This window comes from Sphingobium sp. LF-16 (assembly GCF_003711185.1).
Lineage (GTDB): Bacteria > Pseudomonadota > Alphaproteobacteria > Sphingomonadales > Sphingomonadaceae > Sphingobium > Sphingobium yanoikuyae_A.
The window spans coordinates 2,834,119-2,949,461 of sequence record NZ_CP029335.1 but is presented as its reverse complement, the minus strand read 5'-3'; the positions used below and the strand labels follow the sequence as shown (position 1 = coordinate 2,949,461).

General features: G+C 66.0%; 89 protein-coding genes and 3 pseudogenes (2 of these 92 only partly in view). 42 read left to right on the top strand and 50 right to left on the bottom strand.

Translation table 11 applies throughout. The features are described from left to right. Together rpoB and DIZ22_RS13705 are read right to left on the bottom strand one after the other, a co-directional pair. Positions 1 to 1,609: the start of a DNA-directed RNA polymerase subunit beta gene (gene rpoB, locus DIZ22_RS13710; protein ID WP_004208471.1), read on the bottom strand. Its footprint begins 2,549 nt before the window's first position; 1,609 of the gene's 4,158 nt are visible here — the first part of the coding sequence; the start codon lies at positions 1,607 to 1,609; its stop codon lies off the left edge, out of view. Positions 1,610 to 1,921: 312 nt separating this feature from the next. Continuing rightward, positions 1,922 to 4,249, bottom strand: a complete 2,328-nt coding sequence (locus tag DIZ22_RS13705; protein WP_240626738.1) for an arylsulfatase — start codon at positions 4,247 to 4,249, stop codon at positions 1,922 to 1,924. Positions 4,250 to 4,351: 102 nt separating this feature from the next. On the opposite strand from DIZ22_RS13705, the gene DIZ22_RS13700 reads away from it, so the two are divergent. After that, complete coding sequence (locus DIZ22_RS13700; protein WP_122928352.1) at positions 4,352 to 5,236, top strand: LysR family transcriptional regulator; 885 nt, start codon at positions 4,352 to 4,354, stop codon at positions 5,234 to 5,236. On the opposite strand, the gene DIZ22_RS13695 is transcribed toward DIZ22_RS13700, so the two are convergent. The 8 genes and pseudogenes from DIZ22_RS13695 to hflK form a co-directional block, all read right to left on the bottom strand. Further along, a complete protein-coding gene (locus DIZ22_RS13695) occupies positions 5,229 to 6,572 on the bottom strand; it encodes an aminotransferase class V-fold PLP-dependent enzyme (RefSeq protein WP_122928351.1) in 1,344 nt (447 codons plus the stop codon). The genes DIZ22_RS13700 and DIZ22_RS13695 overlap by 8 nt on opposite strands. A 70-nt stretch (positions 6,573 to 6,642) precedes the next feature. Continuing rightward, positions 6,643 to 8,028, bottom strand: a complete 1,386-nt coding sequence (locus DIZ22_RS13690; RefSeq protein WP_122928350.1) for a cell wall hydrolase — start codon at positions 8,026 to 8,028, stop codon at positions 6,643 to 6,645. A 19-nt stretch (positions 8,029 to 8,047) separates the two neighbouring features. After that, positions 8,048 to 8,965, bottom strand: coding sequence for a cysteine synthase A (gene cysK, locus DIZ22_RS13685; protein WP_010338110.1), 918 nt, complete (start codon positions 8,963 to 8,965; stop codon positions 8,048 to 8,050). Beyond that, a complete protein-coding gene (locus tag DIZ22_RS13680; RefSeq protein ID WP_122928349.1) occupies positions 8,962 to 10,266 on the bottom strand; it encodes an MFS transporter in 1,305 nt (434 codons plus the stop codon). Before DIZ22_RS13680 ends, cysK begins: the two co-directional genes overlap by 4 nt. Before the next feature lie 85 nt (positions 10,267 to 10,351). Beyond that, positions 10,352 to 11,984 (bottom strand): annotated as a pseudogene (locus tag DIZ22_RS13675) (helicase HerA-like domain-containing protein). Positions 11,985 to 12,101: 117 nt separating this feature from the next. Then, a pseudogene (locus DIZ22_RS13670) lies at positions 12,102 to 13,613 on the bottom strand (Do family serine endopeptidase). A gap of 128 nt (positions 13,614 to 13,741) precedes the next feature. Next, on the bottom strand, positions 13,742 to 14,581 hold the full coding sequence (locus tag DIZ22_RS13665) for a protease modulator HflC (RefSeq protein WP_004208464.1): 840 nt from the start codon (positions 14,579 to 14,581) through the stop codon (positions 13,742 to 13,744). Then, entirely contained in the window at positions 14,578 to 15,708 is a 1,131-nt protein-coding gene (gene hflK / locus DIZ22_RS13660; RefSeq protein WP_169861861.1) for an FtsH protease activity modulator HflK, read from the bottom strand. Before hflK ends, DIZ22_RS13665 begins: the two co-directional genes overlap by 4 nt. 73 nt (positions 15,709 to 15,781) lie before the next feature. Here hflK and DIZ22_RS13655 point away from each other — a divergent pair, with 73 nt between their 5' ends. Next, on the top strand, positions 15,782 to 16,747 hold the full coding sequence (locus DIZ22_RS13655) for an Mrp/NBP35 family ATP-binding protein (protein WP_037508243.1): 966 nt from the start codon (positions 15,782 to 15,784) through the stop codon (positions 16,745 to 16,747). Here the strand turns inward: DIZ22_RS13655 and DIZ22_RS13650 are convergent, their stop codons facing one another. Together DIZ22_RS13650 and DIZ22_RS13645 are read right to left on the bottom strand one after the other, a co-directional pair. Further along, complete coding sequence (locus DIZ22_RS13650) at positions 16,748 to 17,206, bottom strand: GNAT family N-acetyltransferase (protein ID WP_122928348.1); 459 nt, start codon at positions 17,204 to 17,206, stop codon at positions 16,748 to 16,750. Positions 17,207 to 17,255: 49 nt separating this feature from the next. Then, positions 17,256 to 17,933 (bottom strand): hypothetical protein, encoded by a 678-nt coding sequence (locus DIZ22_RS13645; RefSeq protein ID WP_037522060.1) that lies wholly within the window; start codon positions 17,931 to 17,933, stop codon positions 17,256 to 17,258. 163 nt (positions 17,934 to 18,096) lie between these two features. Here DIZ22_RS13645 and DIZ22_RS13640 point away from each other — a divergent pair, with 163 nt between their 5' ends. The 15 genes from DIZ22_RS13640 (at position 18,097) to DIZ22_RS13570 (ending at position 35,795) form a co-directional block, all read left to right on the top strand. Next, positions 18,097 to 18,531, top strand: a complete 435-nt coding sequence (locus DIZ22_RS13640; RefSeq protein ID WP_122928347.1) for a CoA-binding protein — start codon at positions 18,097 to 18,099, stop codon at positions 18,529 to 18,531. Between the two features lie 39 nt (positions 18,532 to 18,570). Continuing rightward, positions 18,571 to 20,850: a molybdopterin cofactor-binding domain-containing protein gene (locus DIZ22_RS13635; protein WP_122928346.1), complete on the top strand. Its 2,280-nt coding sequence runs from the start codon at positions 18,571 to 18,573 to the stop codon at positions 20,848 to 20,850. Beyond that, positions 20,850 to 21,857, top strand: a complete 1,008-nt coding sequence (gene hemH / locus DIZ22_RS13630; RefSeq protein WP_122928345.1) for a ferrochelatase — start codon at positions 20,850 to 20,852, stop codon at positions 21,855 to 21,857. The genes DIZ22_RS13635 and hemH overlap by 1 nt, the downstream gene beginning before the upstream one ends. A gap of 19 nt (positions 21,858 to 21,876) precedes the next feature. Then, a complete protein-coding gene (phbB, locus tag DIZ22_RS13625; RefSeq protein WP_004208456.1) occupies positions 21,877 to 22,599 on the top strand; it encodes an acetoacetyl-CoA reductase in 723 nt (240 codons plus the stop codon). Then, the gene (locus tag DIZ22_RS13620; RefSeq protein WP_122928344.1) at positions 22,599 to 22,889 is read left to right on the top strand and encodes a ribbon-helix-helix domain-containing protein; all 291 of its coding nucleotides are present in this window, start codon (positions 22,599 to 22,601) and stop codon (positions 22,887 to 22,889) included. Before phbB ends, DIZ22_RS13620 begins: the two co-directional genes overlap by 1 nt. 147 nt (positions 22,890 to 23,036) lie before the next feature. Next, entirely contained in the window at positions 23,037 to 23,804 is a 768-nt protein-coding gene (locus DIZ22_RS13615) for an energy transducer TonB (RefSeq protein WP_004208454.1), read from the top strand. Between the two features lie 83 nt (positions 23,805 to 23,887). Continuing rightward, positions 23,888 to 24,571, top strand: coding sequence for a Fe2+-dependent dioxygenase (locus DIZ22_RS13610; protein WP_010335919.1), 684 nt, complete (start codon positions 23,888 to 23,890; stop codon positions 24,569 to 24,571). A 282-nt stretch (positions 24,572 to 24,853) separates the two neighbouring features. Then, on the top strand, positions 24,854 to 26,488 hold the full coding sequence (locus DIZ22_RS13605) for a TldD/PmbA family protein (protein WP_122928830.1): 1,635 nt from the start codon (positions 24,854 to 24,856) through the stop codon (positions 26,486 to 26,488). A gap of 20 nt (positions 26,489 to 26,508) precedes the next feature. Then, entirely contained in the window at positions 26,509 to 27,843 is a 1,335-nt protein-coding gene (locus tag DIZ22_RS13600; protein ID WP_122928343.1) for a TldD/PmbA family protein, read from the top strand. A gap of 166 nt (positions 27,844 to 28,009) precedes the next feature. Then, positions 28,010 to 28,705 (top strand): DUF4159 domain-containing protein, encoded by a 696-nt coding sequence (locus tag DIZ22_RS13595; protein ID WP_122928828.1) that lies wholly within the window; start codon positions 28,010 to 28,012, stop codon positions 28,703 to 28,705. A gap of 133 nt (positions 28,706 to 28,838) precedes the next feature. After that, on the top strand, positions 28,839 to 29,828 hold the full coding sequence (locus DIZ22_RS13590) for a MoxR family ATPase (protein ID WP_122928342.1): 990 nt from the start codon (positions 28,839 to 28,841) through the stop codon (positions 29,826 to 29,828). Positions 29,829 to 29,843: 15 nt separating this feature from the next. After that, a complete protein-coding gene (locus tag DIZ22_RS13585) occupies positions 29,844 to 30,737 on the top strand; it encodes a DUF58 domain-containing protein (protein WP_122928341.1) in 894 nt (297 codons plus the stop codon). Further along, positions 30,734 to 31,897 (top strand): BatA domain-containing protein, encoded by a 1,164-nt coding sequence (locus DIZ22_RS13580; RefSeq protein ID WP_122928340.1) that lies wholly within the window; start codon positions 30,734 to 30,736, stop codon positions 31,895 to 31,897. Before DIZ22_RS13585 ends, DIZ22_RS13580 begins: the two co-directional genes overlap by 4 nt. Beyond that, positions 31,894 to 33,993 carry a DUF4175 family protein gene (locus DIZ22_RS13575; protein WP_122928339.1) on the top strand — a complete coding sequence of 700 codons (2,100 nt, stop codon included), beginning with the start codon at positions 31,894 to 31,896 and terminating at the stop codon, positions 33,991 to 33,993. Before DIZ22_RS13580 ends, DIZ22_RS13575 begins: the two co-directional genes overlap by 4 nt. After that, the gene (locus tag DIZ22_RS13570; RefSeq protein ID WP_122928338.1) at positions 33,990 to 35,795 is read left to right on the top strand and encodes a carboxypeptidase regulatory-like domain-containing protein; all 1,806 of its coding nucleotides are present in this window, start codon (positions 33,990 to 33,992) and stop codon (positions 35,793 to 35,795) included. The genes DIZ22_RS13575 and DIZ22_RS13570 overlap by 4 nt, the downstream gene beginning before the upstream one ends. Here DIZ22_RS13570 and DIZ22_RS13565 read toward each other — a convergent pair. Then, positions 35,792 to 36,685 carry a LysR family transcriptional regulator gene (locus DIZ22_RS13565; RefSeq protein WP_122928337.1) on the bottom strand — a complete coding sequence of 298 codons (894 nt, stop codon included), beginning with the start codon at positions 36,683 to 36,685 and terminating at the stop codon, positions 35,792 to 35,794. The two genes, DIZ22_RS13570 and DIZ22_RS13565, sit on opposite strands and share 4 nt — an antisense overlap. Before the next feature lie 203 nt (positions 36,686 to 36,888). On the opposite strand from DIZ22_RS13565, the gene DIZ22_RS13560 reads away from it, so the two are divergent. Further along, on the top strand, positions 36,889 to 38,385 hold the full coding sequence (locus tag DIZ22_RS13560; protein ID WP_122928336.1) for a CoA-acylating methylmalonate-semialdehyde dehydrogenase: 1,497 nt from the start codon (positions 36,889 to 36,891) through the stop codon (positions 38,383 to 38,385). A 65-nt stretch (positions 38,386 to 38,450) separates the two neighbouring features. Here the strand turns inward: DIZ22_RS13560 and DIZ22_RS13555 are convergent, their stop codons facing one another. Then, positions 38,451 to 38,756 (bottom strand): GIY-YIG nuclease family protein, encoded by a 306-nt coding sequence (locus tag DIZ22_RS13555; RefSeq protein ID WP_122928335.1) that lies wholly within the window; start codon positions 38,754 to 38,756, stop codon positions 38,451 to 38,453. A 68-nt stretch (positions 38,757 to 38,824) separates the two neighbouring features. On the opposite strand from DIZ22_RS13555, the gene DIZ22_RS13550 reads away from it, so the two are divergent. The 4 genes from DIZ22_RS13550 to DIZ22_RS13535 all read left to right on the top strand — a co-directional run bounded on the left by DIZ22_RS13550 (position 38,825) and on the right by DIZ22_RS13535 (position 43,786). Further along, entirely contained in the window at positions 38,825 to 39,967 is a 1,143-nt protein-coding gene (locus DIZ22_RS13550) for an acyl-CoA dehydrogenase family protein (RefSeq protein WP_122928334.1), read from the top strand. An 11-nt stretch (positions 39,968 to 39,978) separates the two neighbouring features. Then, a complete protein-coding gene (locus DIZ22_RS13545; protein ID WP_206364632.1) occupies positions 39,979 to 41,043 on the top strand; it encodes an enoyl-CoA hydratase/isomerase family protein in 1,065 nt (354 codons plus the stop codon). A 179-nt stretch (positions 41,044 to 41,222) separates the two neighbouring features. Then, positions 41,223 to 42,110 carry a 3-hydroxyisobutyrate dehydrogenase gene (gene mmsB, locus DIZ22_RS13540; protein ID WP_122928827.1) on the top strand — a complete coding sequence of 296 codons (888 nt, stop codon included), beginning with the start codon at positions 41,223 to 41,225 and terminating at the stop codon, positions 42,108 to 42,110. A 98-nt stretch (positions 42,111 to 42,208) separates the two neighbouring features. After that, positions 42,209 to 43,786, top strand: coding sequence for a cytochrome P450 (locus tag DIZ22_RS13535; protein ID WP_122928332.1), 1,578 nt, complete (start codon positions 42,209 to 42,211; stop codon positions 43,784 to 43,786). Between the two features lie 38 nt (positions 43,787 to 43,824). Here the strand turns inward: DIZ22_RS13535 and DIZ22_RS13530 are convergent, their stop codons facing one another. From DIZ22_RS13530 to ligK, 5 genes are all read right to left on the bottom strand, one after another. After that, positions 43,825 to 44,457 carry a DUF4198 domain-containing protein gene (locus DIZ22_RS13530; protein WP_072893776.1) on the bottom strand — a complete coding sequence of 211 codons (633 nt, stop codon included), beginning with the start codon at positions 44,455 to 44,457 and terminating at the stop codon, positions 43,825 to 43,827. An 11-nt stretch (positions 44,458 to 44,468) separates the two neighbouring features. Next, positions 44,469 to 46,538, bottom strand: coding sequence for a TonB-dependent siderophore receptor (locus DIZ22_RS13525; RefSeq protein ID WP_004208437.1), 2,070 nt, complete (start codon positions 46,536 to 46,538; stop codon positions 44,469 to 44,471). A gap of 156 nt (positions 46,539 to 46,694) precedes the next feature. After that, complete coding sequence (locus DIZ22_RS13520) at positions 46,695 to 47,582, bottom strand: amidohydrolase family protein (RefSeq protein ID WP_122928331.1); 888 nt, start codon at positions 47,580 to 47,582, stop codon at positions 46,695 to 46,697. Then, positions 47,579 to 48,631: a 4-oxalomesaconate tautomerase gene (locus DIZ22_RS13515; RefSeq protein ID WP_122928330.1), complete on the bottom strand. Its 1,053-nt coding sequence runs from the start codon at positions 48,629 to 48,631 to the stop codon at positions 47,579 to 47,581. The genes DIZ22_RS13520 and DIZ22_RS13515 overlap by 4 nt, the downstream gene beginning before the upstream one ends. Positions 48,632 to 48,718: 87 nt before the next feature. After that, positions 48,719 to 49,393, bottom strand: coding sequence for a 4-carboxy-4-hydroxy-2-oxoadipate aldolase/oxaloacetate decarboxylase (gene ligK, locus DIZ22_RS13510; protein WP_037520103.1), 675 nt, complete (start codon positions 49,391 to 49,393; stop codon positions 48,719 to 48,721). A gap of 104 nt (positions 49,394 to 49,497) precedes the next feature. On the opposite strand from ligK, the gene DIZ22_RS13505 reads away from it, so the two are divergent. The 6 genes from DIZ22_RS13505 (at position 49,498) to DIZ22_RS13480 (ending at position 55,067) form a co-directional block, all read left to right on the top strand. Beyond that, positions 49,498 to 50,649 carry a LysR substrate-binding domain-containing protein gene (locus DIZ22_RS13505; RefSeq protein WP_069337804.1) on the top strand — a complete coding sequence of 384 codons (1,152 nt, stop codon included), beginning with the start codon at positions 49,498 to 49,500 and terminating at the stop codon, positions 50,647 to 50,649. A 64-nt stretch (positions 50,650 to 50,713) separates the two neighbouring features. Next, on the top strand, positions 50,714 to 51,610 hold the full coding sequence (locus tag DIZ22_RS13500) for an NAD(P)-dependent oxidoreductase (RefSeq protein ID WP_122928329.1): 897 nt from the start codon (positions 50,714 to 50,716) through the stop codon (positions 51,608 to 51,610). Then, on the top strand, positions 51,607 to 52,629 hold the full coding sequence (locus tag DIZ22_RS13495) for an amidohydrolase family protein (protein WP_026109430.1): 1,023 nt from the start codon (positions 51,607 to 51,609) through the stop codon (positions 52,627 to 52,629). The genes DIZ22_RS13500 and DIZ22_RS13495 overlap by 4 nt, the downstream gene beginning before the upstream one ends. 84 nt (positions 52,630 to 52,713) lie before the next feature. Next, positions 52,714 to 53,118 carry a protocatechuate 4,5-dioxygenase subunit alpha gene (ligA, locus tag DIZ22_RS13490; RefSeq protein ID WP_004208430.1) on the top strand — a complete coding sequence of 135 codons (405 nt, stop codon included), beginning with the start codon at positions 52,714 to 52,716 and terminating at the stop codon, positions 53,116 to 53,118. Further along, positions 53,118 to 53,966 (top strand): class III extradiol dioxygenase subunit beta, encoded by an 849-nt coding sequence (locus tag DIZ22_RS13485; protein WP_122928328.1) that lies wholly within the window; start codon positions 53,118 to 53,120, stop codon positions 53,964 to 53,966. The genes ligA and DIZ22_RS13485 overlap by 1 nt, the downstream gene beginning before the upstream one ends. Positions 53,967 to 54,125: 159 nt before the next feature. Continuing rightward, positions 54,126 to 55,067 carry a Gfo/Idh/MocA family oxidoreductase gene (locus tag DIZ22_RS13480; RefSeq protein WP_097384488.1) on the top strand — a complete coding sequence of 314 codons (942 nt, stop codon included), beginning with the start codon at positions 54,126 to 54,128 and terminating at the stop codon, positions 55,065 to 55,067. A gap of 130 nt (positions 55,068 to 55,197) precedes the next feature. On the opposite strand, the gene DIZ22_RS13475 is transcribed toward DIZ22_RS13480, so the two are convergent. The 16 genes from DIZ22_RS13475 to DIZ22_RS13400 form a co-directional block, all read right to left on the bottom strand. Next, positions 55,198 to 55,425, bottom strand: a complete 228-nt coding sequence (locus DIZ22_RS13475; RefSeq protein ID WP_122928327.1) for a hypothetical protein — start codon at positions 55,423 to 55,425, stop codon at positions 55,198 to 55,200. Then, the gene (locus DIZ22_RS13470; RefSeq protein ID WP_004208426.1) at positions 55,415 to 55,645 is read right to left on the bottom strand and encodes a hypothetical protein; all 231 of its coding nucleotides are present in this window, start codon (positions 55,643 to 55,645) and stop codon (positions 55,415 to 55,417) included. The genes DIZ22_RS13475 and DIZ22_RS13470 overlap by 11 nt, the downstream gene beginning before the upstream one ends. 61 nt (positions 55,646 to 55,706) lie before the next feature. After that, positions 55,707 to 59,033: a glycosyl hydrolase gene (locus DIZ22_RS13465; RefSeq protein WP_122928326.1), complete on the bottom strand. Its 3,327-nt coding sequence runs from the start codon at positions 59,031 to 59,033 to the stop codon at positions 55,707 to 55,709. 15 nt (positions 59,034 to 59,048) lie between these two features. Then, positions 59,049 to 59,477 carry a hypothetical protein gene (locus DIZ22_RS13460; protein ID WP_122928325.1) on the bottom strand — a complete coding sequence of 143 codons (429 nt, stop codon included), beginning with the start codon at positions 59,475 to 59,477 and terminating at the stop codon, positions 59,049 to 59,051. Continuing rightward, complete coding sequence (locus tag DIZ22_RS13455; RefSeq protein WP_122928324.1) at positions 59,474 to 60,376, bottom strand: alpha/beta hydrolase; 903 nt, start codon at positions 60,374 to 60,376, stop codon at positions 59,474 to 59,476. Before DIZ22_RS13455 ends, DIZ22_RS13460 begins: the two co-directional genes overlap by 4 nt. 14 nt (positions 60,377 to 60,390) lie before the next feature. Continuing rightward, complete coding sequence (locus tag DIZ22_RS13450) at positions 60,391 to 61,695, bottom strand: family 1 glycosylhydrolase (RefSeq protein WP_122928323.1); 1,305 nt, start codon at positions 61,693 to 61,695, stop codon at positions 60,391 to 60,393. 24 nt (positions 61,696 to 61,719) lie between these two features. Further along, positions 61,720 to 62,568 (bottom strand): alpha/beta hydrolase, encoded by an 849-nt coding sequence (locus DIZ22_RS13445; protein WP_122928322.1) that lies wholly within the window; start codon positions 62,566 to 62,568, stop codon positions 61,720 to 61,722. A 70-nt stretch (positions 62,569 to 62,638) separates the two neighbouring features. Further along, a complete protein-coding gene (locus DIZ22_RS13440; RefSeq protein ID WP_122928321.1) occupies positions 62,639 to 64,924 on the bottom strand; it encodes a TonB-dependent receptor in 2,286 nt (761 codons plus the stop codon). A gap of 35 nt (positions 64,925 to 64,959) precedes the next feature. Next, positions 64,960 to 65,790, bottom strand: a complete 831-nt coding sequence (locus tag DIZ22_RS13435; RefSeq protein WP_122928320.1) for a fumarylacetoacetate hydrolase family protein — start codon at positions 65,788 to 65,790, stop codon at positions 64,960 to 64,962. After that, positions 65,790 to 66,698: a VOC family protein gene (locus DIZ22_RS13430; protein ID WP_122928319.1), complete on the bottom strand. Its 909-nt coding sequence runs from the start codon at positions 66,696 to 66,698 to the stop codon at positions 65,790 to 65,792. Before DIZ22_RS13430 ends, DIZ22_RS13435 begins: the two co-directional genes overlap by 1 nt. Continuing rightward, positions 66,695 to 67,123, bottom strand: a complete 429-nt coding sequence (locus DIZ22_RS13425; protein ID WP_122928318.1) for a heme-binding protein — start codon at positions 67,121 to 67,123, stop codon at positions 66,695 to 66,697. Before DIZ22_RS13425 ends, DIZ22_RS13430 begins: the two co-directional genes overlap by 4 nt. Then, on the bottom strand, positions 67,120 to 68,628 hold the full coding sequence (locus tag DIZ22_RS13420; RefSeq protein ID WP_122928317.1) for a bifunctional 3-(3-hydroxy-phenyl)propionate/3-hydroxycinnamic acid hydroxylase: 1,509 nt from the start codon (positions 68,626 to 68,628) through the stop codon (positions 67,120 to 67,122). The genes DIZ22_RS13425 and DIZ22_RS13420 overlap by 4 nt, the downstream gene beginning before the upstream one ends. Before the next feature lie 16 nt (positions 68,629 to 68,644). Further along, on the bottom strand, positions 68,645 to 69,880 hold the full coding sequence (locus DIZ22_RS13415; RefSeq protein ID WP_122928316.1) for an amidohydrolase family protein: 1,236 nt from the start codon (positions 69,878 to 69,880) through the stop codon (positions 68,645 to 68,647). An 80-nt stretch (positions 69,881 to 69,960) separates the two neighbouring features. Continuing rightward, positions 69,961 to 70,857, bottom strand: coding sequence for a LysR family transcriptional regulator (locus DIZ22_RS13410; RefSeq protein WP_010338918.1), 897 nt, complete (start codon positions 70,855 to 70,857; stop codon positions 69,961 to 69,963). Positions 70,858 to 70,899: 42 nt separating this feature from the next. After that, positions 70,900 to 71,508, bottom strand: a complete 609-nt coding sequence (locus tag DIZ22_RS13405) for a response regulator (RefSeq protein WP_122928315.1) — start codon at positions 71,506 to 71,508, stop codon at positions 70,900 to 70,902. Beyond that, positions 71,501 to 73,111, bottom strand: coding sequence for a HAMP domain-containing sensor histidine kinase (locus DIZ22_RS13400; protein ID WP_122928314.1), 1,611 nt, complete (start codon positions 73,109 to 73,111; stop codon positions 71,501 to 71,503). The genes DIZ22_RS13405 and DIZ22_RS13400 overlap by 8 nt, the downstream gene beginning before the upstream one ends. Positions 73,112 to 73,337: 226 nt before the next feature. Between DIZ22_RS13400 and DIZ22_RS13395 the strand changes: the two genes are divergently transcribed. From DIZ22_RS13395 to DIZ22_RS13385, 3 genes are read left to right on the top strand one after another with little or no spacing between them, the layout of a single operon-like run. Then, entirely contained in the window at positions 73,338 to 74,426 is a 1,089-nt protein-coding gene (locus tag DIZ22_RS13395) for a flagellin (RefSeq protein ID WP_122928313.1), read from the top strand. A 51-nt stretch (positions 74,427 to 74,477) separates the two neighbouring features. Next, on the top strand, positions 74,478 to 75,407 hold the full coding sequence (locus tag DIZ22_RS13390) for a polysaccharide deacetylase family protein (RefSeq protein ID WP_122928312.1): 930 nt from the start codon (positions 74,478 to 74,480) through the stop codon (positions 75,405 to 75,407). Positions 75,408 to 75,456: 49 nt separating this feature from the next. After that, positions 75,457 to 77,016, top strand: a complete 1,560-nt coding sequence (locus DIZ22_RS13385; protein WP_230588548.1) for a right-handed parallel beta-helix repeat-containing protein — start codon at positions 75,457 to 75,459, stop codon at positions 77,014 to 77,016. 50 nt (positions 77,017 to 77,066) lie between these two features. On the opposite strand, the gene DIZ22_RS13380 is transcribed toward DIZ22_RS13385, so the two are convergent. Genes DIZ22_RS13380 through DIZ22_RS13370 form a run of 3 tightly spaced genes read right to left on the bottom strand, consistent with a single transcriptional unit; the run spans position 77,067 to position 82,123 of the window. Beyond that, on the bottom strand, positions 77,067 to 78,092 hold the full coding sequence (locus DIZ22_RS13380; RefSeq protein ID WP_004208408.1) for a zinc-dependent alcohol dehydrogenase: 1,026 nt from the start codon (positions 78,090 to 78,092) through the stop codon (positions 77,067 to 77,069). 45 nt (positions 78,093 to 78,137) lie between these two features. Beyond that, a complete protein-coding gene (locus DIZ22_RS13375; protein ID WP_122928311.1) occupies positions 78,138 to 80,810 on the bottom strand; it encodes an HAD-IC family P-type ATPase in 2,673 nt (890 codons plus the stop codon). A 50-nt stretch (positions 80,811 to 80,860) separates the two neighbouring features. Then, positions 80,861 to 82,123: a phospholipase A gene (locus DIZ22_RS13370; protein ID WP_122928310.1), complete on the bottom strand. Its 1,263-nt coding sequence runs from the start codon at positions 82,121 to 82,123 to the stop codon at positions 80,861 to 80,863. Between the two features lie 302 nt (positions 82,124 to 82,425). Between DIZ22_RS13370 and DIZ22_RS13365 the strand changes: the two genes are divergently transcribed. From DIZ22_RS13365 to DIZ22_RS13350, 4 genes and pseudogenes are all read left to right on the top strand, one after another. Then, positions 82,426 to 83,835 carry an efflux transporter outer membrane subunit gene (locus tag DIZ22_RS13365; RefSeq protein ID WP_122928309.1) on the top strand — a complete coding sequence of 470 codons (1,410 nt, stop codon included), beginning with the start codon at positions 82,426 to 82,428 and terminating at the stop codon, positions 83,833 to 83,835. Continuing rightward, a pseudogene (locus DIZ22_RS13360) lies at positions 83,832 to 84,924 on the top strand (HlyD family efflux transporter periplasmic adaptor subunit). Before DIZ22_RS13365 ends, DIZ22_RS13360 begins: the two are co-directional and overlap by 4 nt. After that, positions 84,921 to 87,671 carry a ribosome-associated ATPase/putative transporter RbbA gene (gene rbbA / locus DIZ22_RS13355; protein ID WP_240626730.1) on the top strand — a complete coding sequence of 917 codons (2,751 nt, stop codon included), beginning with the start codon at positions 84,921 to 84,923 and terminating at the stop codon, positions 87,669 to 87,671. The pseudogene DIZ22_RS13360 and the gene rbbA overlap by 4 nt, the downstream one beginning before the upstream one ends. Positions 87,672 to 87,676: 5 nt before the next feature. Next, a complete protein-coding gene (locus DIZ22_RS13350; protein ID WP_037509166.1) occupies positions 87,677 to 88,804 on the top strand; it encodes an ABC transporter permease in 1,128 nt (375 codons plus the stop codon). 15 nt (positions 88,805 to 88,819) lie between these two features. On the opposite strand, the gene DIZ22_RS13345 is transcribed toward DIZ22_RS13350, so the two are convergent. Further along, positions 88,820 to 90,472 carry a hypothetical protein gene (locus tag DIZ22_RS13345; protein WP_122928822.1) on the bottom strand — a complete coding sequence of 551 codons (1,653 nt, stop codon included), beginning with the start codon at positions 90,470 to 90,472 and terminating at the stop codon, positions 88,820 to 88,822. A gap of 237 nt (positions 90,473 to 90,709) precedes the next feature. Between DIZ22_RS13345 and DIZ22_RS13340 the strand changes: the two genes are divergently transcribed. Both DIZ22_RS13340 and DIZ22_RS13335 read left to right on the top strand, forming a co-directional pair. After that, a complete protein-coding gene (locus DIZ22_RS13340; protein ID WP_048937669.1) occupies positions 90,710 to 91,459 on the top strand; it encodes a LytTR family transcriptional regulator DNA-binding domain-containing protein in 750 nt (249 codons plus the stop codon). 355 nt (positions 91,460 to 91,814) lie between these two features. Next, positions 91,815 to 94,604, top strand: coding sequence for a TonB-dependent receptor (locus DIZ22_RS13335; RefSeq protein WP_010338929.1), 2,790 nt, complete (start codon positions 91,815 to 91,817; stop codon positions 94,602 to 94,604). A 170-nt stretch (positions 94,605 to 94,774) separates the two neighbouring features. On the opposite strand, the gene DIZ22_RS13330 is transcribed toward DIZ22_RS13335, so the two are convergent. From DIZ22_RS13330 to DIZ22_RS13320, 3 genes are all read right to left on the bottom strand, one after another. After that, on the bottom strand, positions 94,775 to 95,101 hold the full coding sequence (locus DIZ22_RS13330) for a DUF559 domain-containing protein (protein ID WP_240626729.1): 327 nt from the start codon (positions 95,099 to 95,101) through the stop codon (positions 94,775 to 94,777). Positions 95,102 to 95,332: 231 nt separating this feature from the next. Further along, entirely contained in the window at positions 95,333 to 95,638 is a 306-nt protein-coding gene (locus tag DIZ22_RS21830) for a hypothetical protein (protein WP_164488895.1), read from the bottom strand. Positions 95,639 to 95,704: 66 nt separating this feature from the next. Beyond that, positions 95,705 to 96,727, bottom strand: a complete 1,023-nt coding sequence (locus tag DIZ22_RS13320) for a LacI family DNA-binding transcriptional regulator (protein ID WP_010338930.1) — start codon at positions 96,725 to 96,727, stop codon at positions 95,705 to 95,707. Between the two features lie 158 nt (positions 96,728 to 96,885). Here DIZ22_RS13320 and DIZ22_RS13315 point away from each other — a divergent pair, with 158 nt between their 5' ends. From DIZ22_RS13315 to DIZ22_RS13300, 4 genes are all read left to right on the top strand, one after another. Then, positions 96,886 to 98,709, top strand: a complete 1,824-nt coding sequence (locus DIZ22_RS13315; RefSeq protein ID WP_122928820.1) for an alpha-amylase family glycosyl hydrolase — start codon at positions 96,886 to 96,888, stop codon at positions 98,707 to 98,709. After that, a complete protein-coding gene (locus DIZ22_RS13310; RefSeq protein ID WP_122928306.1) occupies positions 98,706 to 100,307 on the top strand; it encodes an alpha-glucosidase in 1,602 nt (533 codons plus the stop codon). The genes DIZ22_RS13315 and DIZ22_RS13310 overlap by 4 nt, the downstream gene beginning before the upstream one ends. Before the next feature lie 10 nt (positions 100,308 to 100,317). Continuing rightward, complete coding sequence (locus DIZ22_RS13305; RefSeq protein WP_122928305.1) at positions 100,318 to 102,375, top strand: glycoside hydrolase family 97 protein; 2,058 nt, start codon at positions 100,318 to 100,320, stop codon at positions 102,373 to 102,375. 281 nt (positions 102,376 to 102,656) lie between these two features. Next, positions 102,657 to 104,162 (top strand): MFS transporter, encoded by a 1,506-nt coding sequence (locus tag DIZ22_RS13300; RefSeq protein WP_122928304.1) that lies wholly within the window; start codon positions 102,657 to 102,659, stop codon positions 104,160 to 104,162. Between the two features lie 126 nt (positions 104,163 to 104,288). On the opposite strand, the gene DIZ22_RS13295 is transcribed toward DIZ22_RS13300, so the two are convergent. Continuing rightward, on the bottom strand, positions 104,289 to 105,341 hold the full coding sequence (locus tag DIZ22_RS13295; protein ID WP_004208391.1) for a Glu/Leu/Phe/Val dehydrogenase dimerization domain-containing protein: 1,053 nt from the start codon (positions 105,339 to 105,341) through the stop codon (positions 104,289 to 104,291). Positions 105,342 to 105,465: 124 nt separating this feature from the next. Between DIZ22_RS13295 and DIZ22_RS13290 the strand changes: the two genes are divergently transcribed. Then, complete coding sequence (locus DIZ22_RS13290) at positions 105,466 to 105,927, top strand: Lrp/AsnC family transcriptional regulator (protein ID WP_122928303.1); 462 nt, start codon at positions 105,466 to 105,468, stop codon at positions 105,925 to 105,927. 39 nt (positions 105,928 to 105,966) lie between these two features. Here the strand turns inward: DIZ22_RS13290 and DIZ22_RS13285 are convergent, their stop codons facing one another. The 7 genes from DIZ22_RS13285 to DIZ22_RS13255 form a co-directional block, all read right to left on the bottom strand. Then, on the bottom strand, positions 105,967 to 107,643 hold the full coding sequence (locus DIZ22_RS13285; RefSeq protein ID WP_122928302.1) for a M28 family metallopeptidase: 1,677 nt from the start codon (positions 107,641 to 107,643) through the stop codon (positions 105,967 to 105,969). Between the two features lie 151 nt (positions 107,644 to 107,794). Further along, positions 107,795 to 109,252, bottom strand: coding sequence for a GH1 family beta-glucosidase (locus tag DIZ22_RS13280; RefSeq protein ID WP_122928301.1), 1,458 nt, complete (start codon positions 109,250 to 109,252; stop codon positions 107,795 to 107,797). A 13-nt stretch (positions 109,253 to 109,265) separates the two neighbouring features. Then, entirely contained in the window at positions 109,266 to 111,602 is a 2,337-nt protein-coding gene (locus DIZ22_RS13275; RefSeq protein ID WP_122928300.1) for a glycoside hydrolase family 31 protein, read from the bottom strand. Positions 111,603 to 111,625: 23 nt separating this feature from the next. Beyond that, positions 111,626 to 113,251, bottom strand: a complete 1,626-nt coding sequence (locus DIZ22_RS13270; RefSeq protein WP_122928299.1) for an alpha-L-fucosidase — start codon at positions 113,249 to 113,251, stop codon at positions 111,626 to 111,628. Further along, on the bottom strand, positions 113,251 to 114,057 hold the full coding sequence (locus DIZ22_RS13265; RefSeq protein ID WP_122928298.1) for an SGNH/GDSL hydrolase family protein: 807 nt from the start codon (positions 114,055 to 114,057) through the stop codon (positions 113,251 to 113,253). Before DIZ22_RS13265 ends, DIZ22_RS13270 begins: the two co-directional genes overlap by 1 nt. Before the next feature lie 8 nt (positions 114,058 to 114,065). Beyond that, a complete protein-coding gene (locus tag DIZ22_RS13260) occupies positions 114,066 to 114,860 on the bottom strand; it encodes a GDSL-type esterase/lipase family protein (protein ID WP_122928297.1) in 795 nt (264 codons plus the stop codon). Further along, on the bottom strand, positions 114,857 to 115,343 hold the 3' portion of the coding sequence (locus DIZ22_RS13255) for an alpha/beta hydrolase (RefSeq protein WP_122928296.1). Its footprint extends 482 nt past the window's final position; the window shows 487 of its 969 coding nt (coding positions 483-969); its start codon lies beyond the right edge, outside the window — the gene reads right to left on this strand; its stop codon occupies positions 114,857 to 114,859. Before DIZ22_RS13255 ends, DIZ22_RS13260 begins: the two co-directional genes overlap by 4 nt.

Genomic DNA, 115,343 nt, shown 5'->3' with positions numbered 1-115,343 from the left:
TGACTTCCGACAGCGGGTTGGTCTGGTCCATGAACTGCGACAGCTGCGAGCTGCCGAAGAATTCACGCACCGCGGCCACGGCGGGCTTCGCGTTGATCAGGTCGTTCGGCATCACGGTCGACACGTCGACCGAGCTCATGCGTTCCTTGACCGCACGTTCCATGCGCAGCAGGCCGACGCGATACTGGTTCTCCAGCAGTTCGCCGACCGAGCGGACGCGACGGTTACCGAGATTGTCGATATCGTCGATCTCGCCCTTGCCGTCCTTCAGGTTCACCAGTTCCTTGACGACCGCCAGGATGTCCTCGACGCGCAGGGTGGTGACGGTGTCCTCGGCATCCAGGTCGAGGCGCATGTTCATCTTCACGCGGCCGACCGCGGAGAGGTCATAGCGTTCCGGATCGAAGAACAGGCCGGCGAACAGCGCTTCGGCGGTTTCCTTCGTCGGCGGCTCGCCGGGGCGCATGACGCGATAAATGTCGCTCAGGGCCTGGTCGCGCTCTTCGGCCTTGTCGGCCTTCAGCGTATTGCGGATCCAGGGACCGGTGGTGACATGGTCGATGTCCAGCAGTTCCAGGCGGTCGATGCCCGCCTTGTCGAGCTTTTCGAGGTTTTCAGGCGACACTTCGTCGCCGGCCTCGATGTAGATCTCGCCGGTCTTCTCGTTGATCAGGTCATAGGCGCTGTAGCGGCCATAGACTTCCTCGGTCGGGATCAGCAGGGTGGCCAGGCCATCCTTTTCCGCCTTGTTGGCAGCGCGCGGGCTGATCTTGTGGCCGGCGGCGAACACGACTTCGCCCGACTTGGCGTCGACGATGTCGAACGCGGGCTTCAGGCCGCGCCAGGCTTCGGCGGTGTAGGGGATCTGCCAGCCGCCTTCGCCACGGACGAAGGTCACCTTGTTGTAGAACTGGCCCAGGATTTCCTCGGCGGTGAGGCCGAGCGCGTACAGCAGCGCGGTGACCGGCAGCTTGCGCTTGCGGTCGATACGCACGTTGACGATGTCCTTGGCATCGAACTCGAAGTCGAGCCACGAGCCACGATAAGGAATGACGCGGGCAGCGAACAGATATTTGCCCGACGAGTGGGTCTTGCCACGGTCATGGTCGAACAGGACGCCCGGCGAACGGTGCATCTGCGACACGATGACGCGCTCGGTGCCGTTGACGATGAAGGTGCCGTTCTGCGTCATGAGCGGCATGTCGCCCATGTACACGTCCTGCTCCTTGATATCGAGGACCGAACGGGTTTCGGTGTCGGCGTCGACCTCGAACACGATCAGGCGCAGGGTGACGCGCATCGGCGCGGCATAGGTGATGCCACGCTGGCGGCATTCCTCGACGTCGAACTTCGGGTCTTCCAGTTCATAATGGACGAAGTCCATTTCGGCGGTGCCGGCGAAGTCGCGGATCGGGAAGACACTGCGCAGGGTCTTTTCCAGGCCCGACACATAGCCGATCGCGGGGTTGGAACGGAGGAACTGTTCGTAGCTCTCCCTTTGAACTTCGATCAGGTTCGGCATCTGCACCACTTCGTGGATGTCGCCGAACACCTTGCGGATGCGCTTCTTAGCGCCGGTGTTGATCGTTGGGAGAGCCTTGGTCGCCATGCGGTTCCTGCCTGTCGTCTGTTCGTCGTGTTTTTCCGCATTGCAACGGAAATTCAGTCCGGATGCTCTGGAATCCGGGGTGATTCGCACCCCATATTCCACGCAAAAAAGTGCGGGCCGGGACTGTCCGATCCGCACTGTCAGCGTCTTGTTGCCCGCCAAACTCGCCCAATTCCGCCGGTTTCGTGCGCCATGCGAACCGGACCCCGAGCGATGAGGGGGACGGACCATCCCATCCAGGGAGGACAGGAACGGACCGATTTCGAACTGCCCATATAGGAAAAGGGGGCGGCTTTGTGAAGGGGGGCGGGATCAATCCATGTCGATCGTCAGATGGCGGACATCCCCTTCCAGCCGACCATGGGGTGTCGCATAGTCGGTGACGGTCACGCCAATGTCCTGGCCGATGTCCAGCGTCTCGCCGTTGCCGGCCGGCATCAGGAAGCTGACCGGCAGCGAAAGCTGCGCTAATTGTGTTTCGCCGGAACTGAGCGTGACCTCTGCCGGCTTGCCGAAGCCGCTGGTGGCAAAGCGCAGCCGTATCGACGTGCTGCCGGCGGAAAGAGGGGTGGCCGCTGCGACCCGTGCAACCTCTTCGGGCTTGGTCGACCGGGCGAAGACGAAGCTGGGGCGACCATGGTCGAGATAGAGGCTCCAGCCGCCGAAATGGCTGCCCAGCGCCATGATGGAGCCCGATGCATCCGGCTTGTCGAGGTGCAACTGGGCGGTGATGGTGAAGGATCGACCGACCAGGAAGGGCTGGCCGATGGCTGGCAGGCTGATATCCTTGCCCCAATATTCATAATGGCGCCTGCCGCCGCCGATGAAGGCCGCCATGCCCTCCGCCCGGCCGGCGCCGAAACGGTGGTCCAGCGGGAAGACCTGGTTGCGTTCGGCCTCAGTCTGCCATGTGGCCTGCATCGCCTTGAGCCGGTCGGGCTGAGAGGTCGACAGGTCGGTCGACTGCGAAAAGTCGCGCTCCAGGTCATAGAGCGTCCAGGTGACGGGGGGATTGGCGCCACCCGGTGGCATCGCGACCCAGGGCGCACGGCCATCGTCCATGCTGGCAAACCAGCCATCCTGATAGAGGGCAGCCTTGCCCCCGATCTCGAAATATTGGGTGCGCGGCGCCTTGGGCTGGCACTGGCTCAGGCTGGGGAGCAGGCTTTTCCCATCGATAGGCTTCTGCGCGATTCCGTTGACGCTCGTCGGTGCGGGCAGGCCGGCGGCGTCCAGCACGGTGGGCACGATATCGTTGAGATGGCCGAACTGCGCACAGATGCTGCCCGGCTTTGCGACATGCCCCTTCCAGGCCATGATCATGCCGTTGCGAATGCCGCCCAGCATCGACGCCACCTGCTTGGTCCAGCGGAACGGCGTGTCCATCGCCCAGGCCCAGCCGGCGGGATAGGTGCCATAGGTCATCGGTCCGCCCATGCGGTCGATATTCGATGCCAGCCATTGCGGGCTTTCATTATGGCGCCCGACCGTCTGCATCTCGTTGACGGTGCCTTCGACACCGGCTTCGGCGGCGGCGCCATTGTCGCCCAGTATCACGCTGATCAGCGTTGTCTCCAGCAGACCCATGCGCTCCAGTTCGTCAAGCACCCGGCCGAACTGTTCGTCCTGATAGACCAATTGCGCCGCAGCGACCTCCATCGTCCGCGCGGCAAAGGCTCTTTGTTGTGGATCAAGACTGTCCCAGGCGGGAATTTCGGCCGGCCGGGCGGTCAATTGCGTGCCCTTGGGAAGGATGCCCATGGTCAGTTGCCGGTGATAGCTTTCCTCCCGCATCCGGTCCCACCCCTGGTCGAACCGGCCCTTGAAGCGGGCGATATAGTCGGCGGGCGCCTGATGCGGGGCATGGGTGGAGCCGGGCGCATAATGGATCAGGAAGGGCTTGTCGGGCGCGGCTGCCTTCTGGTTATGGACATAGCGGATGATCTCGTCGGCCAGGCGCTTGTCGAGCAGGTCGGCCTTATTCTCCTCCGGCGCGACCCGGCTGATCCCCCGGAACAGGGTGGGGGAATATTGATCATTATCCCCGGCGATGAAGCCATAATAATATTCGAAACCCCGGCCCGTGGGCCAGTTGTCGAATGGCCCCGCCTCGCTCTGCTCGCTCTTGGGCACATTATGGTCCTTGCCGAACATTGCGCTGTTATAGCCGTTGAGGCGCAGCATCTGGGCAATCGTGGCGGTGTCCGGTCCCATCCGGCCCATATAGCCAGGGAAGCCCGTCGGCAGGTCGCTCAGATAGCCATTGCCCGCGGCATGATGGTTGCGCCCGGTCAGCAGCGCCGCGCGGGAGGGCGAGCAGATGCCCGTGGTATGGAAGCGGTTGTACCGCTGGCCCATCGCCGCCAGCCGCTCGAAATTGGGTGTGGGCACCGGGCCGCCAAAGGCGCTGGACATGGCAAAGCCGACATCGTCGCTCATGAACAGCAAAACATTGGGCGCGCCGGCTGGCGCGCGAACCGGCTGCACCGGCATCGGGCGTGAATTGGCGACATCGGGCGCAATGACCCCGTCGAAGGGCGCGGGGGGAATCGGCAGGGTGGTGCGCACCGTCTGCGCCGGGCTGGCGGCGGCGATCATCAGCGCAGCGGCGCCGGCGCTGGCATAGAGGAATGCGTGCATGGTCTCTCCCTGTCGTCCGTTCAGGAACGGTTGGCTTCAGGGTGCTGTGCGCGATGCATATCGTCCAATGCATATTGGATGCGATTAGGATAACATATATGCATGGATATCCTTCGCCTTCGCCACATCCTGACCGTCGCGCAGACCCGCAGCTTTTCGCGAGCCGCCGAGCAGCTCAACATCACCCAACCGGCGCTCAGCCGCTCGATCGCCGCGTTCGAGGTGCGCTATGGCGTGCGGCTGTTCGATCGCAGCCGCAGCGGGGTGATGCCGACCGCGATCGGCCGCCAGATCATCGATCAGGCACGCGATCTCGTCGGGCTGGCATCAGGTATGGATCGCGACCTGCGGCTCCTGGCACGCGGTGAGGCGGGAGAGGTCGCGATCGGCTTTGGCCCGTTGATGGCCAGTCTGCTGCTGCCCGATCTTGGCGCCTATGTGCAGCGCACCCGCCCCGGCCTTCTGCTGCGGACCATGATCCGCACGCCCGACCAGTTGGTCCAGGCACTGATGGACGATCAGATCGAACTGATCTTTGGCAATAGCTGGCCGCTGGCCGATGTGCAGGGACTCAGCGTGCAGATGGTCGGGGCGATCGAGGTCGGATTGCTGGTGCGCAGCGGGCATCCGCTGGCCGGGCGCACCGGGCTTGGTCGAGCGGATCTGGGGCCTTTTGCCATTGCCAGCGCGTCCGATCTGGTTCTCGCCGGCTTGCCGGACATGACCGGCGCTTTCATCTGCGACAATTTCCATATCCTGCGGGATCTGACGCTGCGCTCGGACGCGGTCTGGGTCGGGGCGCCGGCGGCGGCGCAGGCCGACATCGCGGCCGGTGCGCTGGTCATGCTCGATCTGGTTGACCGCCCGCCCATACAGAGCGAGATCGCGCTGGTGCGACGGGCCGGTCGCTCGCTCTCCACCGCCGCAATAGCGGTGACGGACGAAGCCCGGCGCCTGCTTGCACAGGCGGCGGACCGTCTTAGCTGAACAGTTTCCGCTCCGCCCTGATCGCGGCGACCAGCCGGTCCAGCTCGGCGCTACTGTTGAACAGGGCAGGCGTCACGCGAAGCACTGGCCCGGATGCGAGCCCGGCCTTGGCCACCACCAGCAGGCGATATTTGTCGAGGAACAGCTTGGCTGCCTGTTTGGCGCCATCCGGGCCCTTCATGCCGGGCAGGCGGAAACCGGTGACGGCGCCGAAGCGGCCGGCCTCCTGCGGCACCAATATCTCCAGCCCGGCGATGTCGCGAACCCGTTCGACCCAATAGTCGCGCAGCCGGACGAGATGGCGATATTTCGCCTCCAGTCCGATAGCATCCTGCACCGCGATCGCGCGCGGGATGGTCAGGCGGGCGGCGAAGTCGACCGTGCCGGTCGGGATGCGCGCGCGAATATCCTCCGGCCCATGGATGCGGTTGCCGAGCCAGGGGGAGATGTCCTGCAGCCGGTCCTTGCGAATATAGATGCCGCCGGTGCCGAGCGGCGCGGCCAGCCATTTGTGCAGCGAGAAGCCGATGAAGTCGGCGCCCGTGTCGTCCACTGTAAAGGGCAGGTGGCCGACCGCCTGGGCGCTGTCCAGGATCACGTCGACGCCCCGTGCCTTGGCCATGGCGACGATCGCCTTGACCGGCGGCACCAGCCCGTTGCGGTTGGACAAATGGGTGAGCAGCAGCAGCTTCGCGCGCGGCGTTTCCTTCAATATCCTGTCATAGGCGGCCAGGATATTCGCTTCCGTATGCGGCTCGGGCAGGCTGAAGCGGACGATGCGGGCGCCCCGGCTCTGCTCCAGATAGTCGCAGGCATATTGCATCTCGTCATAGTCGACATCGGCATAGATCACCGCGTCGCCGGCCTTGAGCAGCGCATAATTGGCGATCAGCGCATAGAGCGCCTCGGTGCCGCCGCCCGACAGCGCGATCTCCTCGGTCTGCGCGCCGAGCAGCTTGGCCACGGCCGTGCGCGACCGATCCAGCTCGGCGTCGCGCGGATGGCCGGGTGCGGCATTGCGCAGGAACAGCGAATTGTTGCGGTTCACCCATTGCGAATAGGCGCGATAGCTGGCCGCGACCGGCCGGGTCATCGCCCCATAATAGGCCGCGTCGAAAGTCGCGAAATCGCGCTCCACGTCATAGAGGGGCAGCAGTGCGCGCTGTGCCGCCTCGAAATCCGTCATGTCGCCGGCGAAACGGAAGGGCGCCTCGTCGGGCCAGCCATCCGACGGTCCGGCCGTGGCCGCAACCGCGCCGTCCAGCCCCAGGCTGACACCGAAAGTGACACCCAGCGCGCCGCCTGCCCGTCCGATAAAGCCCCGCCGCGTAACCATCTTGCCCCCGAAATGTCGTGATTTTATACCATAACGTAATCGCGCGCGAAATCCGCCAGCGCCGTCCGCATCAGGAGCCGGATGGCGTTACGGGTGTCACCTTCGGTGTCACGATCGGCGGCGTGGCGGGTGGGGCCGGTGCAATCTTGACCGTCTCGAACCGCTCCTTGCGCCGCACGCCATCCAGCGAGGGCGCGACGGCGGCCGCGGGCGGCGGCGCTGGCGTCGCGGTTGGCACGCGCTGCCGCATGCATTCGGCCTTGGTCGGGCGGGGGAACTGGCTGCAGTTCCACAGCGCCCGCTGCAATCCGTTGCCGACATAATGGATATAGGCGAAGCTCATCGCCTCAAGCTGGGCGTCGTTGAGCGGCAGGCCGGTCGGGACGGCGCCGCCGCGCCAGCCCATGATCCGGCATTCGGGCCGTCCGGCACAGAAGGTCTCGGCCAGCGCGGGCCAGCTTTCCGGCGGGCTGCTGCGATTGAGCTCGACCAGGAAGCTGCGCCCGCCCGGTGCGATCGCGATCAGTCGGACGCCACCGATCGTCTTGCCCAGCGAGTCCGATCCGATGGCGCGTTCCGGCCTGGCGGCCAGCGCGGCGGCCGCTTCGGTCGCCAGCACCAGCGGCATGCCCGGCAGGCCGCTGCCCGGCAGGCCCTGATGCGCGGCGGACAGGCGGGCGATGCGGGCGATCAGCGGCTCGCCACCGGCTTCGCCCAGGCGGAAGGCGGGCGGCGTGCCCCACCAGCCGCGCCAGCGAAAGAACAGATGCGTGCCGACTGCGGTGATCTTGTCCAGACTGCCGCTCCAATAGGGCACAACCCAGTCGGTATGATAATGGGTGGCATAACCGACAGCCTTGAACACCTTGCCGGCCAGCGCGCCACGCGCAATCTCCCGCGCCCGCGCCCAGGCGCCGATGGATGGCGTGCGGGCCAGTGCGCCGTCGCAGGTGAAGGTGAACTGGCAACCGGTGGTCCGTTCCTGCCCCTGGAACACCACGCCGCAGACAGTCTTGGGGAAGGCCGGGTGGCGCACGCGGTTGAGCACGACCTGTGCCACCGCCTGCTCGCCGACCGCATCGTCGCCCGCTTCGTAAAGCTGGGCCGCCGCCAGGCAGTCCGTGGCTCGGGCCAGATCGGTTTCCGATCCGCGGAACATGAACGGTCGGGCCGGCGGATTGGGATCGCGGGAAAAGGGGATCTGGGCGTTGAGGTCGCGGGCCTGCTCGGGGCCGAGCGCGAAAATCGCGACGGGTTCGACGGCGGGCGGCGGCGTTGCCGGTCGGCGCTGGCGGGCGGCTGCAACAGCCGCCAGCCGGCGGCCCTGCGCCACCTCATCGCCAGCGCGCGGCCGGCTTTCCCAGCCGGCGACCGCCATGGGCAGACCGACGAACAGCAACAGCCATATCAGCCACATCGCGCGATGTGGCCGGTCAGGGAAAGTGCCGTCGATCATGCCCTAGGCTTTGTGCCGTTTATTCGGGCAGGAAGTCGGGCACCGAGAGATAGCGTTCGCCGGTGTCATAATTGAAGCCCAGAACGCGGCTGCCCGCGGGCAGTTCCTTCAGCTTCTGCGCGATCGCGGCGAGCGTGGCGCCCGACGAGATGCCGACCAGCATACCTTCCTGGCTGGCGGCGCGACGGGCATAGTCCTTCGCATCGGCCGGATCGACCTGGATCACGCCGTCCAATATCTGGGTGTGCAGGTTCGCCGGGATGAAGCCCGCGCCAATGCCCTGGATCGGGTGCGGGCCGGGCTGGCCGCCGCTGATGACCGGCGACAAGGTCGGCTCGACCGCATAGACTTTGAGGTTCGGCCACTGCTTCTTCAGCACCTCGGCGGTGCCGGTGATATGGCCGCCCGTGCCCACGCCGCTGATCAGCACGTCGATCGGCGCGTCGGCGAAATCGGCGATGATTTCCTGCGCGGTGGTGCGGACATGGACGTCGATATTGGCGGGATTCTCGAACTGCTGCGGCATCCAGCTGTCGGGCGTCTGCGACACCAGTTCCAGCGCCCGTTCGATCGCGCCCTTCATGCCCTTTTCACGCGGGGTCAGGTCGAAACTGGCGCCGTAGGCCAGCATCAGCCGGCGGCGTTCGATCGACATGCTTTCGGGCATGACCAGGATCAGCTTATAGCCCTTGACCGCGGCGACCATGGCGAGGCCTACGCCGGTATTGCCCGACGTCGGCTCGATGATCGTGCCGCCCGGCTTCAGGTCGCCCGATGCCTCGGCCGCCTCGATCATGGCGAGCGCGATGCGGTCCTTGATCGACCCGCCGGGGTTCGACCGTTCCGACTTGATCCACACTTCAGCGTCCCCGAACAGCCGGTTGACCCGGACATGGGGAGTATTGCCGATGGTATCGAGAATAGTGGCAGCTTTCATTGGGCCGTCTCCTGGCTGATGTCCGCCTCCCTTAAGTCGGGTGGGTCGAAAGTGCGTGCAAGGCGCAGTTCGGGAAAGAGCCGCGCCCAGAATATCGTGACGAGAATGGCGCCCACGCCACCCCCGATGACCGCAGCGATAGGCCCAACGAGCGCCGCAAGGAAGCCCGATTCCGCTTCGCCCAGTTCATTGGAGGCGGAAATGGTCAGTTGCGACAGGCTGGAGACGCGGCCGCGCATCGCATCGGGCGTGTGCAACTGCACCAGCGACTGGCGCACGAACACCGACACCATGTCGGCACCGCCCAGCACGATCAGCGCGGCGATGCCGGCCTCCACCGCGATGTCGCGCGGCAGGAAGGCGGTGCAGCCGAAGGCGATCGTGGCCAGGCCGAACAGGATGACCGCCGCCAGCATCTTGAGGCCGACCTGCGTCTTCATCGGCCGGAAGGAGAACCAGAGCGCTGTCAGCGCCGCGCCGATCCCCGGCGCGATCGCCAGATGACCATAGCCGGTCGACCCGACATGCAGGATGTCGCGGGCATAGACGGGCAGCAGCGCGGTCGCACCGGCCAGCAATACCGCGAACAGGTCCAGCGTGATCGTCGCCAGCACGAGCCGGTTGCTCTTGAGATAGGTGAAGCCGTCGATCATCTGGCGGATCGGATGGCGGCCCTGCTGGCGCGGCGGCTGGGGCACCGGCCCGATCATCATCATCGATATCAGGCCGACGCCGAACAAGGCCGCCGACAGCGCATAGGCGGCCCAGGGCTCGATCGCATAGGCATAGCCGCCCACCGCCTTGCCGAGGATGTCGCCGGTCTGCCAGGCGACCGACGACAGGGCGATGGCGGTCGGCAGCACGGCGGGCGGCACCAGATTGGGCGCCAATGCCCCATAGGCCGGCCCGTTGAACGCGCGGGCGATGCCGACGATGACTGCGATGCCAAAGATCAGCGGCAGGCTGACCCAGCCCTCATAGGTGGCAAAGGCCAGCACGGCTGCGGCGAGCATCAACAGCGCCAGCGTCAGCCGGGTGATGATCCGCCGGTCGAAATGATCGGCCACCCAGCCGGTCACCGGCGTCAGGAAGAAGAGCGGCAGGAACTGCGCCAGGCCGATGAGGCCAAGCTGCGCCGATGCCTCGCCCGTGCTCATCGTCTCCCGCGCGACATTATAGGCCTGCCAGGCGAGCAGGATCATCATGCTGTACTGCGCCAGCGTGGCGCAGAAACGGCCGACCAGATAGGCGCGGAAATTGCCGTAATGGAGCGGGTGGGGTGCAGCAGCCGAGGAAGACATGGCCGCGCTCTAGCCTTATCCCGCGGCGGATAGCAACGGGCCGGACATAATCGACCGGCCCCTTGTCCATGTTACTGGCCCATCCTTATTTGAACAGGCTGCCCAATATGCCGCGCACCAGCTGGCCGGCGATGCCGCCGCCCGAGGATCTGCGGCTCGATCCGCCGAATACGGCGCGGCCCAGTTCATTGGCGACCTGACGGCCGACCGAGGAGGCGGCGGAGCGGGTGGCGGACTGGACCGCCTTGTCGAGGCTGCTGGGCTTGGCCGCCTCGCGCGCCGCGGCGGCATCGCGCCGGGCCTGTTCCTTCAACTCCTGTTCGCGCTGCTTGGCCTCGACCTTGGCCTGGGCGGCGGCGGCCTTGTCGGCTTCGGCCTTGGCCTTGGCTGCCTGCGCGGCGGCAGCGGCGGCCTCGCCGCGCGCGGCCAGGATTTCCTCGGCGGACTCGCGGTCGACGGCGGTGTCATATTTGCCCTCGCAGGGCGAGATCGACTGGATGATCGCCCGCTCCTTGGCGTCGACCGGGCCGAGGCGCGAGCGGGGCGGGGCGATCAGTGTGCGCTGGACCACGCCGGGCGCGCCATCCTCCTGCAACAGCGACACCAGCGCCTCACCGGTCTTGAGTTCGGTGATCGCCGTCTCGATGTCGAGATCGGGGTTGATGCGGAAGGTGTCCGCTGCGGCCTTGATCGCCTTCTGGTCGCGCGGGGTGAAGGCGCGCAGCGCATGCTGCACCCGGTTGCCGAGCTGGCCGGCAATGGCTTCGGGAATGTCGATCGGGTTCTGGGTGACGAAATAGACGCCGACACCTTTGGAACGGATCAGGCGAACGACCTGCTCGATCTTGTCCTGCAATGCCGCCGGGGCGTCATCGAACAGCAGATGGGCCTCGTCGAAGAAGAAGACCAGCACCGGCTTTTCCGGATCGCCCACTTCGGGCAGCGTCTCGAACAATTCGCTCAGCAGCCAGAGCAGGAAGGTGGCGTAGAGCTTCGGGCTCTGCATCAGCTTGTCGGCGGCGAGGATGTTCACATAACCGCGCCCCTTGTCATCCACCTTGAGGAAGTCGTGGATGTCGAGCGCGGGCTCGCCGAAGAAATGGTCGCCGCCCTGGGTTTCGAGCTGGAGCAACTGGCGCTGGATCGCGCCGACGCTGGCCTTGGTCACATTGCCGAAGCGGGCCGAGAGCGTATCGGCATTTTCCGCGCAATAGGCGAGCATTGCCTGCAGATCGCCCAGGTCGAGCAGCAGCAGCCCTTCCTCATCGGCATATTTGAAGGCGATGTTGAGCACGCCTTCCTGCGTGTCGTTGAGGCCCATCAGCCGAGCCAGCAGCAGTGGCCCCATCTCGCTGACCGTGGTGCGGATCGCATGGCCCTGTTCGCCATAGAGATCCCAGAAGATCGCCGGATTGTCGGCATAGCTGTAATCGGCGATGCCGATTTCCTTGGCGCGCGACACCAGCTTGTCGGCATTTTTGGCGGTCGGCGAACCGGCCATCGAAATGCCCGACAGGTCGCCCCTTCACATCGGCCACGAACACCGGGACGCCGAGCGCCGAGAAGCTTTCGGCGATGCCCTGCAACGTCACCGTCTTGCCGGTGCCGGTTGCGCCGGCGATCAGGCCGTGGCGATTGGCCCGGCGCAGGTTGAGATATTGGGGGATGCCGCCGTCCTTTTCGGGCGCGCCCAGACCAAGGAAGATGCCGTCGCTCATGGGCTTATGCTCCTCAAAAACGGGTCGGGCCGCGCCCGCCGGACTGTCTGCTCCTTCTTAGAAGGGAGGCAGGCAATCCGGCAAGCGCGGCCCGTAACGATTGTCGCTTTCGCTGACTTACTTGTCGCGCAGGCGGATGGGCAGGAACAACGGCGCCTGGCCGCGACGCAGCACCTGCAGCAGGATGGCGTTGCGACCCCTGGGCCGACACCGCCTTCACCTGCGCATCCAGATCTGCCTGGGTCAGCACCGGGCCGGTTATTGGCCGACAGGATCACGTCGCCGCGACGCAGGCCCTTGGCGCCGGCATCGGGTCGATCCGTCAACGGCGGTGATGACGATGCCGCGCGTGTCGCCGGCAACGCCCAACTGGCGGGTGATGCTGGGGGTCAGCGGGATGGCAGAGATGCCCAGCGACTTCTGCGCCGCCTGGGTGTCGCTGCCCTGGTCGCCCTGCTGGCTGAAATCATCATCCTGCTGCTGGGCGAAATTATTGAGTTCGTCTTCGCTCGGGCGCTCGCCCACGACCGCGTTCAGGGTCATGCGCTGGCCGTTGCGCAGCAGCACGATCGGCACGCTCGACCCGATCTTGCTGTTGGCGACGATCGACGACAGATTCTGGTCCGGCGTCACTTCCTGACCGGCAACGCTGACGATCACGTCGCCTGCCTTGATGCCGGCCTTTTCGGCGCCCTTGCCAGGCTCGACGCCCTGCACGAACTCGCCGCGATTCTTCGCGAGGCCCAGCGAGTCCGCCATATCCTCGCCCAGCGGACTGATCTGCACGCCCAGATAGCCGCGCTTGATGCTTTGGCCCTGGCGCAGCGTGTCGACGATCGGCGCCGCCTGTTCCGAGGGGATGGCGAAGCCGATGCCGACATTGCCACCAGAAGGCGACAGGATCTGGCTGTTGATGCCGATCACGTTGCCGCGCATGTCGAACATCGGGCCGCCGCTATTGCCCTGATTGATGGACGCATCGGTCTGGATGAACTTGTCATAGGTGCCGCCGGTGCCGCGATGCACGGCGGAGATGATGCCGGCGGTCACGGTGCCCGACAGGGCGAAGGGGTTACCGATCGCGACGACCCAGTCACCCACGCGCGCCTTGGTGCTGTCGCCGAACTTGACGAAGGGCAGGGGCTTCTTCGCGTCGATCTTCAGCACGGCAAGGTCGGTTGCGGGATCGCGGCCGACCAGCTTGGCGGGATATTCTTCCTTGTTGGTCATGGTGACCGTGATGCTGTCGACGCTAGCGCCTTCGGCACCGGCCGACACGACGTGATTATTGGTCACGATATAGCCATCGGCCGAGATCAGGAAGCCCGAGCCAAGCGACTGGGCCTGACGGGTCTGCGGCTTGCCGCCGCCACCCTGGCCGAACAGGTCGCCAAAGGGCGTGCCGGCGAAGGGATTCTGCACGGTGACGCGCTGCTTGGTCGAGATGTTGACCACGGCCGGCTGCAGCTTTTCGACCATGTCGGCCAGGCTCGCCGGCGCGCCGGCGGGTGCAGCGGCCTGCAGGCCTTCATTCTGGGCGGTCTGCGCGCCGACATTGGAACTGGTCGTGACGGCGATGGCGGTGCCGCCGAGCAGCAGGGCGCCGGTGATGGCATAAGCGTAACGCACTCGTGACGGTCCTCTTCAGAAATTCGGGAGCGGGAAGGGCGGGACTCTCGGGGAGCCTTATCGATGCGCCGCCCTGCCTTAACCGATATTGAATGACACTGGTTCCGTAATGATCCTGAAACCTGCTGTTAGCGGCCCTGGAACTGCTTCAGGAACTCATTGTCCTTCGACAATACCATCGTCGTGCCGCCCGCCCGATCCGGGGCGAAGGTATAACGATAGGCCTGCATGGCGCGATAGAAGTCATAGAAATTCGCGTCCTTGCCAAAGCTTTCCGCATAGATGCGGGCGGCATTGGCGTCGGCCTCGGCGCGAATGATCTGTGCCTGCTTCAGGCCCTGGGCGCGGATCGTCAGCGCTTCCTGCTGGCGTGCGGTGCGCATGCGGGTGAAGGCGCTTTCCAGCGGCGTGCCGTCGGGCAGGTCGGCGCGCTTGATCCGCACGTCGACGATCTCGGCGCCATATTGGCGCGCGACCCGGTCAAGCCCGGCCTCGATATTCTGCATCACCTGGCCGCGTTCGGGGCTGAGCAGCGCGGCGAAAGGCCGCTTGCCCAGTTCGTTGCGCAGCGCCGAGCCCAGGATCGGGCGCAGCGCGTCCGACACCTTCTCCTCGCTGCCGGCCGAAATATACATCCGCAGCGGATCGACGATGCGGTAGCGGGCAAAGGCATCGACCTGCAGGCGCAACTGATCGGTCGAAAGCACCTGCTGGCGCTCCATCTCGACCGAGAGCACGCGCTTGTCGATCCAGACGATCTGGTCGAAGAAGGGCACGCGCAGGATGACGCCGGCGCCGGTCTTGCCGAAATCCTCGTTCGGGCGATAGCGGTTGATGATCTGCTTGGGCTCGCCGAAGCGGACGATCACGCCCTGCCGGGTTTCCGGCACGATGGTGACGGTGCTGCCGACCAGGATCAGCAGGATGATCGCGCCGATGGCGAGGGCGATGGGATTGCGCAAGCTCACTGGCCTTCCTCCGTCGCATTGGCAGCCGACTGGGGTGTGCCCTGGGCGCGGCGCTTGAGTTCGGGAAGGGGCAGGAAGGGGGTGACGTTGCCGCTTTCGACGATCGTCTTGTCGACGGTGGACAGGACGCCCTCCATGGTTTCGTAATACATGCGCCGGCGGGTCACGTCGGGTGCCAGCCGATATTGTTCATAGACCTTGTCGAAGGCTGCGGCTTCGCCCTGCGCCTTGGCCGTGACCTGCTGTGCGGCGGCACGGGCCTCGTTCAGATAGGTCTGGGCGGTCTGCTGCGCGGCCGACACTTCCTTGAAGGCGTCGTTGACGGCGGCCGGCGGATCAGCCTGCTTGATCGCCACGCCCTGGACGCGGATGCCCGACTTGTAGCCGTCGAGAATCTCCTGCATCCGCTGTTCGACCTGCTGCTCGATCTCGGTGCGGCCCGCACCCAGCGCATCGTCCAGGCTGACGCTGGCGACCACCGAGCGCATCGCGCTTTCCGCCACTTCGCGGATCGATGCATCCGGGTCGGCCAGCTGGAACAGATAGAGTTCCGGATTGCGGATGTTCCAGCGCACCGAATAGGCCAGGTCGACGATATTCTGGTCGCCGGTCAGCACCAGATTTTCGCTCTCCGCGCTGGCCGAACCGATGTCGATCGTGCGGATTTCCTCGACATCGACCGTGCGCACCGCCTCGAACGGGGCGGGCAGGGTCAGGCTGATGCCGGGCGAGAGGGTGCGGCTATATTTGCCGAGCAGGGTGACGACGCCGCGTTCCTGCGGGCCGACCCGGTGGAAACTGGTCAGCACCAGCCACAGGACGACGACAATGCCGACGGCAATCGGCCACAGCGCCCGGCCGTTCGCGCGCGGCGGCAGACCACCGAAGCCGCCGCCCTGGCCAAAGCTTTCGCGGCTCTTGCGCAGCAATTCCTCGATTGCGGAGGGAGATTTTGCGCCGGCCGGCTTGCCGGGCTGGGTCCAGGGATTGCGCGGGCCATCACTGCCCCCGCCGGACCCGTTCTTGCCCGGTCCGTCATTGCCCTCAGGCCCGTCACCCTTGCCGCCCCAGGGACCCTGGGCCATGGCGCTCGCGATGCCGGGCATCCACCCGAATAATCTTCTCATGTCATCTCTATAGGAATGGCTGCACGCGAAAAACAGTGCCCTTAACGACGATTATTGCCTAGAGGGCCCAGTCATGACCGATATCGATGATTTTGCCGCCCGCCTGAAGACGTTGACCGATGGCCGTGCCAGCGCGCCGCGGGTGAAGGATGGCGTCATGACCTTGGCGCTCGACGTGGGCGGTCTGGCGCCCGAACGGCGCGATGCCGTGGCCGCCGCCATCCGCGAGGGCGGCCTGATGCTGCCGGGTGTCACCGATGTGCGCATCGCCATGACGGCCGAGCGCCGCGCGCCGCGCATCATCGCCGTGGCGTCGGGCAAGGGCGGGGTGGGCAAGTCGACCCTGTCGGCCAATCTCGCCATCGCTTTGTCTCGGCTGGGGCACAAGGTCGGTCTGGTCGATGCCGATATCTATGGCCCGTCGCAGGCCCGCCTGCTCGCCAGCGAGGACCAGAAGCCGCAGGCGCGCGAAAAGCGCCTGTTCCCGGTCGAAAGCCCGCTCGGCATTCCGATGCTGTCGATGGCGCATCTGGTCGATCCCGGCAAGGCGCTGGCCTGGCGCGGGCCGATGGTCGGCAATGCGCTGGGGCAGTTGATCGACGCCGACTGGGGCGACACCGACCTGTTGGTGATCGACTTGCCGCCGGGCACCGGCGACATTCAGTTGACCATGCTCCAGAAGCACAAGCCGGCCGGCGCCGTGATCGTCTCGACGCCGCAGGATCTGGCGCTGATGGATGCGACCCGTGCGATCAGCCTGTTCGAACAGGCGCAGGTGCCGATGATCGGCTTGGTCGAAAATATGGCCGGCTATGCCTGCCCGCATTGTGGCGAAGTGTCCGATCCGTTCGGCTGTGGTGGTGCGGAAGCGGCGGCGGGCGAGCTTGGCCTGTCCTTCATCGGCCGCATTCCGCTGGCGATCGACATTCGCAAGCGCTCCGACGCGGGCGATCCGCCGGCGGCTGGCGAAGGGCCGCATGCCGATGCCTTCCGCGCCGTCGCCGAAAAGGTCGCGGCCTGGCTGGCGAAGGCCGCCTGATCAGAGGCCGAGGTGCAGGAACTGGTTGAAGGCGCTCGCGCGATAATCGCCGAACGCCTCGCCATTGCCGAAACCATTCCGGCGATAGAGCGTCAGCGCCGGATCGAAGGCGGGGCCGCTGCCGGTTTCCAGGCTGAGCCGGGTCATGCCGCGCTGCCGTGCCTGCCCGATGATATGGCGCAGCAGCGCTGCAGCCACGCCCCGGCGCAGATGATCGGGATGGGTGCGCATCGATTTGAGTTCGCCCTGGCCGCTGCCCAGATCGCGCAGCGCGGCGACGCCGGCGATGCTGTCGCCATCCCAGGCGGTCCAGACGCAAATGTCGGGCTGCTGCAATCCTGACAGGTCGAGCGCGAAGACGCTTTCTGGCGGCGATTCCGCCTGCATGCCGGCCAGATGGATGGCCAATAGCGCGCGGGTCGGTGCGCCGCTCAGATTGTCTTTGCGAATATCGAACATGGGCAGGGTCTAGCCGTGGCGCGTGCGGTGCGCCACGGCCAAGTCCGGCTTATTTGACGTTGATCTCCAGCGACGGGTCGACCATCGACCGACGCGGTGCTGGCCGGGCGGCCGGCAGCGGCGCAGCGCGGGGCGCGGGCGTGTAGCTGGCGGGGATCGGTGCCGGCTGGCCCAGCATGGGCGCGGGGCGGCGCGGCGGCGCCAGCGCGATCTCATTCTGGGTGAAGGCCTGCAGTTCCCGGCCGGCCGGGATGATCGCCGTCTTGCCGGTGATGAAGCCCGCGAACACGCCGGCCGCGATCACGCCACCGATGGTCGCGGCGGTATTGCCTTCGCCCTCCTGGCGGAAGCTGCCCTTGATCGGGATGCGGCGCCCGGCGACTTCGATATAGCGCAGCTCGATATTCATCTTGCCCGATTTGCCGAAGGCGCCCTTGCCGGTCAGCCAGGTCACTTCGCCCACGGCGCGGGCATTCATCGGGATGACGACATAGCCATCGACCATCACCGGATCGGCGACCGACAGGTCGAACATCGACCCTTCCTTGGCGGTCTTGCTGGACAATTCACTGTTCATGCGCAGCATGACGGCGGTGTTGGCGGGCAGGACCATGGCCGGACTGGCCTCGGGCGGCTGCATGACGGGCAGCGGCGCATCGGCCTGTGCCAGCAGCGGCTGGGCAGTCGCGGACATGATGGCAAGCGCGGCAATGACGACAGACTTCATCTCAGACCCCCTGAATACGGCCCGTCCCCACCGGCCGGCGCGAATCGCGCATTGCCGGGCCTAGCCGGACGCTGCTTAGGAATTGGTTAGGACCGGCGCGCGCCAGGCCCCTTGTTCGCGCCTTCGCCCTGCCCATATCGGGGACCAGGACAGGAGGACCGCCATGCCGCTCACCGCCGCGCAGGATATTGCCGATCTGCTCAACGAAACCCGGACGATCGCGCTGGTCGGTATTTCCGATCGCCCCGACCGGCCGAGCTATAGTGTGATGAAGACGCTGCAGTATCATGGCTATCGCGTGCTGCCGGTCAATCCGCAGATCGCCGGCGAACATGTCCATGGCGAATTCGTCTGGGATCGGCTGTCGGACATCGGCGTGCGGATCGACATGGTCGATATCTTCCGGCGCAGCGAGGCCGCGGGCGAGGTGGTGGACCAGGCGATCGCCGCTGGCGCCAAGTCGGTCTGGATGCAGTTGGGGGTGATCGATGCCGATGCCGCGGCGCGGGCCGAAGCGGCGGGGCTCAAGGTCGTGATGGACTATTGCCCGGCGATCGAGATCCGGCGGCTTGGCCTTGCGCCGATCGCGGCGGATTAGCCCTAGGCAGCACGGCCCCGCGCCTCTATCAGCAAGGCCATGGCGCGGGCACCGTTGAAACGACGCAAAGACAGAGGTTTGAGCGACACAGGTGTGAGCCGTCGCACGCTGCTGGTCGGTGGCGGTGCGGCAGTCGGACTGGTTCTGGCCTGGGCGGCCTGGCCGCGCAGCTATCGGCCCAATCTCAATGTCGGGCCGGGCGAACAGGTTTTCGACGCCTTCCTCAAGATCGACCGGGCCGGGCAGGTGATCGCCATCGTGCCGCAAACCGAAATGGGGCAGGGGGTGACCACCATCCTGCCGCAGATTTTGGCGGACGAACTGGGCGCCGACTGGCGCACCGTCGCGGTGCAGAGCGCGCCGATCAGCCCGCTCTATGCCAACGGCCTGCTGGCGCGTGACTGGCTGGCGAGCGACTGGACCCGCGTGGCGGGCGATGCCGGCACCTGGGCGATCGACCAATATGCGACGCGCAGCGCGCTGATGCTGACCGGGGCGGGCACGTCGGTGCCGATGTTCCATGACGCCTATCGCCGGGCTGGTGCGGCGGCGCGTGTGCTGCTGTGCAAGGCGGCGGCGGCGCGCTGGGGCGTGCCCTGGGAAAGCTGCGACATCCAGAATGGCATCATCACCGACGGGGCGGAGCGCAAGCTGCGGCTGGGCGATGTAGTGGAGGATGCGGCCGGTTTCACCCTGCCCGACATCCTGCCCTATCGTCAGGGCAATGACGGTCGGCTGACCGGGCAGGATCTGCCGCGGCTCGACACCCCGTCCAAGATCGACGGCAGCCATAATTTCGCCGCCGACATCCGCCTGCCCGACATGGTCTTCGCCTCGATCCGGCAGGGGCCGATCGGCGACGCCGTGCTGAAGGATGCGCGCGATGCCGAGGCGCAGAAGGTCACCGGCTTCCTGAAACTGGTCCGCACCGAGCGCTGGATCGCGGCGGTCGGCACCAACTGGTGGGCGGCGAACCGGGCGCTCGACCTGATCGATCCCAGCTTCACCCTGCGCGGCACGCCGGTCGACAGCGGTCGCATCGATGCTGCGCTGGAGGATGCCTTTTCCAAGGATGCCGGCCGGCGTCTCTATGTGCAGGGCGACCTGCTGCCGGTGTTCGAGAAGGCGACGATCCTGGCCAGCGAATATCAGGTCGATCCCGGCCTGCATCTCGCATTGGAGCCGATGTGCGCGACGGCGCGGGTGACGGAGGAGGGCGCCGAGGCCTGGATGGCGACGCAGGCGCCCGCGCTGGCCCGCGCCGCGATCGCCGATGCGCTCGGCCTGTCGGACAGTGCGGTGACGCTCTACCCGCTCCATGCCGGCGGCGCGACCGGACGGCATATGGATTGGGAGGCGGGTGTGCAGGCCGCGCTGATCGCGCGCGATGTTGGCCGCCCGGTGCAACTGCTCTGGTCGCGGCTGGAGGATGTGATTCAGGATCGGCCCGGCGCGCCGGCCCATGCCCGCATGGCGGCCAAGCTGGGCCGTGGTGGCATGGTCGAAGGCTGGCTGGCCAAGGTGGCGGCTCCCTGCGCCATGACCCAGACCTGGTCGCGCATCGCCCATGGCAAGCTGTCGCATGAGGCCGCCGCCGAAGCGGGCGACAAGGCGACCCGGCTGGCGGTGGCCGGCATGGTGCCGCCCTATGCCATTCCGAACTGGGCGGTGGATCATTATCCCGCTGACGTTGGCCTGCCACTCGGCTTCATGCGCGGCAATGCGCATCTCCATGGCGCCTTCTTCACCGAATGCTTCCTGGACGAACTCGCCCATCTGGCGGGGATCGAGGCGATGTCCTTCCGCATCCAGATGCTGGGCAGCAACCCGCGCCTCGCCCATTGCCTCTCCACGGCGGCCGCGATGGGCGGCTGGCAGGGGGGCATTGCCGGCAGCGGGCAGGGGATCGCCGCGCATATGATGAACGGCGCCTATGCCGCCGTGATGGTCGAGGCGGGGATCGAGGGCAGCAAGCTCAGCGTCCGGCGGATGGTTGCGGCGGTGGATTGCGGCGATCAGGTCAATCCCGATATCGCGCGACAACAGATAGAAAGCGGGCTGATCCATGGCCTCGCGCTCGCGATGGGGGCGTCGGTGCCCTATGCCGGCGGCATGCCGACGCGCGCGATGCTGGGGCGGATGAACCTGCCGCGGCTGGGCGACATCGGAGAGATCAGCGTGGAACTGATCCGCAGCACGGCCGATCCGGCCGGCGTCACCGATCTTGGCGCGCCGCTTGCCGCGCCGGCGATCGCCAATGCGCTCTTCACCGTCACCGGGCAGCGATTCCGCAGCCTGCCGATCATGGGAAATGGCTGATGCCTGACAGCGAAGTTGACACTCGAACGCCATCGCGCGTCGGCGTGCTGCTGATCAATCTCGGCACGCCCGACGCGCCCGATGCCACATCGGTGCGCCGTTATCTGGCGGAATTCCTGTCCGACCCGCGCGTGGTGGAAATTCCGCAGATCATCTGGCAGCCGATCCTGCGCGGCGCGGTGCTGACGACGCGGCCGAAAAAGTCGGCCCATGCCTATCAGCAGGTGTGGATGCCCGGCGGATCGCCGCTGGCGGTCTATACCCGCGAGACGGCGGAGGCGTTGCAGCAGGCGATGGGCCCGGACCTGATCGTCGACTGGGCGATGCGCTATGGCAATCCGTCGATCGCCAGCCGGCTCCAGGCGATGATGGCGCAGGGGTGCGAGCGCATCCTGCTGGCGCCGCTCTATCCGCAATATTCGGGCGCGACCACCGCGACCGCGCTGGACAAGGCCTTTGCCGCGCTGGCCGACATGCGGCTGCAACCGGCGATCCGCACCCTGCCGCCTTATTATGCCGATCCCGACTATATCGCCGCGTTGAAAATATCGATCGACGGCCATCTGGCGCCGCTCGACTTCAGGCCCGATGCGCTGCTCGCCAGTTTCCATGGCATGCCGGAACGGACGCTGAAGCTGGGCGACCCCTATTATCACCAGTCGGTGGAGACGGTCCGGCTGCTCGATGCGGCAATGGACCTGCCCGTCCATATGAGCTTCCAGTCGCGTTTCGGCCGGGCCAAATGGCTGGAGCCGGAGACCGAAGCGACGCTCACCAGATTGGTGAAGGAAGGTGTCCGGAACATTGCTGTCGTGACACCCGGATTTTCGGCAGATTGTCTGGAAACCCTAGAGGAAATCGGGCTTCGCGCGAAAGAAGTTTTTTTAGCGGAAGGTGGCGAAAAATTTGCCTTTTTGCCCTGTCTAAACGCATCCCCCGAAGCTATCACCCTCTACCAGCGGCTGGTCGGCCGCGAGCTTTCAGGATGGGTGGACCAGAGGGTCTAGCACAGGAGAGGACAGGCGCATGTCGAGAGTAGCGATCGTGACCGGCGGAACCCGCGGTATCGGGGAAGCCATCAGCCTGGCACTCAAGGAAATGGGATATACGGTTGCCGCCAACTATGCCGGCAACGAGGAAAAGGCCAAGGCCTTCACCGACGCCACCGGCATTGCCAGCTTCAAATGGGATGTCGGCGATCATCAGGCCTGCCTGGACGGTTGCGCTGCGGTGGCGGAAGCGCTCGGCCCGGTCGACATCGTCGTCAACAATGCGGGCATCACCCGTGACGGCGTGCTCGCCAAGATGAGCTTCGACGACTGGAACGAAGTCATGCGCATCAACCTTGGCGGTTGCTTCAACATGGCCAAGGCGACCTTTGGCGGCATGCGCGAGCGCGGCTGGGGCCGGATCGTCAATATCGGTTCGATCAACGGCCAGGCCGGCCAATATGGCCAGGTTAACTATGCCGCCGCCAAGTCGGGCATTCACGGCTTCACCAAGGCGCTGGCGCAGGAAGGCGCCAAATATGGCGTCACCGTCAATGCGATCGCGCCCGGCTATATCGACACCGACATGGTCGCCGCCGTGCCGGCACCGGTGCTGGAAAAGATCGTCGCCAAGATCCCGGTCGGCCGTCTGGGTCAGGCGCATGAGATCGCCCGTGGCGTTGCCTTCTTCTGCAGCGACGAGGGCGGCTTCGTGACCGGCAGCACGCTGTCGATCAACGGCGGCCAGCACATGTATTGATGGCCAAGGGCGACGCTTCCGATGGCGCAGCCGCGTCCGGGGCGTCGCCCTTTGCCCCTCCGGTCAAGCGCAGCGTGACCATTGCCGGGCACCAGACCGCGATCAGCCTGGAGCCGATCTTCTGGCAGGCGCTGCGCGATGCCGCGGCTGAGGCCGAATTGCCGATCAATGCGCTGATCGCCCGGATCGACGTGACGCGCATGGCGGCCGACGATCCCCCCAATCTGGCCAGCGCGATCCGCTGCTGGCTCTTCGCCCGCGTCCGGACACAGGATTTTCCGCAGGGCTGAGCGTCTCCCGGCTCTTTCCCTTATTGCTATAGCGTTTCTTCCGCACTTCTGCGCCGGGGCGAAATAGGCTAGGGCGCTGCGAATGAAATTGATTCGCATTATGGTCCGCTGTATCGCGGACTGGGGCTGACGGACGGAGGACGGGCAATGCTGCAGGCGGCACAGGGCAGGGCGGAGGTCTATGCGACCGATTTCGCCGATGTCGGTGACGATCGTCCGATGCCCGTTGCCAGCGGCCATGCCATCGCTGTTCCGGCCGAGCGCTATGGCGCGCGTCGCGGCCCGAACCTGCCCGCCATTGCTGCCATTCTGGTCGTGCATGCGCTGCTGATCGGCGCGCTGATCCAGGTGCGCAATCATGTCGTTCGGGCCGAAGAGGCGAAGCTGACGGTAGTGAACCTGTCGCCACCCCCGCCACCGCCCGCCGCCGAAGCGCCCCCGCCGCCGCCATCCCAGCCGCAGGTCGTGGCGCCGCCACCGATCGTCCAGACACCGGTGCCGCCGGTGCAGATCGCCACCACGCCCGATCCGGTCCCCGCGCCCTCGCCGGTCGCGGTGTCGGCCCCGCCATCGCCGCCGGCACCGGCCGCGCCGGTCATGGCTGCCGCGGCCCCTTCGGTCGTCCAGGCGGGCGATATCGGCGCGCAGATGGTGTCGGGCAAGCCGCCCCGCTATCCGATCGACAGCCGGCGTAAGCGCGAGCAGGGCACGGTCGTCCTGGCGCTGGTGGTCGGCACCGACGGCGGCGTCGAGAGCATCGGCATCGCCCGCAGCAGTGGTTTTGCACGACTGGATGATGCCGCGCGCGATGCGGTGAAGCATTGGCGCTGGCGCCCGATCATCCGTGACGGTCAGGCCGTGCGGGTGAAGGGCGTGGTCGAAATCCCCTTCGTCATCCGCACCGACAAGGCCTGACAGACAGGGCCTGACAGACAGCGCCTCACCGGCGCGCCTCGCTCGACCGCAGGCCCAGGCCATCCCGCCCCGGAGTATCCTTCATGCTGATCGTCATTCCCGACCTGATCGACGCCGCCGGCGTCGCCCACATCCGCGCGCTGATCGATGCGGCGCAATGGGTCGATGGCAATGTCACCTCCGGCCATCAGTCGGCGCTGGCCAAGCGCAACCTGCAACTGCCCGAAAGCGCGCCGGAAGCCCGCCAGGCGGGGCAGATGATCCTCGATGCGCTTGGGCGATCGCCGCTGTTCATCGCCGCTGCGCTGCCGCTCAAGATTTTTCCGCCTTTGTTCAACAGCTATGCCGGCGGGCAGGCGTTCGGCACCCATGTCGACAATGCCGTGCGCATCCAGGCCGGCACCGGCTTTCGTGTCCGATCCGACCTGTCGATCACTGTCTTCCTGGAGGAGCCGGAAAGCTATGAGGGCGGCGAACTGACGATCGAGACTAATTTCGGCGTGCAGCAGGTGAAGTTGCCGGCGGGGCAGGCGGTGCTCTATCCCTCCTCCTCGCTGCATCGGGTCGAACCGGTGACGCAGGGCCGGCGCGTCGCCAGCTTCTTCTGGATGCAGTCGATGATCCGCGACGACGCCGCGCGCCAGATGCTGTTCGATCTCGACAGTTCGATCCAGCAACTGGCGCTCGATCGCGGCCATGACGATGCGCAGGTGATCCGCCTGACCGGCGTCTATCATAATCTGCTGCGCCGCTGGGCCGACGCCTGAGCCTGCTGCCTGTTTTGACTATAGCTAACTGACTGGCAATTATAGCGAATCTATAGCCGTCACGCCGCGCGTGCGGACGCTGGCTCGCCGCACATGTCGTTCGTCGGCGCTGGTTGCCCTTTGGTCGAAAGCCCGCATGTCACGCCCTGCCGTCCGGAAAAGCCGTTTGACCTCATCTGTCCGGCTCGCAATGATCCGCGCCATCCACGCGGGGGGTGCCAAGGGGGTGGCCTTCGCGACAAGACAGACCCGCGATCTGCGGGCATTCCAGTGGAGGCTATCTTGCATAGACGCGACTTCCTGGCCTTTGGCACCATGGGTGTCGGCGGGCTCGTCCTGCCGTCCTTTTTTGGCAAGGTCATTGCAGCAGAGGATCTGAACAGCGCGCTCGACGTCGGCTTCAAGAAGGGGCTGGCCGACGCCGCGATGAACGCGGCCAAGAGCGCCGGCGCCAGCTATTGCGACGTGCGCGTCGGCCGTTACCTGCGCCAGTTCGTCATCACCCGCGAAAAGAATGTCGAGAATATCGTCAACACCGAATCCACCGGTGTCGGCATCCGCGTTCTGGCCAATGGCGCCTGGGGCTTTGCCGCCACCAATGAGCTGAGCAAGGAAGCGGTCGCCAAGGCGGCGCAGCAGGCGGTCGCCATCGCCAAGGCCAATGCGCCGCAGCAGAGCGCCCCGGTCCAGCTCGCCCCGGTCAAGGGCGCGGGCGAGGTCAGCTGGAAGACGCCGATCGTCAAGAACAGCATGGCCGTGCCGATCAAGGACAAGGTCGAGCTGCTGATGGGCGTGAACGCCGCTGCGATGGAGGCGGGCGCCGACTTTGTCAATTCGATCCTGTTCCTGGTCAATGAGCAGAAATATTTCGCCAGCACCGATGGCAGCTATATCGACCAGGACGTCCACCGCATCTGGGCGCCGATGACGGTTACCGCGGTCGACAAGACCAGCGGCAAGTTCCGCACGCGTGAGGGCCTGTCCTCGCCGATGGGCCTGGGCTTCGAATATCTGGACGGCGCCGCCAGCGGCAAGACCGTGCTGCCCAATGGCGTCACCGTCTATGGCAACAGCTATGACATGAAGGAAGACGCGATCGCCGCCGCCAAGCAGGCGCGCGCGAAGCTCAAGGCGCCGTCGGTCAAGCCGGGCAAATATGACCTGGTGCTCGACCCGTCGCACACCTGGCTGACCATCCACGAATCCGTCGGCCACCCGCTCGAACTGGACCGCGTGCTGGGCTATGAGGCGAACTATGCCGGCACCAGCTTTGCCACGATGGACAAGCTGCAGGCCCATTTCCAATATGGCAGCGACAAGGTGAACATCGTCGCCGACAAGGTCCAGCCGGGCAGCCTGGGCGCTGTCGCCTATGATGACGAGGGCGTGAAGACCAAGAAGTGGGATCTGATCCGCGACGGCAAGCTGGTCGGATACCAGGCGATCCGTGACCAGGCCCATATCGAAGGCAAGAAGGAATCGGACGGCTGCGCCTATGCCGACAGCTGGTCCAATGTGCAGTTCCAGCGCATGGCCAATGTCAGCCTGGAGCCGGGCAAGACCAAGCAGGGCGTTGCCGACATGATCGCAGGTGTCGAGGACGGCATCTACATCATCGGCGATGGCAGCTTCTCGATCGACCAGCAGCGCTATAACGCCCAGTTTGGCGGCCAGCTCTTCTACGAGATCAAGAACGGCAAGATCACCCAGCAGATCGAGGATGTCGCTTACCAGATCCGCACCCCGGAATTCTGGAATGCCTGCGTCGGCGTCTGTGACCAGAGCGATTATCGCCTGGGTGGCTCCTTCTTCGACGGCAAGGGCCAGCCGGCCCAGGTCTCCGCCGTGTCGCACGGGTCTTCGACCGCGCGCTTCAACGGTATCAACGTCATCAACACCGCGCGTTCGCTCGGCTGATCGCTTAGGGAGACAGAAAAATGAGCATCCTTACCGAAGCGCAGGCCAAGGCCATCCTGACCAAGGTCGTCGCCCTGTCGAAGGCCGACGAATGCACCGCGCAACTGACCGGCAAGATCCAGGGCAATATCCGCTTTGCCCGCAACGACGTGTCGACCGCGGGCCTGACCGACGATATCGAGCTGGCGGTCCAGGTCGCCTATGGCAAGAAGGTCGGCACCGCCACCATCAACCAGTTTGACGACGCCTCGCTCGAACGGGTGGTGCGCCGCGCCGAAACGCTGGCCAATCTGGCCCCGGACAATCCGGAATTCATGCCGGCGGTGGACAGGCAGGCCTATAAGGCCAGCCCGACCTTCGCCCAGTCGACCGCCGACATCACGCCTGAATATCGCGCCCAGGTGGCGTCGACCTCGATCACTGCCTGCAAGTCGCAGAAGCTGATCGCGGCCGGCTATCTGGAGGATAATCAGAGCTTCGTCGCGATCGCCAACAGCAAGGGCAATTTCGGCTATCAGCGCTCGACCATGCTGGATTATACCTGCACCGTCCGCACCGAAGATGGCCGGGGTTCCGGCTGGGTCGGCACCGACACGCAGGACGCCACCCGCTTCAAGGCGGACAGCGACATCCAGATCTCCATGCGCAAGGCATCGGCCTCGTCCGAGGCCAAGGCGCTGGAGCCGGGCAAATATACCGTGATCCTGGAACCGATGGCGGCCGCGGGCCTGATCGGCTTCATGTTCTACTTCTTCGGCGCGCGCGAGGCGGACGAGGGCCGCAGCTTCCTGTCGAAGAAGGGCGGCGGCAACAAGCTGGGCGAACAGGTATTCGGGCCGCAGGTCAATTTCTACACCGACCCGTGGGATCCGGTCGCGCCCTGCCTGCCCTGGGACGATGATGGCCTTGCCCGCCAACGCGTCGACATGGTCAAGGACGGCAAGGTCACGAACCTCAATTACAGCCGCTACTGGGCGAGCAAGCAGGGCAAGCCCGCGATCGGCCAGATGGGCAATATCCTGATGACCGGCGGCACCAAGACCACCGCCGATCTGGTTCGCTCGACCGAGCGCGGCGTGCTCGTCACCCGCACCTGGTATATCCGCATGGTCGATCCGCAGACCGTGCTGCTGACCGGCCTGACCCGCGACGGCACCTTCTATGTCGAGAACGGCCAGATCAAATATCCGATCAAGAATTTCCGGTTCAACGAGAGCCCGGTGATCATGCTCAACAATGTCGAAGAGCTGGGTCGCCCGGTCCGCGTGCCGCCGGACGAAGTGTCGATGAACATCGTCGTGCCGCCGATGAAGCTGCGCGACTTCACCTTCACCTCGCTGTCGGACGCGGTGTGACGGATTGAGCTGTGCATGATCCTCCCCTGTGAAGGGGAGGGGGACCATTGCGAAGCAATGGTGGAGGGGTGTCACCCCATCGATAGCGGGACACCCCTCCGTCTGGCTTCGCCAGCCACCTCCCCTTTCAGGGGAGGATCATGCAAATCCTATGTGATTGGATGTGATGACACGCGGCGAGTTTCTTCGGTTGATGGCGGGCGGTCTGGCTGGCGCAATGCTGGCCCGTCCGCTTGCCGCCGCGGGAGGCTATGATTTCTGGTTCACGCGGCTGCGCTATGACTCGGGCGACTGGGATGTCGACCAGCGCATGCCGTCCAACCTCATCACCTCGCTGATCGATTATACGACGCTGCGGGTCGATCCGAAGGAGCATGTCATCGCCCTTTCGGACCCGAAGATGCTGACCGCGCCCTTCTGCTACATGGCGGGGCACAAGCTGGTCGAATTTTCGGAGGCCGAGCGGCGCAATTTCGAGCGCTATGTCCGCAATGGGGGTTTCGTCCTGGTGGATGATTGCAACCATGACATAGACGGCCTGTTCGCCCGCTCGTTCGAGGCGCAGATGGCCAAGATTTTCGGCCCCAAAGGCTTGAAGATGCTGCCAAAGACCCATCCGGTCTATCGCAGCTTCTTCAAGTTCGACGGGCCGCCCAATACCGGGCTGGAACTGAATGGCTGGGGCGATGATCTGGTCCATGATTATCTCAAGGGCATAGAGGTCAATGGCCGCCTGGGCGTTCTCTACAGCAACAAGGATTATGGCTGCGAGTGGGACTATGACTGGCGCAACAAGCGCTTCCTGGCCGAGGATAATACCAAGTTCGCGGTCAATATCGTGATGTACGCGCTGTCGTCGTAATGCCTGCCGTCCGCCGTCTTTTTTTCGTCATTCCCGCGAAAGCGGGAATCCACCTCCCAACCTCGCACTCGTGGAGAGCGTCGGAGATGGATCCCCGCCTGCGCGGGGATGACGGCATTTGCTAGGAAATATCATGACCGATATCAGCGAAGCGGAAATCCAGCAGAAACTGGCGCGCCTGGGCGAATTGCGCGCGGCGATCGGCCAGGCGATCGTGGGGCAGGGGGCGGTGGTCGAACAATTGCTGATTGGCCTGCTCGCCGGCGGCCATTGCCTGCTGGAAGGGGTGCCGGGCCTGGGCAAGACCTTGCTGGTCCGTTCGCTTGGAGAAGCGTTGAAGCTCGACTTCCGCCGGGTACAGTTCACCCCCGACCTGATGCCCAGCGATATTCTCGGCACCGAATTGCTGGAGGAGGATCATGGCACCGGCCATCGCAGCTTCCGGTTCCAGAAGGGACCGATCTTCACCAACCTGCTGCTGGCCGACGAACTCAACCGCACCCCGCCCAAGACGCAGGCGGCGCTGCTGGAGGCGATGCAGGAGCGGACCGTCAGCTATGGGGGCACCACCTATCAGCTGCCATCGCCCTTCTTCGTGCTGGCGACGCAGAACCCGCTGGAACAGGCCGGCACCTATCCGCTGCCCGAAGCGCAGCTGGACCGCTTCCTCCTCCATATCCGGGTCGATTATCCGACCGAGCAGGAGGAGCATGACATTCTGGCCCAGACCACCGGCGCCAAGCCGGGTGCGGTGCCGGCGGTGATGCAGGGCGAGGAGGTGCTGGCGCTGCAGAAGCTGGTGCGTGACGTGTATTTCGGCGAGGATCTGCTGCGCTGGGTGACGCGGATCGTGCGCGCCAGCCGGCCGGGCGAGGGCGCGCCGGAGGATATCCGCAAATATGTGAAATGGGGCGCTGGGCCACGCGCCGGTCAGTCGCTGATCCTGGCGGCCAAAGCGCGAGCGCTGCTCCAAGGCCGTCTGGCGGCCACGCGCGAGGATATCGTCGCGCTGGCCGGCCCGGTGATGCGCCATCGCCTGCTGCTGTCCTTCGCCGCCGAGGCGGAAGGGAAAAGTGCCGATGATGTCGTCGCCGCGCTCGTCCGCGCCGTGCCGCTCGGCTGATCCGGACACAACGTCATGGCCGATTTCATCCCCCCAGACGTGCGGAGCCGGCTCAAAAGCCTGCGCCTGCTCACGCGCCGGGCGGTGGGATCGCATGGGCTGGGCCTGCATCACAGCCATAGCCGGGGCGCGGGCCTGGAGTTCGCGCAATATCGCGCCTATGAGCCGGGCGACGAGTTGCGCCAGATCGACTGGAAACTCTATGCCCGGTCGGACAAATTCTTCGTCCGCGAGGCCGAACTGGAAAGCCCGGTCGCAGTCTGGATCCTGATGGATGCCAGCGCCTCGATGGCGCAGACCGATGCGATCCGGCCCGATTATAGCCGGCTCGACGCGGCCAAGAGGATCGCCGCCAGCATCGCCGAACTGGCGATGCAGCAGGGCGATCGCTTCGGCTGGATGGCGCTCTCCGATACCGGGCTGCGGTTGCTCCCGCCCGCGACCGGCCTGCGCCAGCGCGACCGGCTGCTGCTCGACATGCTGCCGCTGCGCGCCGAGGGGGGCTTTGCCGCCGAAGCGCAATTGGGGCCGGTCTGGGAACGGATTGGCGCGCATGATCTGGTGATTTTGCTCAGCGACTGTTTCGAGCCCGGCGCGATCGATCTGGTCGAGAAGCTGTCGGCGGCCGGGCGCGAGGTTCTGGTGATCGAGATGCTGACCGTGGGCGAGCGGGATTTCCCGTTCGACGGCGGCTATCGCTTCCGTGACCCGGAGACGGGCGAGGAGCTGCTGGGGGATGGCGCCGCGCTGCGCGCCGAATTTCTGCGCCGCTTCGGCGAGGCGCGGGCGGAGTTGCATGCGCGTCTCGATGCGGTCGGCATCCGCCGTGCGACCCATGTGCTGGACGAGCCGATCGATATGCCGCTGCGCCGCCTGTTCGGCGCCCATGACGCGGCCGAATATTCATGACGCCCGCCTTGCTGCTCTCCGCCGCGCTGGCCGGCCTGCTGGCGCTGCTGATCCCGCTCGCGATCCATATCGCGCGGCGCAGCGAGCAGTTGCCGACCGATTTCGCCGCGCTGCGCTGGCTGCGGCAGAAGCCCAAGCCCCGGTCCTGGTTACGGTTCGACGAATGGCTGCTGCTTGCCCTGCGCCTCGCGCTGCTGGCGCTGGTCGTGCTGTGGATCGCCCATCCGGTGCTGTTCGGCGCGGCGAGCAAGCAGCCCTATGTCGCGCTGACGCCCGGCGTCGATCCGGCGGCGGTGGATGACAAGGCGCTGGCCGAGGGCAGGGCGCACTGGCTGGCGCCCGGCTATCCCCGCGTCGAAGCGGGCAAGCCGCTCGCGACCGACGCCATCCCGCTCGCCAGCCTAGTGCGCCAGTTGGACTCGGACCTGCCGCAGGGCGCGCCGCTGACCATTATCGTGCCGCAGATCCTCCAGGGCGCCGATGCGGAACGGCCGCGCCTGTCGCGCAAGGTCGACTGGCGCATCGTCCCCGGCGCGATGCCGGCGGGCAAGCCGGTGGCGCTACAACCGCCGTCGATCGCGATCCGTGCGGATAGCGGCCATACGGGTGGGTTGCACTATATTCTGGCGGCAGCGGGCAGTTGGCAGCCGGCAGGCAAGCCGGCGGATGTCGACAGCGGCCCACTGACGGCGCCACTGCCTCCGTCGGACAAGACTTTGTTCTGGATGAGCGCCGGCACTTTGCCGGAAGCGCTGCAACGCTGGATCGCGCAGGGCGGGCAGGCGATCGTCGCCTCCGATGCGCTGCTGCGCCAAGGCACGACGCCCGCGCCCCTGTGGCAGGATGATCTTGCCCGGCCGCTGGTGGAGGCGGTGCCGATCGGCAAGGGCCGCCTGCTCCGCTTCACCCGCCCATTGCAGCCGGCGCAGATGCCGCAATTGCTGGAGGCGGATTTCCCCGCCCGCCTGCGCGCGCTGATCCAGCCACCGAGCGTCGCGCCGCAGCGCGCCGATGCCGCCGCCTATGCGCCACTCACCGGTGGACGCGCCTATCCGCAACCGCCGGCCGACTTGCGCCCCTGGCTGGCGCTGCTGATCGCGGCGCTGCTGCTGGTCGAGCGCTGGTTCGCCACCAGCCGCAAACGGGCGATCGCGCCATGAGCGCCGACGCCCTGCTTTCCACCTGGCTGACGCCCAGTCGTCGGCGCGTGCGGCTCGACACGCTGCTGCTTGGCCTGCCGGTCCTGCTGCTGGCGAGCGCGCTGGTCTGGCGCTTCGTCGGACTGGTGCCGGCGGCGATCCTGCTGCTGCTCGGCGCTGGCCTGCTTGGCGCCCTCATCGTCCGCCGCGCCCGGCGCTTCGATCAGGCCTGGCTGGTACGCCGCCTCGACGCCAGTCGCGCCGATCTGGAGGATAGCAGCGCGCTTCTGTTCGCCGATCCGCAGGGCTTGGGGCCGTTGCAACGGCTGCAACGCGCCCGGCTCGACCAACGGCTCGGGCAGGGCATACCAGAAGAACTGGCCCCGGACTGGTCGCGTCGCGCGATCCCTATCCTCTGGATCATTGCCCTGCTCGGCAGCGCCGTCCTCCTGCTCTGGCCACGCGGTGCGGATCGTCCGGTCGTGCTGGCCCCCGCCGCTGAAGGCATAGCCGCAAAGCCCGGCATCCCGCGCCTGGTCGCGCAAAATCTGCGTATCATCCCGCCCGCTTATACCGGCCTGCCGCTGCGCGACGAGGCGAAGCTCGATGCGCGCGCGCCGCTCGGGTCACGGCTCGAATGGACCTTCCGCTTCGACCCGCAGGCAAGCGCGCCCGCGCTGCTGCCGCTGGGCGGGGCGGGCATTGCGCTGCGCCGCGATGGCGATCACTGGATCGCCAGCCGCACGCTCGATGCCTCCTTCCTCTATCGCGTCGACCCGGCATCCGGGCGCGGCCCGCTGCCGCCGCTGCACCGGATCGATGGCGTCGCCGATGCGCTGCCGCAGGTGAAGCTGATCGCGCCCGCCGCCAGCCTCAATATGGTGGCGCCGGGCCAGCGTAGCTGGACGCCCGTCTTCGCCGCGACCGACGATTATGGCGTTGCCGCCACCGCCCGGCTGCGCATCACTTTGGCGATCGGCGAGGGGGAGAATATCCGCTTCACCGAACGCGAGATTGCCGTGTCCGGCTCCGGCCCGGCGCGCGACCGGCGCTTTGCCCCGAGCCTCGATTTCGGCGCGCTTGGCTTTTCGGCCGGTGGCGACATGGTGGTGCAGATCATCGTGCGCGACAATCGCGCGCCATCGCCGCAGGAGGTGCGCGGCCCCAGCGTCATCTTGCGCTGGCCCGCGGCCAAGGCCCCCGAGAGCGGCGGCCTGCAGGGCATGGTCAACACCACCTTGCCGGCCTATTTCCGCAGCCAGCGCCAGATCATCATCGATGCCGAGGCGCTGCTGAAGCGCAAGCGCAGCCTGTCGGCCGACAAATATCTCTCGCAATCCAACGGCATCGGCAACGACCAGAAAATCCTGCGCGGCCGCTACAGCCAGTTCTTGGGGGGCGAGAGCGAAGGCGAACCCAGCCTGCCGACCGCCGATGCGGATGGCCATGGCGAGGGTGACGGCCATGATCATGGCCCGCCGGTCGCGGCCCCCAATGTCTTTGGCGAGAAGGAGGATGTGCTCGCCGAGTTCGGCCATCCCCACGATGAATCGCCCGCCTCCAGCCTGGACCCGGAAACCCGCGCGATCCTGAAACAGGCGGTGGACGAGATGTGGCAGTCGGAAATGCAGTTGAAGCAGGGCCGACCCGACCTGGCCTTGCCCTTCGCCTACAAGGCGCTGCGCTTCATCAAGGAAGTGCAGCAGGCGACCCGCATCTTCCTGTCGCGCGTCGGCCCGGAACTGCCGCCGATCGACCCCGCCCGCCGCATGACCGGCAAGCGTGAAGGGATAGCCGGCCATTTCGAGCCGCTGGTCGCGGTCGAGGGCGACGATGGCCCGGCCGCCGCCGCCTGGCGCGGGCTGGCGCAGGGACCGGTGCCGCTCGACGCGCTGGAGGGCTGGTCTCGGGCCAACGCCGCGCGCCTGCCCGATCCGCTGGCATTGAGTGGCGCGATCGACGCCGTGCGGCGCGAACCGGGCTGCGCTTCCTGTCGCGACAAGCTGCGCGCGCAATTGTGGATGGCGATGGAGCGGCCGCAGGGCGGCGTGGCGCGGCGGCGTCCGGCCGACGCTGCCGGCGCCCGCTATCTCGGCGCGATCGGGGGGCGGCCATGAGCGCACAACTCATCACCGCGCTGCTCCTTGGCGCGGCCGTGCTGGTCGGCTGGGCAAGGCTGCTGCTGTGGCAGCGTCCGGCCGGCGATCTGGGCGCCCGGCCCTGGCGCCTCGCGACACTGTTGCTGCTCCAGCCGGTCGTCGCGCTGCTCCTCTATTTCGGCCTGTTTCCACCCGCGCTGCCGGTGGCAGGCGGCACGCTGACCGTCGCCACCCAGGGCAGTTCGCGCTTCGCCTCGGCCGGCAAGGGCGCGCATCTGGTCGCGCTGCCCGAAGCGCCGGACGTGGCGGGCGCGCAGGCGGTGCCCGATCTGGCGACCGCGCTGCGCCGCTATCCCGACACGCGCCGTCTCGTCATCCTGGGGCAGGGCCTCGTTGCCCGTGACCGCGATGCGGTACGGGGGCTTGCGATCGACTATACGCCGCCGGCCACCGCCGCAGGACTGATCGCGCTAGCCCGGCCTGACCGGATCGCGCCGGGCGCAACCTTCGCCGTCGGCGGACAGGTTGCCGGCCTGCCCAAGGCGCAGGTCGAACTGCTCGATCCCGCCGCGCGCGTCACCGATACCGCCCCGGTGGATGCCGATGGCCACTTCAGCCTGACCGGCACCGCGCGCGCCGCCGGCACCGCCGAATTCACCCTGCGCTTGCGCAGGGCCGATGGCGGGTTGGTCGAGCAGGCCGTGGTGCCATTGCTGGTCGAGGGCGATGCCATGCCGCGCCTGCTGATCCTGGCCGGGGCGCCGGGGCCGGAAGTCAAATACCTGCGCCGCTGGGCGACCGACGCCGGCTATGCCGTCACCGTCAACATGAGCGCGGGCGGCGGCATTGCGCTGGGCGACGCACCGGTCGCAATCAACGCCGCCAGCCTGCGCCGCTATGACCTGCTGGTCGCCGATGACCGCGCCTGGGCCGGCCTTGGCGGCGCACGCGGCGCGGTGCTGGAAGCGGTGCGCGGCGGCATGGGCCTGCTGCTACGCGGCAGCGGCCCGGCCGACGGCGCGCTGCGCGGCCAATGGCGCGCGCTCGGTTTCGATCTGTCCGGGGGCAATGGTGTCGCGCCGATCGCCCTGCCGGCGCCGCTTGCCGCCGATCGTGCCCGCACCCGTGCAGGCATCGGCAGCGTGGACATACCCGCCGATCTCAATATCGGCGACGATCTCCTGCCCGAAGCGACCCGCATGGATGACGTCCCGGCCGGCCGCGACGTGGTTCCGCTGGTGCAGGACGCGGCGGGCACGCCACTCGCCGCCTGGCGCGCGCTGGGTGCGGGTCGCGTCGCGATCTGGACCGGCCTCGACAGTTTCGGCTTGGTGCTGAGCGGCCGGGGTGATCTTTATGGCGACTGGTGGGGGCGGATGATGGCCGCGGTCGTGCGCCCGGCACCGGGGTCTGTTGCCGCCTTCACCGGCCCGGCGTGGGTCGGCGAGCGGATCAGCCTATGCGGCCTGAAGCCCGGTGCCCGAGTCGATGGCGCGCCCTTGGCGATCGATCCAACGACTGGCGATTGCGCCGCCTGGTGGCCCGATCGGGCAGGATGGCATCAGGTGCGCCGGACGGATGGCGCATCCACAGCCTTCTACATCTACCCCGCCAATGCCCTGCCGGCCCTGCGCATCGCGCAGATGCATCAGGCCATGACCCTGTTGCAGGGCGCCGATCAGAAGACGGATTCTGCCACTGCCGCGCGCTCCGTTCCCGGCCCGTCCTGGCCCTGGCTCATCGGCTGGCTGATCGCCAGCGCCCTGCTCTGGTGGTTCGAGCGGTCCCGGATCGGCCGCACGGTGACCCCGCAGGCCTAACCCACGCCCAGCATCACCGGTCGCAACCGCTCGCTCGTCGCCACCAGCCAGCCGACAAACTGGTCGATCCGGGCAATGCCGCGCAGGTCGCGGGGCACCACCAGCCAGAAGCTGCGCTGGATATCGACCGCCTCGGGCAGTACGCGGACCAGCCCCGCCGTGGCGTCGCCGATGAAGCAGGGCAATATGCCGCAGCCCGCACCGCTGGCGATGATCTCCGCCTGGGCATTGATGCTGCTCGACCGGATCGCCGGTTCCAGCCGGGCGTCGACCTCCGCCAGATAGCGCAGTTCGGGCGCATAGATCTGATCGGGGACATAGCCGACCAGCACATGGCGCAGCAGGTCGCTCTTGACCTTCAACGGCGGCGCACCCTCCAGATAGGCGGGCGTCGCATAAAGCCCCAGATGATAGTCGGTCAGCTTGCGGGTGATCAGCGGGCCGGTCTTGGGCCGGGCCAGCATCACTGCAATATCCGCCTCGCGCCGCGAGGGGTTGAGGAAGCCGCTCGACGCCACCAGGTCGATCTCGATCCGGGGATGGTCAGCGGTGAAGCTGCGCAGATGCGGCGCGATCACCCGGCTGCCAAAGCCCTCCGATGCGCTCAGGCGGATCGTCCCGGCCATCTGCGTGCCCGCCGCGCTGCCGCTCCGCTGCACGCCGAGCGCCGCCGCCTCCATCCGCTCGGCCTGTTCCAGCAGGCGGGTGCCATGGTCGGTCAGCACATGGCCGGCCGGCGTATGCTCGAACAATCGTTGCTCCAGCGCCTGCTCCAGCCGCTTGATCCGCCGCGAGATGGTGGTGGCGTCCATCCTGGTCATCGCCGCCGCCGCGCTCAGCCGCTCGGTGCGCGCCACCGCCAGGAACAGGCGCAGATCGTCCCAGTTCATGGATGCGGCATTTTTGCAGGATGGATATGCATATCCGTCAGCTTGCCTGCATTTCTGATATCCTGCAAGGCGGGGCGAAAGCATCGTGCGGAAAAGTGGGAACCGGTTTTCCGCTTCAAACGATGCGACAAAAGAAGTTGGAGCGCGCGACTTGCGTCAGAGTGATCGCAGCGCGCTCCAAAGCATATTGGAGAGGATGGGCCATGCGTATCATCGATCATGTCATCAGCGGTCATTCGGCAGGTGACGGCGGCCGCACCAGCGACGTCTTCGACCCCAATAATGGCGGTGTGCAGGCGCAGCTGCGCCTCGGCACCCAGGCCGACCTGGACGCGGCCATGGCCGCCGCACTGGCCGCCCAGCCGGCCTGGGCCGCGACCAACCCGCAACGCCGCGCCCGTGTCATGTTCGCGTTCAAGACGCTGGTCGAACAGAATATGGACGAACTCGCCCATCTGCTCAGTTCCGAACATGGCAAGGTGATTGCCGACTCCAAGGGCGACATCCAGCGCGGGCTGGAGGTGATCGAGTTCGCCTGCGGCATCCCCCATCTGCTCAAGGGCGAATATACCCAGGGCGCCGGCCCCGGCATCGACGTATACTCGATGCGCCAGCCGCTTGGCGTGGTCGCCGGCATCACCCCGTTCAATTTCCCGGCGATGATCCCGATGTGGATGTTCGGCGTTGCCATCGCCTGCGGCAATGCCTTCATCCTCAAGCCCAGCGAGCGCGACCCGAGCGTCCCCGTGCGCCTCGCCGAACTGATGCGTGAGGCGGGCCTGCCCGACGGCGTGCTTCAGGTCGTCCATGGCGACAAGGAAATGGTCGATGCGATCCTGGATCATCCGGAGATCCGGGCGGTCAGCTTCGTCGGCTCGTCCGACATCGCCCATTATGTCTATCGCCGTGGCGTCGAGGCGGGCAAGCGCGTCCAGGCGATGGGCGGCGCCAAGAATCACGGCATCGTCATGCCCGACGCCGATCTCGACCAGGTGGTGAATGACCTCGCCGGCGCGGCCTTCGGCTCGGCCGGCGAGCGCTGCATGGCGCTGCCGGTGGTGGTGCCGGTGGGCGAGGCGACGGCGATCGCCCTGCGCGAGAAGCTGATCCCGGCGATCGACGCGCTGCGGGTCGGCGTCTCGACCGATGCCGACGCCCATTATGGCCCGGTCGTCACCGCCGCGCACAAGGCGAAGATTGAATCCTATATCCAGATGGGCGTCGATGAAGGCGCCGAACTGGTGGTCGACGGCCGCGGCTTCACGCTGCAGGGCCATGAGCAGGGCTTCTTCGTCGGCCCGACCCTGTTCGACCGGGTGACGCCGCAGATGCGCAGCTATCAGGAGGAGATTTTCGGCCCCGTGCTCCAGATGGTGCGCGCCGAAAGCTTCGAGGACGCGCTGCGCCTGCCGAGCGACCACCAATATGGCAACGGCGTCGCCATCTTCACCCGCAACGGCCATGCTGCCCGCGAATTTGCCGCGCGGGTCAATGTCGGCATGGTCGGCATCAACGTGCCGATCCCGGTGCCGGTTGCCTATCATACATTCGGCGGCTGGAAGCGCAGCGCCTTTGGCGACACCAACCAGCACGGCATGGAAGGGGTGAAGTTCTTCACCAAGGTGAAGACCGTCACCCAGCGCTGGCCCGACGGCGGCGCGACCGGCGACAGCGCCTTCGTCATCCCGACCATGGGGTGAAGAGGAGCGGGGAGGCGCGGCGATGCCTCCTTCGTCATGCTGACGAAAGTCAGCATCCATTCTCTCTAGGCCAGAGGCGGAAAGCCTAGCATGACGGCACGATCTTCCCAGAATGGATTATTCTGTTCGATCAGCGCGATCTTCCAGTCGCGCCGCCAGGCTTCCAATTGCTTTTCCCGTAGGATGGCGGCGTCCATCGTTTCGGCCATTTCATAATGGACCAGCCGCTTTACCCCGTGACGTGCCGTGAAACCGGGGACAGCGCCGGTGCGATGCTGATGCAGCCGCGCCATCAGGTTGGATGTGACGCCGATATAGATTGTGCCATGGCGCCCGCTGGCAAGGATATAGACGCATGGTTGACGGTTCATTCCGGCGCCGCGCTAAATGGATGCTGACATCCGTCAGCATGACAATTTGAAAGAATGAGACAAGCCCCATGACCCAGTTCGACCTCACCGACGAGCAGCGCGCCGTGCAGGAACTGGCGCAGCGCTTCACCGCCGATGCGATCACGCCCCATGCGGCCAAGTGGGACGAGGAGCATCACTTCCCCCGCGACACCATCCGCCAGGCGGCTGAACTGGGTTTCGGTGCCATCTATGTGTCGGAAGAGAGCGGCGGCATCGGTCTTGGTCGGCTTGAATCCGCCCTCATCATGGAAGCGATGGCCTATGGATGCCCCTCCACCTCGGCCTTCATCTCGATCCACAATATGGCCGCCTGGATGATCGACCGCTTCGGCGAGGAAGCGGTTAAGCAGCGCTATCTCCCCTCGCTGGTCACCTGCGAGACGATCGCCTCCTACTGTCTGACCGAACCGTCCGCCGGCTCGGACGCGGCGTCGCTGCGCACCCGCGCGGTGCGGGACGGCGATCATTATGTCGTCACCGGTTCCAAGGCGTTCATTTCGGGCGGTGGCGAAAATGACATTTATGTCGTCATGGTCCGTACCGGCGAAGATGGCCCCAAGGGCATCAGTTGCCTGGTGATCGAGAAGGACATGGAAGGCGTCAGCTTCGGCGCGCAGGAGCGCAAGCTCGGCTGGCATTCGCAACCCACCGCCCAGGTCAATTTCGACGGCGTCCGCGTGCCGGTCGCCAATCGCGTGGGCGCGGAGGGGCAGGGCTTCGCCATCGCCATGGCCGGGCTCGACGGTGGCCGGCTCAATATCGGCGCCTGCTCGCTCGGCGGCGCCCAGCGCGCGCTGGACGAGGCAGTCAATTACACCCGCGAGCGGCGCCAGTTCGACCGCGCGATCGCCGATTTCCAGAATACCCAGTTCACCCTGGCCGACATGGAGACCGAGCTTCAGGCCGCCCGTGCGCTGCTCTATCTCGCCGCCGCCAAGGTGAGCGAGGGTGCACCCGACAAGACCAAATTCGCCGCCATGGCCAAGCGCTTCGCGACCGACACCGGTTCGGCCGTGGCAGACCGCGCGCTGCAGCTGCATGGCGGCTATGGCTATCTGATGGACTATCCGGTCGAGCGCATCTGGCGCGACCTGCGGGTCCACCGCATCCTGGAGGGCACGAACGAGATCATGCGCATGATCACCGCCCGCGAATTGCTGAAGGCCTGAAAGGGATGACCATGACCGACGATGTGCTGATTGCGGTGGAGGGCGGCGTCGGACGCCTGCGGCTGAACCGGCCCAAGGCGATCCATGCCCTGACCCGCGCCATGTGTGCGACCATGACCGACGCACTGCTCGCCTGGCAGGATGATCCGGCGATCCGCGCGGTGATGATCGACCATGCCGAAGGGCGCGGCTTCTGCGCCGGGGGCGACATTCGCCTGATCGCGGAAAGCGCGGCCGGCGACAATCTCGCCGCGCGCGATTTCTTCGCGACCGAATATCGCCTCAATCATCTGCTCTTCACCTATGGGAAGCCGGTGATCGCCTTCATGGACGGCATCACCATGGGCGGCGGCGTCGGCATCGCCCAGCCGGCGCGCTATCGCGTCGCGACCGAACGCACCGTCTATGCCATGCCGGAAACCGGCATCGGCCTGTTCCCCGATGTCGGCGGCGGCTGGTATCTTTCGCGCCTGCCGGGCCGATCGGGCCGCTATCTCGCCGTCACCGGCGCGCGCATCGACGGCGCGGACGCGATCGCGCTCGGCCTTGCCACCGACTATCTGCCAAGCGATCGGCTGGAGGAGGCGAAGGCCGCGATCATCGCCGACCCGTCCGATATCGGCGCCGTACTGGCGCGCTTTGCCGTCAGCCCGCCCGACAGCGATTTCGCCGCCCGCCTGCCGGATATCGACCGGCTGTTCGCCAGCGACCGGTTGGAGGATATCTATGCCGCGCTGCGTGCCGACAGATCGGACTGGGCGCAGGCGCAGCTTGCCGCGCTCGACACCAAGTCGCCCCAGACGATGAAGGTCGCGCTGCGGCAATTGGCGCAGGCCAGCCGCCTGACCCGCTTCGTCGACAATATGGCGATGGAATATGATCTGGCCTGCCGCGTCATCGCCCGGCCCGACATTGTCGAAGGGGTGCGCGCGCTGATCGTCGACAAGGACAACCAGCCCCGCTGGAACCCGCCGACGGTGGAGGCGGTGACCGACCAGCTGGTCGACGCGATCTTCGCGCCTCTGCCGGACGGCGAGCGCTGGACCCCGCTGCCGCAAGCAGCGGTCGAAGCCTGAGAGTGTATTTGGAAATGCGCCGTTGGCGCATTCGCACCAGCCCGCACCCCCACCCGACCACCCATCAGGGTACCATGTCTGGGCGGTCGGGTGGGGGGGCGGGCCGGTGCCGCATCGAAAATGCGCTCTACCGCGCATTTTCCAAACAAGTTCTGACATAATAAAAGGATAGGATGGACATGAGCAGCATCGGCTTCATCGGCCTGGGCAATATGGGCGGCGGCATGGCCGCTAATCTGGTGAAGGCGGGCCACGCTGTCACCGCCTTCGACCTGTCCGAAGTCGCGCTGGCCCGCGCCGAGGCGGCCGGTTGCACCCGCGCGGCGTCTGCCGCGGGAGCGGTGAAAGGTGTCAACATCGTTGTCACCATGCTGCCCGCCGGCAAGCATGTCCGTGCCGTCTATGGCGAGCAATTGCTGGGCGCGGTCGCGCCGGACACGCTGCTGATCGACTGCTCGACCATCGACGTCGCCTCCGCCCGCGCCGTCATCGAACAAGCGAGCGAACGTGGTCTTGCCATGGTCGATGCGCCGGTGTCGGGCGGCATCGCCGCGGCCAATGGCGGCACGCTGACCTTCATGGTCGGTGGCGAGGGTGCCGCCTTCGCCCGCGCCGAACCGATCTTGCAGGCGATGGGCAAGGCGGTGATCCATGCCGGTGCGGCCGGGGCGGGGCAGGCTGCCAAGATCGTCAACAACATGCTGCTGGGCGCCACCATGGTCGCCACCTGCGAAGCCTTCGCCCTCGCCGAAAAACTGGGTCTCGATCTCCAGACCTTCTTCGACATTTCGTCCAAGGCGTCGGGGCAGAGCTGGTCGATGACCAGCTATTGCCCGGTGCCCGGCGTCGGCCCGGAAACGCCGGCCGACCGCGACTATGAGGGCGGCTTTGCCAATGCGCTGATGCTCAAGGATCTGAAGCTCGCGGTGGAGGCCGCCCATGGCGTCGACGCCAGCGTGCCGATGGGCGCGGCGGCGGAATCGCTCTATCAGGCGCTCGTCAACACCGGCGCCGGGGCCAAGGATTTCTCGTCCATGATCCGTTTCCTCAAGGGCGCGGCGGCCTGACATCCCTGACTTGACCGCAACCACATATGATCTACTGTGTGTCATATGTGGTTGCGCGATCGCTCCTGCGCGCGTGACAGCAGCATGGGAGAGAGACGATGGTGGCACTGGAGGCGCGCGACTATTTCACCGATCGCGGCATATTACAGGATCCCTATGCCTTTTTCGAGGCGGTCCGGGCGCATGGACCGGTCTATCAGCCGCCGGGCCGCGACTATCTGATCGTCACGGGCTTTGACGAAACGCTCGAAGTCCTCGCCAATGCCCAGGATTTTTCCGCCGTCAACGCGCTGCAGGGGGCTGCGGCGCCCTTGCCCTTTGCCCCGCAAGGCAGCGACATCAGCGCGCAGCTTGAAGCGCATCGGTCCGATTTTCCCGGCGGCACGATGCTGGTCGGGCTGGACGACATGCCCCACACAATGTTGCGCGGGCTGGTCAACCGGCTGTTCACCCCGTCCCGCCTGAAGGCGAATGAGCGTTTCATATCCGACTATTCGGACCATCTGGTGCGCCGGGCGGTGGCGCAGGGGCGCACCGAGCTGATCCGGGACATCGCCACCCCCTTCGTCACGCTGGTGATCGCCGATCTGCTGGGCGTGCCGGCGGAGGATCGCCAGCGCTTCATGGATGTGATCGACGCCGCGCCGCCGCCCGGCAGCCTCGACACGGCGGACAATGACTATGCGGGGGAGGGGCATCCGCTGATCGTCATGGGTTCCTATTTCGCCGCCTATGTCGAGGATCGGCGGCGTCATCCGCGCGAGGATATATTGACCGAACTGGCGCTGGCCAAATATGCCGACGGGACCACGCCCAGCGTGGCGGAGATCGTCAACCTCGCCACCTTCCTGTTCGGCGCCGGGCAGGACACCAGCGCCAAGCTGCTGGGCAACGCCATGCGCCATATTGTCGATCAGCCGGGGCTACAGGACCAATTGCGCGCCGACCCGGCGCTGATTCCGGCCTTGATCGAGGAAGTGCTGCGGATCGAGGGATCGAGCAAGCAGACGGCGCGGGTCGCGCGGCGCGATACCCGGATCGGCGATCGGGCGGTGCCGGCGGGCACCTGTATATTGCTGGCGCTGGCGGCGGCCAATCGCGATCCTGCGCGCTGGGAGGGGCCGGCAGAGTTGCAACTGGATCGCCCCCGCATCCGCGAGCATGTCGCTTTCGGCCGGGGCAAGCATGTCTGCGCCGGCGCGCCGCTCGCCCGTGTCGAGGTGCGGATCATTCTGGAGAAGTTTCTGGAGCATAGCAGCGCGATCGAACTCGACCCGGCCCGCCATGGCCCGCCCGGTGCCCGCGACCTGCATTTCGAGCCGAGTTTCATCATTCGCGGGCTGGCCGACCTGCACCTGACCCTGACGCCATCGACCACCGCATTGGCCGATCGGGGTGAGACGGGCAGCTTCCCCGTTGCGGGGCAGGCGCCGCAAGCACAGGTGGAACCACAGGATGAAATGCTGTCGACCGCTCGCACGAAGATCGGCGTGCTGCTGGCCGATCCGCAGACGCGCAGCCTGCTCGATCGCTATTTTCCGGGCGTGGCGGATGACCAGCGCATTGCGATGGCCAGGGGCATGACGCTCCGCGCGATCCAGCCCTTTGCCCCGTCGCAGTTCACCGATGCGGCGCTCGACGCGCTGGACGCGGATCTGGCGGCTCTTGCCGCATGAGGCGGCGGCGCGGGTCGATGGCCCGCGCCGCCCCGGTCTCAGTTGTTGACGAAGGTCAGCGTGGCGATGTTGTAGAGCGTCGCCACCTTGGCGCCGCGCAGGCTGAGATCGCCCTTTTCCTCCTGCGTCGCGGTCAGGATATAGCGGCCCTTTTCCCTGATCGGCAGGGTCACGCGTCCCTGGGCGTCGGTGACGAAGCCCTTCGACCATTTGTCGGGCGAGATCGCGGTTACCTTGACCCCGGCAAGCGGCTTGCCGTCGCGGACCAGCGTGAAGCTGTTGGCGCCTGCAGCGGTCGGCACGATTTCCAGCGGCATCCCGGCCTTGGCTTCGCTGCGACCGGCGCGCGCATAATAGATCACGCCTTCCTTCTTGCCTTCCTCGCCCCAGGGATCGAACACGCTGTCGTCGATCACGCGCACGTCGCCGGCGGGCACAGCGACCTCGATATAGCCGGCCTTGCGCACCTGCGCGGCGGAGGATGCGGGCACCAGCTTGGGTGCCTTCAGCTTCTCGAACTCTGGGTCGCCGCCTTCGGGCAGCGGATCGCCCGGCTCGCCCAGATAGATGCGCGCCGGGCCGGCGCCGTCACGCTCGACCCACACTTCATGCGCCTGCGCCATTGCGGGCAGGCAGGCGATCGCCAGCAGCGCACTAGTCCATTTCAGCATAGTCTCTCTCCTCAGAAACGGAAGCCGACCGTGCCCATGACGTTGCGCGGCGCACCCATGAAGCAGTCGCCACGCGCCAGGCAGGACGCGTAGAATTTCTTGTTGAGCAGGTTGGTCGCATTGAGCGCGAAGCGCCAGTCCTGCCAGGTGATTTCCGCCAGCGCGTCGACGGTGGTGCGCGACGGCGTGACGATTGACCAGATCGCGCTGGTCGACACGCTCTTGCCGCTATAGACGACGCCGCCGCCCAGGCGCAGCTGCGCCTCGTCTGCCAGGCCGAAGGTCTTGGTGGACCAGAGCGATGCGGTATGGCGCGGCATATAGTCGAGGCTGGTGTTGGTTTCCGACTTCAGCTTCGAATAGCCATAATTGGCCAGCAGTTCGAAATTGCCGGGCAGGGTATGGCTCGCTTCGATCTCGAAGCCCTTGGTGTTGAGCACGCCCGACTGTTCGGTGCCGCCGGCCGCGAGATAGAGGACGCGGTTGCGCTCCTTGATCTTGAACACGGTGGCGGTGACCAGGGTGCTGGGGGCGGGCTGCCACTTCACGCCGGCTTCATATTGGGTGCCGGTCTGCGGCTTGTAGGCATCGCCATAGCTGCCATCGCCATTGTCGATCCGGCCGGCGACCGGCAGGAAGCTCTCGGTGTAGCTGAAGAAGGGCGAGATGCCGGCGCCGATTTCGCCGATGATGCCGGCGCGGAAGGTGGTGGCATTGTCCTTCTGGCCCGAAGAACCGGTCACGCGGTCGCGGCGGGCGCCCAGCACGACCGATACCCGGTCATAGAAGCGGATCTGGTCCTGGACATAGACGCCGAGCTGCTTCTGGCTGTCGCTGGTGAACGGACCGGTCGGATCATAGGTCGCCAGCGCATCATAATCGATGTCGTAAAGGTCGACCAGTTCATAGCCGCCGGCATAACGCTTGGACACCTTGTTCCAGCTATAGTCGATGCCGACCAGCAGCTTGTGCTCGATATTGGCGCCGGTGTTGAAATTGAACTGGACGTTGTTGTCGGTCGAAAAGACGTTCATCCGCGCGTCGCTGGCATCGGCCGTCAGCGCGATGGTGCGCCCGTCGGTGCCATAGACCGAGAAGGGATCCTGCGGGTTGGTATAGCTGTCGGCATAATGGGTGTTATATTCCAGGTCGCTGTCGATATAGCGCGCCTTGAGGCTGAGCTTCACATTGTCGGAGAAGCGGTGGGTGATCGAGCCGCCACCCTGCAGCGACCGGCCATCATAGCGATCCCAGCCGGCCTTGCCGACGAAGGTGTAGCGATCCAGCTGCTCGCCCGCGACATTGTTGGGCATGAAGGTGCCGACGATCGGCAGGAACTGCGACGTCGAACCGGTATCATCCTCCTGATAGAGGCCGGTCAGCACGATGTCGGTATCGGGCGTCGGCTGCCAGCGGATCGAGGGCGCGAACATCACGCGGTCGTCGGGGACATGGTCGACATAGGTGTCGGCGTCGCGGACGCGGCCGACGAAGCGCACCGCCAGATTGTCGGCCAGCGCGACATTGACGTCGCCCATCGCCTCCTTGCGGTCATAGCTGCCATAGACAAGGTTGAGTTCGCCGCGCGTGGTGAAATCGGGCGTCTTGCTGACCAGGTTGACCAGGCCGCCGATCGACCCCTGGCCGAACAGCACCGATGCCGGGCCGCGCAGGATTTCCACGCGCGAGAAATTATAGGGGTCCGACGTGATCGACGCATAATAGCTGAAGATGTCGCGCATGCCGTCGCGGAACTGCAGCGCGTCCAGGCCACGGACGTTGAAGCCATCGACGCGGGTATCGCGGCCATAGGGGTTGGCCAGCACGCCGGCGGCATATTTCACCGTGTCGCTGATGCTGATCGCGCCCTGCGACAGATATTGTTCGGACGTGATGACCTTGATCGGCTGGGGCAGTTCGACCAGCGCGGTGTCGGTCTTGGACCCGGTGGTCGCGGCGGTGACGACGATGCTGTCTTCGTCGGTGCGGGGGGCGTCCGCAGCGGCCGCCTCTGCCGACCAGGCGGTGCCATGGCACAGCGCGATCAGGGCCGCGCCGCTCAATGCGATGAACTTCTTCATATGGGATCCCCCGTGACTCGTTTATGGGGCGCCCATAGCGATATTGATATTCGTTCGCAATTCTGTTGACTTGCATTTGCGAAAGGCATGTTGCGCAAATGCAACCGGCCGCCCCAGACGGAGCGGCCGCGTGCTGATTGGAAACCGGCTGTGCCCTTATAATTCCTCGGGCCAATAGAGCCGCATGGGGTTGTCGATCAGCAGCTTGCGCTGCAATTCCACCGTCGGGGCGATGCGCGGGATCATGTCGACCAGATGGCCGTCATCGGGGACCGCATCCTGCATGTTCGGGTGCGGCCAGTCGGTGCCCCACAGCACGCGGTCCTGATAGTCGGCGACCAGCGGCGCGACCGCTTCGGCAAAGGCGTTCCACGGATCACCTGTCGGATCGAGCCGATCCGGGCAGGTCGCCTTGAACCAGATGTCGTCACGGCTGTCGAGGAAGGCGCGGAACGCCTTCATGTCGGCGCCGTCCGGACCCTGGGTCACGTCGGGGCGCCCCATATGGTCGATCACCAGCGGCACCGGGATCGCGTCCATGAAGGGGCGCAGTTCCTCCAATATGTCGGCCTCGAAATAGATCACCACATGCCAGCCCTTGGGCAGGCGCTTGGCCACTTCCAGGAACTTGTCCTTGGGTGCGTCATCGACCAGGCGCTTGAGGAAATTGAAGCGGATACCGCGCATCCCGCCCTCATGCAGGGCGGCAAGATCGACTTCGGAAATGGCCGGATCGACCACGGCAACGCCGCGCGCCTTCCCGTTCGACCTGGCGATGGCGTCCAGCGTTGCGGCATTGTCGGTGCCATGGCAGCTGGCCTGCACGATGACGTTGCGGGCGAACCCCAGATGATCGCGCAGCGCGAACAGCATGTCCGGGCCGGCATCCTCGGGCAGATATTTTGCCTTCGCGCTGAAGGGGAACTGCGCCATCGGACCGAACACATGGCAATGGGCGTCGATCGCGCCGGCCGGCGGGGTGTAGCGCGGTTTGGACGGTTTGCCGTGCCAGCTGATGATGCGGCCAGGTTCGGGGGCGGTCATGCGAAAATCTCTCCATCCATCAACTTGCGCGCGGTGCGCAGCATGGCGGCGCTGATCACCGCGCCACTCTCGTCCAGTTCCATGACGCAGGTCGTCTCGCCGGTCGGATGCTCGACCGACAGCGTCTTGCGATTGCCTGCCGGGATAACGGCAACTTCGGCCGCCGGCGATCCGTCGATCAGGCAGGCGGTGGCGACGCTGACCGCGCCCAGCACGCCGATCGAGGCATGGGCGCGATGCGGGATGAAGCTGCGCACCGTGACCGCGCCGCCATCGCGCGGCGGGGCGACCAGCATCATCTTGGGCACTGACTTTTCCTTGACGTCGCCCAGGTTCATGCGTTCGCCGACAGCGAGGCGGATCACTTCGATCCGGGCTTTGAGCGCCACGTCCTTGTCCAGCGTGTCGCGGTCCTCATAGCCGGTGATGCCGACATCCTGCGCCTTCATCACGACGCAGGGCATGCCATTGTCGATCAGCGTGACGCGCACGCCCTCGACCTCGTCAAAGGCATTGCCGGTCGGCAGCAGTGCGCCGCAGGAGGAGCCGGCGGTGTCGCGAAACTCCAGCGGGATCGGCGCGGCACTGCCGGGCACGCCGTCGATCCTGGCCTCGCCAACATAGCGGACCGTGCCGCCCGGCGTCTGCACCGTGGCGATCGCGATCTGTCCGGTATTCTCCATGAAGATGGCGACGCGGGTCTCGCCGTCCTGCCCGGCGACAAGGGCACGCTCGATCGCGAAGGGGCCGATGCCAGCGAGGATATTGCCGCAATTCTGCGCGTCGCTGACGATCGCCTGATCGACGAAGACCTGGAGGAAGAGATAGTCGACATCGACGCCCTCCCGATCGGATTTCCTGACGACGCCGACCTTGCTGGTCAGCGGATCGGCGCCGCCCATGCCATCGATCTGGCGCGGGTCGGGCGATCCCATGGCCCGCAGCAGGAAGGCGTCGCGCGCGGCGCTGTCGGCGGGCAGGTCTTCCGAAAGGAAATAGCCGCCCTTGGACGTGCCGCCGCGCATCCACATGACTCTGGCCGACGTCATGCCCTGCCTCCGTTCGGTTCGAGCCTGTCGAGAACGGGGCGCAGGGTTCTCGACAGGCTCGAACCGAACGGGGAATATGTGAGAGCCTTACACATATTTCAGGCCCATTTCCTGGAGGCGCGGGCGCATATTGTATATGTCGAGGCCCAGTTCCCCGGCGGCCAGGCGGACGCGCTTGGCTTCCTCGGCGGCCTCGCGGGCCTGCGCCTTTTCCAGCACGGCGGCGGCGTCGGCGCGCGGCACGATGCACACGCCATCATCGTCAGCGATGATCACGTCGCCCGGATTGACCAGCGCATTGGCGCAGACAACCGGGATATTGACCGATCCCAGCGTGCCCTTGATCGTGCCCTGGGCATGGACCGCCTTGGACCAGACCGGGAAGTTCATCTGCTTGAGGTCGCGGACGTCGCGCACGCCCGCGTCGATGATGAGGCCACGGCAGCCGCGTGCCTGGGCGGAGGTGGCGAGCAGATCGCCGAAATAGCCGTCGGTGCAGGGGCTGGTCGGGGCGAGCAGCAATATGTCGCCTTCCTTCAACTGCTCGATCGCGACATGGACCATCCAGTTGTCGCCCGGCGGGGCGGAGATCGTCACCGCGCTGCCGGCGATGCGGGCGCCCGGATAGATGGGGCGCATATAGGGGGCGAGCAGGCCCTTGCGGCCCTGGGCTTCATGGACGGTGGCGACGCCCGCCTTGGCGAGGCCGTCGATGACGGCGAGGTCCGCCCGTTCGATATTCTGGACGACAATGCCGGACATCAAGCCTTCTCCTAGCGCATAAGTTGACAGCGATGTGGACAGGTGCAGCGCGATGCTCAAATCCGAACTGGAACCAGTGCATAAATTTTTGCTAAGTGTTGGACATGAACCCCGACCAGTTCAATATCCGTCATCTCGCCGCGATGGCGGCCGTGGTGGAGCTTGGCAGCGTCAGCCTGGCGGCGCGCGCGGTGAACCTGACCCAGCCGGCGGTGACCCAGGGGATCGCCAAGCTGGAGGCGCAACTGGGCCTGCCGCTGTTCGCGCGCCAGCCCGGCGGCATGGTCGCGCTGGAGCCGGCGGAGCGGCTGAAGCCCCGGATCGATGCGGCGCTGCGGCTGATCGGCAGCAACCGGGTGACGGCGGCGCAGGTGCGCGCCTTCGTCGCCCTGGCGCGCGGCGGCAGCTATGCCGCGGCGGCGGTGGCGACCGGCGTGGCCGAACCCTCGCTGCACCGGGCGGTCGGCGATCTGGGGCTGGCGCTGGGGCAAAGGCTGGTCGACCGGCGCGGGCGTGGCGTGATGCTGACCAGGGCCGGGACGGTGCTGGCGCAGCGGCTGCGGCTGGCGCTGGCGGAATTGCGGCAGGGGCTGGAGGATCTGGCCGACCTGCGCGGGCAGGAGGGCGGGCGCATCCTGGTCGGCGCCATGCCGCTTTCGCGCGCGCGCCTGATCCCGGATGCGATCGCCCGGTTCCGCGCCGATTTCCCGCTGGTCGACATCAGCGTGCATGAAGGATCGCATGCCGAACTGGTCGGCCCGCTGCGCGATGGCGAGATCGACATGATGGTCGGTGCGCTGCGCGATCCCGCCATGGCGCTGGACCTGGCGCAGCGGCCCCTGTTCGAGGATCGGCCGACCATCCTGGCGCGGCGTGGCCATGCGCTGGCGGCGGGCTGGGACGCCGATGCGCTGCGCCGCTATCCCTGGATATTGCCGCCGGAGGGCACGCCGCTGCGGCAATTGTGGCAGGCGATGTTTGCTGCGCTGGGCGGCGATCTGCCGGCGGTGCCGATCGAATGCGGATCGGTGATGACGATCCGGCAATTGCTGGTCGGCGGCGAGTATCTGACCTTGCTGTCGCACGATCAGCTGGCGCTGGAGCTGGAGGCCGGGCTGCTGATCGATATCGGCCCGGCACCCGGCGCGATCAGCCGGACCATCGGCCTCACGACGCGGGCCGACTGGCGCCCGACCCGGTTGCAGCAGCAGTTCATGGCCGCGATCGATCAGGCTGCGGCACATATGAATTCGTAAAATCTTATACTGGTCCAGCGGATTCGATTGGCGGCATCTGACATGATCCGTCATCCAACCCGACATGGAGCAGGAAATCGGTCTGATCGGATTTGGCGAGGCAGGGGCCACCTTTGCGATGGCGGGGGACTGGATCGACGCAGCCCGCGTCTATGATATCCAGACCGATGTCGGCGCCACCCGCGATGCGATGTTGGCGCGCTGTGCCAGGGCCGGCGTCCGGGCCGTGCCGACGCTGGCCGATGCTGTTGCGCCCGTCACCTTCATCCTGTCGCTCGTCACCGCCGACCAGGCGCTGGCCGTGGCGCAGGCCGCCGCCGCCCATATCGCCCCCGGCGCGCTTTATTGCGATCTCAACAGCGTCGCGCCGCAGACCAAGCAGGCGGCGGCCCGCGCGATCGAGGCGGCCGGTGGCCATTATGTCGATGTCGCCGTCATGGCGCCGGTCGATCCGGCCCGGCTGAACGTGCCGCTGCTGGTCAGCGGTGCCCATGCCGATGCGGCGCGGGCAGGGCTGGCCCGGCTGGGCTTCACCAATATCCGCGTCGTCGGCGAGGCCGTCGGCCGGGCGTCGGCGATCAAGATGATCCGGTCGGTGATGGTCAAGGGGCTGGAGGCGCTGACCGCCGAGTGCATGCTGGCGGCCGATGCGGCGGGCGTGCTGGACGAGGTGATCGGATCGCTCGATGCCAGCGAGAAACCGCGTCCCTGGGACATTCGCGCCGACTATAATCTCGACCGTATGATGGTCCACGGACTGCGCCGCGCGGCCGAGATGGAGGAGGTGGTCAAGACGCTCGACGGCCTTGGCACCGGTTCCGCGATGACGCGCGGCACGGTCGAGCGCCAGCAGGCGATCGGCACGCTGGGCCTCAAGGCACCGCCCGAAGGGCTGGGCGCCAAGATCGACAGCATCATCCAAGCAAAAGCAGAACAGACAGGAAAGGCCGACGCGGCATGACCATGATTATCGACTGCCACGGCCATTATACCGTGCTGCCCAAGGGGCATGACGCCTGGCGCGAGGAGCAGAAGGCGGCATTCAAGGCGGGCGTGCCTGCCCCCGCCTATCCCGACATCAGCGATGCCGAAATCCGCGAGACGATCGAGGCGAACCAGCTGCGCCTGATCAAGGAACGTGGCGCCGACCTCACCATCTTCTCGCCGCGCGCTTCGGCCATGGCCCCCCATGTCGGCGACGCGGCGGTGGCGAAGGAATGGGCGATGCGCTGCAACGACCTGATCGCGCGCGTCGTCGGCCTGTTCCCCGAAACCTTCGTCGGCGTGTGCATGCTGCCCCAGTCGCCCAAGGCGGACATGGCCAACAGCATTGCCGAGCTGGAACGCTGCGTCGACATGGGCTTCATCGGCTGCAACCTCAATCCCGATCCGGGCGGCGGCCATTTCCAGCATCCGCCGCTGACCGACAAATATTGGTATCCCTTCTACGAGAAGATGGTCGAGCTGGACGTGCCGGCGATGATCCATGTGTCGGGCAGCTGCAATCCGGCGATGCACGCGACCGGCGGCTATTATATCGCGGCCGACACGATCGCCTTCATGCAGTTGCTGGAGGGCGACCTGTTCAGGGACTTCCCGACCCTCAAGTTCATCATCCCGCATGGCGGCGGCGCCGTGCCCTATCATTGGGGTCGCTATCGCGGCCTGGCCGACATGTTGAAGAAGCCCGACCTGTCGACCCATCTGATGAACAACATCTTCTTCGACACCTGCGTCTATCATCAGCCCGGCGTCGACCTGCTGGCCGACGTGATCGACAACAAGAATATCCTGTTCGGGTCGGAAATGGTCGGCGCGGTGCGCGGCATCGATCCCACCACCGGCCATTATTTCGACGATACCAAGCGCTATGTCGATGCGCTGGACATCAGCGAGGGCGAGCGTGCCGCGATCTTCGAGGGCAATGCCCGCCGGGTCTTCCCCCGGCTCGACGCGCAATTGAAGGCGCGCGGCCTGTAACCCTATCCCCGCGGAGGGGCGCGTTCATCCCCCGGTCCTTTGTTGGAAGGAAGGGCCGGGGGATGGATGCCAAGAGAGGATGAGATGAGCATCGATATCCACGAATATCTCGCCGAGTTCGACGATATCCCCGGCACCCGCGTCTATACGGCGGCGCGGGCGCGTCAGGGCTATTGGATGAACCAGTTCGCGATGAGCCTGATGAAGGCGGAAAACCGCGTGCGCTGGCTGGCCGGCGAGCGCGCCTATATCGACGAATGGCCGATGACCGAGGCGCAGAAACAGGCGATCCTGGACCGCGACTATAATCGTTGCCTGGACCTGGGCGGGAACATCTATTTCCTTGCTAAGGTGTTCTCGACCGACGGCCTCAGCTTCCTGCAGGCGGTCGGCACCATGACCGGGATGAGCCCGGAAGACTATCAGGCGATGATGATCGCCGGCGGCCGCTCGCCTCAGGGTGTCCGCTCCATCAAGGAGAAACGCTGATGGCCCGCATCACTGCCGGCGTCGCCACCAGCCATGTGCCCGCCATCGGCGCTGCCATGGATCTGGGCAAAACCGCCGAACCCTACTGGCAGCCTTTGTTCGCCGGCTATGACTGGTCGCGGCAATGGATCGCGCAGGAAAAGCCCGATGTCGTGATCCTGGTCTATAATGACCATGCCTCCGCCTTCGACATGAAGATCATCCCGACCTTCGCGATCGGCTGTGGCGAACGCTACAAGCCGGCCGACGAGGGCTGGGGGCCGCGCCCGGTGCCCGACGTGATCGGTGAGCCGGACCTGGCCTGGCACATCGCCCAGAGCCTGATCCTCGACGAATTCGATATGACCATCATCAACGAGATGGATGTCGACCATGGCCTGACCGTGCCGTTGAGCCTGATGTTCGGCCAGCCCGACGCCTGGCCGTGCCGGGTGATCCCGGTCGCGGTCAATGTCGTCACCTATCCGCCGCCGTCGGGCAATCGCTGCTGGCGACTGGGCGAGGCGATCGCCCGCGCGGTTGAGAGCTTCCCCGAGGATCTCAACGTGCAGATCTGGGGCACGGGCGGCATGAGCCACCAGCTTCAGGGGCCGCGCGCCGGACTCATCAATGCCGAGTGGGACAATCGTTTCCTCGACCTGATGAGCCAGAGCGACGATGGCGAGGCGCTGCGCGCGATCGAGCATATCGAATATCTGCGCGAGACCGGGTCCGAAGGGATCGAGATGGTCATGTGGCTGATCATGCGCGGCGCGCTGGGCGACAAGGTCCGGCCGCTGCACCGCCATTATCATGTTCCCGCTTCCAACACTGCGGTCGGGCACCTGGTGCTCGAACCAACGGACTGAATTTCGGTTCGCACTCGTGCCTCCCCTCCCTTCCAGGGAGGGGCCGGGGGTGGGTGCGAGCGTAGCGAGCCTCCTTCGGAGGCACCCACCCTTGAATAGAGACAGGTGTCTCTATTCACCCCCCCCTGGAAGGGAGGGGCTTTAGATGGAGAAAATTCCATGCGTATTGCCCTCGCCGGTGCCGGCGCCTTTGGCGAAAAGCATCTTGATGGCCTCAAGAATATCGACGGCGTCACCGTCACCTCGATCATCGGCCGCGAACTGGAGGCGACGAAGAAGGTCGCCGAGAAATATGGCATCGGCCATGTGACCACCGACCTCAACGAGACGCTGGCGCGTGACGATGTCGATGCGGTGATCCTGTGTACGCCGACCCAGATGCACGCGGAACAGGCGATCGCCTGCATGAATGCGGGCAAGCATGTCGAGGTGGAAATCCCGCTCGCCGACAGCTGGGCCGATGCGCAGGCGGTGCTCGCCAAGCAGCAGGAAACCGGTCTTGTCTGCATGGTCGGCCATACCCGCCGCTTCAACCCGTCGCACCAGTTCGTCCACAACCGCATCCAGGCGGGCGAATTCAACGTCCAGCAGATGGACGTGCAGACCTATTTCTTCCGCCGCAAGAACATCAATGCCAAGGGCGAGCCGCGGTCGTGGACCGACCATCTTCTGTGGCATCATGCCGCGCATACGGTCGACCTGTTCGCCTATCAGGCCGGCAAGATCGTCGCCGCCCATGCGATGCAGGGGCCGATCCATCCGGAACTGGGCATCGCCATGGACATGTCGATCCAGCTCAAGAGCGAGACCGGCGCCATCTGCACCCTGTCGCTCAGCTTCAACAATGACGGGCCGCTTGGCACCTTCTTCCGCTATATCGGCGACACCGACACCTATATCGCCCGCTACGACGATCTGGTGAACGGCAAGGAAGAGCCGATCGATCTGGCCGGGGTCGCCATCTCGAACAATGGCATCGAGTTGCAGGACCGCGAGTTCATTAGCGCGATCCGTGAGGGCCGCGAGCCCAACAGCTCGGTCGCCAAGGTGTTCGACTGCTATCGCGTGCTGGGCGAACTGGAAACGCAGCTCGCCGGCTGATTCCGATCCCTTCGGGGTCGCAAGGGGGCGTGGATGGCGACAGGCCGTCCGCGCCCTTTGTCTTTGACAAGGTGCAGTGATGCTGGCGCATCAGCACCTTGCAACGCTCAAGCGCCGCGCGGGCTTGGCATTATCGATCGATCAGCGGATGGCGCAGGTGCAGGTCGTCGAGCAGCGTCTCGATCACCGATATCTCGCCCGCCGTGCCGTTCGGCGTGAAGGCCCAGTTGCAATGGGGATGGGTGGCGCGGCTGTAGATTCGGACCGGGCCGATCGCCTTGCGCCAATGATGCTTGCTCTTGCCATGGGCGATCACCAGCCGCGCGATCATCATGTCGATCAGCCGGTCAGACGTCATCGTCCCACCCTTCGATCCCGTCCGCGTCGCGATTGCCCGACCAGCTGACCGGGCTGTCCAGATAGGCTTCCAGCTCGCGCCAGTGCCGGTCCCAGCCGGGGCCGCGCCGCGCTTCGGGCACCTGCCGTTCGACCAGCCAGCGGGCGCGGGCCACGGGATTGCCCGCCGGGGCGCGCAGCCGGTCGAGGATGGCGCGGATGCTCTGCTGATCGTCGGTCATGATGACCGCCTGATAGGCGGCGACTTTCCCGCGTTCAAGCGAGCATCCGCGCGGCCCCTGCTTATTGTTCCGCCGACAGCGTGACCGGCCCGATCAGGCCCGACGGACGCAGCGGCGCATTGGGGCGATAGGTGGGGGCGGCGGTGAAGGTGATCTTGTCCGCGCCGGGCTGCTGGTCGCCGATCAGGCGGTTGACCCACAGGTTCGCGACCTTCACTTCGATCGCGTTGCGGCGGGGCTTCACCAGCTTTCCGACGTTGAGGCGATAGGGGGCGAACCAGCTTGTGCCCGCGACCTGGCCATTGACCCTCACCTCCGCGACATCGCCGACACTGCCCAGATCAAGCCAGAGCGGTGCGCCGGCTTTGGCGCCCTTGGGCAACGTAAAGCTGCTGGCATAGGTCGCCTCGCCCGAGAAATAGCGCACGCCCGGATCGCTGCTCTTGTCGAGCGCCGTCAGTGTGGGCATCGCAATCTCGGCCGGCGCGCCGCGACCCGGCTGGAAGCGCACGGTCCAGGGCTGCGACAGGGTGGCGACCGGCTTCACCGCCACCGGCGCGATCGTCCGGCTGGGGGCCTGCGCCGGTTTGCGGAACAGGATGAAGAAGGCATCCTCCGGCCCGACATCGAGCGGGACGACCGTGTCGCTGCCCTCGGTCCTATAGGACAGCGGCGCGGCGCTGCCGTCGATCGCGCGCCAGATTTCCGGCTGGCGGCCGGTGACGCGGAAACGCGCTTCGACATGCTCGGCCTGCGCCTTGCCATTGGTCACATAATAGAGGTCACCATCGGGCAGGGCGCGGTGGAGGAAGCGATAGGCACCGGCATCGCCGCTGCCGGTGACACGGAAATCGGCGCCGATGCCCGTGCCGGCGAGCGCGGCGTCGATATCGGCGCTGGCGATTACCTTGCCCTTGCCGACCGGCTTGCCGCTCCACAGTTTCGCCACCAGCGCGCGGAAGGCGGCGGGATCGTCCTGCAGGCCGGGCGCGCGTTCGGGTGCCGTGCCGATCAGGGTGGCGCCAGCCTCGACCAGCGCGGCGATGCGCTGCAGCGTGGCGAGCGTCATCACCTTGCTCGATCCGCCCAGATACAGCGCCTTGTAGCGCGCCTTGCCGGCGATCAGGTCGCCATCCTGCACCGACGCTTTGGTCGCCAAAATCTCGGCATTGACGAAGTCATAGGCATAATCGCTGGGCAGGGCCGGCACGCCATGTTCGAACAGCGCGGTGATCGGCGCATCCTCGCCATAGAAATAGGCGATGTCGGCATGGTCGCGGCCCTGCTGCAACAGGAAGCCGGTGCGCGCCATATAGTCGACCCAGGGCTTGGCCATATTGGCCCAGCTTTCGTGGCGGTTGAAATATTGGCCGAAGATCATGAGGCTGAGGCCCGGCACCTTGTCATCCACCGGCTGGTGGACGGAGGTGTGGACGATCGGCCGGTTGACGCCGGACACGAATTCCAGGTCGATCACGCGCTTGAGGTCCGCCGGGGCAAAGGCCCAGGGCGCGAAGGCCGAGGTCATGCTTTCGGCCGACACGATATTCTGTCCATAGATATGGGCGACCGACGCCGCGCCCTTCATGTCGCCGATCAGCGTCGGGCGCGGCGCGCTGCCGCGATTGAAGGTCCACATCGCCGCCATCGGCACGTCGGTATGCGATCGCATGGCAAGGTCGTCGCCCAGCACCGGCCGGCCATTTTCCAGCGCTTCGCCATAGACGGTCAGGCCATTTTCATGCGCGACCCGCGCCACCGTGCCATAATGGGCGTCGGCCAGCAGGTCGGCCAGGGTCTGGCGATAATCATGCAGGAAGGCGTCGCTGCACGCGGGCGATCCCACGACTGCGCCGGTCAGGGTCGGCAGGAAGGGGACGGGATCATAGCCGCGCCGCGCCTTGAACTCCTCCACCATGCGCGGTGTCCAGTTGGACGCGCCCACCTCGATACTGTCGGTCAGCAGCGCGCTGATGCCCTTCCTGCCGATCCAGTCGGCGCCGACCGCATCGCGATACATGGCGAGATAGGTTTCGAGATAGCGGCGCACGGCGGCCGCATCATATTTGTCGACCTCCAGCCCGGTGGCTTCGGGCGTGGCGGGATGGTTGGTCTTGCCGGTCAGCGACCAGCCCATGCGGACGATGCGCCAGCGCGTGCCCTTGGGCGCGGTCCAGTCGAGCGTGCCGTCGGGGCGCAGCCGGTCGGTCAGGTCGATGACCCTGGCCGGATCGATCGCCGGTGCATCGGCCGGACCCATGCTCAGACGGTTATAATCGGATGCGATGGCATAGCCGGCCTTCGCTTCAAACTGGTCGATCCGCGCCTCGGCCGACAGGCGCAGGTCGCCAATGCCCAGGGTCGGGCTGGCCGGGCGGCCGAACACGTCGATCATCACCGCGCCGGGTGCGCCATCGCCCAGGCCCGGCGACTTGGCGGCATCATTGGGCGACAGGACCAGCCGGAAGCGCTGCGCCGTGACGGGCGCAAAGCTGGTGGTGGAGGCGACTTCGGTCAGCGAGAAGCGGCCGAGCGGCTGCCAGCCCTGCGCCGTTTCCGCCTCGATCGTCGGGCGATAGGCGGGATCACCGAAGGGCGGCCGGGCATGAGGCACGAACAGGCTGGCCGATCGCACCGTGACGGGCTTGCCATAATCGAGGATCAGCGTGCCGGGATGCGCCGCATCGCCCTTGGCCATCTGGGCCACGGTTTCCAGATCGCTATCGCCCAGCGCGGCGGCGCCCGCGATCGGCTGGCCATTGGCGTCAAGGATGCGGGGCGTCGGCAAGGGTGCCGCTGCAATCGGATAGGCCAGCACCCGCGCCTCGCCATAGGCGCGCGGCTGGTCCGGTATCTCCGCGTCGCCCGCCAGCGGATCGCTGAACTTGGCGCTCTGGAACGCGCCGGTCACATTGGACGGGGCGGGCAGGGCGCCCTTGACCCGCTGGCCGCCCTCGACCTCGACTTCAGACCAGACCAGCTTCTTCATCGCGTCCTGCGGCTTGACCCAGGGGCCGCCAGTCTCGCTCCAGCCCGGCGACGCCGCGATCGCGAATTCCAGCCCCTTGGCATCGGCGGTCTGGACGGCATGGCGGAAGGCGTCCTTCCAGCCGTCGGTCATATAGACCAGCCGTTCCTTGACGATCTGCGGTGTCTGCAGATTGGCGTCGAAATTCTGCACCCCGCCAATGCCGATGCGCGCCAGCCAGTCGAGATCCTTGTCGATCCCGTCCTTGGTCACATTGCCGTTCAGCCAGTGCCACCACACACGCGGCCGGGCCGACTGGGGCGGATTGTTGAAGCCGTCGGCCAGATCGTCGGCCTGAGCCGGCATGGCGAGAACAGTGCCGGCCAGCAGCATGGCGAGACGCAGGGAACGGAATGTCATCGGGGCGATCCTCATTCAGATGATTGGGGCGGATGACAGCATCCGCCGCAGCGCCAGACTGGCGACCAGCGCACCGAGCGCGCCGCCATAGGCAATCTTGATGGCCAGCGCGGCGCTCCAGCCGATCGGCGGCAGGCCACCGGTCGCGAGTGCAAGCAACCCGCCCAGCGCGGCGCCGGCCAGCGCAAAGCCGGCGGCGCGCAGCAGGATCGGACGCAGGGCGCCACCCACCCGTCTGCGCGCGATCAGCGCCGGGACGAGCGCGCTCATGAGCGCAACGGCAATGCTCTGCGGCACGAAATCCAGCGCCAGTCGATCGGGCGTCGCCCAGGCCAGCAGGCGCGGCTGAGTGCCGAACACAGCGAGGAAGAAGGCCAGGCTCAACGCGCCATTGATGCCGACGCTGATCGCCGCCTCCCGCCGGATCGAGACGGTGCCGGTCATTGTCCCGCCTTCGTAAGCAGGCCGCGCATGTCCATCCAGCTCAGAAATTGCGGCAGCAGGCCCATGGTCGTCGTGCCCGGCTTGCCCATGCCGAACCCATGATCGCCGCGTTCATAGGCGTGGAGTTCGACCGGCACATGCGCCCGGCGCCAGCTTTCCACCAGCGCATAGGAGGGATTGGGGAACAGGCTGTCGTCATTGGCGATCGCCGCGAACATCGGCGGCGCGTCGGCGGGGACATCGCGCGGCAGCATCGGGCCATAGACATAGCCGATGAAGGACGGGCGATCCGCGCCCTTGCCCTCCAGCGTGGCGTTCATGACGGTCATGGCGCCGGCGGAAAAGCCGATCATGCCGACCCTGTTCGGATCTACGCCCCATTTGCTCGAGTTTGCGCGGACCAGTTTGAGTGCGGCTAGTGCATCCAGTGTGGCGCGCGGCTCGCTGATCGTTGGCGGGACGTTGGGATCGCGCAGCGAATCCGCCATGCGCTTGCCCATATAGGCGGATGCCTCGGCGGTGTCGGCCGGGGTCTGGTTCAGCCGATATTTGAGGACGAAGGCCGCGACGCCATGATCGGCCAGCCAGCGCGCGACATTCCAGCCCTCATGATCCATCGCCAGCAGCATGAAGGCGCCGCCGGGCGCGACGATCACCGCCGCGCCGGTCGCCTTCGCCGGATCGGGCAGGACCGGCGTAATGGTCGGCACGGTGACGTTGCGCACGGCGAGGTCGTCGCCGAAACGCACCCAATTCTCGGCCGATCCCTTGGGCGCCTTCAGATCAGGATAGAGCGGGATGGCATTGGGCTCGGCCGGAGCCTGCGCCGGCACGGGCGTCGGCATCTGCGCGATGGCGGGCGAGGCCAGCAGCAGCGGCAGGAGGACAAGGCGCTTCATGGCAGGCCTCCCCTTCAGAGCGCGTTGCGGCGGGCGATCGCGCCATAGACGGCGGCGCTGGGCTTGGCCGTGCGGGCGAAGGTCACCGGATCGACGCTGTGCAGGCCGAATTTGGGCTTGTAGCCGAAGATCCATTCGAAATTGTCGAGCAGCGACCAGTGGCAATAGCCCAGCACCGGCACGCCATCGTCGATCGCGGCCTTGAGCCCCGCCAGCGCTTCGGGAATGAACTTCGCGCGGACCGCATCATCGTCGCTGCCCACGCCATGTTCGGACACCAGGATCGGCACGCCGGTCGCTTCATGGGCAAAGCGCACCGCGCCGCCGAGCGAGGGCGCCCAGACTTCGGTGCCGGACCAGTTGACGGCCGATCCCTTGGGCGCGGGCAGGCGGCCCTTGTCGCCCCACAGGGCGCGCTCGTAATTCTGGACGCCGATGAAATCGTCGGCCTTCGCAATCTCCAGCCAGTTGCCGTAAAGCTGCTTGCGCATGGTATCGCGCACCGAATGGGCGCCGACCGCCTGATCATCCATCAGCGCCAGCGAGAAGCCGACCGGCAGGTCGCCGCGCACCGCCTTGATCGCGGCCTTGCCGGCCTTGTGCGCGGCTTCCAGCCCGGTCTGGAGCGCGGGCAGATCGTCGAAGCCGGCGACATTGGCGCAGACATATTTGGGCACGCCCAGCCGCTTGGCGGCGGTTTCCAGCGTCAGTTTCTGGATGTCCCACACCTGCGGCGGCAGCATGGGCTTGAGCAACAGCAGGATATTGGGCTCGTTGAGGGTGATGGCGCTGGCGATGCCCTGGCCCAGCGCGCGCATCGCCTTGTCGCAATAGCGGGCGAAAAGCTGCGCGCTTTCCGGGTTGGTCCAGCCGCCCTGCGCGCTGAACCAGCGCGGCGCGGTGAAATGGCTGAAGGTGACGATGGGGGCCAGGCCGCGGGCATGGCAACCGTCGATCACCGCCTTGTAATGATCGAGCATCGCCTGGGAGAAGAGGCCCTTTTCCGGCTCGATCCGTGCCCATTCGATGCCGAAGCGATAGGCGTTGAGGCCCATGGCCTTGACCAGATCGAGGTCGGTTTCCCACAGCGCGAAGCTGTTGCAGGCGTCGCCCGAAGGCTGGGCAAAGACGGTCGGCTGCTGATTCTCCACGAACCACAGGTCGCTGGCGATATTATTGCCCTCGACCTGATGCGGCGCAGTGGCCGCGCCCCAGTAGAAGCCCTTGGGGAAATTGGGGGTGGCGCTCTTGCGCGCGGCGATGGCAGGGGCGGCCATCAGCGCGGCGCCGGTAGCCAGAAGGGTGCGGCGATCCAGCATGTTCCGTCTCTCCTATTATAATTGTCAGGCAGTGGTTTCGCGCACAAAGGCGCAGATTTCTTGCAACAGCCGCCGGTCGGCGGTGCCCAGATGCATGGCCATGCTATAATGATTATGGCCCGACTGGATGAAGGCGCGCGGCATGGCGCCATGGCGGGCGAGCCGGTCCTGCAACAGCCTCAGAAACTCGGCCTGGAAGCGGGGCGGGTCGAACTCGGCGCAGGCGATCAGCAGCGGCAGATCGGTTGCGGCAACGGCCTCCAGCGGCATGCGGTCGGGATAAAATGAAGCATCGCCATAATAGAGCGTGTCGCGCGGATCGAGCGGGGTATAGCCATAAAGACCCGACAGCAGCACGGCGGCGCGCACGGCGTCCGATCCGGCAAGTTTCAGATAGCCCGCGACATGGACCGCGCCGGCCGATGTGCCCATCAGGACGATGCGATCGGCATCGCCGCCATGTTCGGCGGCATGATCCTTGAGCCAGCCGACGACCGCCGCGACATCCTCGGACCCCGCCGGCCAGCCATGGTCGGGGGCAAGGCGATAATTGATGACGACGCCCAGGAACCCGGCCTGCGCCGCCATCCGGCCGACATTGGCATTGGGCCAGGCGTCGGCGCTGCCCTTGTCGCCTTTCAGGAAACCGCCGCCATGGACGAAGACCAGAATGGGGGCAGGGGCATCACCCTTGGGGGCATAGAGGTCGAGCCGGTGGCGGGCATCCGGGCCATAGGCGATGTCGGCCTGCGTCACCGGAACCGCCGCCGCCAGCGCCATCTGCTCGGCATCGAACAGCGCCCGGCACTGGCCGAGTATGTCCGGTCCCAGATCGGTGCCCAGTGCGGTGATGGCGTCCCTGATCGGCTTCATATGTCCCCTCTGGCCAGAAGGATTAGGAAAAAAGACGGGACGCCACCAGCGGCGCCCCGCCTCAGGAGGATCAGAATTTTGCGTCCAGGCTGATGCCGATCTGGCGGAAGGACTGCGGGCCATAGATGGCGCCGATATTCTGCTCGCCCTGGTCGGTGGTGTAGGGGAAGTCGCTCTGCATCAGCGAAGGCTCATGCACGTTGAACAGGTTGCGACCGAAGATCGCGACGCTGTAGCGATCGTCATCGGTGCGCAGGCCGATGCGGCCGCCGACCAGCCAGTGCGACCGGAAGGTGGTTTCGTCGTTCGAATTGGCTTCGTAGCGCACCTTCGACTTCCACACCGTATCCGCCGCCAGGAAGCCCTTCAGGCGGCTCGTGACCGGCGCTTCATATTCGCCCGACAAAGTGAACTTGTACTTGGGCGCATAGGCAAGCTGGCTGCCGCCGATATTGGTGCCATCGGTGCCGATGAAGCCGCCCGGATAGGTCGCCTTGGCATAGATGAAGCCGGTGTTGAGCGACAGGCCATCGAAGACCTTGCCGAAGAAGTTGATTTCCGCGCCGCGCGACTTCACGCCATTGATGTTGGTCTGGACGCAGGAGATGACCGCGGTGCTGTCCACCGTGCACTGCTGCGCCTGGAAATTCTTGATCTTGCTGTAGAAGACATTGAGGTCCGCGACCCAGCCGCCGAACAAGGTGCTCTTGAGGCCCAGTTCATAGGCGGTCGGGATTTCCGGCTGCACGACGAAGGGCTTGGCCGGCGCCGAGGGGATGGCGATCTGCCCGCCCTTGAACCCGCGCGAGGCGGTCGCATAGACCATGGTGTCGTTGGCCAGGTCATATTGCGCGCCCAGGCGCCAGGAGAATTTCTGGACGTCCAGCACGGTGCGGCTGAACGGATCGGTGGGGGTGAAATAGTCGTAGCGGTCCATCGACAGGCGGTCGGTGGTGTAGCGACCGCCGGCGATCAGCCGCAGTGCGGGCGACAAATGGAAGGTGCCCTGGCCGAACACGGCGAGCGATTCATCCTGAATGTCGATGTCGGCGCCGGGGTTGCGCACGATCGGGATGACGAGGCCGGGGAAGGGCACGACCGACACCGCCAGCGTTTCGGGATCGCGGGTCTGCTTCTGGTTCGAATAGAAGACGCCGGCAGTATATTCCAGGAACTGGTCGGCAGGCGAGCTGACGCGCAATTCCTGGGTGAAGAGGCTCAGGCGCCGGTTGGTCGGGCCATTGGCGACCTGCAATTCCAGCGGATCGCCGCGGAACACGTTGGTCGCCGCGCCATAGCCGGTCTCGTTCGACTTGCGATAGGCGGTGATGGAGGTGAGGGTGAAGGGATCGGCCTCATAATCGACCTGCAGCGATCCGCCATAATTTTCGGTATGGCCGACATAGCTGTCATCGCTGCAATAGTCGCGATTGCCTTCGCCCGGCGTCACGCCACAGCTGGCAAGCCGGGCGGTGATGCCGGTGGTGTCGGCGAGCAGGCCGCCCAGCGCCGTGCCCGGACCGCTGGTCTTGACGAAGGTGAAGAAGTCGCCGCCATTCTCGATCCGGCTCTTGGTATAGTCGCCGATGACATTGACGGTCAGGCGGTCGGTCGGCTCCCACAGGAAGCGGCCGCGAATGCCGTAGCGATCGGTATCATTATAGTCGCCGGTGCTGGCATTGCGGTTCGGCCCCTGGCGGAAATTGGCGACGCCCGACAGGCGGATCGCGGCGTTGGTCGCCAGCGGGATGTTGACCATGCCCTGCACGATCTGGTTGCCGAACTTCGACCCCAGCGTGCCGGCGTCGGACAATTCGGTACGGACGCGAGCGGCAAAGCCGGTCGGATCGGGCGCATTGGTGGTGATGTTGATGACGCCGGCCGATGTGGTGAGGCCGAACAAGGTGCCCTGTGGTCCCTTCAGCACTTCGATCCGGCTGACGTCGAACAGGTCGGAGATATTGGCGTTGCCCTGGCTCACCTGGTCGACAACCACGCCGACCGAGGCGACGGCACCGGCCGAGAAGGTCTGGGTGCCTATGCCGCGGATCGACCCGCCGCCGCCGGTATTCTGGCCGGGCGCCTGCTGGATTTCCAGGCTCGGCGCGATGCGGTTGAGGTCGTTCATCGTGTTGACCTGCTGCCGTTCCAGCTGGGCGGCATTGGCCACGGTGATGGAGATCGGCACCTCGGTCACCTTCTCCGCCTTGCGCTGGGCGGTGACGATGATGTCGGAATTGTCCGCCGGCTGGGCCGCCTGTTCGGGCGCGGGTGCGTCCTGTGCGAAGGCCGGCGCGGTGATCGCGATGGCGCTCGCGCTGGCGAGGGCCGCAATGGTGATTTGGATGTTACGCATGGTCTGTCCTCCCCCGGTATGCGGGTTGATGATTGTTATTGTTCGTCGATGATGCGGTTGCTGAGCGTGCCGATGGTGCCGATGGTCACTTCGACCTTGTCGCCGGCCTTCATGTAGAGCGGCGGGGTGCGCTTATCGCCGACGCCGCCGGGCGTGCCGGTGGCGATCACGTCGCCGGGGCTCAAGGGCGTGAAGGCGGTCACATATTCGATGACCGTGGGAATATCCCAGATCATGTCGCTGACCGGCTGGTCCTGCACCAGTTCGCCATTGAGGCGGGTCTGGACGCGCAGCGCGGCCAGATCGTCAATCTCGTCGGGCGTCACCAGCGCCGGGCCGAAGCCGCCGGTGCCGGGAAAGGTCTTGCCCGGCGTGAACTGGATATTGTGGCGCTGCCAGTCGCGCGCGCTGCCATCGTTGAAGGCGGCGTAGCCGGCGACATAGTCCCAGGCGTCGGCGGCCGCGACCTTGTGCGCGGGCTTGCCGATCACCAGAGCCAGTTCGCCCTCATAGTCGAACCGCTCGGTCACGGCCGGCTTCACCATCGGCTGGCCATCGGCGATCAGGCTGTCGGCATAGCGCACGAAGATCGCCGGATGCGCCTTCTGCTCGCGGCCGGTTTCCTTGACATGCTCGGCATAGTTGAGGCCGACACACAGGATCTTGGCGGGATCGGGGATCACCGGCAGCAGCACGACATCGGCGGCGGCATAGGATGCGCCGTCGGCCAGACCCGACAGGCTGCCGTCGGTCAGCGCGGCCTTGAGGCTCGGCGCGACATCGGTCGCCAGCTCGACGATCGTCTCGCCCTCGATCCGGCCGAAGCTGGGGGTGCCGTCGGGACGGCGGAAACTGACATAGCGCATCAGGCTTGTTCCTCGTTGATCAGGTCCAGCGGCCGGGCATCCCAGTCGCGGCGATGGCGGAATTTCTCTTCGGCGGCGCGCAGGCCGGCGAAATCCTTGTCGGACATGCCCCACTGGTCGATCCGGCCCTCGGGCCAGGTCCAGTCCTCTGGCGCGCCGGGCTGATAATCCTCGGCCACCTTTTCCACGGCGGTCGAAAATTCGATCACCGGGCCAAAGGGGGCGATGAAATAAGCAAAGATATTGGCGCCCGGACCATGGCGGCCCGGCCCCCAGGCGGGCACCATGCCATGGTCGCGCAACCGGCCGATGCCGCGCATCACCGCGTCCATGTCCGCCATTTCGAAGGCGATATGGTTGAGGCTGGAAAAGCCGGCGCGGGCAAAGGCGGTCGAATGGTGCGAGTCATTGCAGCGCACGAACACCATGCCCTTGGTCCGGTCCGAGACGCGAAAGCCCAGCGCCTGCTCGACCAGATGGCCGGTTGCCTCCGCGTCGGCGCTGTTGAAGACGACATGGGTCAGCTTGACCGGCAGGTCGGTGCCCGCGATCGGCGCGACCTCCTCGGCATCGACCAGGAAGCGCAGCAATTCGCCCTCGGCCAATTCAACGATGATGCCATGGCCGCCGCCCAAATCTTCCGACACGGTGGGTGTCGCGGGCAGGCCGGCGGCGGTGACGCTGCGCTTCAACTGTTCCAGCCGGTCGGCGGTGCAGACGAAGGTCGTCGAGCGCACATAGGCGTCCGCCGATTCCGTCAGCGCCACCAGATAGGGATAGCTGCCCGATCCGCGCAGATAATGGGTTTCGCCTTCGATCGCCGCCGGGGCCATGCCCCAGATGTCGGTCAGGAAGGCAGCGGCCTCACCCGCATGGGGCAGCGCCAGTTCGATGCTGCGCAGCTTCATTTTCTGTCTCCGTGGAAAAGTCCGGCGGCGTCAATGCCGGCGATGGCGCAGGCCTCGTCGCACTCGCCGGTGTCGCCGCTGATGCCGACCGCGCCGATCAGCGCGCAGTCCGCATCGCGGATCAGCACGCCGCCGGGTGAGAAGGCCATCTGGCCGGTGGCCGCTGCGATGCTCTGGAAAAAGACAGGGTTGGACGCGGCGCGGGTGGCCAGCACCCGCGTATCCGCGCCCATCCCCAGCGCACCCGAGGCTTTGGCCTTCGCGATGTCGAAACGGAACAGGCTGGCGCCCTCTTCGCGGGCAAAGGCGACCGGATGGGCGCCGGCGTCGAGTATGATGACGGCCAGCGGCTGGGCACCATCGGCGCGTGCCTTGGCGAGTGCGGCGTCGATGATGGCACGGGCCTGCGCGAGCGAGAGGGTCATGCCGCAATCTCCTGCCGGGCGGTGCCGGCGATCAGCGCGTCGCGCCGGGCGATCAGCTCTGCGGGCTTGCCGGTGCCGAAGACATAATGGTCGGGGCGGACCAGCACCGCCTCGACGCCGCGCGCATCGAGCCAGTCGGCGATATGGCCGTCATCGCCCAGGTCCGCGACATCGATCACGGTCACGTCACCGCCGACAACCGGCTGGCGGGTGAACAGGCGCCAGCCATCGCCGGTCACATCGTCCAGCAGCCGGTCGCCGACACGCGGCTGGATGAAGCGTTCGCCCGCACCCGGCGTTCCGGTGGCGATGATGCCGGTGGCGATGGCGGGGATCAGGTCGGCAGCGGTGCCGCTCTGGGCGCCCTTGGCGGCTTCGCGCAGCTGATGGTCGCGCGCGGCCGCGGCGTCGGGATCGAGCACGCAGATATAGCGGCCCGCGCCCACGGCGGCGGAGATGACGGCGCGGACATGGGGATCGCGCTCGGGCTGATAGCTGTCGAGCAGGCTTTCGGGCGCCTTGCCCGCCAGCACCAGTTCCAGCTTCCACGCCAGGTTCGCGGCGTCGCGCAGGCCATGGCACATGCCCTGGCCGAAAAAGGGCGGCGTCTGGTGCGCGGCATCGCCGGCCAGGAAGACGCCGCCCTGCCGCCACCGCTCGGCGATCAGTCCATGGAAACGATAGGTAGCCGCGCGCACGATCCTGTGCGGCACGCCGTCAAGATAGGGGGCGACCAGCGCAGCCACCGCATCGGGCTGCATCATCGCCTGGTCGTCTTCGCCGGGCAGCAGCATGAACTCCCAACGACGGTGATTGCCGCGCCCCGGCACTATGGTCGCCGGGCGTTTGGGATCGCACATCATCACCGACAATTTCTGCAGGTCGGCCGCTTGCGGCACGCCCCACAGGTCGGGGAAGCGGACCGGGCCATCGACCTCGGCATCGACCACCAGCCAGGGTTCCTCGAAATCCAGATCATCCAGGCCGATGTCGAGCGCCTTGCGCACCGCGCTGCGCGCGCCGTCGCAGGCGATGACATAGCGGGCGCGGACCTGTTCCTCGCCAGCGTCCGACCGCAGCGTCAGCGTGATGCCGTCCTCGTCCTGCGCCAGCGCCTCGAACGCGGTGCCCAGCGACAGCTCGACATTGGGATAGACGTCCAGCGCATCGCGCAGATGGTCTTCCAGTTCGGGCTGGTAGAAGAAATAGTCGTTGGACCAGCTAAAGGGGCGGGGGCGGCCGACCGTGCCCATGTAGCGGATCACGCCATGATCGGCGCCGACATGCAGATGCCCCTCGGTATCGCGCATGTCCGGGGCGACCCGGTCGATGACGCCGGCCGACTGGAACAGGCGCATCATCTCATGGTCCAGATGGACCGCGCGGGGCAGGGGATAGGGGTTGGCCTCGCGCTCGATCACCAGGACCGAGACGCCCGCCTTCCCAAGTAAATTGGCCGCAAAGGCCCCCACCGGCCCGCAGCCGATGATCGCAACGTCGAACATGAAAGCGTCTTTCCGGTCAGACCGTCAGGGGCTCGGGCACGGGGGATTTGTGCATCCGCCCGCCCAGCATGATCATCTTGATATTGGCCGCATCCTGCAGCAGGCGGACGTCCGTCGTCGGATCACCCTCGACCAGCAGCAGGTCGGCGAGATAGCCCGGCTTCACCTGGCCCACGGGCTGGTCCATCAGCTCGCCGCCCAGCATGGTGGCGGCATGCAGCGCCTCGGCCGGGGTGAAGCCATAATAGGTGACGAAATGCTCCAGGTCGCGGGCGTTGCGGCCATGGGGATTGAAGGGGAAGCCATAGTCGCCGCCGGGCAGGACACGCACGCCGCGCGCCTTCAATTTGGGCACCAATGTCTTTTCCAGTTCCAGCCGCTCGGCCGCGCTCGCCTTCATCGACGCCATATTGATATGGGGCGGCGGATTGGCCTCCAGCGCGGCGACCGATACGCCGGGGCCGGGGGCGTAGAAGATGGCGTCCTTCTTCGCCGCCATGGCGTCGACCGCTGCATCGTCGGCGAAGGAGCAATGATAGAGGATGCGGGCGCCGGCTTCGAGCGCCAGATTGATGGCGCGCGGGCTATAGGCATGGGTGGCGATCCACAGGCCCGCGTCCTTCGCCGCCTCGCCGGCCGCGATCATCTCTTCGTCGGTATAGAGAATGTCCTGCGACGATCCGGGCTTGAGCGCATCCTCGCCCGAAATCACCAGCTTGAGCGACTTGACGCCCTCCGCCGCGCAATAGGCGACGAAGGCGCGCATTGCTTCGGGCCCCCGCCCGTTGAAGACATCGCCGGTTTCGACCCCTTCCTCGCCTTCCGGGCTGCGCTCCAGCGTGGAGGGCACCAGGCGCGGGCCGGGGGTTTCGCCGGCCGCTATGGCGCGGGCCAGTTCCGGTTCGATCTGGTCGCCCAGCGCGCCGGCCGAATAGAGGCTGGTATAGCCATGGTCGAGCAGCACGCGGGCATTGCGCCAGGCGGCGACCTTCAGCTCCTCGGGCGGCAGGATGAACTGATGATAGATTTTCTCGACCGAGCTGCCCCATGTCAGATGGGTATGGGCGTCGATCATGCCGGGCATCAGCGTCGCGCCCTGGCCGTCGATCACCATGTCGGCCTGCGCCGCGTCGATCGCGGCTTCGTCGCGCAGGATGGCGGCGATGCGATCGCCCTCGATCATGACCGCGCCGGGGAAGGGCGCACTGCCGGTCCCGTCGAAAATCGCAATATCGCGGATCAGCTGCCGCACGAGGGCTCTCCCTTGGTCTCTTGTTGAATGCCCTTATGCGCCGAATTTATACGCAAGAATAATAATGATTTTTGGGAACGTCATAGCTTGGAGCTATGGATCATGATGTCCAGCAGCGCCTCGCCCAGCCGCGACAGGCGCGCATCCTTCAGCTTGCGGATGCCGATGCTGCGCTGGAAGGTCGCTTCGCGGATCGCGATCGCGCGCAGCACGCCGATCGACAGTTCGGCCGCCGCCACCTTCATGGGCAATATGGTCAGCCGGCTGCTGTTCCGCACCATCGCCTTGGTCGTCAGCAGCGAATCGCACCGGATCACATCCTGCGGCACCGGCACGCCCGCCGCCATGAACAGCGCGTCGATCTGCCGGCGAAAGGCGCCCCGCGCCTCCGGCAGCACCCAGCGCTTGGCCATCATGTCGCGCAGCGACACCTCGGCCGGCAGATGGTCGTTGCGGCGCCCCACGACCAGCGCGAACGGATCCTGCGCGAAGGTGATTTCCTCGATCCCCTCGGGCGGTTCCTCCAGCCCCGTGGTGACGAAGGCCAGCTCGATCTCGCCCCGGTGCAGCATGTCGGCCAGGTCATGGTCGGGCCGCTCCACCGCATGCAGCGCGAAATGACCCATCTTGTCCTCCAGCCGGCGCACCGCGTCGGGCAGCAGGCTGACGAGGGCGCCCGGCGTGCCGCCGACGCGCAGCGGCCCGGTCACGCCCGCGCGCGCCAGTCGCAATTCCTCCTCCGCGCCGCTGATCAGGCTGTCGACCGCCTCCGCCCGGCGCAGCAGCACTTCGCCCTCCGGCGTCAGGCTGATGCCGCTGCGCGACCGGGCGAACAGGGCCGCGCCGACCGACTGTTCCAGTTGCGCGATCGCATTGGACACCGATGGCTGGGAGATGTTGAGCAGCCGCGCGCCGCCGCTGATCGAATTGGCACGGCAGACGGCGAGGAAGGTGCGAAGCGCGCGGGGATCGATCATCGGCCTAGATAGCCCGACCATCGCCGCGCACAACAAGACAATCTAGCCCTCGGTGCCGCTCGCCTCCCGCACCAGGGCGATCAGGGCGGCGGGGCTGCTGGCGCCGGTCTTGGCGACGATCGCGGCGCGATGATCCTCGATCGTCTTGGGGCTCAGCGACAGGGCGGCGGCGACCATCTTGTTGCTCATCCCCTGGGCCAGGCAGTGCAGCACCTCGCGCTCGCGCGGGGTCAGCGGCGCCAGCCGGGCCAGCGCTCCGCGTCGCTGCCGGCTCCAGCGCGCGCCCTCAGCCACGGCCGCCAGCAGCCGGCCCTCGTCGATCGGCTTTTCCAGATAGTCGAGCCCGCCATAGCGGCGCACCGAATCCACCGCGCTGCTGGTGGTCGGCCAGGCGGTCATGAAGATGATCGCCACCGCCGGATCCTGCGCCCGCATCCGCTCGGCAAAGGCAAAGCCGTCCATGTCCGCCATCATCACGTCGGTGACCAGGCAATGGGCCGGCTCGTCGGCCTGGGCGCGCAGCATCGCGCGGGGCGTGTCGAACGCCTGGGTGCGATAGCCATGCCGGCCCAGCAGCCGCGCCACCGCCCGGCCCAGATCAGGGTCGTCATCGACCACATGGATGATGGCGGGATCGGCCGGGTCAGTCATGGCTGGGCTCCGTGCGGGGCAGGGACAGGCTGGCACGCGCGCGGCCCTGCGCGATGTCGCGGGTCAGCGTGCCGCCATGGGCGTCGGCGATGGCGCGCGCCACCAGCAGGCCGATGCCCATGCCGCCATAGTCGGGGGTGGGGGACGGGACCGGGTTGGCGACATGGATCGTCACCTGATCGGCCCGGCTTTCCACGGCGATTTCGATGGTCGATCCGGGCGCCGCCAGCATCGCGTTGCGCAGCAGGTTGAGCAATATCTGTGTCAGTTCGATCTCATGCCCGGTGACCTGCAAGCGCGCATCCATCGGCGGCAGGCTGATGGCGCAGCCCAGGCTGCGCGCCTCGCCGCCGACCATGCCGGCACAGTCGCGCAGCATCTGGCCGACGATGATCGGCGATGGTTCGTCGACCGCGCGCCCGCCAAAGCTGCGCAGCCGTCGCACCATGTCGGCCAGCAAAGCCGCCTTGCGATCGACCAGCTCGATGCTCTCGCGCATCTCCGCCAGGTCGGGCTGCGGATCGCGCGACAGGGCGGACAGATGCCGGGTCTCGATCGCCAGCGTCGACAGCGGCTGGCTGATCTCGTGAATGATTGCCACCGACATGGCGCGCAGTGTCTTCAGCCGCTCGGCCTGGAACAGGATGCGGTCGCGCCGGGCGATATCCTCGCGGGCGCGGATCTGCGCCTCGGCAAAGCTGCCGGCCAGATAGGTGGCAATCGCCATCGCAGCGAGACCCATGTGCAGCGCGAAGCGGGTGGCGCTGGCCGACAATGGCGCCGACCAGGGCAGGATGATCGCGGCCGACAGGATGATCGCAATCCAGGCGCCCAGCCGGCCACAGCGCAGCCCCACCCAGATCGCGCCGATCAGCACCGGCGTGACCGCGATCTGGGGTTCGACCCGCGCCAGACCCCAGGCGAGCAGCCAGGCAAAGACGAAGACGGCGGCCGCCTCGACCGCGCGGCCGCGCCCGATCTGCATCAGCCGCCGCGCCTCTTCATTGCGCGTGCCGATCCACAGCAGGGGCGGCGCGACCAGCAGCACGCCCAGCAGGTCGCCGACCAGGAAGGCGGCGATGGTGGTGGCGACCGGCTGGCTGGGCAGGGTGCCGGACACGCCGGGCCACAGCCATTCCCAGAAGCCGGCGGTGAAGGACACCAGCGTCGGCGCCAGCACTGCGGCCAGGCCGAAGGGCATCGGCGCGATCGCCAGTTCCGACCGGCTGCGCCGTTCGATGAAGCGCACCAGCGCGATCATCAGGCCATAGGCGGCGGGCGCGCGCGCCACCCCGCCCAGCTGGTTGAGAAATTCGGGACCGCCCCATATGATCGTGCCGGTCAGCAACTGGATCACGCATTCCTCGACGATCAGGACCGGCGTGAAGCGCGCGCCGATCCGCCACAGCAGCGCCAGCCGCACGCCGGCAGCGGGATACCAGAGGCTGAAGAAATGGGCGCCGCCCCACGGGCTGGCTGCCATATGCGCCAGCTTGAACGCGAAGGGATAGGCCAGCAGCAGCGCCACCAGCCGCCAGTCGATGGCGTGCGCCTCCAGGCGAAAAGGGCGCGGCCGGGCGCTTATGGGGGACAGGGTGGCCATGGCCCTGTCCTAGCCCGGATCACTCGCCTGCCAAGCCGGGAAATTCCCTGCCGTTTCAATCTTATCCGGGAATTAACCGGATAGGCCGGGCGCTGCGACGCGGCCATCACGGGGGCGACCGTTTGGGGGCAACGCCTTTCGGTTGCCGGGCGGCGCTTTGCGACCCGCGTCGCCCGGTCCCACAGACGCCGGCATCTTCCTGCCTGGCATGGATGGAGGACATCCCATGAGCGTGATCGGAACCAACAGCGCGGCGCTGCGCGCGCAGCGGGCGATCGAGGCGGCCACCAAGGCCCAGGGCCAGGCAAGCGAGAAATTGTCGACCGGCAAGCGGATCAATTCGGCCAAGGATGATGCGGCCGGCATGGCCATCGCCCAGACCATGACGAGCCAGCTGCGCGGCATGGAAGTGGCCAAGCGCAACGCGGCCGACGCCATATCGCTGACCCAGACGGCCGAGGGCATATTGGGCGAGGTCCAGAACAGCCTGCAGCGCATGCGCGAACTGACGCTCCAGGCGGCCAATGGCGTCAACCGGCCGGAGGATCGCGCCGCGCTCCAGACCGAAATGGATCAGACCGTCGCCCAGATCAACGCGTTGCTGCAGAACAGCGAATTCAACGGCGTGAACCTGTTTTCGAACACGACGCAAGGGACGGCGGCCCGCGACTATAATGCGGATGGCGATCTGCTCGATATCCACGGCCCCTACAATTATCGCGATGAACTGATGCACAGCGCCGGCAGTACCGTCATCAATGTCCAGGCCGGCGCCAATGCGACGGACAATGTCGCCATCACCCTGCCGACCCTGCGCAGCAACAGCGACGATTTCACCCTGCTGGGCACCGACCTGTGGGTTGGTGGCACGATGCGCTTCGTGGGAATCAGCAATATCGATTTGACCTTGGACTATGATGTCGGTGTGGCCGCCGTCGAGCGCACCAATGATCTTGGCGGATTTGGCTGGATGGACCCGGAAGGCTATGTCGCCTTCACCGATTCCGACTATAAATCCTACGCCCAGATCGGCGTGACCGCGCAGCAGGGGCTGGCGGTGATCGACGCGGCGCTGGCGCAGATATCGACCGCCCGCGTCAATCTGGGCGCGGCGCAGAGCCGGCTGGAATCCATCTCCAGCCAGCTCGACACCAATATCGTCAACCTCACCGACGCCCGCTCGCGGATCGAGGATGCCGACTTCTCCACCGAATCCACCGCCCTCGCCAAGAGCCAGATCCTGTCGCAGGCGGCGACGGCGATGCTGGCCCAGGCCAATGCCCGGCAACAGGATGTGCTGAAACTGCTCGAATGATCCGCGCGGCCGGGCTAGGACCGCTGCGGACATTCAGCGGGAGAGGCGGAGATGATGAAGCGGGCCATGGCCCTTTGCCTGCTGCTGGGCAGCGCAGCGGCGGCGCAGGCGGGCGATCCGCCCCGGTTCGATGTCGCGATCACGGTCGATGATCTGCCTGCCCATGGCCAGTTGCCGCCCGGCACCACCCGCGCCGATATCGCCCGCCGCTTCCTGGCGACCCTGAAGGCGCATCATGTCACGGAGGCCTATGGCTTCGTCAATGCGCGTGGGCTGGCGGAGGATCCGGCGTCGGACGCGGTGCTGACGCTCTGGCGTCAGGCCGGCTATCCGCTCGCCAACCACAGCTACAGCCATTTGAATCTCGACGGCGCGTCCTCGCTCGACGCCTGGCAGGCGGATGTGATCGCGGGCGAGCCGGCGCTGGAACAGCATATGGGGAAAGGGGACTGGCACTGGCTGCGCTTCCCCAACCTGTCGAGCGGCAAGGATGCGACCCGCCATGACGGCGCCGCCGCCTTCCTGAAACAGCGCGGCTATCGCATCGCCAGCGTCAGCCTCGCTTTCGAGGACTGGGATTATAGCGATGCCTATGCCCGCTGCCGCGCGCAGGGCGACGATCGCATGATCGCGGCGATGAAGCGTCACTATCTGGCCGTGGTCGATCAGGCGATCGCGCGGGTAAAGGCCAATGCCCAGCGCGTCCATGGCCGCCCGATCCCGCATGTGCTGCTGCTCCATGTCGGCGCCTGGACCGCGGACACCCTGCCCGATGTCATGGCCCGGCTCGATGCCGCCGGCGCGCGCTATATTCCGCTGGCACAGGCGGAGGCCGACCCGGCCTATGCCCAGGCCGAAGCCCTGCCGGGCGGCGGCGGCATCATCGAACGGGTGGCGCAGGCACAGGGCATCGCTCTCCCCGCTGCCCCATCCCCGGCACCGGAAATCGACCCGCGCCAGGCCTGCCGCACGCCCGGCTGAGGCGACTTCACCTTGCATTCAGCGCGCGACCGATAGAATGGCGCGCAATATGATCATGGGTAAAAGCCGGCATGGCCGGGCGCTGACAATCTTCCTGCCTTTCCTGGTCCTGACCGCGGGTGCGACATCCGCGGCGCAGGCGACGACCTATTATGTCAACAGCGCCACCGGCAATGATCGCGCCGCCGGCACCACCGCCGACCAACCCTGGCGCAGCCTGGCGCGGGTGCGCGACTATCCGCTGATGCCGGGCGATCAGGTGCTGCTGATGGCCGGATCGCGCTGGCAGGAGCCGCTCACCATCACCCGATCGGGCCGCTCCGGCGCGCCGATCAGCGTCGCCGCCTTCGGCACCGGCGCACGGCCGCGCATCGACGCCGGCGGTGTCTCGCCCCATGGCGTGGGCGTCATCAACGCCGAATATGTCAGCGTCAGCGGGCTGGAAGTCACTAACGACAATCCCGCCCCGGCCCAGCGTTTCGGCGTGCTGGTCTCCGCGGTCGACCGGGGCGTGACGCGCGGTATCCGCATCAGCGACATGTATATTCACGACGTGCGCGGCGTGAATGATCGCAAGGATAATGGCGGCATCGTCTTCAGCGCGACCGGGAAGAAGTTGCCGACCCGCTTTCAGGATCTGGTGATCGAACGCAATATCGTCTGGAAGGTCGACCGGTCCGGCATTGCCGGCATCGCCGACCGGATCAGCGCCAAGGACTGGTTCCCCAGCGAAAAGATCGTGATCCGCGACAATCTGGTCGAGGATATCGGCGGCGACGGCATCGTCCCGCGCGGCACCGACGGCGCCCTGATCGAACATAATATCGTGCGCTATGCCGGTGCCCGAGCACCCGGCTATAATGCCGGCATCTGGCAGTGGAGCACCGACAACAGTCTGATCCAGCTCAACGAGGCCGCCTATACCCGCACCCGCTATGACGGGCAGGGCTTTGACAGCGACTTCAATTCGCGTCGCACGACATTGCTCTACAATTACAGCCACGACAATGCCGGCGGCTTCCTGCTGATCTGCTCGCCCGGCCGCAACGACAAGGATAATCTGGGCAATCGCGGTACCGTCGCGCGCTACAATGTCAGCCGCAACGACGCGCTGCGCATCTTCCAGCTCGCCGGCAATGTCTCTGACGTGCTGGTGGAGAAGAATGTGATCCATGTCGGCAAGGGCATGGATGTGCAGATGGTGGTGGCGACCAACTGGGACGGCTGGGCGCAGGATGTCCGCATCGTCGAAAATGACTTCAAGGTTGCCGGCACCGCCCGCTATGGCAGCGAAAGCGGTCGGTCCGGCCCCGATTATCTCATCAAGGCGGGCTTCGCCCCGGCCCAATTTATCCGCTTCCGCGACAATCGATACTGGGGCAGCCATGTCGACCTGCCGGCCGAGGCGGCGGGCGACGTGATCCCGCCCTATCTCGATCAGCCGGCCGACTGGCAGGTGCCCGTGTTCGACCCGGCCAGGGCAGAGGGTTTCCCCGAATTCATGGCCCGGCACCGCGCCTGGATGCTGGCCATGCTGCAACGCGAACTGGGCCAGGCGGTGCAGCCGCGCCAGCCGCGCCGCATCTCCATCTTCGAAGCACGCCGCTGACCGGCGGCGCGGGCGGCATGCACCGCCCGCGCCCGGCCGTCACCCGCCCGTTACAGGGTGAGCGAGATGCGCCCGTCCACCTTGCCGGCGCGCAATTCGTCCAGCACGGCGTTCACATCGTCGAACGGCCGGGGCGTCACATGTGCCTTGACCTTGCCCTCGACCGCGAAGGCGATCGCTTCGGCCAGGTCGCGCCGCGTGCCGACGATCGACCCGCGCACGGTCACGCGCTTGAGCACCACGTCGAAGATTGGCGTCGGGAAATCGCCCGGCGGCAGGCCGACCAGGCTGACGGTCGCGCGCCGGCGGGTGCAGGCGATCGCCTGGGCAAAGGCGGGAGGCGACACCGCCGTCACCAGCACGCCATGGGCGCCACCGCCGGTCGCATTCTGCACTTCCGCCACGACATTGTCGGCCCGCGCATCCAGCGCCAGGTCGGCGCCCAGCGACCGGGCCAGCTCCAGCTTGCTCTCGCCAATGTCCAGCGCCACGACATGCAGGCCCATCGCCTTGGCATATTGCACGGCGACATGGCCCAGCCCGCCGACGCCGGAAATGGTCACCCATTCGCCCGGCTTCGCCTCGGTTTCCTTCAGCCCCTTGTAGACGGTGACGCCCGCGCACAGGATCGGCGCCATCGTCACGAAATCGACACTGTCGGGCAGGCGGCCGGCAAAGGGCGCGCTGGCAATCGCATATTCGGCATAGGTGCCGTTGACGCTGTAGCCGGTATTATGCTGCCGCTCGCACAGCGTTTCCCAGCCGGTCTCGCAATATTCGCAGGCGCGGCAGGCGTCGTGCAGCCAGGGGATGCCGACGGCGTCGCCTTCCTTCAGGTCGGTGACACCCGCACCCAGTGCCACGACATGGCCCACGCCCTCATGGCCGGGGATCAGCGGCAGGGTCGGCTTCACCGGCCAGTCGCCATCGATTGCGTGCAGATCGGTATGGCATACGCCACTGGCGACGATCTTCACCAGCACCTCGCCAGGCCCCGGCTCGGGTATCGCTATCTCCTCGATCGTCAGCGGCGCCTTGAACGTCCTGGCAATCGCGGCTCGCATGGTCGTCGGCATCATTTCCTCCTTCTTCTGCGGCTGTTGGACTGTGGATAATGGCGGTCAGATATCCTCGAACCAGGCGAGCCGATGGGCGGCCAGCTTTTCGAGTTCCAGCACGGCGAACATCGCCGCGCCCAGGCCGATGATCATCAGCCCGTCGGTCAGCGACAGCGGCCGGCTGTCGAAAATATCGGGCATGAACGGCGCATAGGTGAAGAGCAACTGGGCGATCACCACCGCCACGATAGCCGCCAGCACGACCGGCGTGCCCATCGCGCCGCGCAGCGTCAGCGATCGCATGTGCAGGAAGCGCACATTGAACAGATAGAATATTTCGCCCACGATCAGCATGTTGACCACCATGGTCCGGGCGGTGTCGATGTCGTGGCCGACATGCTGGGCATAGAAGAATATCCCCAGCGCCATCGCCCCCATCAGCACCGATACCAGCATGATGCGCCACAGCAGGAAGGGGGAAAGCAGCGGCGCGCCGGCGGCACGCGGCCGCCGCTCCATCGTTCCCGGCTCGGTCGGCTCGAACGCCAGTACCAGCCCCAGCGTCACCGTCAGCACCAGGTTGATCCACAATATCTGCGTTGCCGTCATCGGCAGGGCAAAGCCGGCAATGATCGCGATCACCACCGCCAGCGTCTCGCCGCCATTGGTCGGCAGCGTCCAGCTGATGACCTTGCGGATATTGTCATAGACGGTGCGCCCTTCGCGCACGGCCGCCACGATCGACGCGAAATTATCGTCCAGCAGCACCATCTCGGCCGCTTCCTTGGCGGCCTCCGTGCCCTTGATCCCCATCGCCGTGCCGACATCGGCCTGTTTCAGCGACGGCGCATCGTTGACGCCGTCGCCGGTCATGGCGACGACCAGCCCGTGCGACTGGAGCGCGCGGACGATGCGCAGCTTGTGCTCGGGGGAGGAGCGGGCGAACACATCGACATCGCGCACCCGCGCCGCCAGCGCAGCATCGTCCAGCGCCTCGACCTCGGCGCCGCTCATCGCCTGGGGATCATCGTCCAGCGCCAGTTGGCGGGCGATGGCGATGGCGGTGCCGACATGGTCGCCGGTGATCATCTTGACGGCGATGCCGGCCGACCGGCACTGGGCGATCGCCTGGCGTGCCTCGTCGCGTGGCGGATCGATGAAGCCCATCAGCCCCAGCAGCTCGACCCCGTTCTTCAGATCGTCGAAGCCGATCCGGTCGGGCGCCCCTGTGATCCGCTTGACGGCAAAGCCCAGCAGGCGTTCGCCCCGGTCGGCCGCGGCCGACAGTCGCGCGTCCCAGGCGACGATATCCGCGCCGGCCATCGCCAGCACTGCTTCGGGCGCACCCTTGATGAAGATGGCGCTGCTGCCATCGGGCGCGCGATGCAGCGTCGCCATGAAGCGATAGGCGGCGTCGAACGGGATTTCGTCGATCCGCGGCCACTCGTCGCGCACATGGTCAGCGCTCAGCCCCGCCTTCATCGCCAGCGCGACCAGTGCCCCCTCCATCGGGTCGCCCTGCACGGTCCAGCCGTCATCCGCTTGGCGCAGCAGGGCATCGTTACACAACAGGCCGCAGCGCAGGATTGGCGCGGCATCGGCCAGCCCCTCCGCATCGTCGCCGCCGCCAGCGACACTGATGGCGCCCGTCGGCGCATAGCCCGATCCGCTGACATGCAGGTCGCCGCCGGGCAGCAGCAGGTGACGCACGGTCATCTCGTTGCGCGTCAGCGTGCCGGTCTTGTCGGTGCAGATCACCGATGTGGCGCCCAGCGTCTCGACCGCCGGCAGGCGCCGGATCACCGCCTGGCGCGCGGCCATGCGCTGCACGCCGATCGCCAGCGTGATGGTGATGACGGCGGGCAGTCCTTCCGGCACGACGCCGACCGACAGCGCGACGATGGCGATCAACGCATCGATCCAGTGGAAGCCGCGCGCCAGCACCGCGAACAGGAACAGGACGACCGCGCCGGCCAGCACCGACCAGGTCATCAGCCGGGCGAAATCGTCGATCTGCCGCACCAGCGGCGTCTTGCCGACCTCGACCGCCTTCAGCATGCCGCTGATCCGGCCGATCTGGGTGTGGCTGCCGGTCTCCACCACCAGGCCGGTCGCCTGGCCGGCGGCGACCAGCGTGCCGGAAAAGGCCATGTTGCTCTGGTCGGCGATGCCGGCGTCGGCGGCAATCAGCGTCTGATGCTTTTCCGCCGCGACCGATTCGCCGGTCAGCGCCGCCTCGTCGATCAGCAGGCCGCGGGCGCGCAGCAGCCGGATATCGGCCGGCACCCGGTCGCCCGCTTCCAGCAGCACGATGTCACCCGGCACCAGATCGGGCACCGCCACGACGCGCCGTTCGCCGCTGCGCAGCACCATGGCATGCGGCGCGATCATGTCCTGGATCGCGCCCAGCGCCTCTTCGGCCTTGCCCTCCTGGATGAAACCGACGACCGCATTCACCAGCACCACAGCCAGGATCACGGCGGCATCGATGCCATGGTTCAGCAGCAGCGCGATCAGCGCCGCACCCAGCAGGAAATAGATCAGCACGCTGTTGAAATGCGCCAGGAAGCGCAGCAGCGGATGCTGGCGCGGCGCTTCGGGCAGGGCATTGGGACCATAGCGCCGCAGCCGGGCCTCGGCATCGCGCTGGTCCAGCCCGGTCGCTTCGACGGACAGCGTTGCCAGCGCCTCTTCGGGCGGCAGCGCATGCCAGGCAACGGGCGGGGCAGAGGACATCGGCTTCCCTTTCAGTCGCGTCGAGCGGCCGGGGGCAAGCCACCCGGCGGTCAGCGCACCAGCGCGAAGCCGATCCGCAATCTTGTTATGGAACGATTATAGTCCAATAGGTTCTCGCCATATCCGGCAAATCCCTGAGCGAACAAATAGAGATCGGGGCCGCCGCCCAGCAGACGCGGCAGCGGATAGGACAGGTCGGCGTTGATCGCGCCCTTGCCCGATCCGAAATTGAATCGGCTGTTGGTCGACAGGCGCAGCCCGTCATCATCGCCGACCTGCAGGAACAGGCCGGCATGGCCGCGATAGCGGACGATATCGGGATTGTCGGACTTGTCGCCGACATAGAAGGTCAGGCGCGGTGCCACCAGCAGCCGCCGTTCCTCGCCCAGCGAGAAGGCCGCCATTGGCGCGACATAGAAGCTGTTGATGCTGCGCGACGCATCGCCGTCCCGGCCGTTGGATTCGTGCCGAAGCCCGCCCTGCAGCGCCAGCGACATGCCGTTCTTCAGCATCCGGGTCGGCGTCACATAGATGATCTCTGGCTGATAATCGATGTTGCGGAAGGGCATGGAATTGGCGCCCAGATCCCAGAACATGCGCTGGGTATAGGCGAAATGCAGGCCGTCCCGCCAGGAACTGGGCAGGTGCGCGGCATCGCGCGACCCGAACAGTCGATATTCGAAGCTCAACTGCAACCGGGCATCGGTATTGGTGCCGGGGCCATAGACCGCATAGATCGGCTCATAGGGCGCCAGATTGCCGATGAAGGCATTGCCGGCGCTGCGATCGGCCGGCGGCGCGACCGGCGGCGGCACCGGGGTTCCGGGCGGCGGCGGCGGCGGTGGGACAGGCACCGGCGAAGCGGCCGCCATCCGCGAGGCAGCCGCGCCATGCAGCGCAACCTGCGGCGAATTCCAGGCCGGGATCGACAGCAACGTCCCCTCGGCCATGTCGCTTGCGGCCAGTTGATAGCGCGCCTGGGCAAAGCCGCCCGGCGCAATCTCCACCGTCTCCGGCACGCCCGGCGCCCGGCGCAGCCACAGCCGGCGCGCGGCGCCATCCTGTTCCACCAGCGCCTCGACCCGGTCGGGCAGCGGCATGGTGGCGGGCGCCGCGCCCATGTTGAGGAAGCGCAGCTCCACGCTCGCCATATTCTGGTCATCGGGCAGGGCGATCCGCCCTATCAGGGTTTCTACGGGTTCCCCGGCCAGGGCGCTTGTCGCAAAAGAAGGCGACAGGCCAACCAGCAGCCATGCCAGGCTCGACCAGGGGGCAGGCAAGCGTCGTGGTTGCGCGCGGCGGTTGTGGATCATCCTGCGTCCCTTGTCGCGTTGCGCCCCTCGCAACGGCGCGAGCGGTCAGGTCAGGTGCGATTGACGATACTGGTTGTGGTCGATAAACACAAATATATTAAAGGTATAAGTTGTTCGTGAGTCTTTGTGGTGTTTTGAAACATCATGTCTCACAAAATCGAGAATAGATGAAATCGGTCGATGCTATATCGATTGAATACGGGTCCATGTTGCTCGAAAAGGGGTGCTTGGTGTCGCTTGGCAATTCCGATTTTGCGATAGATCATGGCTCGTTGGGGAGGGTTTTCCCTGAAGCTTTGGCGATGTTTCTGGCTCTTTACTTGGCCGGTTGTTCCTTTGTACCCGATTATGTCCAGCCATCCCTGCCGGTGCCCGACAGCTATGCCGTAGCGACGCCCGAAGGCGGCTCGCTGGCCGGGCGCGACTGGGAGCAGGTTTTCCCTGATCCCGAATTGCGCGCCTTGGTCGCCCAGGCGCTGGCCAATAATCGCGACATTCGCATCGCCGCCGCCCGCGTGGCGCAGGCGCGCGGCGCCTGGCGGATCGAGGGTGCCTCGCTCTATCCCCAGCTCGATGTGGTGGCGACGGGCACGCGCGGTCAGGCCTTCTACAGCCTGCCGGTGATCGGCGACCAGATCGTCGACGTGAAATCGATCACCGCCCAACTCAGCGCCAGCTGGGAAATCGATTTCTGGGGCCGGCTGCGCAATCTGAAGGAGGCCGCCCGCGAACAGTTTCTGGCGTCCGAGGAATCGCGCCGGGCGGTCGCGACCGACCTGATCGCGCAGGTGGCGCTCGGCTATCTGCTGGAGCGCGAATATGAGGAGCGTGCCGCCCTTACCCAGCAGTCGATCACCACCCGGCAGGAAACGCTGCGGATCATGCGCCGCCGCTATGAGGTGGGGTCGGGGTCGAAGCTGGACCTGGCCCAGTCCCAGGTGCTGCTGGCGCAGGCGGATACCACCATGCATGTGCTGAACCTCGACCGCGCGGTCAATCGCAACGCGCTGGCGCTGTTGGTCGGCCAGCCGGTGGAGATCGCGCCCGGATCGTTGCGGCTGGCCGGACCGGGCGGCGATTATCAGGTGCCCGCCGGCCTGCCGTCCGAACTGCTCACCAACCGGCCCGACATCGTCGCGGCCGAGCATCAGCTGCGCGCCGCCAATGCCAATATCGGCGCTGCCCGCGCCGCCTTCTTCCCCAATATCAGCCTGACCGGCGCCTATGGCACGACCAGCCCGGACCTCGACGGCCTGTTCGGCGGCAATAGCGAGGTGTGGAGCTTTTCGCCGACGATCCGACTGCCCCTGTTCAACGCCGGCCGGCTGAAGGGCAATTTGGACGTGGCGCAGGCGCGCCGGGACGAGGCCGTCGCTACTTATGAAAAGACGATCCAGTCGGCCTTTCGCGACGTGTCCGACGCGCTGGTCCGGCGGCGCCAGATCGCCCTGCAGATCGGCACCACGCGCCAGCTGGTCGATGCCCAGCGGGAACGCGCGCGCCTCGCCCAGTTGCGGTTCGACAATGGCCGCTCCACCTATCTGGAAGTACTGGATGCCCAGCGCGACCTGTTCGATGCGGAACAGGCGCTGGTCCAGCTTCGCCGGGGGGAACTCTCCAGCATCGTCAGCCTTTATGCCGCCCTGGGCGGCGGCTTTGTGGTCAATCGCGGCATCGCGGCCGCCCCGTCCGGGAACCAGGGGGAACCATGAGCATGAGCAAGCGCTGGATCGTCAGGGGGGCTGATCGTGGCGGCGGTGGCCGGCATCGCCTTCCTGCTCTGGACGTTGCTGAAGCCGGCCGGCCTGCCCGAAGGCATTGTCGGCGGCAATGGCCGGCTGGAAGCGACCGAGATCGACGTCGCCTCCAAATCCGCCGGGCGGATCAAGGATATCGTCGCGGATGAGGGGCAGCTGGTGAAGGCCGGCGAGATCGTTGCCCATATGGATGTCGACGTGCTGGACGCACAGCGGACCGAGGCCGTTGCGCAACTGGCAGAGGCGCAGAATGCCGTCCTCGTCGCTCAGACCCAGGTCGCCCAGCGCGAGAGCGAGAAGGCCGCGGCCCAGGCCGTGGTGCGCCAGCGCATCGCCGAACTCAACGCCTCGCGCAAGCGCCTCGCCCGGTCCGAAACCCTGGCCCGCGAAGGCGCGACCGCAGTGCAGGAACGCGATGACGACGCCGCCCAGACCGAAGGCGCCGCCGCCGCCGTGGAGGCGGCCCGTGCCCAGCTTGCCTCGGCAGAGGTCGCCATCACCAATGCCCGCAACCAGGTGATCGGATCGCGATCCCGCGCGGAGGCCGGCCGTGCCACCATCCAGCGGATCGAGGCGGACATCAACGACAGCAGCCTGCGCGCGCCACGCGACGGCCGCGTCCAGTATCGCGTCGCCCAGCCCGGCGAGGTGGTGACGGCCGGTGGCCGGGTGCTGAGCCTGGTCGACCTGTCCGACGTGACGATCAGCTTCTTCCTGCCTGCCACCGCCGCCGGCCGTGTCGCCATCGGCAGCGAGGCGCGGATCGTGCTCGATGCCATCCCCGACTATCCGATCCCGGCGCGGATCAGCTTCGTCGCCGACGTCGCCCAGTTCACACCCAAGACGGTGGAAACCCAGAGCGAGCGCGAGAAGATGATGTTCCGGGTCAAAGCCCGGATCGATCCGGCGCTGCTGCGCAAGCATATCGCCCAGGTGAAGACCGGCCTGCCCGGCATGGCCTATGTCCGGATCAATCCGGGCGTTGCCTGGCCCGCCTCGCTCGCGGTCCGCGCCCTTCCCGAAGGATCGCGGGCGGTCCAGTGAACCAGCCCGCCCCCATCGGCGCGCCAACGGTCGATCCGGTCGTCCGCCTGTCCGGCGTCCGCCTCCATTATGGCAAGACGCAGGCGCTGCGCGGCATCGATCTCGACATACCGGGTGGGCGGATGATCGGCCTGATCGGACCCGATGGCGTGGGCAAGTCCAGCCTGCTCTCCCTCGTCGCCGGTGCCCATGTCATCCAGGATGGCGATGTCCATGTGCTGGGCGGCGACATGCGCGACAAGCGCCATCGCAGCGATGTCTGCCCGCGCATCGCCTATATGCCGCAGGGGCTGGGCAAGAATCTCTATCCCACCCTGTCGGTCGAGGAGAATCTGCAGTTTTTCGGCCGCCTGTTCGGCCATGACGGGGCGGAGCGGCGACGGCGGATCGATGCGCTCACCCGCGCGACCGGCCTTGACCCGTTCCTTGCCAGGCCGGCGGGCAAGCTGTCGGGCGGCATGAAGCAGAAGCTCGGCCTGTGCTGTGCGCTGATCCATGATCCCGACCTGTTGATCCTGGACGAGCCGACCACCGGCGTCGATCCGCTGGCCCGCGCCCAATTCTGGGATCTCATCAACGACATTCGCCAGACCCAGGCGCAGATGAGCGTCATCGTAGCCACCGCTTACATGGACGAGGCGCAGCGTTTCGACTGGCTGGTGGCGATGGATGACGGGCAGATCCTCGACACCGGCACCCCGGCCGAGATTTTCGCGCGCACCCGCACCAGTTCGCTGGAGGAAGCCTTCATCGCGCTGCTGCCCGAGGAGAAGAAGCGCGGTCATGAGCCGGTCATCATCCCGCCGCTCGAAGCCAGCGAGGATGACATCGCGATCGAGGCGCAGGGCCTGACCATGCGCTTTGGCGATTTCACCGCGGTCGATCATGTCAGCTTCCGCATTCGCCGGGGCGAGATATTCGGCTTTCTGGGGTCCAATGGCTGCGGCAAGTCGACCACCATGAAGATGCTGACCGGCCTCTTGCCCGCGACCGAGGGCAAGGCCTGGCTGTTCGGCAATGCAGTGGACCCGGACGACATGTCCACGCGCAAGCGGGTCGGCTATATGAGCCAGGCCTTCTCGCTCTACACCGAACTCACCGTCCGCCAGAATCTGGAATTTCACGCTCATCTCTTCCATGTCGCGCGCGAGGATATTCCCGCCCGCGTCGCGGAAATGGCCGATCGGTTCGATCTTGGCCCGGTGATGGAGGAACTGCCCGACAGCCTGCCGCTCGGCATCCGCCAGCGCCTCAGCCTTGCGGTGGCGATGGTCCACAAGCCGGAACTGCTGATCCTGGACGAGCCGACCTCCGGCGTCGATCCGGTGGCGCGCGACGGCTTCTGGCGATTGCTGGCGGAGCTGTCGCGCCGCGACAAGGTCACGATCTTCATCTCCACCCATTTCATGAACGAAGCGATGCGCTGCGATCGCATGTCGATGATGCATGCCGGCCATGTGCTGGACAGCGATGCGCCCGCGCGCCTGATCGAGAAGCGCGGCGCCCCTGATCTGGAACAGGCCTTCATCGGCTATCTGGTCGATGCCGGCGGCGACACCCGCCCGCCCGACGAGGAAAGCGCGCTCAAGGACATGGCCCAGGCGGAACATGGCACGATAAGGCGCGGCTTCAGCCCGCAACGCGCGCTCACCTATGCCTGGCGCGAGACGCTGGAACTGCAGCGCGATCCGGTCCGTGCGACGCTCGCGCTGATCGGTTCGCTGATCCTGATGCTGGTGATCGGCTTCGGCATGACCACCGACATCAACGAGCTGAACTATGCCGTGCTGGATCGCGACAACAGCATCCTCAGCCAGAATTATGCGCTCGACATTTCCGGCTCCTCCTATTTCGTCGAACATGCGCCGATCCGCGATTATGATGATCTCGACCGGCGTATGAAGGATGGCGAACTGGCGCTGGTGATCGAGATTCCGCCGGGCTTTGGCCGGGATATCGCGGCCGGGCGCCAGGTCACGGTCGGCGCCTGGTTCGACGGCGCCAATCCGCAGCGCGCCGAAACCGTGCAGGGCTATATCCAGGGGCTGCATCAGCATTGGCTGAGCCAGCAGGCCGCCGCGCGCGGCAGCGCGGTCGGCAGCAGCTTCTCGATCGAGAACCGCTATCGCTACAACCCCGATGTGCAGAGCCTGCCGGCGATGGTGCCGATCGTCATCCCGCTGCTGCTGCTCATGCTGCCGGCGATGCTGACCGCGCTGGCGGTGGTGCGCGAAAAGGAGATCGGGTCGATCATCAACCTCTATGTGACGCCGGTCAGCCGCAGCGAATTCCTGCTCGGCAAGCAGCTTCCCTATGTCGTGCTGGCGCTTGTCAACTTCCTCCTGATGGTGCTGATGGCGATCTTCATCTTCGGCGTGCCGGTGAAGGGCAGCTTCCCGACCCTGCTGCTGGCCGCCGCCATCTATTGCGTCACTGCGACCGGCATGGGCCTGCTCGCCTCGGCCGTGACGCGCAGCCAGATCGCCGCGATGTTCCTGGCGATGATCGGCACGATGATCCCGGCCACCACCTATGGCGGCATGACCGACCCCGTCTCCTCGATGGAGGGCAGCGCGCGGATCATCGGCGACATCTATCCTGCCAGCCACATGTTCACCATCAGCCGCGGCGTCTTTGCCAAGGCGCTGGGCTTTTCGGACCTGGCCGGCTCCTTCCTGCCGCTCGCCATTTCCGCGCCGCTGATCGTCGGGATCGCGATCATGCTGCTCAAAAAGCAGGAGGCCTGACGTCGATGCTGGCGACGATTTCCAACATCTACCGGCTGGGCGTAAAGGAGCTGTGGAGCCTGTGGCGCGACCCGATCATGCTGGTGCTGATCCTGTTCGTCTTCACCGTCTCCATCTATACCTCGGCCAATTCCAAGCCGGAAACGCTGCACAATGCAGCCATCGCAATCGTCGATGAGGATGAATCGCCGCTGTCACAGCGGATCGTCGCCGCTTTTTATCCGCCGCAATTCACGCTGCCCCGGATGATTGCGCCGGCGCAGATCGATCCGGGCATGGACGCGGGCGATTTCACCTTCGTCCTCCACATACCCCATGGCTTCCAGCGCGACGTGCTGGCCGGCCGGACGGCGGAAATCCAGCTCAACACCGACGCCACGCGCATGAGCCAGGCTTTCTCGGGCAGCAGCTATGTGCAGCAGATCGCGACCGCCGAGGTGAATGAATTCGTCAACCGCTATCGCGCCAACAGCGTGCCCAAGGTCGACCTGGCGGTGCGGGCGCGCTTCAACCCGACGCTCAACCATACCTGGTTCGGTGCGCTGGCACAGATCATCAACCAGATCGCGATGCTGTCGATCATCCTGACCGGCGCGGCGCTGATCCGCGAGCGGGAACATGGCACGATCGAGCATCTGCTGGTGATGCCGGTCACCCCGTTCGAGATCATGCTGTCAAAGGTCTGGTCGATGGGGCTGGTCGTGCTGCTCGCCTCGTCTCTGTCGATCAACCTGGTGGTGCAGGGGCTGATGCACGTGCCCGTCGCCGGATCGCTGGCGCTCTTCTTCGCGGGCGCTGCGCTGGTGCTGTTCTCCACGACCTCGATGGGCATTTTCCTCGCGACGCTGGCGCGCAACATGCCGCAATTCGGCATGCTGATGATCCTTGTCCTGCTGCCGCTGCAGATGCTGTCGGGCGGCACCACCCCGCGCGAATCCATGCCCAAGCTGGTGCAGGATGTGATGCTGTTCGCGCCGACCACCCATTTCGTCGAACTGGGTCAGGCGATCCTGTTCCGGGGCGCCGGCATCGGCGTCGTCTGGCCGCAATTCGCCGCCACCGCCGCGATCGGCGTCGCCTTCTTCCTGATCGCACTCACCCGCTTCCGCCGGACGATCAGCGCCATGGCCTGATCGTCCGGCCGCTCTTCACGGCGCCAGCCGGTCCACGCTCAGGCGCCGGCCGCCATATTCGGCAAAGCCCCGGCTGTGCGGCTGGCCATCGGCTTGGGGCGTGAAGTCGATCGCGGCGGGCTTGGGGCCGCCCAGCGGTCCGAACGTCATCTGCAGCTTCATGACGCCGGGGCGGGGGCCGGTCAGGCGGATATCCGCTTCGTAGCTGGACTGGCCGCGCATGTTGATCTGCGTCGTCTCGCGCCCGCTATAGACCTGCTTCCCGTCGTTGCTGAAATTGACATAGATTTTCTCGATGGCGCCGCTCGTGCGCCGATAGAGGATATGGCCCGACCGCCGGCCATAGACCTTCACGTCTATATTCTGGCTCTTGCCCGCCAGCGCCGGCAGGGTGGACAGGTCGCTATCGCCATAGGGCAGGCTGTCGGGCACGGCGCGCGGGGCGACCGCCGGCCCGGCCTTGTATTCGGGCAGGGTGACGATCTGGACCCGCTTGGTCTCGCTGCCGCGCAGCCCCTCGATCCAGGTCGCCCGGCGGCTGTCGGGATGCCAGGACATGGGCGAATGAAACACCCAGTCGGCCTGGCTGCTGAGGTTCGCGCCCAGATAGCCATCCTCGCGCTGCGACCGGGCGATGTCGATCAGCGCCGGCCCGACATTGCCCGGCCGCGCCGTGCGCACGCCGGTGACGGCATAGGTATAGGCGAACATGCTCAGCCCCATGTTCAGGCTGTCGGGATAGGGGCGGGGCATCAGCCCCAATATCGCCGGGTCGGTCTGCGAAAAGCGGGTGGTCATCACCATGCCCAACCGCTCGTCCGGCGAGAAGATCGTCGTTTCGGTATAGCCCGGCGTGTCGGTGATCGGCGTCACCTTGCCGCTCATCAGGTCCATCACTACCGAATCGGGCAGGTCGCGCTTCACCGCGCCGACCAGCGACAGGGCGCTGCCGCCATGGACGAACTGCTTCACCTCGCCGCCGCGGATCGGCGCCGGGATGACGCCATCGGCATGGGCCGGATCGGGGCGAAAGGGATCGCTGCTGCTGATGATCTGCGGCCGGGTGACGACATAGCCGTCCGGGCCGCGCGTCAGTTCGCCGGTCAGCACGGCGGCGGAATAATTGGCGAGCAGGGTCGTCCAGGCGATATGGCGATTGTCCGGCGCCACCACCATTTCCGACCAGCGATGCCAGATATGCGCGCCATCGGCCACCTGCGGCGGATAGGTGACGGGCACCAGTTGCGCCTGCGTGCAATCGTCCAGGCTGGTCGGGCATTCGATCACGAAATCGCCCAGGAAGATGCGCTTATTGTCGGCAAACACCATGTAGCGGATGCCATTATCCTTCGGCCGGGCGGGAATCGTCCCGCTGAAGATCGGGCGGATATGGCTGCCATCATCGTCCATGATGGCGAGGTTGATCTGCCGCGGATCGCTCTCGCCTGGCCGGGCATAGGTCAGCAATATCCGGCCCGACGGCGTGTAGGTGGCGCTTTGCGGCCGCATGTCGGCGGGCAATGGCAGGGTGCGGATCACCGGCTGGCCGAACAGCGCGCCTTGCGCCCCAGGCCGGGCCAGGGTCGGCCCGCCATCCAGCGCCAGTCCGCCGATCAGGATGGGCAGCATCGCCAACATGGGCAGCCGGCGGGAAGGGGGCTTGGTCACCAAATTCTCTCCTCGTCTCGGCCTTGGCCCAGGGGCACCGGGCGGCCGTCCACCCTGCTGATGGCACCAGCCCGCCGGCCGGCAAGCGCCAATCCGTTACGCGGAAAGGGGGCTTGCCAATGTCCCGCAAAACCGGGCATTTTCCAGCCGGCGCTTCGCGAACGGGCAGGGCGACAAGCGGGACGGAGAGGGGAACAGCCGATTTTCAACCGACGCATCTTGCTGGAGCTGTGGGCGATGCTGCTGCTGGCCGGCATCATCGGCTTCATGGGGCCGTTCGGCACCTATATGCGCGACGGTCTGCCGGGGCGGATCGGCCATTGGTGGCTGCTGCTGATGGGGGCCTATATCCTCGTCCGGCCGGTGATCTGGCTGCTGCGCCGGCTGGCGCTGCGGATCGACCTTTCGGTGTCGATCACCGTCTTTTCCGGCGTGTCGCTCTGCGTCGTGCCGCTGGCCTTCCTCTGGCGCAATGTCGGCCGCACCGCCTTTCGCGACCTGGACGGCTTTACCGGCCTGCTGCCCTTTTCCTTCCTCTGCGCGCTCACCGTGCTGGTCGTCACCCACTGGGCCGAACAGACCGACCGGCGGCTGGCCCAGCGAGGTATCCTGCCGCCGCCCGCCGATGCCCCGCACCCCGAAGGCGCCGCCGCCACATCCCCGGCCGAACCCGCCCTGCGCCATCGCCTGTCGGCCGGATTTGCCGGGCCGATCCTGGCGCTGCAGAGCGAGGATCATTATGTCCGCGTCCATGGCGCAGGCGGCAGCGAATTGCTGCTGATGCGGTTGCGCGACGCGATTGCGGAGATGGAGGGGGTGGCCGGGGCACAGGTGCATCGCAGCTGGTGGATCGCCCATCGCGCCATCCTGCGCTGCGATCCCGCCGGGCGCAGCTGGCTCATCACCCTGGATGGCGGGCTCAGCGTCCCCGTCGCGCGCGATTCGGTCGCCCGGCTGCAACGCGCCGGCTTCCTGCCCGCGTCCTGACCCGCTCTGGCGGGCAAAAGAAAACCCCGCCGGAGCAAGCTCGACGACGGGGCCAGGTTCAGGGAGGTGTCACTCCAAAGGGGGGAAGAGTGACAGGACCAATCTAGGAAAGTGCGCGTGGCTTTCAAGCATCAGCCGCATATTTTTGTCGTCGGCCGCGCCCATGCCATCGGCCCTATCGCACGGCTGAACCCGCTATTTCGGCCATTTCCCCTACGGTAACCGGGCATGTCGTGAATATGGCTGAATACGTATGCTGGAATCTGTGCAGAGGGTCGGGGGCGGCGCTATTTGAACCAGACCGACACATGTCGGCAAGAAACGCTCAAGATGCGTCCTGGGGAGGATCACTGTCATGCATCAATTCCGTCATACCGTCCTGCGCGCTGCGCTGCTGGCAGGGGCTTCCTTCTCGTTCGCCGCGGTCGCCCATGCGCAGACCGACGCCGAAACCGCGACGCCCGCCGCACCCGCCGCCGGCGAATCCGAAGGCATCGTCGTCACCGGCATCCGCGCCTCGCTCGCCTCCGCCGCCAAGGTGAAGCGCGATTCCGTGCTGATCGTCGATTCCATCTCGGCCGAAGATGTCGGCAAGCTGCCCGACGTGTCGATCGCGGACTCGCTCGCCCGTCTGCCCGGCGTCACCGCCCAGCGCCTCGAAGGCCGCGACCAGCGCCTGTCGATCCGCGGCCTTGGCCCGGACTTCTCGACCACCCTGCTCAATGGCCGCGAACAGGTCACCGTCGGCGACAATCGCGGCGTCGAATATGACCAGTATCCCTCGGAATTCTTCCAGAACGTCAATGTGTACAAGAGCGCCGACGCCGCGCTGATCGCCGCCGGCATTTCCGGCACGGTCGACCTGCGCATGCTGCGTCCGCTCGACAAGAATGACCGCATCCTCGCCGTGTCGCTGCGCGGCCAGATGAATGGCATGGACAAGCTCAATCCCGATGGCGAACGCTATGGCTATCGCGCCTCGGCCACCTATGTCGATCAGTTCGCCGACGACACGCTGGGCCTGTCGCTGGGCTTCGCCGCCTCGCAGACCCCGTCGCAGAATGAGCGCTTCAACGCCTGGGGCTATCCCACCGATGCCGACGGCAATCTGATCATCGGCGGCGCCAAGCCCTATGTGCAGTCGAACCTGCTCAAGCGCTATGGCATGGTCGGTACGCTGGAATGGCAGCCGAGCGATAATTTTCACTCGACCTTCGACGTCCTCGCCTCGCATTTCGAGGAAGAACAGCGGCTGCGCGGCATCGAATTTCCGCTCGTCTGGGGCACGGACGTCGGCGTCAGCGACGTGACGGTCGAAAATGGCTTCGTCACCGGCGCCACCTTCTCCAACGTCTATGGCGTTCAGCGCAACGACTATAACAAGCGCAAGGCCGACACCATTTCGCTCGGCTGGAACAACGACATCCGCCTGAACGATCGGCTCAAGCTCAATGTCGACGCCAGCTGGTCGCGCGCTAAGCGCACCGACTTCCTGCTCGAAACCTATTCGGGCACCGGCTATCTGCGGTCGGGCGTGTCCGACACGGTGCGCGTCGAGCGCCAGTCTAACGGCCTGTTCAGCATCGTGCCGACGCTCGACTATACCGACACCAACGTCATCAGCCTGACCGACCCCAATGGCTGGGGCTATAACGGCACCACCGCCGTCGTGCAGGCGGGCTTCCTCAACCGGCCCAAGTTCATCGACGACATGAAGTCGTTCCGCGCCAACCTGGTCGGTGACATTTCGGGCAGCATCTTCAGCAACTGGGAAGTCGGCGGCAATTACAGCCGGCGCAAGAAGACCAGCGCCTATACCAGCTATTTCCTCTGCCCCACCGGCGGCACGGACTGCACCATCGCCAATGGCACGCCCGGCTCGGCGCCGGTGCCGCAGGAGGCACTGCTCGGCAAGAATGTCTCGCTCGACTATCTGGGCGTGCCGGCGATGCTGACGCTCGATCCGCTCTATCTCTACAACAACACGCTCGACGCCGTGTTCGACAATCGCCCCTCGTCGCTGGTGCGCGACAATGTCGTGAAGGAAGATGTCTTCACCGGCTATGCCAAGATGACGCTGGATGGCGATCTGGGCGGCAAGCCGCTCAAGGGCGCGATCGGCGTGCAGGTGATCCACACCCGCCAGGCATCGACCGGCACCATCTCCAACTTCTCCAACGGCGTCGTCACCGTCGTCCCGGCCTCGGGCAAGGAAAGCTTCACCAATTTCCTGCCCAGCGCGCAGTTCTCGGTCGAGCTGGAACCCGGCTTCTTCGTGAAGATGGGCGCGGCCCAGACCATGGTGCGTCCGCGTATGGACCAGGAACGGATCAACCAGGAATATAATTTCAACCTGGCCAATGTCGGCCTCGGCTCCGACCCGCAATATAGCCCGTTCAGCTCGAATGGCGGCAACATCGCGCTGCGTCCCTATCAGTCGACCAATATCGACCTGTCGATCGAGAAATATTTTCCGGGCGGCGGCTATGTCTCGCTCGCGGGCTATTTCAAGAATCTGACCGACTTCGTCGATCCCAACAACAATATCGCCTATGATTTCTCGGACGTGCTGGCCTCGCTGCCTGCCGACATCCGCAACCAGATCATCGCCGACGGCAGCTATATCGGCCTGCTGAAGGCCCCGGCCAACACCGGCAAGGGCACGATCATGGGGGCGGAAGGCACCGTCTCGCTGCCGTTCAAGGTATTCAGCGAAACGCTCGACGGCTTCGGCATCTTCGCCAGCGGTTCCTACACCCACAGCGAAGTCAAATATGGCAGCAACCCGACCGATGTCGTCACCCTGCCGGGCCTGTCCAAATGGGTCGCCAGCGGCACCGCTTATTATGAAAAGAGCGGTTTCCAGGCGCGCGTCTCCTATCGCTATCGCTCCTCCTTCCTGGGCGAAGTCGCCGGCCTCTCGGCCGCGCCGACCTTCCGCACCGCCAAGGCAGAGGGCATTCTCGACGCGCAGATCGGCTATGAATTCCAGTCGGGGCCGCTCACCGGCCTGTCGATCCTGCTGCAGGGCAAGAACCTCACCGACCAGCCCTTCGTCACGTATCAGAATGGCGATAAGCGCCAGGTCATCGACTATCAGCGCTACGGCCGCGATTATTATCTGGGCCTGACCTACAAGTTCTGATCGGCCTGCGGCCGATCGGGCAAGTTCTGACCGGCCTTTGCGCCGGTCGGGCAAGTTCTGAAATTCCTCCCCGGATTGCCCGACTGCACGCGGGTAATCCCCCTCCCCGGACCGCCACCCCTTAGAGGGGAGGGCGGTCCGTTTTTCTTTGGAGGGAGGAGGGCATGGACTCAGCCGCTCTTCTTCCTCCCCTCCCTTCCAGGGAGGGGTTGGGGGTGGGTACCGCCGAGGCACTCGGTGGCCCTGTTCAAGATAGCCTCCACCACACCATCCGGATTCTCGATTACGTCGCCATTCCAGAAGCGCAACATCGTCCAGCCCTGTCCCCTTAGAAACAGGGAGCGACGTTCGTCATAGGCCTGCGCATCCAGATGCTGGCTCCCATCGAACTCGATCGCCAGTTTCGCCGAACGGCATGCCAGATCGACAATATAGGGGCCGATGACCAACTGCCTCGTGAAGCGCGGGCGATAGCGGGATATGCGCAACCAGATCACCGCTCCGCATCGGTCTGGCCGTTGCGCAGCGCGCGGGCATTGGCCGTCATATGTTCAGGAACGCGGCGCATGAGGCCAAGCTAGCAAGGCTCGCTCCGCTCGCCTACCCACCCCCAACCCCTCCCTGAGAGGGAGGGGAGGGAAGCGCGTGGTTACTATAAGGCAATGTCACCCAAAATTGATCTGGGGTCCATTCGACACTCCCAAAACGAAAAGTCGAATGAATCCGTTTCAGGACGCGGCTTCCTCGGCCACAATTTCCATAACTTCCCTGATAAGTTCTTCCAGAAGGGCCTCCTCTTCCTCGCCAAATGGCAGATTGAGGTTTGCGGCACGCCCGCGGATATCGTTCAATCGTGGATCAGCTATTTCGGTAGATGTGAAATAATCCCAATCACCAGAGCCGCCCTTACCTTCGAGGAAATCCCGAAGATATGTGGCGACCTCCTGCGGAGATCGTTCGGCCGGCTTTTCGAAAGGAAGCAATGCCAGCTTGAGGACCAAGGCTACAGGAACGATGACGAAGAAACCGACCATCCTCAGGGGAAGCAGAGCAAGCGACCGAATGGAGGATGCGGTAGATGATCGCACGATACTCAGGCCCTAAGCCGTCATCCGCGTGATCAGCCGGGGCGCCAGCAGCGTCGGCGTCACCGGCTTGCGGTCGATCTGGCCGATCAGCGCGTCGACCAGCACCTCACCCGCCCGCAGATAATCCTGCGCCACGGTGGTCAGCGGCTGCCGCGTCAGGCTGGCGGCAGGGATATCGTCGAAGCCGATGAGGGCGACGTCGCCCGGCACTGACAGCCCATGTTCGTCCAGCGCCCGCATCGCGCCGATCGCGATCAGGTCGGACCCGGCGAAGATCGCGTCGAACGTCACGCCGCGCGCGATCAGGCGGCTCGCCGCCTCATAACCCGACTGTTCGGTCGACAGCGCATCGACATGCAGGCCGGGGTCGACCGCATGGCCGGCCTCGCGCAGCACGTCGGACAGGCCGGCATAACGGTCGCGAAATTCGGGATAATGGCTCGATGCGTCGCCCAGAAAGGCGATCCGGCTGCATCCGCGCGCGATCAGATGCGCGCCCGCATCGCGCCCGCCGCGCCGGTTGTCGCAGCCGATCGTCATCCCCAGCGCATGCTGGTCGACCGACCCCCAGCGCACGAAATGCGTGCCCTGCGCCACCAGCTGCTCCAGCCGGGTGCGATAGATTTCATAGTCGCCATAGCCCAGCAGGATGATGCCGTCGGCCTTGCGGCTATCCTCATAATCGACATGCCAGTCGGTCGACAACTGCTGGAAACTGGTCAGCAGATCATAGCCGCGCTTGGCGCAGGTCTGCAGGATCGGCCCCAGCATCGACAGGAAGAAGGGGTTGATCCAGCTTTCGTCGGGCAGCAGATCCTCGAAGAACAAAAGAGCCAGCGTATTGCTCTTGCCCCGCCGCAGCGAGGATGCATTCTTGTCCACCGTGTAATTGAGCTGCCGGGCGATCGCCTCGACCCGCAGCCGCGTCGCCTCGCTCACCGTCTTGTCGCCGCGCAGCGCGCGCGACACGGTCGGCTGGGACACGCCGGCCAGCGTGGCGATGTCGAAGGATGTCACTTTGTCGTTGGCGGCCATGGCGCGACCCTACGCCAGCGAGTCTCCATTGGGAATAGAAGGGTTTGAAACCGGTCTGAATACGTATGCCGCTCCCTTGGCCCGCCCTGTCCCCGCCGACTAAGAAGGGGCCAAGCCGCGGCAATCGGGCACAAGCGGCAATGGGAGGGATGAAGGCCATGCGCGGACGAACGGCAATGCTGCTGGCTGCGCTCTGCGCGCTTCCCGCTCCGGCGATGGCACAGGATGACGGCTTTCGCGCCCGCTTGCCCGAAGATGAAGTCATCTATTTCGTCCTGCCCGACCGGTTCGACAATGCCGATCGGGCCAATGACAAGGGCGGCCTCAAGGGCGACCGGCTCCAGACCGGCTATGATCCCGCGTCCAAGGGCTTCTACCATGGCGGCGATATCCAGGGGCTGATCCGCCGGCTCGACTATATTCAGGGGCTGGGCGCCACCGCCATCTGGGTCGGCCCGATCTTCCGCAACAAGCCGGTGCAGGGCCCCAAGGGCCAGGAAAGTGCCGGCTATCACGGCTACTGGATCACCGATTTCGAGCATGTCGATCCGCATTTCGGCACCGACGCGGATTTCGCTGCGCTGGTGAAGGCCGCCCATGGCCGGGGGATGAAAGTCTATATGGACATCATCGCCAACCATACGGCCGACGTGATCCAATATCGCGAATGCGCCGACCGGCCCTGTCCCTATCGCTCGCGCGCCGACTATCCCTATCAGCGCCGCGGCGGCGTGGCCGGCCCGGCGATCAATCCGGGCTTTGCCGGCGACGCCGATCATAGCGCCGCCAATTTCGGCAAGCTCACCGACCCGGCCTATGCCTATACCCCCTTCGTGCCGAAGGGCGAGCAGGCGGTGAAGAACCCGGCCTGGCTCAACGATGTGCGCTATTATCATAATCGCGGCGAGACGACCTATTCGGGCGAGAGCGCGACCATGGGCGACTTTGCCGGGCTCGACGATCTCATGACCGAACATCCGCGCGTGATCGCCGGCATGATCGACATTTTCGGCGGCTGGATCGACCGCTTCGGCATTGACGGCTTCCGCATCGACACCGCCCGCCATGTCGACCCGCATTTCTGGCAGCAGTTCGTCCCCGCCATGCAGGCGCGGGCCAAGGCGCGGGGCATCCCCAATTTCCATGTCTTCGGCGAAGTCTATGTCGAGACGGTCGATGCCGGCCCGCTCGCCTGGCACACCCGCGAAGGCGGCTTTCCCGCCGTGCTCGACTTCGCCTTCCGCCAGGCCGCGCTGGAAACCGTCGCGGGCAAGGCGGCGACCGCGACCTGGGAACGCATGCTGACCGGCGACGCCCTCTATCAGGGTGGCGCCGCCACTGCGCGCCAGTTGCCCACTTTCGTCAGCAATCATGATGCCGGCCGTTTCGCCACCTTCGTCCGCCGCGCCTTCCCGCAGGCCGGCGAGGACGAGGTGCTGCGCCGGGTGATGCTCGCCAACGCCATGCTGCTGACGCTGCGCGGCGTGCCGACCATCTATTATGGCGATGAACAGGGTTTCGTCGGCGATGGCGGCGATCAGGACGCGCGCGAGGATATGTTCGGCAGCCAGGTGGCGAGCTATAACGACAATCGCCTGCTCGGCAGCACTGCCACCACCGCCACCGCGCGCTTCGATCCTGCCCATCCGCTCTATCGCGAGATCGCGGCGCTCGCCCGCCTGCGCACTGGCCATGCCGCGTTGCGCCGGGGCAGCGAAACGATCCGGGCGCGCGGCGACGAACCCGGCCTGTTCGCCGTCTCCCGCTTCGATCCCGATACGGGCGCGGAATATCTGATCGCCTTCAACACATCGACCGCGCCGATCAGGGCGCAGGTCCAGGTGGATATAGCCTCCACCGCCTTCGACACCCTTGCCGGCGCGGCCTGTGCCCCGCGCGCGTCCGCGCCCGGCAGCCTCTCCCTCGACCTTCCTCCCCTTGGCTACAGCGTCTGCGCTGTACGGAGCGCTAATCCGCAATGACCGACGCACTGACCCCCTGGTGGCGCGGCGCCACCATCTACCAGATCTACCCGCGCAGCTTCGCCGACTCCAATGGTGACGGCATCGGCGATCTGGCCGGCATCACCGCCCATCTTCCCTATGTCGCCTCGCTCGGCGTCGACGCCATCTGGCTCTCGCCCTTCTTCAAGAGCCCGATGCGCGACTTCGGCTATGACGTGTCGGATTATTGCGATGTCGATCCGATCTTCGGCACACTCGCCGATTTCGATGCGCTGATCGCCCGCGCCCATGACCTCGGCCTGCGCATCATCGTCGATCAGGTCTGGGCCCATACCTCCGACGAACATCCCTGGTTCATCGAAAGCCGCTCCAGCCGCCAGAACGACCACGCCGACTGGTATGTCTGGGCCGATGCCAAGCCCGACGGCACGCCGCCCAACAACTGGCAGTCGGTGTTCGGCGGCCCGGCCTGGACCTGGGACGCGCGGCGCGGCCAATATTATATGCACAATTTCCTGAAGGAGCAGCCACAGATCAACCTGCACAATGGAAAGGTGCAGGCGGCGGTGCTGGATATTGTCCGCTTCTGGCTCGACCGCGGCGTCGACGGCTTCCGCATCGATGCGATCAACCATTCGATGCCCGACCCGCAACTGCGCGACAATCCGCCCGCGCCCGAAGACGGTCGCATCCGCACGCGCCCCTATGATTTCCAGATCAAGCGCTACAGCCAGAGCCACCCGGACATTCCGCTGTTCCTGGAAAAGGTGCGTTCGGTGTTCGACGAATATCCCGATCGCTTCACCGTCGCCGAAGTCGGCGGGGATGACAGCGATGCGGAGATGAAGGCCTTCACCCAGGGCGATCATCGCCTCAACACCGCTTATGGCTTCGACTTCCTCTACGCGCCCAAATTGACCGCGCCGTTCCTCAAAGACGCGCTGACGCGCTGGCCGGCGGAGCAGGGGATTGGCTGGCCGAGCTGGGCGTTCGAAAATCATGACGCGCCGCGTGCCGTCTCGCGATGGGCCGGCGACATCGACGCCCATGCCTATTGCCGGATGAAGATGCTGCTGCTGGCCTGCCTGCGCGGCAATATCTTCCTCTATTATGGCGAGGAACTGGGCCTGCCGCAGGTCGATATCGCGTTCGAGGATCTGCAGGATCCCGAAGCGATCGCCAACTGGCCGCTGACCCTGTCGCGCGACGGCGCCCGCACACCCATGCCCTGGACCGGCGCGGCCCCGTGGCTCGGTTTTTCCGATGCCAAGCCCTGGCTGCCGGTGGGGGAGGCGCATCGCCCGCTCGCCGTCGACGCGCAGGAAGCCGACCCCGCCTCGCTGCTCCACTGGACGCGCGAGGTGCTGGCCCTGCGCAACGCCACCCCGGCGCTGCGCAGCGGCACGATCACCTTTCTCGATACGCCGGACGATCTGCTCGCCTTTGAACGGACGCAGGACGGGCAGCAGCGCCTCTGCGTCTTCAACCTCGGCACCAGCCCCGTCGCCTGGCGCCCGGCCGATGCGGACCGCTGGCAGGTCGAACTGTCGACCGGCAGCATCGCCGACTGGAATTTCGCCCCCGCATCCGGCCTCGTCGCCGCCTTCCAAGTTTAAGGACGTTCCCATGACGCGACTGACCGCGCTCGCTCTCCCGCTCATTGCCCTGGCGCTCGCGCCCACCGCCGCGCGCGCCGATGTGGTGGCCAAAGCCGCCTCGCCCGACGGCCATATCACCCTCACCATCAGCCTCGATGGCGAGGGGCGCCCCAGCTATGCCGTGCAGCGCAATGGCAAGCCGCTGATCGCCGATTCCCGTTTGGGCTTCATGTTCACCGACGCGCCCAAGATCGAGCGCAACCTGACGCTGGCCGATAGCAAGCAGGCGAGCAGCGACACCAGTTGGACGCAGCCCTGGGGCGAATGGACCAGGATCCGCGACCATCATAATGAGTTGACGCTGGTCTTCCGCGAGAAGGGCGATCTCCAGCGCGAGATGGACGTGACCTTCCGCCTGTTCGATGATGGCGTCGCCTTCCGCTACAGCCTGCCCGATCAGGCCAATCTCCATCACGCCAACATTGCCGAGGAACTGACCCAGTTCGCCTTCGCGCAGGGCGGCACGGCCTGGTGGAAGCCCGCCTATGAGTGGAACCGCGAGGAATATCTCTACAACCGCACCCCGCTCGACGCGGTCGGCACCGCCCAGACGGTGATGACGGTGAAGCTGGCCGACGGCACCCATGTCGCCCTGCATGAGGCCGCGCTGGTCGATTATGCGGGCATGAATCTCGCCCGCGCCGAGGGCAACACCTTCCGCGCCGATCTGACGCCGGGGGCGGGCGCCCCCAAAGTGTCGCGCGACGCCGGCTTCTCCACCCCCTGGCGCACCATTGCCGTCGCCGACAATGCCGCCGGCCTCTACATGAATCACATGATCCTGAACTTGAACGAGCCCAACAAGCTCGGCGACGTTTCAAGCTGGATCAAGCCGGGCAAATTCGTCGGCGTCTGGTGGAACATGATCAAGGGCGAATGGAGCTGGGCGCGCGGTCCCAAACATGGCGCCACCACCGCCAATGTCCGCCGCTATATCGATTTCGCCGCCGCCAGCGGCATCCCTGCCGTGCTGGTCGAGGGCTGGAATGTCGGCTGGGACGGCAACTGGTTCGGCAACGGCAATGCAATGAACTTCTCGCAGCCGACCGAGGACTTCGACGCCGATGGCCTTGCCGCCTATGCGAAATCCAAGGGCGTCACCCTGATCGGCCATCATGAAACGGGCGGATCGGCCAGCCATTATGACGGTCAGCTCGACAGTGCCTTCAAATGGGCGGCCGACCATGGCGAGCAGGTGGTGAAGACCGGCTATGTCACCGATGCCGGCCAGATCGAGCGGGTCGACGCCGATGGCGCGAAGCATCGCGAATGGCATGAAGGCCAGTGGATGGTGAACCATTATCTGCGCGTCGTGCAGGCCGCCGCCAAATATCATGTCAGCATCGACAGCCATGAACCGGTCAAGGATACCGGCCTGCGCCGCACCTATCCCAACTGGGTCGCGCGCGAAGGCGGCCGGGGCATGGAATATAATGCCTGGGTCGGTGGCAAGAACCCGCCAGAGCATGAGGCGAACCTGGTCTTCACCCAGTTGCTGGGCGGCCCGATGGACTTCACGCCGGGCGTGCTCAGCCTGTCGGGTTCGGAAGGCAGCACGATCCACTCGACCATCGCCAAGCAGCTCGCCCTCTATGTCGTCCTTTATTCCCCGGTCGTGATGGCGGCCGACACGCCGGAAAATTACGCCAAATATCCCGGCCCCTTCCAGTTCATCAAGGATGTGCCGACTGACTGGTCCGACACCCGCGCCTTGAATGGCGAGGTCGGCGACTATGTCACCATCGCGCGCAAGGCGAAGGGCAGCGACGACTGGTATCTGGGCGCGGTCGGCGATGAACAGGCGCGCTCGTCCAAGGTCACGCTCGACTTCCTCGATGCCGGCCGCAGCTATACCGCCGAAATCTATCGCGACGGCCCCGGCGCCGACTATCGCACCGAGGCACGCCACGCGATCGTGATCGAAAAGAAGCAGGTGAAGAAGGGCGACGTCCTCAGCCTCGACCTGGCGCCCGGCGGCGGCCAGGCAATCCGCTTCGTCGCCAGCGGCGGCAAGCGCAAGCGGTGAAGGCTGACGCCTCTTCTGTTCCTACCGTCATCCCGGACTTGATCCGGGATCCATTCAGCGCTCGCTCGCAGATGTCGCGCCGAATGGATCCTGACTTTCGTCAGGATGACGCAGGATCGAAGGGCGCGATCAACAGCCCCCGGCTGTCCTATTCCGCCAGCGCTTGATAGGCTGCGTGACCGCATGCACGCAGACTTTCCGATAGGATCAGGTGCTCGCAACTTAATATCAAAATGTGCGGGAAATGTGCGAAGTTAAGGCGAAGGATGGGGATGGCCGGAATGAATGAGATGGGGCTGGAACCGGGCGCGACGACGTCCGATGGCCGGCCGCGCCAGGGCTTCTGGGGGCTGTGGAATATCAGCTTCGGCTTCTTCGGCATCCAGATCGGCTTTGCGCTGCAGAACGCCAACATGTCGCGCATCTTCCAGTCGCTGGGCGAAAATCTCGACAATCTCGCCTTGCTGTGGATCGCCGCGCCGTTGACCGGCCTGCTGGTGCAGCCGGTGATCGGCCATTATAGCGACCGCACCTGGTGCCGCCTCGGCCGGCGCCGGCCCTATTTCTTCGCCGGTGCATTGTTCGCGGCGCTCGCCTTGTTCGGCATGCCCAATGCGCCCGGCCTGATGGCCGCCGCGCTGATGCTCTGGATTCTCGACGCCTCGCTCAATGTCTCGATGGAGCCGTTCCGCGCCTTTGTCGGCGACATGCTGGCGAAGGAACAGCATATGGCCGGCTATGCGATCCAGACCGCCTTCATCGGCACCGGCGCGGTGATCGGCTCCTCCACCCCCTGGCTGCTCGACCAGATGGGCGTCTCCAATGTCGCGTCCGCCGGCATGATCCCCGACACGGTGCGCGTCAGCTTCTATATCGGCGGCGCCGCGCTGTTCCTCGCCGTGCTCTGGACCGTGCTCACCACCCGCGAATATTCGCCCGAGCAGATGGCCCGCTTTGCCCAGGCCAGCGAAGCGGCAAGGCAAGAGGAGGCGCCGCCGGTCCCCGCCGGCGGTCCGCTCTGGATCGTCGCTGGCCTTGCCATCATCGCCGCCGTTTGGGGCTGGGCACTGGAAAAGGAATTGTATCTGCTGGGCGGGCTGCTCGCGGCCTATGGCATCGCCCGTATCGTCGCGCGGGGCCTCCATGCGCAGGGCCGGACCGACAATCTGCTCAGCCATGTGGTCGGCAATTTCGCGACCATGCCGGCGATGATGAAGAAGCTGGCGCTGGTCCAGTTCTTCACCTGGTCGGCGCTCTTCATCATGTGGATCTATACCACGCCGGTGGTCGCCCAATATGTGTTCGGGTCGGCCGACCCGACCAGCGCCGCCTATAATGAAGGGGGCAATTGGGTCGGCATCCTGTTCGCCACCTATAATGGCGTGGCCGCCTTCGCCGCGCCCTTCCTGCTCCAGCCGCTCGCCTGCCGCATCGGCCAGGCCCGGACCCATGCGCTGGCGCTCACGCTTGGCGCGCTCGGCTTCCTGTCCTTCCTGGTCCTGCGCGATGCACAGGCGCTGCTACTGTCGGAAGTGGCGATCGGCATCGCCTGGGCCTCGACCCTTGCCATGCCCTATGCGATGCTCGCCTCCAGCGTGCCGCAGACCAAGCTCGGCATCTATATGGGGCTGTTCAACGCCTTCGTTGTCATCCCGCAATTGCTGGTGGCGACGGTGATGGGCACGATCATGCGCCATTTCTTCCCGACCGAACCGATCTGGACCATGGCTTTTGCCGGCGCCGTCATGCTGCTGGCGGCGCTTGCCACCCTGCGCTGCCGGGACTGACCGACAGCGCAGAGGGGAAGGGGGACTATCAAGGCGTGATGGGTTTTCCACATCACGCCTTGATCAAGCCCGCGCGGCGTCTGAGCGTTGCAAGCCGCTGATGCGCAGCATCATTGCGGCTTGCAATCACGCCGCCTGGCGTTCGGCCTCGCCGATGATGGCTTCGGCCATTTCGTCGGCGACCAGCGCGGGGGAGCGCTCCTCGCGCTTGGCCTGGTCAAGTATCTGGGCGACCCGGCCGCCGATCTGGTCGACGCGGGCGGCGACGCTGGCGCGGTCCTCGCCCAGATATTCGGCCGACACGCTGATGATGCCACCGGCATTGGCGACATAGTCGGGCACATAGACGATGCCGCGCGCCCGCAGCAGCTCCGCCACATCGGGCGTCGCCAGCTGGTTGTTGGCCGCGCCGCAGACCAGGCGCGCCTGCATCGCCGCCACGCTCTGCGGATCGAGCGCGCCGCCCAGGGCGCAGGGGGCAAAGATGTCCGCCTCGACCGCGGCGATGTCGGCCACGTCCACCACATTCGCGTTCAGCACGGCGGCCAGGGTGTTGCGGCGGCGCGGATCGATGTCGGCGATCACCAGGCGGGCGCCGGCATCGGCCAGGCGACGGCACAGCGCCGCGCCGACATTGCCGGTGCCCTGCACCGCGACCGTCAGGTCGGACAGTTCGGCACCCAGCGACTGGCGGGCGGCCGCCTGCATCGCCTCGAACACGCCCAGCGCGGTCCAAGGCGACGGATCGCCGCCGGCAGCGCCCTCGGCTACGTCCAGCCCGGCAACATGGCGGGTCTGGCTGGCCACCGCCTGCATGTCGGCGACGCTGGTGCCGACATCCTCGGCCGTGACATAGGTGCCACCCAGTTCCTCGACCGCGCGGCCGAACGCCTGGAACAGCGCGACCCGGTCGAACTCGCCTTCGGGCCGGCGCAGCACCGCCTTGGCGCCGCCGAAGGGCAGGCCGGCCATGGCATTCTTGTAGCTCATGCCCTCGGCCAGGCGGCAGGCATCGTCCAGCGCCGCGCCGATGTCGGCATAATGCCAGAAGCGGCAGCCGCCGGCGCCCGGCCCGATCGCGGTGCTGTGGATGGCAATCACGCCGTCCAGCCCGCTGGCGGGATCAAGCAGCCGCACCGACTGCATCGGCGGGTTCAGGCGGGCAGGACGGGAAACCATATTCTTCTCCTCGGGATGATGCCGCCTTATCGCCGGTCTCCAGAGAAGAATCTTGCCTGATTTGAAGCCCGATATCGCCAATATGAGGATGAATTATCCTGTCATCGTCGATATGTAGGAAAATATGATCGAACTCGACCGTTTTGAGCGGAAGATTCTCCGCGAATTGCAGCGCGATGCTAGCCAGACCACGGCGGAGATCGCGGACAAGGTCGGGCTGACCCCGTCACCCTGCTGGCGCCGCATCGACCGGCTGGAAAAGGAAGGGCTGATCCGCAAGCGGGTGGCCCTGCTCGACCGGCGCAAGGTCGGCCTCAATGCCCAGGTCTTTGCCCAGGTAAAGCTCAACGCCCATGGCCGCGCCAATCTGGACGAATTCAGCGCCGCGATCGGCGGCTTTCCCGAAGTCTTGGAGGCGTTCGTGCTGCTCGGCACGATGGATTTCATGCTGCGCATCGTGGCCAAGGATATCGAGGCCTATGAACGCTTCTTCTTCGAACGGCTGAGCAAGCTGCCCGGCGTCCAGGAAATCAATTCGACCGTCGCCCTGTCCGAAATCAAGTCGACCCACGAACTGCCGATATGACATGGCGGCCGGTAGGCATCGGCCGCCACGCCTCACATCTTACTTGCGCTGCGCCTGGCTGGCGTCGCGGGCCGCGCGGAATTCGCTGTCGTTCGACCAGTTGGGCCAGTCATGGCCGTCGGCCACGCGGCGACCCACATTGTAGAGCAGGGTCATGTCGCCCTCCCAGCTGCTGGTATTCCAGCTGTCGTCATACTGGTCGGCCGGCTGGTGATAGCGATCGCGGGTATAGATATCGCCCAGTTCCTTGCCGCGCGCCGCGCCGCCATTCACCAGTTCGCGGCCGGGGTTGAACGAGATGGCAGGCACGCCGCGCTTGGCCATCGGGAAATGGTCGGAGCGGTAGAAGCTGCCCGCTTCCGGCCGTGCGTCCGGCGTATAATGGCGGCCCAGCTTCTCGCCTTCCTGCGTCAGCAGGGTCAAGAGGTCCAGCTTCGCCGCGCCGGAGATGGAGAAGTTCACTGTCTTCTCGGCGGCGAAGGGACCGTCCATGTTGATGACGCCGGCCGTGGTCGCCAGCGGGCGCAGTGGATTGTCGGCATAATATTCCGAACCCAGCAGGCCCTTCTCCTCGGCCGTCACCGCCAGGAACAGCACGCTGCGCTCGGGCTTGGGGCCCTTGGCATAGGCGCGGGCCAGTTCCAGCAGGGCGGCGGTGCCCGACGCATTGTCGCGCGCGCCATTATAGATGGTGTCGCCCTTCGCGTCCGGCGCGCCGATGCCCAGATGGTCCCAGTGCGCGGAATAGATGATGGTCTCGTCGGGATATTTGCTGCCCGGCAGGATGCCCGCGACATTGTGCGAGGTGATGATTTCCGACTTCACCGCATAGTCGGCGCTCATCGTCGCCTTCAGGGGAATGGGCTTGAAGTCCTTCTTGCGCGCGGCCGCCTTGGCCGCCTCGAAATCGACGCCCGACGCGGCCAGCAGCTTGGCGGCCAGATCCTTCTGGATCCAGCCTTCCATCTGGGTGTGCGCGCTCTTGGGATCGGCGCGGACGATGTCGAACATGGTGTTGGTGTTGCTGTTCTTGACCGTCGCCCAGCCATAGGAGGCGGGCTCGCTTTCATGCACCACCAGCACGCCGGCCGCGCCCTGGCGCGCGGCTTCTTCATATTTGTAGGTCCAGCGGCCATAATAGGTCATCAGCTTGCCGCCGAAATCGCCTTCGCCGCCCTCGAAATCGGGGTCGTTGACCAGCACGACCATGATCTTGCCTTTAAGGTCCACGCCCTTGAAATCGTCCCAGCCGCGTTCCGGCGCCTTCACGCCATAGCCAACGAAGACCAGCGGCAGGTTGGCGAACTTGACCGCCGACTGGCCGGTCTCGGCCGCGCGCACGGCGATTTCCGTGCCCTGGGTCAGCGGCTGGGCCGCGCCGCCCACGGTCATCGACAGGCTGGGCGTGCCGGTGATGTTCGACATGCGCAGCGGCACGTCCTGGAACCAAGTGCCCTTGTCGCCGGCGGGCTTCAGCCCGGCTGCCGCCATCTGCTTGGCGATATAGTCGATCGTCTTGGTCTCGGCGCGGGTCGCCGGGCCACGGCCTTCAAACTCGTCGCTGGCCAGGATCTTGATGTCGTTGACGATGCGCGCGACGTCGAACTGCGGCGCGGTCGTGGCCGCCACGGCCAGGGCGGAAGCGGACAGCAGCCCGGCACAGGCCAGCGTCCGCCAGGCGGCGCGTGAGGCACGGGACAGCGGCGACATCGTCATGGGTAACTCCTTATCTCTCTTGAATATTGCGCGGCGCGAGTCAGCGGCCGGCAATGCGAGGGGATAATGCCCATGCGACGCCATATGTCGATATGGCGTGGAATTTTAGGTCGCCGCCGCCATCCGCAAGGGGACGGCGGCGGCGCTCGGGTCACACCAGCTTGTTGGTGCGCACCAGTTCGCGATACCAGTCGGCGCTGAGCTTGGGCGTGCGCTTCTGGGTCTTGAAGTCGACATGGTGGATGCCGAACAGCTTGGTATAGCCATCCTCCCACTCGAAATTGTCCATCAGGCTCCAGACGAAATAGCCCTTCACCGGAATGCCTTCGCGGGTCGCGCGCTGCAGGTGGGTCAGATAGTTGCGCAGATACATGACGCGGTCGGTGTCATAGACCTTGCCGTCTTCGGCCACCTTGTCGTCGGCCGAGCAGCCATTTTCGGAGATATAGAGGCCCTTGGGCTTCCAGTTCTCGGCTATGGCGCGCATCCCCCAATAGATGACCTCCGGCGTCACATAGAGCCATGGGGAGGGCATGCGGGGCGCCTGACCCGGATGGGGCAGGATCTTGTAGCCCGACGGCGCGGTCTCGTCGGCGCGGACGGTGTTGCCGGTATAGACGTTGACCGACAGGAAATCGAGCGGCGCGCCGATCAGCTTCATGTCGCCATCCTTGACCACCGGCGCATCCTTGCCCTGCGCGGTCAGGTAGCTGTCGATGTAGCGGCCTTCCATGATCGCGGTCAGGAACATGGCGTTCTCCTCGCGCACGGCCTTCTTCACCGCCTCGATATGTTCGGGCGTCTCGATCGCGGGGACATAGATGTTGGGATTGTCGGCAATGCCGACCTGCGTGCCCGATTTGGTCGCGGCGCGGATCGCCTGCACGCCCAGACCATGGGCCAGCACGCCATGATGGCGCACCTGGTTCACTTCCTTCATCGGCAGCTTCAGGCCCGGCGCCTTGCCGCCGGTCATGTAGCTCAAATCGGTGAAGCAGCGCAGTTCGTTGAGCGTCATGAAATTCTTCACGCGGTCGCCCAGCTTGCCGGCGGTATAGCCGGCATAGTCGGCAAAGGCGTAGCTGGTGTCGCGATTCTGCCAGCCACCCGGCAGGGCGGCGGGCAGATCCCAGTGGAACATGGTGACATGCGGGGTGATGCCCGCCGCCAGCAGCCCGTCGACCAGACGATTATAATAGTCCAGCCCCTTGGCGTTGGGCTGGCCCCGGCCATCGGGAAAGATGCGCGACCAGGCGATCGAGAAGCGATAGGCCTTGACGCCCAGCGCCTTCAACAGGGCGATATCGTCCTGATAGCGGTTATAGCTGTCGCAGGCGATGTCGCCGGTGTCGCCATTGGCGACCTTGCCGGGCGTGTGGGAAAACACGTCCCAGTTGGTCTGGCCCCGGCCGTCGGCGTTCACGGCGCCCTCGATCTGATAGGCGGCGGTGGCGCAGCCCCACAGGAAGTCGGCGGGGAAGGCAAGATCGCCTTGCGGCGCGGCCCCGGCCGCATTTTGGGTGCTCGCGGAGCTGCACCCGGCCAGGCCCGCGCCCAGCGCGGCGGCACCCAGGCCCAGGCCCAGTTCGCGGCGATTGATACCCGTCATCTTCTTTGTCTCCTTATTGACCGACGATCTGCACCAGGCCGCTGATGGCCTGGCCGGTGGGCAGCTTCGTCTTGCTCGTCAGCGTCTTTGCCTTGTCGTCCCAGACCAACTCGGCCTTCATGCCCCCCTTGCGATAGGCATTGGTCGTGCCGTCATCGTCATAAAGGGTGAAGCGCGCGTCGGCACCCGGATAAACCCGGATGCTTTCCAAGGCCTGCTTCTCGGCCGTGCTCTTCACCTGCACGCCCATCGGCACGATAGAACCGGCCTTCACGAACAGCGGCATGCGGTTGATCGGCGCATCCACCTCGATCGTCTGGCCGCCCTCATATTTCTGGTTGGTCCAATAATCATACCAGGCGGTGCCGGCGGGCAGATAGACCGACCGCTTGGTCTGGCCCTGCTTGGTCACCGGGGCGACCAGGAAGGCGGGGCCGAACATATATTGGTCGCCGATGGCCGACACCTTGGGATCGTTCGGGAAGTCCATGAACAGGCCGCGCATGAACGGCGCGCCGGTGTCATAGGTGTGGCGGCCCAGCGCATAGATATAGGGGATCAACGTGTAGCGCAGGCGCAGCCAGTCGGCCAGGATCGGCTCGGCCGCCTTGCCATAGGTCCACAATTCCGTGTCCGGGCGCTGGCCATGGATGCGCAGCGTCGGCGTGAACACGCTATATTGGAACCAGCGCACGAACAGTTCGGGATAATCGGTATAATCCGCACCCGCCGCCGTCATGCCGGCCGGATCGAGCAGCACCGGATGCTGCGCCTTGGGGCCGCTCGGCCACTGCCAGCCGCCAATGTCGCTACCCCAATAAGCCAGGCCCGACGCGGTGAAGTTGAGGCCGGCCGGCACCTGCCGGTCGAGCGCTTCCCAGGTCGACTTGATGTCCGACGACCAGAACAGGCCGCCATTGCGCTGCGAGCCCAGATAGGCGGCGCGCGCCAGGATCATGTTGCGGAAATTGGGACGGTCGCGCTCCGAGCCTTCGGCCACGCCCGACGTATGCACCAGCGGGAACAGATTATGATAGCGGTCGCCCGAACCGATCGAGTAGAAATAGCCGTCCGGCACCAGATCGGGCTCGGTCTCGTCCAGCCAGAACCAGTCGAAGCCCTGGCTCGCAATATTGTCGCGCAGCTTGCCCCAGAACCATTCCCGCGCTTGCGGATTGGTGCTGTCGATCAGCGCGCCGGCCCGGTCGGACCGCATCGGCAGGCCATCGACCGGATTGCCGTCCTTGTCCTTCAGGAACCAGCCCTTGGACTTGAGATACTCGAAATAGCGGCCTTCGCGCTCGAACCGCGGCCACACGCTGATGATCGACCGCATGCCCATGGCATTGAGCTGGTCGTTCATCCCCTTGGGGTCGGGATAATAGGTGCGGTCGATGTCGAGCTGGCCCATACGGGTCCAGTAGAACCAGTCCAGCACCATGATATCGAGCGGCAGATTGCGCTGGCGATAGCCATTGGCGACGTCGAGCAATTCCTTCTGGCTCTCGTAGCGCGCCTTGCTCTGGATCAGGCCGAAACCGGCCTTGGGCGGCAGCGGCGTCGCGCCGGTCAGCTTGGCATAGCCGGCATAGAGGTCATCGGTCGTCTTGCCGGTGATGACGAAGAAGGAGACGCGTTCGCCGACCTGGCTCTGGAAGCGGGTCGAATTGTGCAGGCCCGGCCACACCAAAGTGCGCGCCGGATTGTCCCAGACGATGCCATAGCCCTTGTTGGTGACCAGGAAGGGAACGCAGACGGTCTCGCCGGCCGGCGCGTCATAGCTGTGCGAACAGTCGATCTGCTTGCCGCGCAGATCCATATAGCCTTCCTGGTTCTGGCCCAGGCCGTAATAATGCTCGTCCAGCGGCGCGTCGAAGCTGGCGCCGACCTTGAAGGTCTTCTCGCCATTGACCGTCACCGGCGCCATTTCCCAGCCGGTCATCTTGGTCAGGACGGTGCCGCTGGCATCCTTCACCGACAGGCTGACCGGCGGCAGGGCCGGGGCGAAATAGCGCTGCATCTGGGTCGGCGCGCCGGGCCAGGGCTGGGCATCGATGGTCAGCGAGATCGCCGAGGAGGTGAAGATGTCGCCGGTCGCGTCGCTGCTATGGGTCCAGCCGCTGGCATCGGCCTTGGCATTGGGGCCTTCGCCTGGTGCCGCCTGCGCCAGGTCCGGGTCCATCGCGATGGTGACGCGCACGATATTGGGGGCATAGGGTTCGATCGCGACCCGGCTGCCATTGCGGTCCAGCAGCGCCATCGGTGCGGCCAGCGCTGGTGCGGCGATGGCGATGCAGGATGCACCCAATGCGATCCCCGCCAGTCTTGCCTTGAAGCCCTTTGCGATCATCCCAGTCATTCCCTGTACTTGCATTAAACCAGACCCCGGCCGTCGATGCGGACGGCGGGGACGAAATCGATGCCGTGCGGCATGGTGAAGTGGAGGCCCGCGCCATCCTGATGGAAGGCAAGCTGGCCGCCGCCGAGCAGCGTCACCCGCTCGATTGTGCCAGTCCCTTGGCTGCGCGCCAGTGAGCGGATGGTCGTAGATCCGGCCGGCTTGCCCAGGAACAGCGCATAGAGCGCGCCCTTGTTGGTGGTGAAGCGGATGTCCTGCGCGGTGAAGGGCTTGGCCTTCTCCTCATTCTGCATGCCCACGATCGCCTGGGTCGGCCCTTCGCCATAGCGCTTCCACGGGCGCGAACCGAAGATCGCCTCGCTGCCATGCACCATCCATCCCGCCATCGCGTCCAGGATCTTCTCGGCCTCGCTGTCGATGGAACCGTCGCCGGGCTGTGGGATGGACAGCATCAGATTGCCGTTCTTCGACACGACATCGGCCAGCCGCTGGATCACCTGCTCGGCGCTCTTGTAGCTTTTGTCGGTCAGGCGAGCGATATTGTAGAACCAGTCGCCGATGCAGGTGTCGGTCTGCCACGGCTCGTCCCAGATATGGTCAGTATAGCCGCGCTCGACATCCTGGACGATGCCGAACCGGGCATAGGGCTTGAGCTGCTTGCCGGTCATGACCACGTCGATCTTGCCGTGCCATTCGATCGACCGGTTATAATAGTCCGCCGCCGCTTCCAGCCCTACGGGTCCGAAGGGCAGTTCATGATCGTCCATATAGACCATGTCGGGCTTGTATTTCGCGACCAGGTCGGTCTGGCGCAGCAGCCAGCGGGTGACATAGGCCGGGTCATCCTTCGGCCCGGTCTCGATCCACTGGCCGTTATGGACGTCGTGCCACTTGTCCATCGCCTCGATCGTGTCGATGCCGTCGGGCAGCACGGCATGGCCGCCGGTATAAAGTTCGCGCGGGTCGAGGCCATCCCACCATTGGCCGACGCCATCGGCCTTTCGCAGCGTATAGGCGTCATAGCGCACGCCCTTTTGCGGGCCGACCGGATCATAGCCATAAGCGGGCTGATACCAGTGCCAGGCATGGGCGGCATGGTTCGACACGCCGAATTTCAGGCCGGCCTTGCGCGCCGCCTTCTCCCAGATGCCGACGATGTCCTTCTTCGGCCCGACGCGCAGGCTGTTCCAGGCGTGATAGCGGCTGTCATAGCAATCGAGATTGTCGTGATGGCAGGCCAGCGCCATGAAATATTTCGCGCCGGCCTTCTGATATTTGGCCATCAGCGCATCGGGATCCCACTTGTCGGCGGTCCAGAGATTCTGGATGTCCTTCATCCCCGCGACCGACGGATGGCCGTAGGTTTTGAGGTGATGTTCGTACATCGGGTGGCCCTGCATATACATGAAGCGGCCATACCAGTCGCCCTGCGCCGGCACCGATTGCGGCCCCCAGTGCGACCACATGCCCAGCTTCGCGTCGCGGAACCAGTCGGGATAGCGGTAATTGTCGACCAGCGAGGGCCAACTCGCCTGCACCGGACCCTTGGCGGTGCCCATCGGGCTGGCCGCGCGGGCGGCATTGGCCAGGCCCAGCGCAGCCGCGCCCGCCAGGAAGGATCGGCGTCCGAAATCCTGCATCACTTGGCTCCTAATGTCTTGGCGATCGCGGCTTCGGCCAGCGGACGCATGATGGCATAGCCTTCCCTGGTCGGATGGACGCCGTCGCTTGACAGGCCCGGCTTCATCGCGCCATCGGGCTGCGCCATCGCCTTGTGATAGTCGACGAAGGTGAAGCCGTTGGCGTGGGCATAGTCGGCCAGCCATGTGTTGATCGCGGCAACCTGCGGCGCGGGCGTCATGCCGGGGCTCCAGGGGAAGGCGGCGGCGGGCGGCACGGAGGCGATGATGACCTTGATGCCGTGCGCGCGGGCGAGGTCGGCCATGGTCTGGATATTGCCCAGCACCGTTTCCATCGTCGCCGCACCGGTATTGCCGGCGATATCGTTGGTCATCGCCATGATGTGAACCGCCTTCGGCTTCAGCGCGATCACGTCATTGCGGAAGCGCACCAGCATCTGCTGCGTCGTCTGGCCGCTGATGCCGCGATCGACCAGCCCGTTCTGGAACATGGTCGGGTCCAGGTTGATCCAGTTGTCGGTGATGGAATCGCCCATGAAGACGACGCGCACTTTCTGACCCTCGATTGCCTTGTTGGCGGCGGCATAACGGCACAGCTGCCCGAAATCGCGGGTCAGCATGTGCAGGTTCCACAGCTTCCAGCCGGCCTCGTCGCTCGGCTTCTCATGGGGGGGGCAGGGATCGGCGACGATGCCGACCGGATCATTGGCATGCGGATCCCCCGGCACCTTGGTTTCGGCGAGGGCGGGCGCGGCCAGCGCCACCGCGCAGGCAGCGGCGAGAAGGGGGGCGGTGAAACGCAGCATCGTCGTCCTCATTTCCTTGTTCCTAGCGCCTGCGCGATCGCCCTGGCGGCGATCGGCGCCATCACGGCATAGCCATTGTCCAGCGGATGCACGCCGTCCTGGGTAAAGGCGGCGGCCATCAGGCCATTCTGGTCGACCATCGCGGCATGATAATCGGCAAAGACATGGCCATGCTGCGCGCAATAGGCACGCAGCCACTGGTTGAGCGCGACCAGTTCGGCCGGCTTGCGCTCCGCCACCACATCCTTCGCCGCATCCGTGTAGTTGTTGACCGGCAGGATCGATCCGAACACGACCCTGATATGATGGGCGGTGGCGATGTCGGCCATCGCTTCCCAATTGGCCTCGATCTGCTCGGGCCTTTCCTGTTGCAGGAAGCCCTGGACGTCATTGATGCCGGACAGGATCACCACGACCTTCGGCTGCAGCGCCACGACATCCTGATGGAAGCGCAGCAGCATCTGCGCCGTCACCTGGCTGCCGATGCCGCGATTGACATAGGGCTTGCCGGGGAAGCTTGCCGCCAGGTTCCAGCGATCGGTGATGGAATCGCCCAGGAACACGACGCGCTGCTCGCCAGGTTTCGGCGCGGGCAGCGCGGCATTGGCCGGGGCGTAAAGATAGCGTTCGCCAAAATCCTGCATCAGGCTGGGCACCAGTTTCGCGCGGAACGGGCCAAGCCATGGCCCCCAATCCTTTTCCGCGACGGCGCGGCGTTCGGGCGCGCTTTGATAGGAGCCCGGTGCCGCGGACGCAGCGCTGGCGACAAGCGCGAGCAGGCCTATCGACAGCGCTGTCTTCATTGCGCCAGCAATCCCTGCTTGGCGGCGAATGTCATGAACAGGCCGGGCCAGGCCGACGCCTGCATCGTCCTGGGCAGGCGCACGCCGAAACCATGGCCGCCATCCTCGAAGATATGGAGCGCGACTGGCCGCTTGGCGACTTCCATCGCCTGGAACAGGGCGATGCTGTTGGCCGGCGGCACCAGCCCGTCGTCGCTGGCATGGACCAGGAAGATGGGCGACGTATCGGCGTCCACCCGCATCTCCACCGATCGCGCCCGGCGCATATCGGCGCTGGCGCCTTCCCCCAGCAGCATGTCGCGCGACCCGCCATGGGTGAAGGGTGCGTCGAGGCTGACCACCGGATAGATGAGGCCAGCGACATCGGGGCGCGCGCTTTCGCGATCGGCGGCATCGACCGGGGCATAGACGCGCTCGCCATGCCGCGTCGCCAGCGATCCCGCCAGATGGCCGCCGGCCGAAAAGCCGAGCACGCCGACGCGG

Bases quoted from the DNA above. Each gene is read 5' to 3' on its own strand.
- DIZ22_RS13260 (WP_122928297.1), bottom strand. From the start codon at position 114,860: ATGAAGACAGCGCTGTCGATAGGCCTGCTCGCGCTTGTCGCCAGCGCT.
- DIZ22_RS13275 (WP_122928300.1), bottom strand. From the start codon at position 111,602: ATGATCGCAAAGGGCTTCAAGGCAAGACTGGCGGGGATCGCATTGGGT.
- DIZ22_RS13555 (WP_122928335.1), bottom strand. From the start codon at position 38,756: ATGAACCGTCAACCATGCGTCTATATCCTTGCCAGCGGGCGCCATGGC.
- DIZ22_RS13370 (WP_122928310.1), bottom strand. From the start codon at position 82,123: ATGATCCACAACCGCCGCGCGCAACCACGACGCTTGCCTGCCCCCTGG.
- DIZ22_RS13290 (WP_122928303.1), top strand. From the start codon at position 105,466: ATGATCGAACTCGACCGTTTTGAGCGGAAGATTCTCCGCGAATTGCAG.
- DIZ22_RS13385 (WP_230588548.1), top strand. From the start codon at position 75,457: ATGATCATGGGTAAAAGCCGGCATGGCCGGGCGCTGACAATCTTCCTG.
- DIZ22_RS13270 (WP_122928299.1), bottom strand. From the start codon at position 113,251: ATGCAGGATTTCGGACGCCGATCCTTCCTGGCGGGCGCGGCTGCGCTG.
- DIZ22_RS13430 (WP_122928319.1), bottom strand. From the start codon at position 66,698: ATGAAGCTGCGCAGCATCGAACTGGCGCTGCCCCATGCGGGTGAGGCC.
- DIZ22_RS13280 (WP_122928301.1), bottom strand. From the start codon at position 109,252: ATGACGGGTATCAATCGCCGCGAACTGGGCCTGGGCCTGGGTGCCGCC.
- DIZ22_RS13350 (WP_037509166.1), top strand. From the start codon at position 87,677: ATGCTGGCGACGATTTCCAACATCTACCGGCTGGGCGTAAAGGAGCTG.
- DIZ22_RS13305 (WP_122928305.1), top strand. From the start codon at position 100,318: ATGACGCGACTGACCGCGCTCGCTCTCCCGCTCATTGCCCTGGCGCTC.
- DIZ22_RS13265 (WP_122928298.1), bottom strand. From the start codon at position 114,057: ATGCTGCGTTTCACCGCCCCCCTTCTCGCCGCTGCCTGCGCGGTGGCG.
- DIZ22_RS13320 (WP_010338930.1), bottom strand. From the start codon at position 96,727: ATGGCCGCCAACGACAAAGTGACATCCTTCGACATCGCCACGCTGGCC.
- DIZ22_RS13650 (WP_122928348.1), bottom strand. From the start codon at position 17,206: ATGTTCGATATTCGCAAAGACAATCTGAGCGGCGCACCGACCCGCGCG.
- DIZ22_RS13475 (WP_122928327.1), bottom strand. From the start codon at position 55,425: ATGACGTCTGACCGGCTGATCGACATGATGATCGCGCGGCTGGTGATC.
- hemH (WP_122928345.1), top strand. From the start codon at position 20,850: ATGCCTGACAGCGAAGTTGACACTCGAACGCCATCGCGCGTCGGCGTG.
- DIZ22_RS13380 (WP_004208408.1), bottom strand. From the start codon at position 78,092: ATGCCGACGACCATGCGAGCCGCGATTGCCAGGACGTTCAAGGCGCCG.
- DIZ22_RS13575 (WP_122928339.1), top strand. From the start codon at position 31,894: ATGAGCGCCGACGCCCTGCTTTCCACCTGGCTGACGCCCAGTCGTCGG.
- DIZ22_RS13375 (WP_122928311.1), bottom strand. From the start codon at position 80,810: ATGTCCTCTGCCCCGCCCGTTGCCTGGCATGCGCTGCCGCCCGAAGAG.
- DIZ22_RS13615 (WP_004208454.1), top strand. From the start codon at position 23,037: ATGCTGCAGGCGGCACAGGGCAGGGCGGAGGTCTATGCGACCGATTTC.
- DIZ22_RS13450 (WP_122928323.1), bottom strand. From the start codon at position 61,695: ATGCTGGATCGCCGCACCCTTCTGGCTACCGGCGCCGCGCTGATGGCC.
- DIZ22_RS13585 (WP_122928341.1), top strand. From the start codon at position 29,844: ATGGCCGATTTCATCCCCCCAGACGTGCGGAGCCGGCTCAAAAGCCTG.
- DIZ22_RS13400 (WP_122928314.1), bottom strand. From the start codon at position 73,111: ATGGCCACCCTGTCCCCCATAAGCGCCCGGCCGCGCCCTTTTCGCCTG.
- DIZ22_RS13560 (WP_122928336.1), top strand. From the start codon at position 36,889: ATGCGTATCATCGATCATGTCATCAGCGGTCATTCGGCAGGTGACGGC.
- DIZ22_RS13465 (WP_122928326.1), bottom strand. From the start codon at position 59,033: ATGACATTCCGTTCCCTGCGTCTCGCCATGCTGCTGGCCGGCACTGTT.
- DIZ22_RS13480 (WP_097384488.1), top strand. From the start codon at position 54,126: ATGCGTATTGCCCTCGCCGGTGCCGGCGCCTTTGGCGAAAAGCATCTT.
- DIZ22_RS13545 (WP_206364632.1), top strand. From the start codon at position 39,979: ATGACCGACGATGTGCTGATTGCGGTGGAGGGCGGCGTCGGACGCCTG.
- DIZ22_RS13620 (WP_122928344.1), top strand. From the start codon at position 22,599: ATGGCCAAGGGCGACGCTTCCGATGGCGCAGCCGCGTCCGGGGCGTCG.
- DIZ22_RS13310 (WP_122928306.1), top strand. From the start codon at position 98,706: ATGACCGACGCACTGACCCCCTGGTGGCGCGGCGCCACCATCTACCAG.
- DIZ22_RS13500 (WP_122928329.1), top strand. From the start codon at position 50,714: ATGGAGCAGGAAATCGGTCTGATCGGATTTGGCGAGGCAGGGGCCACC.
- DIZ22_RS13495 (WP_026109430.1), top strand. From the start codon at position 51,607: ATGACCATGATTATCGACTGCCACGGCCATTATACCGTGCTGCCCAAG.
- DIZ22_RS13530 (WP_072893776.1), bottom strand. From the start codon at position 44,457: ATGCTGAAATGGACTAGTGCGCTGCTGGCGATCGCCTGCCTGCCCGCA.
- DIZ22_RS13365 (WP_122928309.1), top strand. From the start codon at position 82,426: ATGTTTCTGGCTCTTTACTTGGCCGGTTGTTCCTTTGTACCCGATTAT.
- DIZ22_RS13340 (WP_048937669.1), top strand. From the start codon at position 90,710: ATGCTGCTGCTGGCCGGCATCATCGGCTTCATGGGGCCGTTCGGCACC.
- DIZ22_RS21830 (WP_164488895.1), bottom strand. From the start codon at position 95,638: ATGGTCGGTTTCTTCGTCATCGTTCCTGTAGCCTTGGTCCTCAAGCTG.
- DIZ22_RS13520 (WP_122928331.1), bottom strand. From the start codon at position 47,582: ATGACCGCCCCCGAACCTGGCCGCATCATCAGCTGGCACGGCAAACCG.
- DIZ22_RS13440 (WP_122928321.1), bottom strand. From the start codon at position 64,924: ATGCGTAACATCCAAATCACCATTGCGGCCCTCGCCAGCGCGAGCGCC.
- DIZ22_RS13700 (WP_122928352.1), top strand. From the start codon at position 4,352: ATGGATATCCTTCGCCTTCGCCACATCCTGACCGTCGCGCAGACCCGC.
- DIZ22_RS13590 (WP_122928342.1), top strand. From the start codon at position 28,839: ATGACCGATATCAGCGAAGCGGAAATCCAGCAGAAACTGGCGCGCCTG.
- DIZ22_RS13470 (WP_004208426.1), bottom strand. From the start codon at position 55,645: ATGACCGACGATCAGCAGAGCATCCGCGCCATCCTCGACCGGCTGCGC.
- cysK (WP_010338110.1), bottom strand. From the start codon at position 8,965: ATGAAAGCTGCCACTATTCTCGATACCATCGGCAATACTCCCCATGTC.
- ligA (WP_004208430.1), top strand. From the start codon at position 52,714: ATGAGCATCGATATCCACGAATATCTCGCCGAGTTCGACGATATCCCC.
- DIZ22_RS13635 (WP_122928346.1), top strand. From the start codon at position 18,571: ATGGCGCGGGCACCGTTGAAACGACGCAAAGACAGAGGTTTGAGCGAC.
- DIZ22_RS13595 (WP_122928828.1), top strand. From the start codon at position 28,010: ATGACACGCGGCGAGTTTCTTCGGTTGATGGCGGGCGGTCTGGCTGGC.
- DIZ22_RS13455 (WP_122928324.1), bottom strand. From the start codon at position 60,376: ATGAAGCGCCTTGTCCTCCTGCCGCTGCTGCTGGCCTCGCCCGCCATC.
- DIZ22_RS13395 (WP_122928313.1), top strand. From the start codon at position 73,338: ATGAGCGTGATCGGAACCAACAGCGCGGCGCTGCGCGCGCAGCGGGCG.
- DIZ22_RS13445 (WP_122928322.1), bottom strand. From the start codon at position 62,568: ATGAAGCCGATCAGGGACGCCATCACCGCACTGGGCACCGATCTGGGA.
- DIZ22_RS13460 (WP_122928325.1), bottom strand. From the start codon at position 59,477: ATGACCGGCACCGTCTCGATCCGGCGGGAGGCGGCGATCAGCGTCGGC.
- DIZ22_RS13425 (WP_122928318.1), bottom strand. From the start codon at position 67,123: ATGACCCTCTCGCTCGCGCAGGCCCGTGCCATCATCGACGCCGCACTC.
- DIZ22_RS13680 (WP_122928349.1), bottom strand. From the start codon at position 10,266: ATGTCTTCCTCGGCTGCTGCACCCCACCCGCTCCATTACGGCAATTTC.
- DIZ22_RS13705 (WP_240626738.1), bottom strand. From the start codon at position 4,249: ATGCACGCATTCCTCTATGCCAGCGCCGGCGCCGCTGCGCTGATGATC.
- phbB (WP_004208456.1), top strand. From the start codon at position 21,877: ATGTCGAGAGTAGCGATCGTGACCGGCGGAACCCGCGGTATCGGGGAA.
- DIZ22_RS13610 (WP_010335919.1), top strand. From the start codon at position 23,888: ATGCTGATCGTCATTCCCGACCTGATCGACGCCGCCGGCGTCGCCCAC.
- DIZ22_RS13335 (WP_010338929.1), top strand. From the start codon at position 91,815: ATGCATCAATTCCGTCATACCGTCCTGCGCGCTGCGCTGCTGGCAGGG.
- mmsB (WP_122928827.1), top strand. From the start codon at position 41,223: ATGAGCAGCATCGGCTTCATCGGCCTGGGCAATATGGGCGGCGGCATG.
- DIZ22_RS13645 (WP_037522060.1), bottom strand. From the start codon at position 17,933: ATGAAGTCTGTCGTCATTGCCGCGCTTGCCATCATGTCCGCGACTGCC.
- DIZ22_RS13485 (WP_122928328.1), top strand. From the start codon at position 53,118: ATGGCCCGCATCACTGCCGGCGTCGCCACCAGCCATGTGCCCGCCATC.
- DIZ22_RS13550 (WP_122928334.1), top strand. From the start codon at position 38,825: ATGACCCAGTTCGACCTCACCGACGAGCAGCGCGCCGTGCAGGAACTG.
- hflK (WP_169861861.1), bottom strand. From the start codon at position 15,708: ATGAGAAGATTATTCGGGTGGATGCCCGGCATCGCGAGCGCCATGGCC.
- DIZ22_RS13515 (WP_122928330.1), bottom strand. From the start codon at position 48,631: ATGACGTCGGCCAGAGTCATGTGGATGCGCGGCGGCACGTCCAAGGGC.
- DIZ22_RS13535 (WP_122928332.1), top strand. From the start codon at position 42,209: ATGGTGGCACTGGAGGCGCGCGACTATTTCACCGATCGCGGCATATTA.
- DIZ22_RS13655 (WP_037508243.1), top strand. From the start codon at position 15,782: ATGACCGATATCGATGATTTTGCCGCCCGCCTGAAGACGTTGACCGAT.
- DIZ22_RS13285 (WP_122928302.1), bottom strand. From the start codon at position 107,643: ATGACGATGTCGCCGCTGTCCCGTGCCTCACGCGCCGCCTGGCGGACG.
- DIZ22_RS13600 (WP_122928343.1), top strand. From the start codon at position 26,509: ATGAGCATCCTTACCGAAGCGCAGGCCAAGGCCATCCTGACCAAGGTC.
- DIZ22_RS13435 (WP_122928320.1), bottom strand. From the start codon at position 65,790: ATGCGCTATGTCAGTTTCCGCCGTCCCGACGGCACCCCCAGCTTCGGC.
- DIZ22_RS13390 (WP_122928312.1), top strand. From the start codon at position 74,478: ATGATGAAGCGGGCCATGGCCCTTTGCCTGCTGCTGGGCAGCGCAGCG.
- DIZ22_RS13295 (WP_004208391.1), bottom strand. From the start codon at position 105,341: ATGGTTTCCCGTCCTGCCCGCCTGAACCCGCCGATGCAGTCGGTGCGG.
- DIZ22_RS13570 (WP_122928338.1), top strand. From the start codon at position 33,990: ATGAGCGCACAACTCATCACCGCGCTGCTCCTTGGCGCGGCCGTGCTG.
- DIZ22_RS13565 (WP_122928337.1), bottom strand. From the start codon at position 36,685: ATGAACTGGGACGATCTGCGCCTGTTCCTGGCGGTGGCGCGCACCGAG.
- DIZ22_RS13695 (WP_122928351.1), bottom strand. From the start codon at position 6,572: ATGGTTACGCGGCGGGGCTTTATCGGACGGGCAGGCGGCGCGCTGGGT.
- DIZ22_RS13580 (WP_122928340.1), top strand. From the start codon at position 30,734: ATGACGCCCGCCTTGCTGCTCTCCGCCGCGCTGGCCGGCCTGCTGGCG.
- DIZ22_RS13525 (WP_004208437.1), bottom strand. From the start codon at position 46,538: ATGAAGAAGTTCATCGCATTGAGCGGCGCGGCCCTGATCGCGCTGTGC.
- DIZ22_RS13410 (WP_010338918.1), bottom strand. From the start codon at position 70,857: ATGATCGATCCCCGCGCGCTTCGCACCTTCCTCGCCGTCTGCCGTGCC.
- DIZ22_RS13505 (WP_069337804.1), top strand. From the start codon at position 49,498: ATGAACCCCGACCAGTTCAATATCCGTCATCTCGCCGCGATGGCGGCC.
- DIZ22_RS13300 (WP_122928304.1), top strand. From the start codon at position 102,657: ATGAATGAGATGGGGCTGGAACCGGGCGCGACGACGTCCGATGGCCGG.
- DIZ22_RS13315 (WP_122928820.1), top strand. From the start codon at position 96,886: ATGCGCGGACGAACGGCAATGCTGCTGGCTGCGCTCTGCGCGCTTCCC.
- DIZ22_RS13405 (WP_122928315.1), bottom strand. From the start codon at position 71,508: ATGACTGACCCGGCCGATCCCGCCATCATCCATGTGGTCGATGACGAC.
- DIZ22_RS13420 (WP_122928317.1), bottom strand. From the start codon at position 68,628: ATGTTCGACGTTGCGATCATCGGCTGCGGGCCGGTGGGGGCCTTTGCG.
- ligK (WP_037520103.1), bottom strand. From the start codon at position 49,393: ATGTCCGGCATTGTCGTCCAGAATATCGAACGGGCGGACCTCGCCGTC.
- DIZ22_RS13640 (WP_122928347.1), top strand. From the start codon at position 18,097: ATGCCGCTCACCGCCGCGCAGGATATTGCCGATCTGCTCAACGAAACC.
- DIZ22_RS13690 (WP_122928350.1), bottom strand. From the start codon at position 8,028: ATGATCGACGGCACTTTCCCTGACCGGCCACATCGCGCGATGTGGCTG.